The organism is Thiocapsa imhoffii, assembly GCF_016583985.1.
Lineage (GTDB): Bacteria > Pseudomonadota > Gammaproteobacteria > Chromatiales > Chromatiaceae > Thiocapsa > Thiocapsa imhoffii.
The window spans coordinates 1-114,544 of the sequence record NZ_NRSD01000012.1; the positions used below are offsets into that span (position 1 = coordinate 1).

General features: G+C 63.0%; 104 protein-coding genes, 1 tRNA gene and 1 pseudogene (1 of these 106 cut by a window edge). 63 read left to right on the top strand and 43 right to left on the bottom strand.

Annotated features, from left to right (window positions below; translation table 11 throughout):
* The 11 genes from CKO25_RS12045 to CKO25_RS12095 form a co-directional block, all read left to right on the top strand.
* A partial coding sequence (locus CKO25_RS12045; RefSeq protein ID WP_200388182.1) for a FimV/HubP family polar landmark protein occupies positions 1-1,748 on the top strand: 1,748 nt, incomplete at its 5' end.
* Positions 1,749-1,801: 53 nt separating this feature from the next.
* Positions 1,802-2,647, top strand: a complete 846-nt coding sequence (gene truA / locus CKO25_RS12050) for a tRNA pseudouridine(38-40) synthase TruA (protein ID WP_242467589.1) — start codon at positions 1,802-1,804, stop codon at positions 2,645-2,647.
* A gap of 25 nt (positions 2,648-2,672) precedes the next feature.
* Complete coding sequence (locus CKO25_RS12055; RefSeq protein ID WP_200388183.1) at positions 2,673-3,302, top strand: phosphoribosylanthranilate isomerase; 630 nt, start codon at positions 2,673-2,675, stop codon at positions 3,300-3,302.
* Positions 3,303-3,318: 16 nt separating this feature from the next.
* A complete protein-coding gene (gene trpB, locus CKO25_RS12060) occupies positions 3,319-4,536 on the top strand; it encodes a tryptophan synthase subunit beta (protein WP_200388286.1) in 1,218 nt (405 codons plus the stop codon).
* Positions 4,533-5,354 (top strand): tryptophan synthase subunit alpha, encoded by an 822-nt coding sequence (gene trpA, locus CKO25_RS12065; protein WP_200388184.1) that lies wholly within the window; start codon positions 4,533-4,535, stop codon positions 5,352-5,354. Before trpB ends, trpA begins: the two co-directional genes overlap by 4 nt.
* A gap of 127 nt (positions 5,355-5,481) precedes the next feature.
* A complete protein-coding gene (accD, locus tag CKO25_RS12070; protein ID WP_200388287.1) occupies positions 5,482-6,363 on the top strand; it encodes an acetyl-CoA carboxylase, carboxyltransferase subunit beta in 882 nt (293 codons plus the stop codon).
* A gap of 17 nt (positions 6,364-6,380) precedes the next feature.
* The gene (gene folC / locus CKO25_RS12075) at positions 6,381-7,658 is read left to right on the top strand and encodes a bifunctional tetrahydrofolate synthase/dihydrofolate synthase (RefSeq protein WP_200388185.1); all 1,278 of its coding nucleotides are present in this window, start codon (positions 6,381-6,383) and stop codon (positions 7,656-7,658) included.
* Positions 7,659-7,842: 184 nt separating this feature from the next.
* A complete protein-coding gene (locus tag CKO25_RS12080; protein ID WP_200388186.1) occupies positions 7,843-8,493 on the top strand; it encodes an SPOR domain-containing protein in 651 nt (216 codons plus the stop codon).
* Positions 8,494-8,677: 184 nt separating this feature from the next.
* A complete protein-coding gene (locus CKO25_RS12085) occupies positions 8,678-9,175 on the top strand; it encodes a CvpA family protein (protein ID WP_338115122.1) in 498 nt (165 codons plus the stop codon).
* A gap of 168 nt (positions 9,176-9,343) precedes the next feature.
* The gene (purF, locus tag CKO25_RS12090; RefSeq protein WP_200388187.1) at positions 9,344-10,858 is read left to right on the top strand and encodes an amidophosphoribosyltransferase; all 1,515 of its coding nucleotides are present in this window, start codon (positions 9,344-9,346) and stop codon (positions 10,856-10,858) included.
* Positions 10,830-12,098: an O-succinylhomoserine sulfhydrylase gene (locus CKO25_RS12095; RefSeq protein ID WP_200388188.1), complete on the top strand. Its 1,269-nt coding sequence runs from the start codon at positions 10,830-10,832 to the stop codon at positions 12,096-12,098. Before purF ends, CKO25_RS12095 begins: the two co-directional genes overlap by 29 nt.
* 126 nt (positions 12,099-12,224) lie before the next feature.
* Here the strand turns inward: CKO25_RS12095 and pilV are convergent, their stop codons facing one another.
* The 4 genes from pilV to CKO25_RS12115 all read right to left on the bottom strand — a co-directional run bounded on the left by pilV (position 12,225) and on the right by CKO25_RS12115 (position 15,275).
* Complete coding sequence (gene pilV / locus CKO25_RS12100; RefSeq protein WP_200388189.1) at positions 12,225-12,605, bottom strand: type IV pilus modification protein PilV; 381 nt, start codon at positions 12,603-12,605, stop codon at positions 12,225-12,227.
* 85 nt (positions 12,606-12,690) lie between these two features.
* Positions 12,691-13,749, bottom strand: a complete 1,059-nt coding sequence (locus CKO25_RS12105) for a pilus assembly PilX family protein (protein ID WP_200388190.1) — start codon at positions 13,747-13,749, stop codon at positions 12,691-12,693.
* A gap of 12 nt (positions 13,750-13,761) precedes the next feature.
* Complete coding sequence (locus tag CKO25_RS12110; protein WP_200388191.1) at positions 13,762-14,547, bottom strand: PilW family protein; 786 nt, start codon at positions 14,545-14,547, stop codon at positions 13,762-13,764.
* On the bottom strand, positions 14,541-15,275 hold the full coding sequence (locus tag CKO25_RS12115) for a GspH/FimT family pseudopilin (protein WP_200388192.1): 735 nt from the start codon (positions 15,273-15,275) through the stop codon (positions 14,541-14,543). Before CKO25_RS12115 ends, CKO25_RS12110 begins: the two co-directional genes overlap by 7 nt.
* A 310-nt stretch (positions 15,276-15,585) precedes the next feature.
* Here CKO25_RS12115 and CKO25_RS12120 point away from each other — a divergent pair, with 310 nt between their 5' ends.
* Positions 15,586-16,173 (top strand): hypothetical protein, encoded by a 588-nt coding sequence (locus CKO25_RS12120; RefSeq protein WP_200388193.1) that lies wholly within the window; start codon positions 15,586-15,588, stop codon positions 16,171-16,173.
* A gap of 135 nt (positions 16,174-16,308) precedes the next feature.
* On the opposite strand, the gene CKO25_RS12125 is transcribed toward CKO25_RS12120, so the two are convergent.
* Positions 16,309-17,241, bottom strand: coding sequence for a zinc finger domain-containing protein (locus CKO25_RS12125; protein ID WP_200388194.1), 933 nt, complete (start codon positions 17,239-17,241; stop codon positions 16,309-16,311).
* An 80-nt stretch (positions 17,242-17,321) separates the two neighbouring features.
* Here CKO25_RS12125 and CKO25_RS12130 point away from each other — a divergent pair, with 80 nt between their 5' ends.
* Together CKO25_RS12130 and CKO25_RS12135 are read left to right on the top strand one after the other, a co-directional pair.
* A complete protein-coding gene (locus tag CKO25_RS12130; protein ID WP_200388195.1) occupies positions 17,322-17,519 on the top strand; it encodes a hypothetical protein in 198 nt (65 codons plus the stop codon).
* A gap of 150 nt (positions 17,520-17,669) precedes the next feature.
* Complete coding sequence (locus CKO25_RS12135) at positions 17,670-18,023, top strand: HPF/RaiA family ribosome-associated protein (RefSeq protein ID WP_200388196.1); 354 nt, start codon at positions 17,670-17,672, stop codon at positions 18,021-18,023.
* Positions 18,024-18,029: 6 nt separating this feature from the next.
* Here the strand turns inward: CKO25_RS12135 and CKO25_RS12140 are convergent, their stop codons facing one another.
* Complete coding sequence (locus tag CKO25_RS12140) at positions 18,030-18,731, bottom strand: SDR family NAD(P)-dependent oxidoreductase (protein WP_200388197.1); 702 nt, start codon at positions 18,729-18,731, stop codon at positions 18,030-18,032.
* A 258-nt stretch (positions 18,732-18,989) separates the two neighbouring features.
* Here CKO25_RS12140 and CKO25_RS12145 point away from each other — a divergent pair, with 258 nt between their 5' ends.
* Positions 18,990-19,919 (top strand): NAD(P)H-binding protein, encoded by a 930-nt coding sequence (locus CKO25_RS12145; protein WP_200388198.1) that lies wholly within the window; start codon positions 18,990-18,992, stop codon positions 19,917-19,919.
* A 30-nt stretch (positions 19,920-19,949) separates the two neighbouring features.
* Here the strand turns inward: CKO25_RS12145 and mtgA are convergent, their stop codons facing one another.
* The gene (gene mtgA, locus CKO25_RS12150; protein WP_200388200.1) at positions 19,950-20,681 is read right to left on the bottom strand and encodes a monofunctional biosynthetic peptidoglycan transglycosylase; all 732 of its coding nucleotides are present in this window, start codon (positions 20,679-20,681) and stop codon (positions 19,950-19,952) included.
* Positions 20,682-20,765: 84 nt separating this feature from the next.
* On the bottom strand, positions 20,766-21,707 hold the full coding sequence (locus tag CKO25_RS12155) for a LysR family transcriptional regulator (RefSeq protein WP_200388201.1): 942 nt from the start codon (positions 21,705-21,707) through the stop codon (positions 20,766-20,768).
* A gap of 115 nt (positions 21,708-21,822) precedes the next feature.
* Between CKO25_RS12155 and CKO25_RS12160 the strand changes: the two genes are divergently transcribed.
* Positions 21,823-22,422 carry an FMN-dependent NADH-azoreductase gene (locus tag CKO25_RS12160; protein WP_200388203.1) on the top strand — a complete coding sequence of 200 codons (600 nt, stop codon included), beginning with the start codon at positions 21,823-21,825 and terminating at the stop codon, positions 22,420-22,422.
* Between the two features lie 55 nt (positions 22,423-22,477).
* Complete coding sequence (locus tag CKO25_RS12165) at positions 22,478-23,359, top strand: pirin family protein (RefSeq protein WP_200388204.1); 882 nt, start codon at positions 22,478-22,480, stop codon at positions 23,357-23,359.
* Between the two features lie 160 nt (positions 23,360-23,519).
* Here CKO25_RS12165 and fabA read toward each other — a convergent pair whose 3' ends face one another.
* Together fabA and CKO25_RS12175 are read right to left on the bottom strand one after the other, a co-directional pair.
* A complete protein-coding gene (gene fabA, locus CKO25_RS12170) occupies positions 23,520-24,035 on the bottom strand; it encodes a 3-hydroxyacyl-[acyl-carrier-protein] dehydratase FabA (protein ID WP_200388205.1) in 516 nt (171 codons plus the stop codon).
* Between the two features lie 216 nt (positions 24,036-24,251).
* Complete coding sequence (locus CKO25_RS12175) at positions 24,252-25,976, bottom strand: proline--tRNA ligase (RefSeq protein ID WP_200388206.1); 1,725 nt, start codon at positions 25,974-25,976, stop codon at positions 24,252-24,254.
* Between the two features lie 219 nt (positions 25,977-26,195).
* On the opposite strand from CKO25_RS12175, the gene CKO25_RS12180 reads away from it, so the two are divergent.
* The 4 genes from CKO25_RS12180 to ilvC all read left to right on the top strand — a co-directional run bounded on the left by CKO25_RS12180 (position 26,196) and on the right by ilvC (position 31,206).
* A complete protein-coding gene (locus tag CKO25_RS12180; protein WP_200388207.1) occupies positions 26,196-27,254 on the top strand; it encodes a PilZ domain-containing protein in 1,059 nt (352 codons plus the stop codon).
* 374 nt (positions 27,255-27,628) lie between these two features.
* A complete protein-coding gene (locus CKO25_RS12185; RefSeq protein ID WP_200388289.1) occupies positions 27,629-29,410 on the top strand; it encodes an acetolactate synthase 3 large subunit in 1,782 nt (593 codons plus the stop codon).
* 30 nt (positions 29,411-29,440) lie between these two features.
* Positions 29,441-29,932, top strand: coding sequence for an acetolactate synthase small subunit (gene ilvN / locus CKO25_RS12190; RefSeq protein ID WP_200388208.1), 492 nt, complete (start codon positions 29,441-29,443; stop codon positions 29,930-29,932).
* 257 nt (positions 29,933-30,189) lie between these two features.
* Positions 30,190-31,206, top strand: a complete 1,017-nt coding sequence (gene ilvC / locus CKO25_RS12195; RefSeq protein ID WP_200388290.1) for a ketol-acid reductoisomerase — start codon at positions 30,190-30,192, stop codon at positions 31,204-31,206.
* Between the two features lie 71 nt (positions 31,207-31,277).
* Here ilvC and CKO25_RS12200 read toward each other — a convergent pair whose 3' ends face one another.
* Both CKO25_RS12200 and folE read right to left on the bottom strand, forming a co-directional pair.
* A complete protein-coding gene (locus CKO25_RS12200; protein WP_200388209.1) occupies positions 31,278-34,769 on the bottom strand; it encodes a mechanosensitive ion channel domain-containing protein in 3,492 nt (1,163 codons plus the stop codon).
* Positions 34,770-34,822: 53 nt separating this feature from the next.
* On the bottom strand, positions 34,823-35,461 hold the full coding sequence (gene folE / locus CKO25_RS12205) for a GTP cyclohydrolase I FolE (protein ID WP_200388210.1): 639 nt from the start codon (positions 35,459-35,461) through the stop codon (positions 34,823-34,825).
* A 385-nt stretch (positions 35,462-35,846) separates the two neighbouring features.
* On the opposite strand from folE, the gene CKO25_RS12210 reads away from it, so the two are divergent.
* Genes CKO25_RS12210 through CKO25_RS12230 form a run of 5 tightly spaced genes read left to right on the top strand, consistent with a single transcriptional unit; the run spans position 35,847 to position 41,632 of the window.
* The gene (locus CKO25_RS12210) at positions 35,847-37,622 is read left to right on the top strand and encodes an N-acetylglutaminylglutamine amidotransferase (RefSeq protein WP_200388211.1); all 1,776 of its coding nucleotides are present in this window, start codon (positions 35,847-35,849) and stop codon (positions 37,620-37,622) included.
* 4 nt (positions 37,623-37,626) lie between these two features.
* Positions 37,627-39,363 carry an N-acetylglutaminylglutamine synthetase gene (ngg, locus tag CKO25_RS12215; protein ID WP_242467587.1) on the top strand — a complete coding sequence of 579 codons (1,737 nt, stop codon included), beginning with the start codon at positions 37,627-37,629 and terminating at the stop codon, positions 39,361-39,363.
* A gap of 7 nt (positions 39,364-39,370) precedes the next feature.
* Positions 39,371-40,480: an osmoprotectant NAGGN system M42 family peptidase gene (locus CKO25_RS12220; RefSeq protein WP_200388212.1), complete on the top strand. Its 1,110-nt coding sequence runs from the start codon at positions 39,371-39,373 to the stop codon at positions 40,478-40,480.
* 53 nt (positions 40,481-40,533) lie between these two features.
* Positions 40,534-40,905 carry a CidA/LrgA family protein gene (locus CKO25_RS12225; protein WP_200388213.1) on the top strand — a complete coding sequence of 124 codons (372 nt, stop codon included), beginning with the start codon at positions 40,534-40,536 and terminating at the stop codon, positions 40,903-40,905.
* Positions 40,898-41,632, top strand: coding sequence for an LrgB family protein (locus CKO25_RS12230; protein ID WP_200388214.1), 735 nt, complete (start codon positions 40,898-40,900; stop codon positions 41,630-41,632). Before CKO25_RS12225 ends, CKO25_RS12230 begins: the two co-directional genes overlap by 8 nt.
* Before the next feature lie 151 nt (positions 41,633-41,783).
* Here CKO25_RS12230 and CKO25_RS12235 read toward each other — a convergent pair whose 3' ends face one another.
* A complete protein-coding gene (locus CKO25_RS12235) occupies positions 41,784-41,978 on the bottom strand; it encodes a YgaP family membrane protein (protein ID WP_200388216.1) in 195 nt (64 codons plus the stop codon).
* Positions 41,979-42,333: 355 nt separating this feature from the next.
* Positions 42,334-43,248 (bottom strand): TauD/TfdA family dioxygenase, encoded by a 915-nt coding sequence (locus CKO25_RS12240; protein WP_200388217.1) that lies wholly within the window; start codon positions 43,246-43,248, stop codon positions 42,334-42,336.
* Positions 43,249-43,462: 214 nt separating this feature from the next.
* On the opposite strand from CKO25_RS12240, the gene CKO25_RS12245 reads away from it, so the two are divergent.
* Together CKO25_RS12245 and CKO25_RS12250 are read left to right on the top strand one after the other, a co-directional pair.
* Entirely contained in the window at positions 43,463-43,903 is a 441-nt protein-coding gene (locus CKO25_RS12245; protein WP_200388218.1) for an NUDIX domain-containing protein, read from the top strand.
* An 87-nt stretch (positions 43,904-43,990) separates the two neighbouring features.
* On the top strand, positions 43,991-44,581 hold the full coding sequence (locus tag CKO25_RS12250; RefSeq protein ID WP_200388219.1) for a hypothetical protein: 591 nt from the start codon (positions 43,991-43,993) through the stop codon (positions 44,579-44,581).
* A gap of 58 nt (positions 44,582-44,639) precedes the next feature.
* Here CKO25_RS12250 and CKO25_RS12255 read toward each other — a convergent pair whose 3' ends face one another.
* The 9 genes from CKO25_RS12255 to ubiG all read right to left on the bottom strand — a co-directional run bounded on the left by CKO25_RS12255 (position 44,640) and on the right by ubiG (position 53,110).
* Positions 44,640-45,389, bottom strand: a complete 750-nt coding sequence (locus CKO25_RS12255; RefSeq protein WP_200388292.1) for a trypsin-like peptidase domain-containing protein — start codon at positions 45,387-45,389, stop codon at positions 44,640-44,642.
* A 216-nt stretch (positions 45,390-45,605) separates the two neighbouring features.
* Positions 45,606-46,751 carry a D-alanyl-D-alanine carboxypeptidase/D-alanyl-D-alanine-endopeptidase gene (locus CKO25_RS12260; protein WP_200388293.1) on the bottom strand — a complete coding sequence of 382 codons (1,146 nt, stop codon included), beginning with the start codon at positions 46,749-46,751 and terminating at the stop codon, positions 45,606-45,608.
* 257 nt (positions 46,752-47,008) lie between these two features.
* Positions 47,009-47,761, bottom strand: coding sequence for a dethiobiotin synthase (gene bioD / locus CKO25_RS12265; RefSeq protein WP_443080761.1), 753 nt, complete (start codon positions 47,759-47,761; stop codon positions 47,009-47,011).
* 4 nt (positions 47,762-47,765) lie between these two features.
* Positions 47,766-48,653 carry a malonyl-ACP O-methyltransferase BioC gene (gene bioC / locus CKO25_RS12270; RefSeq protein WP_200388220.1) on the bottom strand — a complete coding sequence of 296 codons (888 nt, stop codon included), beginning with the start codon at positions 48,651-48,653 and terminating at the stop codon, positions 47,766-47,768.
* Positions 48,650-49,462: a pimeloyl-ACP methyl ester esterase BioH gene (gene bioH / locus CKO25_RS12275; protein WP_200388221.1), complete on the bottom strand. Its 813-nt coding sequence runs from the start codon at positions 49,460-49,462 to the stop codon at positions 48,650-48,652. Before bioH ends, bioC begins: the two co-directional genes overlap by 4 nt.
* Positions 49,463-49,488: 26 nt before the next feature.
* Positions 49,489-50,712 carry an 8-amino-7-oxononanoate synthase gene (bioF, locus tag CKO25_RS12280; protein ID WP_200388222.1) on the bottom strand — a complete coding sequence of 408 codons (1,224 nt, stop codon included), beginning with the start codon at positions 50,710-50,712 and terminating at the stop codon, positions 49,489-49,491.
* Entirely contained in the window at positions 50,687-51,442 is a 756-nt protein-coding gene (locus CKO25_RS12285; protein ID WP_200388223.1) for an SDR family NAD(P)-dependent oxidoreductase, read from the bottom strand. The genes bioF and CKO25_RS12285 overlap by 26 nt, the downstream gene beginning before the upstream one ends.
* A 91-nt stretch (positions 51,443-51,533) precedes the next feature.
* Positions 51,534-52,385, bottom strand: a complete 852-nt coding sequence (locus CKO25_RS12290; RefSeq protein WP_200388224.1) for a squalene/phytoene synthase family protein — start codon at positions 52,383-52,385, stop codon at positions 51,534-51,536.
* A 2-nt stretch (positions 52,386-52,387) separates the two neighbouring features.
* The gene (ubiG, locus tag CKO25_RS12295) at positions 52,388-53,110 is read right to left on the bottom strand and encodes a bifunctional 2-polyprenyl-6-hydroxyphenol methylase/3-demethylubiquinol 3-O-methyltransferase UbiG (protein ID WP_200388225.1); all 723 of its coding nucleotides are present in this window, start codon (positions 53,108-53,110) and stop codon (positions 52,388-52,390) included.
* Positions 53,111-53,388: 278 nt separating this feature from the next.
* Between ubiG and glyA the strand changes: the two genes are divergently transcribed.
* The 9 genes from glyA to CKO25_RS12340 all read left to right on the top strand — a co-directional run bounded on the left by glyA (position 53,389) and on the right by CKO25_RS12340 (position 60,969).
* On the top strand, positions 53,389-54,645 hold the full coding sequence (gene glyA / locus CKO25_RS12300) for a serine hydroxymethyltransferase (RefSeq protein WP_200388226.1): 1,257 nt from the start codon (positions 53,389-53,391) through the stop codon (positions 54,643-54,645).
* Positions 54,646-55,158, top strand: coding sequence for a transcriptional regulator NrdR (nrdR, locus tag CKO25_RS12305; RefSeq protein WP_200388227.1), 513 nt, complete (start codon positions 54,646-54,648; stop codon positions 55,156-55,158).
* A gap of 59 nt (positions 55,159-55,217) precedes the next feature.
* Positions 55,218-56,336, top strand: a complete 1,119-nt coding sequence (gene ribD, locus CKO25_RS12310; protein ID WP_200388295.1) for a bifunctional diaminohydroxyphosphoribosylaminopyrimidine deaminase/5-amino-6-(5-phosphoribosylamino)uracil reductase RibD — start codon at positions 55,218-55,220, stop codon at positions 56,334-56,336.
* Between the two features lie 42 nt (positions 56,337-56,378).
* Positions 56,379-57,065 (top strand): riboflavin synthase, encoded by a 687-nt coding sequence (locus CKO25_RS12315; RefSeq protein WP_200388228.1) that lies wholly within the window; start codon positions 56,379-56,381, stop codon positions 57,063-57,065.
* A gap of 201 nt (positions 57,066-57,266) precedes the next feature.
* Complete coding sequence (gene ribBA / locus CKO25_RS12320; RefSeq protein WP_242467588.1) at positions 57,267-58,481, top strand: bifunctional 3,4-dihydroxy-2-butanone-4-phosphate synthase/GTP cyclohydrolase II; 1,215 nt, start codon at positions 57,267-57,269, stop codon at positions 58,479-58,481.
* Positions 58,478-58,948: a 6,7-dimethyl-8-ribityllumazine synthase gene (ribH, locus tag CKO25_RS12325; RefSeq protein ID WP_200388229.1), complete on the top strand. Its 471-nt coding sequence runs from the start codon at positions 58,478-58,480 to the stop codon at positions 58,946-58,948. The genes ribBA and ribH overlap by 4 nt, the downstream gene beginning before the upstream one ends.
* A 1-nt stretch (position 58,949) precedes the next feature.
* On the top strand, positions 58,950-59,441 hold the full coding sequence (gene nusB / locus CKO25_RS12330) for a transcription antitermination factor NusB (RefSeq protein ID WP_200388230.1): 492 nt from the start codon (positions 58,950-58,952) through the stop codon (positions 59,439-59,441).
* A gap of 21 nt (positions 59,442-59,462) precedes the next feature.
* A complete protein-coding gene (gene thiL, locus CKO25_RS12335) occupies positions 59,463-60,470 on the top strand; it encodes a thiamine-phosphate kinase (RefSeq protein ID WP_200388231.1) in 1,008 nt (335 codons plus the stop codon).
* Positions 60,445-60,969: a phosphatidylglycerophosphatase A family protein gene (locus CKO25_RS12340; protein WP_200388232.1), complete on the top strand. Its 525-nt coding sequence runs from the start codon at positions 60,445-60,447 to the stop codon at positions 60,967-60,969. Before thiL ends, CKO25_RS12340 begins: the two co-directional genes overlap by 26 nt.
* Before the next feature lie 175 nt (positions 60,970-61,144).
* Here CKO25_RS12340 and CKO25_RS12345 read toward each other — a convergent pair whose 3' ends face one another.
* From CKO25_RS12345 to CKO25_RS12360, 4 genes are all read right to left on the bottom strand, one after another.
* Complete coding sequence (locus CKO25_RS12345; protein WP_200388233.1) at positions 61,145-61,615, bottom strand: universal stress protein; 471 nt, start codon at positions 61,613-61,615, stop codon at positions 61,145-61,147.
* 195 nt (positions 61,616-61,810) lie between these two features.
* Entirely contained in the window at positions 61,811-65,260 is a 3,450-nt protein-coding gene (locus tag CKO25_RS12350; RefSeq protein ID WP_200388234.1) for an EAL domain-containing protein, read from the bottom strand.
* Positions 65,261-65,325: 65 nt separating this feature from the next.
* Entirely contained in the window at positions 65,326-66,303 is a 978-nt protein-coding gene (locus tag CKO25_RS12355) for an ABC transporter substrate-binding protein (protein ID WP_200388235.1), read from the bottom strand.
* 7 nt (positions 66,304-66,310) lie between these two features.
* Positions 66,311-66,724 (bottom strand): YajD family HNH nuclease, encoded by a 414-nt coding sequence (locus CKO25_RS12360; protein ID WP_200388236.1) that lies wholly within the window; start codon positions 66,722-66,724, stop codon positions 66,311-66,313.
* 145 nt (positions 66,725-66,869) lie between these two features.
* Here CKO25_RS12360 and CKO25_RS12365 point away from each other — a divergent pair, with 145 nt between their 5' ends.
* A complete protein-coding gene (locus CKO25_RS12365; protein ID WP_200388237.1) occupies positions 66,870-67,265 on the top strand; it encodes a PF20097 family protein in 396 nt (131 codons plus the stop codon).
* A gap of 75 nt (positions 67,266-67,340) precedes the next feature.
* Here the strand turns inward: CKO25_RS12365 and CKO25_RS12370 are convergent, their stop codons facing one another.
* Positions 67,341-67,823: a DUF2939 domain-containing protein gene (locus CKO25_RS12370; protein WP_200388238.1), complete on the bottom strand. Its 483-nt coding sequence runs from the start codon at positions 67,821-67,823 to the stop codon at positions 67,341-67,343.
* A gap of 205 nt (positions 67,824-68,028) precedes the next feature.
* Between CKO25_RS12370 and CKO25_RS12375 the strand changes: the two genes are divergently transcribed.
* From CKO25_RS12375 to dnaB, 8 genes are all read left to right on the top strand, one after another.
* Positions 68,029-69,273 carry a multifunctional CCA addition/repair protein gene (locus tag CKO25_RS12375; RefSeq protein WP_200388239.1) on the top strand — a complete coding sequence of 415 codons (1,245 nt, stop codon included), beginning with the start codon at positions 68,029-68,031 and terminating at the stop codon, positions 69,271-69,273.
* A gap of 134 nt (positions 69,274-69,407) precedes the next feature.
* Positions 69,408-69,611 (top strand): hypothetical protein, encoded by a 204-nt coding sequence (locus tag CKO25_RS12380; RefSeq protein WP_200388240.1) that lies wholly within the window; start codon positions 69,408-69,410, stop codon positions 69,609-69,611.
* Complete coding sequence (locus CKO25_RS12385) at positions 69,595-70,149, top strand: DUF427 domain-containing protein (RefSeq protein ID WP_200388241.1); 555 nt, start codon at positions 69,595-69,597, stop codon at positions 70,147-70,149. The genes CKO25_RS12380 and CKO25_RS12385 overlap by 17 nt, the downstream gene beginning before the upstream one ends.
* Before the next feature lie 246 nt (positions 70,150-70,395).
* Positions 70,396-70,830, top strand: a complete 435-nt coding sequence (rpsF, locus tag CKO25_RS12390; RefSeq protein WP_200388242.1) for a 30S ribosomal protein S6 — start codon at positions 70,396-70,398, stop codon at positions 70,828-70,830.
* Positions 70,831-70,845: 15 nt separating this feature from the next.
* A complete protein-coding gene (gene rpsR / locus CKO25_RS12395) occupies positions 70,846-71,082 on the top strand; it encodes a 30S ribosomal protein S18 (RefSeq protein WP_200388243.1) in 237 nt (78 codons plus the stop codon).
* An 85-nt stretch (positions 71,083-71,167) separates the two neighbouring features.
* Positions 71,168-72,100: a hypothetical protein gene (locus CKO25_RS12400; RefSeq protein ID WP_200388244.1), complete on the top strand. Its 933-nt coding sequence runs from the start codon at positions 71,168-71,170 to the stop codon at positions 72,098-72,100.
* 114 nt (positions 72,101-72,214) lie between these two features.
* Entirely contained in the window at positions 72,215-72,664 is a 450-nt protein-coding gene (rplI, locus tag CKO25_RS12405; RefSeq protein WP_200388245.1) for a 50S ribosomal protein L9, read from the top strand.
* Between the two features lie 234 nt (positions 72,665-72,898).
* Positions 72,899-74,284 carry a replicative DNA helicase gene (dnaB, locus tag CKO25_RS12410; RefSeq protein ID WP_200388246.1) on the top strand — a complete coding sequence of 462 codons (1,386 nt, stop codon included), beginning with the start codon at positions 72,899-72,901 and terminating at the stop codon, positions 74,282-74,284.
* A gap of 114 nt (positions 74,285-74,398) precedes the next feature.
* Here dnaB and CKO25_RS12415 read toward each other — a convergent pair whose 3' ends face one another.
* Together CKO25_RS12415 and CKO25_RS21805 are read right to left on the bottom strand one after the other, a co-directional pair.
* Positions 74,399-76,258, bottom strand: coding sequence for a hypothetical protein (locus CKO25_RS12415; protein WP_200388247.1), 1,860 nt, complete (start codon positions 76,256-76,258; stop codon positions 74,399-74,401).
* A 336-nt stretch (positions 76,259-76,594) separates the two neighbouring features.
* Positions 76,595-77,701, bottom strand: a complete 1,107-nt coding sequence (locus CKO25_RS21805; RefSeq protein ID WP_200388248.1) for a helix-turn-helix domain-containing protein — start codon at positions 77,699-77,701, stop codon at positions 76,595-76,597.
* 157 nt (positions 77,702-77,858) lie between these two features.
* Between CKO25_RS21805 and radA the strand changes: the two genes are divergently transcribed.
* Complete coding sequence (radA, locus tag CKO25_RS12425; RefSeq protein WP_200388249.1) at positions 77,859-79,235, top strand: DNA repair protein RadA; 1,377 nt, start codon at positions 77,859-77,861, stop codon at positions 79,233-79,235.
* Positions 79,236-79,365: 130 nt separating this feature from the next.
* On the opposite strand, the gene CKO25_RS12430 is transcribed toward radA, so the two are convergent.
* Positions 79,366-80,679: a CNNM domain-containing protein gene (locus CKO25_RS12430; protein ID WP_200388250.1), complete on the bottom strand. Its 1,314-nt coding sequence runs from the start codon at positions 80,677-80,679 to the stop codon at positions 79,366-79,368.
* Positions 80,680-80,864: 185 nt separating this feature from the next.
* Between CKO25_RS12430 and CKO25_RS12435 the strand changes: the two genes are divergently transcribed.
* Entirely contained in the window at positions 80,865-81,884 is a 1,020-nt protein-coding gene (locus CKO25_RS12435) for a recombination-associated protein RdgC (RefSeq protein WP_200388251.1), read from the top strand.
* 116 nt (positions 81,885-82,000) lie between these two features.
* Here CKO25_RS12435 and CKO25_RS12440 read toward each other — a convergent pair whose 3' ends face one another.
* From CKO25_RS12440 to CKO25_RS12455, 4 genes are read right to left on the bottom strand one after another with little or no spacing between them, the layout of a single operon-like run.
* Positions 82,001-83,254: an extracellular catalytic domain type 1 short-chain-length polyhydroxyalkanoate depolymerase gene (locus CKO25_RS12440; RefSeq protein ID WP_200388252.1), complete on the bottom strand. Its 1,254-nt coding sequence runs from the start codon at positions 83,252-83,254 to the stop codon at positions 82,001-82,003.
* Complete coding sequence (locus CKO25_RS12445) at positions 83,251-84,258, bottom strand: NAD-dependent epimerase (protein ID WP_200388253.1); 1,008 nt, start codon at positions 84,256-84,258, stop codon at positions 83,251-83,253. The genes CKO25_RS12440 and CKO25_RS12445 overlap by 4 nt, the downstream gene beginning before the upstream one ends.
* Positions 84,259-84,282: 24 nt before the next feature.
* Positions 84,283-85,962 (bottom strand): DNA repair protein RecN, encoded by a 1,680-nt coding sequence (gene recN, locus CKO25_RS12450; protein WP_200388254.1) that lies wholly within the window; start codon positions 85,960-85,962, stop codon positions 84,283-84,285.
* A 21-nt stretch (positions 85,963-85,983) separates the two neighbouring features.
* Positions 85,984-86,877, bottom strand: coding sequence for an NAD(+) kinase (locus CKO25_RS12455; protein WP_200388296.1), 894 nt, complete (start codon positions 86,875-86,877; stop codon positions 85,984-85,986).
* Positions 86,878-87,289: 412 nt separating this feature from the next.
* Here CKO25_RS12455 and hrcA point away from each other — a divergent pair, with 412 nt between their 5' ends.
* From hrcA to CKO25_RS12505, 10 genes are all read left to right on the top strand, one after another.
* The gene (hrcA, locus tag CKO25_RS12460; protein WP_338115124.1) at positions 87,290-88,360 is read left to right on the top strand and encodes a heat-inducible transcriptional repressor HrcA; all 1,071 of its coding nucleotides are present in this window, start codon (positions 87,290-87,292) and stop codon (positions 88,358-88,360) included.
* A 77-nt stretch (positions 88,361-88,437) separates the two neighbouring features.
* A complete protein-coding gene (gene grpE, locus CKO25_RS12465) occupies positions 88,438-89,043 on the top strand; it encodes a nucleotide exchange factor GrpE (RefSeq protein WP_200388255.1) in 606 nt (201 codons plus the stop codon).
* A gap of 102 nt (positions 89,044-89,145) precedes the next feature.
* Entirely contained in the window at positions 89,146-91,083 is a 1,938-nt protein-coding gene (dnaK, locus tag CKO25_RS12470; protein ID WP_200388256.1) for a molecular chaperone DnaK, read from the top strand.
* Positions 91,084-91,444: 361 nt separating this feature from the next.
* Positions 91,445-92,575, top strand: coding sequence for a molecular chaperone DnaJ (gene dnaJ, locus CKO25_RS12475; protein ID WP_200388257.1), 1,131 nt, complete (start codon positions 91,445-91,447; stop codon positions 92,573-92,575).
* A 121-nt stretch (positions 92,576-92,696) separates the two neighbouring features.
* Complete coding sequence (gene dapB, locus CKO25_RS12480; protein ID WP_200388258.1) at positions 92,697-93,512, top strand: 4-hydroxy-tetrahydrodipicolinate reductase; 816 nt, start codon at positions 92,697-92,699, stop codon at positions 93,510-93,512.
* A gap of 158 nt (positions 93,513-93,670) precedes the next feature.
* On the top strand, positions 93,671-94,441 hold the full coding sequence (locus tag CKO25_RS12485; RefSeq protein WP_200388259.1) for a M48 family metallopeptidase: 771 nt from the start codon (positions 93,671-93,673) through the stop codon (positions 94,439-94,441).
* A gap of 40 nt (positions 94,442-94,481) precedes the next feature.
* The gene (locus CKO25_RS12490; RefSeq protein ID WP_200388260.1) at positions 94,482-95,648 is read left to right on the top strand and encodes a lipocalin-like domain-containing protein; all 1,167 of its coding nucleotides are present in this window, start codon (positions 94,482-94,484) and stop codon (positions 95,646-95,648) included.
* A gap of 183 nt (positions 95,649-95,831) precedes the next feature.
* A complete protein-coding gene (locus CKO25_RS21610) occupies positions 95,832-97,250 on the top strand; it encodes a c-type cytochrome (protein WP_200388261.1) in 1,419 nt (472 codons plus the stop codon).
* A gap of 117 nt (positions 97,251-97,367) precedes the next feature.
* A tRNA-Met gene (locus CKO25_RS12500) sits at positions 97,368-97,444 on the top strand.
* 506 nt (positions 97,445-97,950) lie between these two features.
* Positions 97,951-98,838, top strand: a complete 888-nt coding sequence (locus tag CKO25_RS12505; protein ID WP_200388262.1) for a LicD family protein — start codon at positions 97,951-97,953, stop codon at positions 98,836-98,838.
* On the opposite strand, the gene CKO25_RS12510 is transcribed toward CKO25_RS12505, so the two are convergent.
* On the bottom strand, positions 98,810-101,461 hold the full coding sequence (locus CKO25_RS12510) for an NTP transferase domain-containing protein (protein WP_200388263.1): 2,652 nt from the start codon (positions 101,459-101,461) through the stop codon (positions 98,810-98,812). The two genes, CKO25_RS12505 and CKO25_RS12510, sit on opposite strands and share 29 nt — an antisense overlap.
* Before the next feature lie 86 nt (positions 101,462-101,547).
* Between CKO25_RS12510 and CKO25_RS12515 the strand changes: the two genes are divergently transcribed.
* Positions 101,548-102,876, top strand: coding sequence for a lipopolysaccharide biosynthesis protein (locus CKO25_RS12515; RefSeq protein ID WP_200388264.1), 1,329 nt, complete (start codon positions 101,548-101,550; stop codon positions 102,874-102,876).
* Positions 102,877-103,053: 177 nt separating this feature from the next.
* Here the strand turns inward: CKO25_RS12515 and CKO25_RS21215 are convergent.
* From CKO25_RS21215 to CKO25_RS12530, 3 genes and pseudogenes are all read right to left on the bottom strand, one after another.
* A pseudogene (locus CKO25_RS21215) lies at positions 103,054-103,389 on the bottom strand (transposase); the annotation flags it as partial.
* A gap of 323 nt (positions 103,390-103,712) precedes the next feature.
* On the bottom strand, positions 103,713-104,057 hold the full coding sequence (locus tag CKO25_RS12525; RefSeq protein ID WP_200388298.1) for a type II toxin-antitoxin system prevent-host-death family antitoxin: 345 nt from the start codon (positions 104,055-104,057) through the stop codon (positions 103,713-103,715).
* Entirely contained in the window at positions 104,041-104,289 is a 249-nt protein-coding gene (locus CKO25_RS12530) for a type II toxin-antitoxin system RelE family toxin (protein WP_338115123.1), read from the bottom strand. The genes CKO25_RS12525 and CKO25_RS12530 overlap by 17 nt, the downstream gene beginning before the upstream one ends.
* 359 nt (positions 104,290-104,648) lie before the next feature.
* On the opposite strand from CKO25_RS12530, the gene cas6 reads away from it, so the two are divergent.
* Positions 104,649-105,665 (top strand): CRISPR system precrRNA processing endoribonuclease RAMP protein Cas6, encoded by a 1,017-nt coding sequence (gene cas6, locus CKO25_RS12535; protein WP_200388265.1) that lies wholly within the window; start codon positions 104,649-104,651, stop codon positions 105,663-105,665.
* 205 nt (positions 105,666-105,870) lie between these two features.
* Here cas6 and CKO25_RS12540 read toward each other — a convergent pair whose 3' ends face one another.
* The 3 genes from CKO25_RS12540 to CKO25_RS12550 form a co-directional block, all read right to left on the bottom strand.
* Positions 105,871-108,117 (bottom strand): hypothetical protein, encoded by a 2,247-nt coding sequence (locus CKO25_RS12540; RefSeq protein WP_200388266.1) that lies wholly within the window; start codon positions 108,115-108,117, stop codon positions 105,871-105,873.
* A complete protein-coding gene (locus CKO25_RS12545) occupies positions 108,104-109,366 on the bottom strand; it encodes a hypothetical protein (RefSeq protein ID WP_200388267.1) in 1,263 nt (420 codons plus the stop codon). The genes CKO25_RS12540 and CKO25_RS12545 overlap by 14 nt, the downstream gene beginning before the upstream one ends.
* A gap of 124 nt (positions 109,367-109,490) precedes the next feature.
* Positions 109,491-110,354 carry a hypothetical protein gene (locus CKO25_RS12550; RefSeq protein ID WP_200388268.1) on the bottom strand — a complete coding sequence of 288 codons (864 nt, stop codon included), beginning with the start codon at positions 110,352-110,354 and terminating at the stop codon, positions 109,491-109,493.
* A 26-nt stretch (positions 110,355-110,380) separates the two neighbouring features.
* Here CKO25_RS12550 and CKO25_RS12555 point away from each other — a divergent pair, with 26 nt between their 5' ends.
* The 3 genes from CKO25_RS12555 (at position 110,381) to CKO25_RS12565 (ending at position 114,202) form a co-directional block, all read left to right on the top strand.
* The gene (locus CKO25_RS12555) at positions 110,381-110,701 is read left to right on the top strand and encodes a hypothetical protein (RefSeq protein WP_200388269.1); all 321 of its coding nucleotides are present in this window, start codon (positions 110,381-110,383) and stop codon (positions 110,699-110,701) included.
* A 423-nt stretch (positions 110,702-111,124) separates the two neighbouring features.
* Positions 111,125-111,685 carry a LabA-like NYN domain-containing protein gene (locus CKO25_RS12560; RefSeq protein WP_200388270.1) on the top strand — a complete coding sequence of 187 codons (561 nt, stop codon included), beginning with the start codon at positions 111,125-111,127 and terminating at the stop codon, positions 111,683-111,685.
* A 42-nt stretch (positions 111,686-111,727) separates the two neighbouring features.
* Positions 111,728-114,202, top strand: a complete 2,475-nt coding sequence (locus tag CKO25_RS12565; protein WP_200388271.1) for a hypothetical protein — start codon at positions 111,728-111,730, stop codon at positions 114,200-114,202.
* Between the two features lie 36 nt (positions 114,203-114,238).
* Here the strand turns inward: CKO25_RS12565 and CKO25_RS12570 are convergent, their stop codons facing one another.
* Positions 114,239-114,544: the 3' end of a hypothetical protein gene (locus tag CKO25_RS12570; protein ID WP_200388272.1), read on the bottom strand. Its footprint extends 2,118 nt past the window's final position; only the last 306 of its 2,424 coding nucleotides appear in the window; its start codon lies off the right edge, out of view; it ends in the stop codon at positions 114,239-114,241.

The window sequence follows — 114,544 nt, forward strand, 5'->3', positions numbered from 1 at the left end:
TGGTGGCAGCGGGCGCGGGCGGGGCCGCGGCTGATGAGGTGTCGTCGTTTAGCGGCTTTGGAATCGATCATGATCTACCCGATGAGCATCCTGAATCCGAGCTGTTGGGGGATGCCTCTGAGTTCAGCTCGCTGGCCCATTTCGATGCGGAGACCGACGATGCCGATGTGCTGGCGGAGGCTGACATCTATCTCGCCTATGGTCGCTACAAGGAGGCCGAACAGCTGCTTCAGCGCGAGATCAAGCGTGCGCCCGATCGTCTCGACGCGCAATTCAAGCTCGCCGAGGTGTTCGCCGGGGCGAAGGATCTCGAAGGCGTCAAGCAGACCCGTGAACAGTTGCGTGCGGCCGGTGCCGAGCAAGCGGACCCCGAGGCTTGGCTGAATCTAAACGAAATGCTGGAGGTGCTTGAGCGCGGCGGCAACTGGGACCCGGTCTCGAGCACCCCGGTCACCGAGCCGAGTGAGGCACTGCCGCGTGACCAGGCCGAGGAGACCCTCGATCTCGATGCCTTGTGGGGGAACGAGGACGCATTATTGGCGGACCCGCTCGAGGCGCAGGCGCCGTGGTCGCCGGATGCCGAGGAGGAGGAACTCGCTTGGCCGGTGGATGCCGATGAACCCAAACAGGCCGTGCCTGACCCGAGTTCCGCTGTGACGTCCGATGAGCCAAGCCTGCCGCTCCTCTTGGGGGAATCGGCCTTGGATGAGGTGTCGCAGTCCGACCCCGAGCGGCCGGTGTCGGGTGGTGAGAGGAACCGGGGCGGAGCGAGCCAGACCGGACCGGACGCTCTGAATGACCTCGCCGAGGGCCTTGATCTCTCCGCGTTGTTCGCTGACTCGGATCCAGCCACCGCCGAGGATGTGCTGCCTGGGACCTTGTCTGGGGCGGCGGCGCACGGGCTGGATGAGTCCAACTCGGTCGGTGTCCTTACGCTGGACGACTTGGGTGGGGATCTGGAGCTGTCCGAATGGCTGAATGAGCCGATGTCAACTCCGCGGCAGGATCAAGACGATGGCATGACGCCGCGACCGGAGCAGGCGCAAACCGAGGCGATGAGGTTACCGGCTTCGCTCGATCTCGAACTGCCAGCCTTGCCGGATGTTCCGGACGTGCTGCCTGACCCGCGCTCGGAATGGTCCACTGACCCATCCACCCAGCACGCAGAGACCCGCGCCGCTCCAATCGATCCGCCGCGCTCATCCGAGCGCGCGTCGTCTCCGGTGTCCTCGCCGAGAGACAGTCTGGACGAGCAGATCGAGATGTTGGAACAACTCGGGGGGTTATCGCTTGAGGAACTCGACGTGCCCCCCGCGCCGGACCTTTCCGAGAGCGTGGAACTGCCGGAGGGTTGGGAGTTTTCGGGGGATGTGTCCGACGCCGAACCGCGTGACGAGGCGCGCACGGGAACCGATGAACCACCGCCCGAGCCAGAGCCTGCGGTGGGACCGCGGGCGGATCGCATGCGGCAGGCGGCAGAGGTCGACTTGCTACTTGCGGATACGGAGCCCGTCGATGCCGAACAGGCCGCCCGTGATCTGGCGGCCCTCGACGCCATCAGCTCAGAGGCGCGGTGGTCGCTCGACGGCGAGTTATGGGACGAGAACGCCACCAAGATCGACTTGGCCCGCGCCTACATTGAGATGGATGATCCCGAGGCGGCACGTGAGGTGCTTGCCGAGGTCATCGCGGATGGACGCGAGGAGCAGCGCGCACTGGCCGATGAACTTTTGAGGACGCTCAGCTGAAGCGCGCATCACACCCCACTCAGGACCCTTCGCCGGTTGCGGCGGCCGCTGTGCTGAAGGACGGTGCTGCCTCGCCGCGGCGCATCGCGCTGGGCGTCGAATACGACGGGACCGACTTCCTGGGTTGGCAGGCCCAACGCCACGGTGTGCGCAGCGTGCAGGAGACCTTGGAGGCGTCGATCGCGCGCGTGGCCGATCACCCGGTACGGGTACAGTGTGCCGGGCGCACCGATGCGGGCGTCCACGCACTCGAACAGGTGGTGCATTTCGATACCTCGGCGTGCCGCACCGCGCGCTCCTGGGTCCTGGGGACCAACGTGACGCTGCCGCCCGATGTGTCCGTCCGCTGGGCCTGCGAGACCGCGCCGGCCTTTCATGCCCGCTTCAGCGCCTTGTCCCGACACTATCGGTATCGCATCCTGGTGCGCGCGACGCGCTCGGCACTGGATCGACACCGGGCACTCTGGACCCATCGCCCTTTGGATGCGGCCCGGATGGCGGAGGCGGGGCGGGCCCTGGTCGGGCTCCACGACTTCTCGAGTTTCCGCGCGGTGGCCTGCCAGGCCAAGAGCCCACGGCGGCATCTCTATTATCTCGCGGTCGAGGAGCTGGGTGACGTGATCGAGATTCGGGTTGGGGCGAACGGTTTTTTGCACCATATGGTTCGCAATATCGTGGGTGTACTGATGGCAATCGGGCGTGGTGAGGCGCCGGTCGAATGGACGCGCGAGCTGCTCGCGGCGCGTGATCGGCGACGCGCTGGGGTGACTGCGCCACCACAAGGTCTGTATTTTGCCCGTGTGGATTATCCCGTCGAGTACCCATTACCGCGTGACGGGGCGATGGAGCTCCCGGGGACAACGGCCCCAGACGGTTCGGAGAGCAGGGTGGTGTCATGAGTAAGGTCCGCTGGAGTCGCCAACCATGAGAACCCGCGTTAAGATCTGCGGGCTCACGCGCCACGAGGATGTCGCCGCCGCGGTCGCCGCCGGTGTCGATGCGATTGGTTTCGTCTTTCATGAGCCAAGCCCACGCGCGGTGACACCCGAGCAGGCGCGCGCGCTCTGCGACGTTGTACCGCCGTTCGTCACCGCGGTCGGCCTCTTCGTCGATGCCGATGCCGCGCGTATCCGCCATATTCTTGAGCGCGTGCCGCTTGAGCTGTTGCAGTTTCACGGCGATGAAGCACCGGACTTCTGTGCCGCCTTCGCGCGTCGCTGGATCAAGGCCGTGCGGATGCGCCCACAGACGGATCCGCGTGCCGAGCGCCTCCGGTATCGGGACGCGGCAGGGTTGCTCCTCGACACCTATGACCCGGCGCGCGCGGGCGGCACCGGGCGCCGTTTCGATTGGGATCGTATCCCCGCCGAGATGGCGTCGTCGATCATCCTGGCCGGCGGTCTCGACGCCACCTCGGTCGGCGATGCGATTCGCCAGGTGCGCCCCTTCGGGGTGGATGTCAGCGGAGGTGTCGAGGCGGCGAAAGGGGTCAAGGACCACGATCAGATTCATACATTCATGCAGAGGGTGACGGATGTCGACAACTGCCGATGATCGCGAGCGCGGCGTGATGCGCGACTCCTCAACGGGCGTGCCCTATGATTGGCCGGATGCGGGCGGGCACTTTGGCCCCTACGGTGGGATGTTCGTCCCCGAGACCCTGATGCATCCACTCGAGGAACTGCGTCTCGCCTACATGCAGCATATGGCCGACCCACGGTTTCTCGCTGAGTTGGATGCCGATCTGCGCGACTATGTGGGGCGTCCATCGCCGCTCTATCACGCCGAGCGCTGGAGTCGCGAACTCGGGGGGGCACAGATCTATCTCAAGCGCGAGGATCTGAATCACACCGGTGCGCACAAGGTCAACAACACCATCGGACAGGCCCTGCTGGCGCGCCGCATGGGCAAGACCCGCATCATCGCCGAGACCGGTGCGGGTCAGCATGGGGTGGCGAGTGCGACGGTGGCGGCGCGACTGGGTCTGCAGTGCGTTGTCTACATGGGCGAGGTCGATGTGGCGCGCCAGAAGTCGAATGTCTACCGCATGCGATTGCTGGGGGCGGACGTCGTCGCGGTGTCCTCCGGTTCGCGCACCCTCAAGGATGCTCTGAACGAAGCGATGCGCGATTGGGTGACGAACGTTGATGACACCTTCTATATCATCGGCACCGTCGCGGGCCCGCATCCTTACCCGACGATGGTGCGCGATTTCCAGGCGGTGATCGGGCGCGAGGCGCGCGTCCAGATGCTCGAGCGCACCGGCCGGCTTCCGGATGCGCTGGTGGCCTGTGTCGGCGGGGGCTCGAACGCGATCGGTCTCTTCCATCCCTTCATCGCCGACGCGCAGGTGGCCATTCATGGGGTGGAGGCAGCGGGCGCCGGTTTGCACACCGGGCGGCATGCCGCCCCCTTGTGCGCCGGGCGGCCGGGCGTGCTGCATGGCAACCGCACCTACCTCATGGAGGATCATCACGGACAGATCATCGAGACGCACTCGATCTCAGCCGGGTTGGACTATCCCGGGGTCGGACCGGAACATGCTTGGTTGAAGGACAGCGGGCGTGCTCACTATCATGCGGTGACCGATGACGAGGCCTTGCGCGCCTTTCATCATCTCACCCGCACCGAAGGGATCATTCCAGCGCTTGAGACCAGTCATGCGCTGGCCTTCGTGAACCAGCTCGCGCCCACCATGGGTCGGGATCAAACCATCATCGTGAACCTGTCAGGACGCGGAGACAAAGACATGCACACGGTTGCCAGCCACGACGGGCAGCAGCAATGAGTCGGATCGCCGCGCGTTTCGAAACGCTGCGCGAGCAGGGACGTACCGCGCTTATCCCCTTCGTCACGGCCGGTGACCCTGCGCCCGAGGTGACGGTGCCACTGATGCATGCGATGGTCGCCGCGGGCGCGGATCTGATCGAACTCGGGGTGCCCTTCTCGGATCCGATTGCCGATGGTCCGGTGATCCAGCGAGCCACCGAGCGTGCGCTCGCCCTGGGCGTCTCGCTCGACGATGTGCTGGAGATGGTGCGCCGTTTCCGCCTCGAGGATCAGGCAACGCCGGTGATCCTGATGGGCTATCTCAACCCGATCGAGGTGATGGGCTACACGGATTTCGCGCACGCCGCGCACGCGGTTGGTCTCGACGGCGCACTCATTGTCGATGTGCCTCCGGAGGAGGGACACGACCTGGTCGCGGCCCTGAAATCCCAAGGGCTTGATCTCGTCTACCTCCTGGCGCCCACCTCGACCGCGGCGCGCATCAGCCGCATCGGCGCGGTGGCGACGGGGTTTGTCTACTATGTCTCGGTCAAGGGCGTCACGGGTTCGGGGCAGCTCGATACCGCTGCCGTGGCCGAGCAGGTTGCGATCATCAAATCACTCGTGTCGTTGCCGGTGGGTGTCGGGTTCGGGATCGGCAGTCCGGAGGCCGCCGCGCAGGTTGCCAAGGTTGCCGATGCCGTGATCGTGGGCAGTGCGATCGTGCGCCGGATCGAGGCCATGGCCGCGACACCCGAGCACATTCCAGGCGCGATTGCCACCTTCCTAGGGAGTTTGCGCCACGCCATCGATGAGGTCGATGCCCATGTCACCTAAGCCGCCGACCCGTATCCAGCAGGCCTTGCCGCAACTCGATGATCCGCAACCGCGTAGCGGATCCGATTCGCTTGAGGATCCAAAAGGCGAGCGCGGAGCCACGCTCAAGCATGCGATGGATAAGAGCATGAGTTGGTTCGAGAAGCTGATCCCGAGCCGGATCCGCACGACGGCGCGCAACAAACGAGCAGTCCCTGAAGGGGTTTGGGCCAAATGTCCCGGTTGTCAGGCAATCCTGTATCGCGCCGAATTGGAGCGGAATCTGGAGGTTTGCCCGAAGTGCGGCCACCACATGCGCCTGCGTGCCCGCCGTCGGCTCGAAACCTTTCTCGACGTGGACGACCGCGAGGAGATCGGGGTTGAACTGGAATCGCTCGATCCACTGAAATTCAAGGACCTGAAAAAGTACAAGGATCGGATCATTCAGGCGCAGAAGCAATCGGGCGAGAAAGAGGCGCTGATCGTGATGCGGGGCCGGTTGAAGGGGCAGCCCATCGTGGCCGCGGCCTTCGAGTTCAGCTTCATGGGCGGTTCGATGGGCTCAGTGGTGGGCGAGCGGTTCGTGCGCGGCGCCGAGGCCGCTTTAGAGCGGGATTCGCCCTATGTCTGTTTCGCCGCGAGCGGCGGGGCACGCATGCAAGAGAGCCTCTTCTCGCTGATGCAGATGGCGAAGACGAGCGCCGTGCTCGGGCGGATGCGTGAAGAGTCGCTGCCTTTCATCTCCGTCATGACCGATCCGACGATGGGCGGCGTGTCGGCAAGTCTCGCGATGCTTGGTGATCTCAACATCGCCGAGCCCAATGCCCTGATTGGCTTTGCTGGCCCACGGGTGATCGAGCAGACCGTCCATGAGAAACTCCCCGAGGGGTTTCAGCGCAGTGAGTTCTTGATGGAAAAAGGTGGGCTCGACATGATCATCGATCGCCGTGATCTGCGTGAGCGCATCGCTGATCTGCTGGCGATCCTGACCCATCGTTCGCGCTATATCCGCACGGTGGTGCCGCTCTAACGCGCGCGTACGAGCAGATGAACCGCTTCCCTGATCTGGACGCCTGGTTGCAGTGGCAACTGCGGTTGCATCCGCAGTCCATCGCACTGGGGCTAGAGCGTGTCGCGGCGGTCTGGGCGCGGCTCGGTCCGGCGCGTCTGCCTTGTCCGCTGATCACGGTTGGCGGTACCAATGGCAAGGGGTCGTGCGTGGCGATGCTCGAGGCCATGGCCCGGGCGGCCGGGTATCGCACCGCGGTCTACAGTTCTCCGCATCTGCTGCGTTACAACGAGCGGATCCGCCTTGGCGGTCAGGAGATCGGGGATGAGCCGCTGTGTGAGGCGTTCGCGCGGGTGGAGGCGGCGCGGGGCGCGACGGCGCTAACCTATTTCGAGTTTGGCACCCTGGCGGCGATGGATCTGTTTGTGCGCGCCGAGCCCGAGCTCATGATCCTCGAAGTAGGGCTCGGTGGCCGGCTGGATGCCGTGAATCTGTGGGATGCCGACGTCGCGATCGTGACCTCGATCGGCCTGGATCATACCGCCTGGTTGGGGACGTCGCTCGATCAGATCGCGGTGGAGAAGGCGGGGATCTTTCGCGCGCATCGCCCAGCGGTGATCGCGCAAGCGGACGCGCCGGCATCCTTGCGCGAGCAGGCCGAGCGGATCGGCAGTCGACCGGTCCAACTCGGGCGGGAGATGCGCGTGGAGCGCAGCGACGCAGGCTGGATTTGGGTCGGGCCGGACGGTGAGCGTTTGGCCCTACCGGAACCGGCGATGCGGGGTACGGTGCAGTATGCGAATGCCGCGGCGGCGATTGCGGCCATGCGGCTCCTGCGTGAGTCGGTGCCAGCGCCTATCGCCGCCCTGCGCATAGGGTTACAGCAGGCGCGGCTGCCGGGGCGTTTCCAGGTGGTCCCGGGGCCGGTGACCTGGATTCTCGATGTGGCCCATAATGGTGAAGCAGCGCAAGCACTTGCGGCCAATCTTAGAACCTTCACGAAGCCCGGGCGTTGCCGTGCGGTGCTGGCCATGCTCGAAGACAAGTCGCCCGCGAAATTCATCGAACCGCTGACGCCCTTGGTGGCCGAATGGTTCCTGGCGGCGAGCGACGACGCCCGCGCGATGCCGTGCGAACGTCTCGACGCGGCTGTTGCCGAACAGGGTGGCATCGCGGTGAGCCGTCACTGCGCGACCCTGGATATGGCCCTGCGGGAGGTGACGGCTGCATCGTCGCCGGGTGATGTCGTGCTCGTGACCGGTTCGTTTGTGACGGTGGCGGCCGGTCTGCGTTGGATCGAATCGACATCGAGATGATGTTCAAACTTGTTGGAGTGGACCGCGGGCGTGCTCGGCAGTCGTGTTAAACTGAGACTGAAGCGAAGCGACGCGATGACGGCAGATGACCTGCTTCCCCTCACGCTGTCACTTGGCGTCCAGGGTGGTGGTGGACTGGCCGATCCAGGCGTGCCCGGTCTCTCGTCGTGGTAGGACAGGACTTATGCAAGAAGGCGCAAAGAAGCGTTTGGTCGGGGCCGTCGTCGTGGTCGTGTTGGCCGTGATCTTCGTTCCCCTGCTGTTTCCGGATCCGGATTCGCAAGAGGGCGAGGTGGACGCGAAGGTCCTGAATCGGATCCCGGATGAACCTCCGTTCGAGCCGCAGTTCAACTCGGAAACCTTTCTGACTCCGGATGAGGCGATCTTGGGTGAGATCCAGGATGAACCCCTCACGGATCCCGCGCCGGTGAATGGGCCTGGCTCCCTGGGCACGCCGGCCGGCGCGCGCGAAGAGGATGATCGCGGCTATGAGATCGCGTTTGATGAGCCCGCGGCGCCGGTGAGCGATCCCGTGGCCGAGGCAGCCCCAGCCGTGCCTGCGCCGTCCGCCCCCCCCCCGCTAGCGCCTGACGATGGGATGCCATCCTGGGTGGTTCAGGTCGCGAGCCTGGGGTCATCGGAGAGTGCGGAGGAGATGGCACAGCAACTGCGCGGCCAGGGTTACTCGGCCTTCGTCGAGCCGGCTCGGGTCAGTGGTCGGCTCTTCTACCGTGTCCGCGTGGGACCGGAACTCGATCGTGCGAACGCCGATCGGATTGCGCGGCGACTCGCTGATCAGTTTCGGGATCGGCCCTTTGTCTCACGTTATCCCTGATGCGCTGGCGGATGAATCGGCTCTGAATCGATGGCGTCCGCCCATCAGACCGGTGCGCTCGGTCTCGCTCAGCGTGCGGCACGTCATCATCCCCGAGCGCATCGGTCAGGGTGTCCGGCATGTGTCGCGCGCCGGACACCGGAGGCCGCTGCTGTCGATCCCCTTCCCGGCGAGGAGCATCTGAGTGTCGTTGAATTGGCTTGATTTCGTCATCATCGGGGTGGTGATCCTATCGGCGTTGGTGGGCCTGGCTCGCGGGCTGATTCGCGAGGTTGTCTCCGTCGGGGTCTGGATCGCGGCGATCGTTGTTGCCTGGCTCTTCCATGCGCAGGTTGCGGAACTGCTGGTGCCCTATCTTTCTCAGGGATCGGTGCGATTGGCCATCGCCTTCATCGTCCTGATCCTGGCCACTCTAGTGCTCGGGGCGATCCTCGGTGCCATGCTCTCGGTGGTGATTGAAAAGACCGGCTTGAGTGGACTTGATCGGTTACTAGGGCTGGGGTTCGGCGCGGCGCGCGGTGTCATCATCGTCGCGATGGCGGTGTTCCTGATGAATTACACACCCATCACGCAGGACGCTTGGTGGCAAGAATCACAACTGGTCAGCCAATTCGAGCACGTTGCCGCCTGGCTGATCGAGCTGGTCCCGCCAGAGATCCAGGCGAAGATCCGAAATCTCTAGGATCGCGATCCTAGGAGGGCAGAGGCGCGGCGCTCACTCCCCTTGCCGGTTCCGCCTTGATGTGACGTCAGTGCGTTGTTTGGGAGTGGGGCGGCGCGCTATAGTCGCGCGCTGGCAATCAGCGGCATGCAGCCTCATCCATCTGGATCGGCAGCGGGCGGGAAACTCATGTGCGGAATCGTCGGAATCGTCGGTCATCATCCGGTCAATCAAGCCCTCTACGATGCACTGCTCGTGCTTCAACACCGTGGCCAGGATGCCGCTGGGATCGTGACCTGTCAGGGCGAAAAACTGCATCTGCGTAAAGACAATGGATTGACGCGCGATGTCTTCCGCATGCGCCACATGCTGCAGTTGCGGGGCAACATGGGGGTCGGTCACGTGCGCTATCCGACCGCGGGTGCCTCCAGTTCGGCCGAAGCCCAGCCGTTTTATGTCAACTCGCCTTACGGGATCGTGCTGGCGCACAACGGGAACCTGACGAACGCCGAGGATCTCAAGCGGGATCTCTTCGTCGATGATCTGCGGCACCTCAACACCGAGTCCGACTCCGAGATCCTGCTCAACGTCTTCGCCCACGAATTACAGATTCAGGGCAAACTGCGAATCGATGAAGGGGACATCTTCCGCGCGGTCGCCGGAGTGCATCAACGTTGCCGTGGGGGCTACGCCGCCGTGGCCATGATTCCAGGGTTCGGCGTCTTCGGGTTTCGCGATCCACACGGCATCCGCCCGCTAGTGTATGGGCGTCGCGACACCGAGACCGGGACCGAGTACATGATCGCCTCGGAGAGTGTCGCACTCGATACCATCGGCTTCACTCTGATCGACGACGTGGCGCCGGGTGAGGCGGTTTTCATCAGTGTCGACGGGCGAATCCATACCCATCAGTGCGCGGCGCAACCGATCCTCTCGCCCTGCATCTTCGAGTTCGTCTACTTCGCGCGGCCGGATTCCATCATCGACAACATCTCGGTGCACAAGGCGCGTTCGCGGATGGGTAAGAAGCTGGCGGTGAAGATCAAGCGTGAGTGGTCGAACCATGGGATCGATGTGGTGATTCCGATTCCCGACACCAGTCGCACTGCCGCGCTGCAGCTCGCCAATCAACTGGGCGTGCCCTACTCAGAGGGATTCATCAAGAATCGCTACATCGGGCGAACCTTCATCATGCCGGGACAGACGGTGCGGAAGAAATCGGTTCGCCAGAAACTCAATGCCATCGATCTGGAGTTCCGCCGGAAGAATGTCTTGCTGGTCGATGATTCCATCGTGCGCGGGACCACCTCGCGGCAGATCATTCAGATGGCGCGCGAGGCGGGGGCGCACAAGGTGTTTTTCGCCTCGGCCGCGCCGCCCGTGCGTTTTCCTAACGTGTATGGCATCGATATGCCGGCGGCCAGCGAGTTGGTCGCGCATGGCCGCACGGAGGCCGAGATCGCGCAGGAGCTCGGCGCCGATCGGTTGATCTTCCAAAATCTCGATGACCTGATCGACGCCGTGCAGAAGAAGGGCAAGAGCCACGTTGATCGGTTCGATACCTCGGTCTTCGACGGTGTCTACATCACCGGTGATGTCACGCCAGCATACCTCGACGCGCTCGAGGCAAATCGCAACGATGTCGCCAAGCGTGCATCGGGATCGTTCAGTGAGAATGTCATTGACCTCTACAATTCCGCCTGACCCGTCCGCGGACGAACCGGTCGAGATCCCGTCCCCGGAGCCGCTGATCCCGTCCGCGCAGTTTGCAACCCGTGCGATCCGGGTCGGACATCAGCGCACCTTCGAGGGCGAGCACGGTGAACCCATTTTCACGACCTCGAGCTTCGTCTTCGCAACCGCGGCCGAGGCCGCCGCCCGGTTCGCGGGCGAACAAGCTGGAAACATCTACTCCCGTTTCACCAACCCCACGGTGCGCGCGTTCGAGGAGCGTCTCGCTGCGCTGGAGGGTGGCGAGCGTTGCGTGGCGACTGCCTCGGGGATGTCGGCAATCCTCGCCGTGTGCATGGGGCTGCTGCAGGCCGGCGATCGCATTCTGGCCTCACGCAGCCTGTTCGGCAGCACCACCTTACTCTTCAACCGCTATCTGACCCGCTTCGGGATCACGACCCACTATGTCCCGCTGAGTGATCTGGCGGCCTGGGAGGCAGCGATCGATTCCAAGACGCGTCTCCTCTTCTGTGAGACGCCCTCGAATCCGCTCACCGAGATGGTGGATATTCGCGCCTTGGCGGCGATCGCTCATCGTCACGACTGTCTGCTGGTGGTCGACAATTGTTTCTGTACCCCGGCACTGCAGCGGCCGCTCGAATTGGGCGCGGATCTTGTGATCCACTCCGCGACCAAGTATCTGGACGGCCAAGGACGTTGTGTCGGCGGGGCGGTGGTCGGCGACCGCCAACAGGTCGGCGAGGCAGTGTTCGGGGTGTTGCGCACGGCTGGCCCGACCATGAGCCCATTCAATGCCTGGGTTTTCCTGAAGGGTCTTGAGACGCTTGAGCTCCGCATGCTCGCGCACGCTCGCGCCGCCGCGCACTTGGCGGCATGGTTGCAGCAACAGGCCATGGTCCCGCGGGTCGATTACCCAGGTCTGCCCGATCACCCACAGCACCATCTGGTGGGATCACAGCAGCGTACGGGCGGCGGAATCGTGTCTTTCCATGTGCGAGGTGGGCGTCTGGGGGCCTGGCATCTGCTCGATTCCACGCGTCTCATGTCGATTACAGCCAACCTCGGGGATGTGAAGACAACCATCACCCATCCCGCCACGACGACCCACGGTCGACTCACTGCAGCGGAGCGTGAGGAGGTGGGTATCAGCGAGGGACTGGTGCGCATTGCGGTTGGGCTCGAGCAGATCGAGGATCTCAAGGCGGATCTGCTGCGGGGCTTCTCGACCTGGCCTGAGCAGGCGCTCGATTGATCGGCGAAGGCGAGTGCGGGCTCGACACAGCGGACTGAGCGTGCTGCGGCAAGCGGAGTCGGGCGGTTGCGTCACGCAAAGCGCCACCGATCGGACCCCCAGACCGCTCGCCGCGCCGGGGCGCCTTTAGTCGGCCAGCGGTCTAGGTGCGACCATGGTGGTTAATGTGACCTCACGGGTGTCCCCATCCGGCGTGGTCCATTGCGTGGTCACGGAGATGTGTTTCACCGTGCCTGCGCCTGGAGTGGTGGGCGTGACCACCCAGCGGCGCGCATAGCGACTGTGATCACCCGCGCGTTCGCTTGGCTCGTCCATCCCCGTTTGGATCTCAGCGAAGGGGCTCGCTCGCAGGGACTCGATCTTCTCTTGGGTGAGATTCACCGCGGTCGTTTGCGCCTTGGCCAGGCCCATGCTGTTCAAGACGCGGACCTGGATCTGGGCCAGACCAAGGAGCCCAACCGAGAGTACCAGGAGCGCGATCATGGCCTCGACCAGGCTGAATCCCAACGCGCTCGATCGTCTCTGCCAGCCTGCCGTGACGGGCTCTCGGCGGTCTCTGGGTTGGTGCACTGGAGGGATGACCTGGCATTGCTCAGTCCCAATCGCGCCAACTTCCGGGGCGACTGAGCCGCGATCCGGCGCGGGCCAAGGGACCGGCATGGCTGAGAAGGCTCCAATGGCGCAATTCGGTGTTGGCATTGAGCGCGCCCAACGATCCCTCCAAGATCACCGAACCATGGACGGTGACCGCGCCCCAGCCTTGGTTGTCGCATTCGGACGGTTCGGCATAATAGATGATCCCATACAGGGTGGTATTGCCAAGGAACTTTGGACATCCTGCCGCTTGATCGAAAATCAGAATCACCGGTTGTTCGGGGCTCCCCGTTGCCCCCCTCCAGGAGGTTCGAGCGGTGATCCAGTGCACTCCTGAGTCTGGGATGTCCGCGAGCGCGCGCATGCTGGCTTGATCAAGCGCGAACAGGTAATCCCAGGCCGATCCGGAAAAGCCCTCGGCGACGACGACGCCCTCGTTCAGGTCCAGATGGCCGGTCTCAAGGCAGGTCATCCCTTGCGAGGACACCAAGGCGATGGGCTGGCACACCGGATTCGCCTCGTGCGTCTGTTCTTCATCGCAGCGGTTCGGATGGATGCGTGGGTTACCGGTGATGCGACCGAGACAACCGTTGACGACCAAGGGCGGCGCGCCTCCGGCGAATCCGGTTCGCAACAGGGAGGCCGGCTCCTGGCATTCACTCACGACGGCACTGATGTTTGGGTGAGCGATTCCATCCTGGTCAAGGGCTTGGGCGTGGGCCCTGACACGCGTGCAGGATTCGATGTGGTCATGCCGGACCAGGACCTGGTAGCGATAGTCCCCACTCGCTTCGATCAGGCTGGGTTGGGGAAAGGTGTTCGTCTCTTCTCCTGCTCGTGGGAGCGGTTGGGACCGCGCGAACTCCAACCCTGCCTGCGCGGCCTGGTGGGCCTCCTTGGCCCGCAATTCGTTGTTGGCCATGCGCTGCTCCATGATGCCGAGACGGACCACGCCGAGGGTCAGAATGCTCGATGCCATCAAGAGCATGAGTCCGACTAGGAGCGTGATGGCGCCGTTTTGGGCGGTGTGGTTCATATGGGTCTGGCGGATCGGCATGGATGGCCTCGCTCACTCGATCTGCTCGCGATCGTTGCGGATTGCAACTTGAGAGGACAGGGTTTGCTGAACGCTTGCATCGCGTGCGAGCTGTCCGGTGATGCCGAGGGTGACCGTCCGTACGCGCTGGCAGCGATCGCCCACGCTGCAGGGATCGGCCGTGTCTCGCTCGGGGTTGAGATTGATCGCCCGCTCATGGATCTGGAATGAGAGTGCCGTGACCTGCACCAGATCGCTGGTGATCCCCTGCCAGTGGCCGCTCTGACAGTCGAAGGCCAGCTCATTGGGAGAGCTGAGTCGTTCACGCATTTGTACCGTGCCATGACGCAGCCGAAAGCCGAACATTTCGACATTTCCGCGCCCATAGGGTGGGGCATCGAAGGGGGCGCCGCCGGGTGTGCAATCACGACAGAGACCGATCAGGCCGTCATCGTTCAGGTCATAGCTGTAGGTCACGCAGCTCTGTGATGGCTCGCCCTGGACCTGACCCGTGGCGAGGTCATTGAGAATGCCGCCGATCCGTTGCTGGAAGGGGTTTTCGGTTGGGTCGGCGCCCGCCGGCGCGGCCCAATAACCCGCCCGGCGCAGATCCATCTGCATCAGCTCGAAGACCGCACGCAGCTCCTGGCTCAGCCGCACGATGCGCAGGTTCTCGGCCGCGCCGCGCACCGTCAGCAAATAGACCGCCGACAGACCGGAGAGCACGATGATGCCCACGCTCAAGCCGACGAGGAGTTCGATCAGGGTCACGCCGGCCTGAACCGCGCCGGGAGGTGCGTGGCGGCGCCGGTTCAACATGCCGGAACGCCCGGCACCGGAGGACGCGATGGCGAGCACAGGCGCACGCGCCCCAGCATACTGAGGACGACATCGAGTTCCTCGCCACGCTCTGAGCGGAAGGTGAGCCGACCTGGGCCGGCGGTGCCGCGTCTGGGATCGAAGCGCGTTTGTGAAGGGGATCCTGGGAAGCGGCTGGTGATGTCAATCCCCCGGAAATCGTCCCCGCTCACACGTTGAATGGTCGATTCGCCGAAGATAGGCAGAGTGCAGGCACGCTCCACAGTGGGGTCGAGGAGGCGGCAGTCACAATTGGGTACGAGCGAGATCCCATAGCACCAGGCCTCGGGATCGATCGTGAGATAGAGCGCGTGATGACGCATGATCGACTCACCCCGCAGCCATTGCAGATCCGCGACCAAGGCCTGTGCGGCCGTCTTGAGGCGGTTGCGAGCGAGCATGTCGTGCATGGCAGGGACGCCGAGACCGAGCAGGATGCTGAGAATCGTGAGCGTCACCATGAGTTCGACCAAGGTAAAGGCACCCATGACGGAGAGGGTGAACGCCGGTTTGAATGCCGACGTGATCGCCGGCTTGACAGGGGGAGGGGGGCTGGACGTGCGAGTGGCGATCGGATCGCGCCGGGGCCCTGTCACGGACTGGCGCCGGCAAGGCGGATGCGCGGCGCGTTGGATGCCACCCCGGGATAATGTGCGGTCATAGCCCTGTCCGGTTGGAATGTCGCTCATTCGGGCACCATCTTAAGGATAAAACCATTCAACCGAGCTCCTGCCTCGGCGGCTCTCCGGCGTTTGACCCGGTCGAGCGAGTCTCACCGCGAGCGGACACGTGGGCGTGGTGTGTGCCACGCGACGTCAGGCAGCCCGCAACGAATTCATTTCGTGTTCGATTATGTACTCTAATCGTGTTTGTTGCCAGATCAAATCACTCCATGTTGGCAGCCTGTCCCAATTGCCATCGCGGTTGCTGTGTCGGAGGATGGTCAGGGCGCGTGTCAAGTCGGGGCCGGGTGTGCGAATTTCTGCGGGAGATCTACCGATGTCATTGAGTCCTTGGCGACCGATCGCTGCCTTCCTGCTGGCAAGTCTTGTGCTTGGGGCCTGTACGACCCTGGTGCGCGAGACCATGGAGAGTCCATGGGTCGAGGTGCAACCGGGGAGCACCCTGACCCTCCATCAGCCGGTACGGATTGCACCAGGCCGGGCACGGGCACCGATGGTCTCGGCGAGCCCGCGCAGCCGTGCGACCGCTAGCAGTTGTTTGCTGGAGGTCCGGCGGATCGATCCGGAGCAGGAGCAGGTCGTGCCGGCTGGCACGCTACGGATTCGGCAGGTCCAAAATGTGGTGTCCTTGGTCTCCACGGATCCGTGGCAGCCGGGGCCAGATCACGCGATCCGATTCCAACTGGCCAGTCACAGCGATGGCGGTGGGACGCCGATGATCCGTCAGGGCTACCACTTCTGGTTCGATACGGATCGCCATGAGAATCCCATGCGGCTCACCTGTCTGGGATGGGTTGCGATCATGCCCGATGCGCGTGCCCCTACCCTTGATGAGATCGCCGCGGTCTTAGGTGATCGGGCGACCTTGGAGCTGGCGTTGGCCCCGGGCGAGTGGATGCCCTGACGGTTGCCATGGTCCGGGTGGGCGCCATCGGCACGTGATCCCGGTTGACGAGTCAGGCACGATGCCATGGCTGCCCTCGGCGGCGTCAGGGCTCCAGGTTGTGTCAGAGCCCCACGCCGGTTGTGGGCGGTCGGCTCAAGTGATGTCGGGAGTGGGAGGTGACGCACCCGCCGTGGTCGCGCCGGCAGGGGATGTGCCATGGCGTTGACACTCCGGACACCAGTAGGTCGAGCGCTGGTGACGACCCAGTCGCGCCTGTTGGATCGCTGTACCGCACGCCAAGCAGGGTTGCCGTGCCCGCCCGTAGACCCAGAGGTGACCACGGCCATCGCGGTTGCGGCGGGTGACGCGTGGCCCCCCGCCGAGATTAGCCTTGAGGAGTCGCTCGGCGGTGAGGTAGAGCGCGCTGAAGCGGGCGAGTGAGAGGGCTCCAAACCTGGTCTCGGGATGGCAATGTTCAAGGAACAAGACCTCAGAGGTATAGACGTTCCCGATCCCGCAGGCGATGCGCTGGTCGAGCAAAAGATCGGTCACGGGCGTGGTCGGCACGAGCAACCCTCGGGCACGCTCGAGCAGCATCCCGGGCGGAGGGGAGACGCGGGTGAGATCCGGTCCGAGCGGGGCGGTACGGTCATGTCGTCGGGGATCGAGGCCATTGAAGACCGCGACCTCCTTGGCGTTGAAGCAGATGAAGTCGCGCGCCGCGACGGTGAGGATCAGGCTGGCGCGCGCGATTGGTTTCTGCCAGGGTTGCCCGATTGGATACCAGTGCCAAGCACCATAGAGACCGAGATGGACGCGAATGGAGATCCTCGGGTGGGGGGGGATGGTGCGCCGCGGGGTCTCATGGATCGCGTTCGGGACGTCAAGTCCGGATGCCGGCTCCGAGTCCGGCTGCGTGCCCAGTTCGATGAAGAGATGTTTGCCGTGACTGGTGACGCGACCGACCAGCAGGCCCGCACCCAGGGTCATGGGTCGGCCGGATACCAGCAGTCGCGTGAGTGGTTGACCGCTCAAGGCCTCGGCGAGAAAGGCCGCGACCTTATGGACTGTATCGCCTTCGGGCATGCGTCTTGACACGGATGCGAAAAAACCCCGCCGAAGCGGGGAACACGACAAGGAGTCTGAAAGCCTCTGCGGAGACTCGCATGCTTAGAATCGTCAACATAATAAAAGTTCGACACAAAATGCTCGAATCCCCTGAAGTCCTTGTTGTTTCCATGATCCAGCCACCACGCGTTCAGGCTCGCGTGTTCGGGGCCGAGGTGCGGCAGTCCGACAAAATCCGGTCACATGAGCCGGTTGTCTTGCTTTTCGGCGCAGTGGGCGCCATGATCTGCGTGTAAGCCGAGTTACGTCCAGTTTCCATTCCGTTCCGGTTGTCTCAGCCACGCGTCGTGACTCGCACGGCTTACCCCCACGAACCGACCCAGTACATGTATCGCGACCGCCATTGAGCCTGCGTGCGCGTGCGGGTCTGCGGAGATCGAACGAGTATGCCAATCAAGATCGGCGGGGACACCCTCGCCTTGGATCGCGACATCCGTCGCCTGATCGAAGCGGAGGCGGCCAAGTTGGCAGCGCGCTTCCCGGGAGATGAGCTGGAAGCAAACGCGACCATTCAGGAAGAGTTTGACCCCCTTCACGGTCATCGCGTGCGCTGCGAGCTGGCGGCGAAGTTGACACACGGGCGACCTGTCATCGTCCGTGGAGCTCACAAGACGGCCTCCGAAGCCATCAACGAGGTTTTCAATCTGGCGCGTCGCAACCTACGCCGCGCGCGCCGCTCAGTCGTCCATCCCGCCACCTCCAAATCAGCCACGTTCGGCGCCACGGCCGTCGGTGGTTGAAGACCGTCACGTCGTTCGTAGTGTGGCCAGCCCCGCGTCGAGGGCGATGATTTGTCCAGTGGTCAGTTGGGCCTCCTCGATCAGCCAGACCACGGCCTTGGCCACATCCGCCGGCGTGCCGATGCGGCGTAGGGGATGGCGTTCGATCGCGGCAGTGCGTTTGGCCTCGTGACTTAGTAAGCGTTCCGCGAGACGGGTGTCTGTCAGGGTGGGCGCGACAGCGTTGACACGAATGCGTGGCGCCCACTCCGCGGCGAGGGCGCGCGTCAGTCCCTCGACCGCTCCCTTTGCGCTCGCGATTGAGGTATGGAAGGGCAAGCCCGTTTGCACGGCCACCGTGCTGAAGAGAACGACACTGGCGGTGTCGGCGGCATTGAGCGCCTTGCGTGCACCCTGGAGCGCACGAACCGCACCGAGAAGATTGACTTCGAGGTCTTCCATCCACTCCGCTTCAGTCAGGCGTTCGAAGGGACGTAACCGGATGGTTCCTGGACAGTAAACCAAGGCGTCGAGTCGCTCGGGGAGCGCGGCACTCGGGAAGGGTTCGGTGCGGGCATCCCATCGTTCGTGGCGGACCTGGGGATGCTCGATCCCGCTCTCCGGATGACGTGAGAGCTGCAAGACCTGATGGTCGCGCGCGAGAAGCGCGTCCAGAACGGCTGCGCCGATTCCAGACGTGCCACCGATGATCAGAGTCGTTTTCGACATTCCAGCACCCTGCATGAGTGATTAATCTAACCCGCAAGAGTTCAGTCCATCCCCTCCTTTTACAAGACCTGGACGTCCCGGACTTGCGATCCCGTTCGGGGCGCGCATGTTCGATTCTGTGCGGGCGCTGCGTTCGCATGCGTGCATGGGCATGCTGAAGGTGGATGTCAGATCGTGTCCGCAGCACCTGGTCCGACACCGTCGCCTCGCGACGTGACTGCGGACTTCTTTCGGTACAGGTTCAGGAGGGAGGATCTTATGAAGGTTTCCATCATCGGTGGGACTGGTTTTGTCGGCTCTGCGATTTGTCGTCAGTTACTCGCCGCGGGGCATCAGCCGCGGTTGTTGGTGCGTCCCGGGCGCGAGCATCGGATCCAGGATCCGGATCGGTGTGAGGTGGTGGCGGGCGAGGTGAGCGATCCGGCGGCACTGGAGCGCTGTCTCGCAGGCACCGAGGCCGTGATCTACCTCATCGGGATCCTGCGCGAGTTTCCGCAGCGCGGGATCACGTTCGATGGCTTGCAGCGGGTTGGGGTTGAAGACACCATCGCCGCCGCGAAGCGGCAGGGGGTCGAGCGGTTCGTTCTGATGAGCGCAAACGGGATTCGCGCCGACGGGACTCCCTATCAGCGCAGTAAATTTCTCGCGGAGGAGGCGTTGAAGGAATCAGGATTACGCTGGACTATCTTTCGTCCCTCCGTCATCTTCGGTGATCCGGAAGGGCGCATGGAATTCTGTTCGCAACTGAAGAAAGACATCATCGACAGTCCCGTCCCGGCACCACTCTTTTACAGCGGACTCATCCCGAGGAATGCAGGAGGGTTCGAGCTGGCTCCCGTCTTCATCGATGACGTGGCCGCGGCCTTCGTGTTGGCTCTGAGCGAGTCGCGAACCGAGTCACAGACGTACAGCCTGTGCGGCCCACAACGTCTCAGTTGGAAGGAGATCCTCACCACCATCGCGGCCGCCGTGGGGAAGACGAAGCTGATGCTTCCCGCGCCGGCCATCGCGGTGAAGGCGACCGCGAGTCTCTTCGACCGCTATGCCTGGTTCCCCATTTCCCGCGATCAGATCGAGATGCTGATGGAAGGCAACGTCTGTACAGAAAATGACAGCTTCGCGCGCCTGGGGCTGGTGCCAACACCCTTTGGGATCGATCGGCTCGACTATCTGAACCGCCCCGCTTGATCCGGGCGTCGCGGCCGCGGTGGTCGCGCCCTAGAGCCGCTGCAGATAGGCGACGCCGCCGAGTCGTCGCATCTGCAAGCGAATGTGCTCGGCGCGACGCCGGACAGTGGCTGAGGGTGCCTCCAACCGATAGATCTGAGGATTCGGCAGGACAGCGGCCATCAAGGCGGCATCCGCGGCCGTAAGGGTAGCCGGTGGTCGATGGAAATAGCGCCAGCTTGCGGCGCCGACACCGTAGGTCTCAGGACCGAACTGGGCAATGTTGAGATAGATCTCAAGGATACGCTGCTTCGACCAAAAGGTTTCGATCAGCAGCGTGAACCAGACCTCGAGCCCCTTGCGCACAGGATCGCGACCGGACCAGAGGAAGAGATTCTTTGCCGTCTGTTGACTGATGGTACTGGCCCCCCGCAGCCGTCCACCCGCGCGGTGGCGCGCGATGGCGCGCTCGATCTCGATGCGATCGAAACCACGGTGGCTGGGAAAGCGCTGATCCTCGGCGGCGAGGACGGCGAGTTTGACCGCATCCGGGATGCGATCCCAATCCGTCCACTCGTGATGGATATGGACCTGGAGCGCAGGGTCGAACAGTCCAGCGACCCACCGCTGGAGCATGAACGAGGAGGTCGGTGGGTCGAGCCAACGCAGTGCCGCGACCGGCACGACCGTGCAGACCAGGATGGTCGCGAGGCCGATCACCAGCCAGCGTCTCAGCCGACGCCAGCGGGTCAGTGTGCGCTTGGCGCGAGGACGTTTACTCATGACTCAGTCATCCCATCGGCGCGAGGCCGGCTTCCCTTTAGCAAGACACCATCGGTCTCGACCCGGCGTGGCGCACAGCGAACGTCACGGATGCGTGGCCTCGCGCGGGTCCTTCTGGCGAATCCCAGGCGCTTGGCGCAGCGCCGCCTCAAGCATGTCGATGAACCGGCGTGTCTTGATCGGCATCAGTCGGCGTCCGGGGAAGACCGCCCAAGCCGTTTGTCGCGGCAGTGTCCAGTCGGGGAGAACGCGCTGCAGCTGCCCCCGTGCGAGCGGCGCTGCCGCATAACACGCTGGGATCGCGGCGATCCCCGACTCAGCGATGGCGAGGGCGATCAGGATGTCAGGTGAATTAGCCGAGGCACGGCAGCCGTGCTGTCCGGTCCAGGTCCTACCGGCCGTACTCAAGTGCCACTGACTGCTCTCTCCACCACGGCTGAGCAGACACAGGAGGTGATGTCGCGACAACTCATCCGGGTGTTGCGGACGTCCGGCGCGCGTCAGATAACCAGGCGCCGCATAGAGCCCGATCTCGAACACCGCGAGGGGGCGTGCAACCAATAAGGCGTCGTCCTCGAGCACCCCGGTTCGCACGGCAAGATCGAACCCCTCGGCGAGCAGGTCGACCCTGCGAGGTGAGAGATCCAACTCAAGCCACACGCCCGGGTGGCGTGCAACGAATTCGCACAGCATGTTAGCGAGCAATTGCGTGGCGAAATCTCCGGGCATCGAGACGCGGAGTCGCCCGCTCGGTTCGGCCTGGCGTTGTTCCGCGAGGGCGCGCACGGCATCGACCTCTTCGCCGAGTTGGCGTGCATGCGCCAGGACGGATTCACCGAGTTCGGTCAAGGTCAGACGTCGCGTGGTGCGCAAGAGCAGACGCTCGCCGAGCCGTTCCTCAAGCTGACTGATGCGCCGCGAGAGGGTCGACTTGGGCAGATTCAGGCGTTCAGCGGCACCACGAAAGCTCCCGGAGTCAGCGACTTGAGCGAAAAACAAGAGGTCGTTAGGGTCGATGCGTTCCATGAGTGGAACACTATAATCCAAATTCGCGTTCTACTGGCGCTGAGTGGGCGGCACCATCTGATGGGCAAGCACCACCTGATGGGCAAGCACCACTCTCAACCCTGGAACCGAAACCATGCAGATCCTTCAGATCAACACCAGCGCGCGTGCCGCGGCATCACACTCGACCCGCCTCGCCGAGCGAATCGTCACGCGTCTGCGTGAACAGTACGCGGATGCCCGCGTGATTCAGCGCGACCTCGGGGCGCATCCCCATCCGATGATGGATGACGCGGCACTCGTGGCGCTCAGTACGCCCGCCGAGCAGCGCACGCCAGCACAGGCGGCTCGTGTTGCCCACGATGATGCCTTGATCGCGGAGGTGCAGGCGGCCGATATCCTCGTCTTGGGGGTGCCAATGTACAACTTCACCATTCCCGCGCAACTGAAGAACTGGATCGACGCGATCGCGCGTGCCGGTGTCACCTTTCGCTACACCGAACAGGGTCCGGTTGGATTGCTCAGCGGTCGCAAGGTCTATGTCGCGCTGGCTCGTGGTGGGCGCTATCGTGATTCGCCGGCCGACACGCAAGTTCCCTATCTCAAGACCCTGTTCGGCTTCCTAGGGATCACGGAGATCCACTTCTGCTATGCCGAAGGGCTGAATCTGGGCGAGGACTCATGCGCCCGCGGTCTCGCCGAGGCCGAGGCCGATCTCGCGGCGGCCTTCGCATGATCCGCTGGTCTCATGTCGAACCCGCACCCACTGCAATCGCATGGCAGGATGAGCGATGAGCAACATCAAGGCAAACACCGTCACCACCGCTGTCGAATCCCTCCGCCATTCGCGCCGAATCGAGCGCGTCATGGTGGGACAGGCCACCAGCGATGGTGCCGGGGTGAACCTGACCCGCGTGGTGTCCACACCATTGCAGCGGCGGCTCGATCCCTTCCTGATGCTCGACGCGTTTGGCAGTGACGATCCGGATGACTATCTTGCTGGGTTTCCCGACCATCCGCATCGCGGCTTCGAGACCGTGACCTACATGATCGCGGGGCGCATGCTGCATCGCGATAACGCCGGTCATGAAGGGTTGATTGAAACCGGCGGCGTGCAGTGGATGACCGCGGGACGGGGTCTGATCCACTCGGAGATCCCACAGCAGACCGACGGTCGCATGGAAGGCTTCCAACTCTGGCTGAATCTACCGGCACGGGAGAAGTTCATCGACCCCTGGTACCGCAACTACACAGCCGCCGAACTGCCGCGGTTCGTGACGGACGAAGGGGTCGCCGTGACCCTAATCGCGGGCACAAGCCATGGTGTCACCGGCGCGGTCACCCGCGAGGCCACGGCGCCCCTCTTTCTCGATCTCGAGTTGCCTGCCGGAGCGGGATTCGAACAGGCGCTGCCCGCGGACCACAACGCGTTTCTCTACTGTTATCGCGGCGCGGTGCGGGTTGCAGGGCAAGACGTTGCCGCGCAACAGCTGGGCATTCTGGAGAATCGCGCGCAGGCCGATGGGGTGGTGATCGAGGCACCGACGGTCGCGCGGGTGCTGCTGCTCGCTGGGCGCCCGCTACACGAGCCGATTCATCAATACGGTCCCTTCGTGATGAACAGCTTCGATGAGATTCGGGATGCCATCCGGGACTTCGGTCTCATGCGTTGAAGGCCCCTAGGGTGACGTCGGCCCGAGCGATCCGTGCCGACGTTCAGGTCCGGGCGGGTGTTTTGGCTCCAGCCCGATGGCGAATGTCGTCGTGCGCGCGCATCCCGCACGCATACGGACGGATCCGGCCGCGCCCCGCTCATGTTTCCACTACCCCTCCTCAGAACCCTTCGGTGGAGGTGAAGAGCCCGACGCGCAGATCCTTTGCGGTATAGATCGTCCGCCCGTCCACCTGGACGACACCGTCACCGATGCCGAGGACCAATTTGCGCGAGATCACCCGTTTCATGTCAATGTGATAGGTCACCTGGTGTGCGTTCGGCAGGACTTGACCGGTGAACTTGACTTCCCCGACACCCAGGGCGCGGCCGTGGCCCGGGTTGCCGATCCACGCCAGGTAGAAGCCGACGAGCTGCCAGAGGGCGTCCAAACCGAGACAGCCGGGCATCACGGGGTCTCCCGGGAAGTGACAGTGGAAGAACCAGAGTTCGGGTTTAATGTCCAGCTCGGCGAGGATCTCACCCTTGCCATTGGCCCCGCCAAAATTGGCGATCCTCAGGATCCGGTCCATCATCAGCATGTTGGGGATCGGTAATTGCGCATTTCCCGGGCCAAACATCTCGCCATGCCCGCAGGCGAGGAGTGCATTGCGATCGAATGAGGCTTCTTGATTCATGTCGTGTTGGTTCCTTGAGGCGGTTGCGTCCGGTGGGTGCCCCGACGAATCGTCGCGGTGATGGCTTCCGGGCGTGGATGAGGCGCGGCGGGTGCGAGCGCTGCTGGGTCCGGCGGCGCCCCTGGATGGGCACCGCCAAGACCATCTACGTCGAGCGGTGAACTGGGTCGGTGAAACAGCCTGTGTCTCGGCCAGGCGATCCCTCGATGCGCAAGATCAAGGGACTGCGCGGAGGCGCGCGACCAGCCAGCCGACGACCTCTTCGATGGGGATCAATTGCGTCTCGTTGTCGCCGCGCCCCTTGTATTCGACGTGGCCGGCGTCGAGCGCCCGGTCACCAACCACGATCCGATGGGGGATGCCGATCAACTCCATGTCGGCGAACATGACACCCGCACGGGCGTCTCGATCATCGAGCAACACCTCGATGCCCGCTGCGCTGAGATCGTCGTAGAGTTGCTCGGTGGCTTCGCGCACACGAAACGATTTTCCGAGCTTCATCGGGAGCAGGGCAACCTCGAAGGGCGCGATCGCCGTGGGCCAGCGGATGCCCTGTTCGTCGTGGTGCTGTTCAATCGCCGCCGCGACCACGCGCGAGACGCCAATGCCATAACAGCCCATCGTGAGCGTGGTCGCGCGTCCATCCTCGCCGAGCACCGTCGCCTTGAGTGCCTCGCTGTACTTGCAGCCGAGTTGGAAGATGTGTCCGACCTCGATCCCGCGGGCGATCCGTAGCCGGCCTGCGCCATCGGGACTCGGATCGCCGTCGCGCACAGTGCGCAGATCGGCCACCCGCGGCCGGGGCAGATCGCGCTCCCAATTCAGACCGAACCAGTGTTTGCCATCCTGATTGGCACCGGCGCTGAAGTCGCTTGTGACGGCGACGCTCGCATCAGCGATGCAGGGGATGGGCAGATCCTTCGGGCCGAGCGAACCGGGACCGGCGCCGATGGCCGCGCGGATCTCCTCCTCGGTGGCCATGCGCAATGGCGCGGCGACTTCGGGTAGCTTTTCGGCTTTCGTGAGATTGAGTTCGTGATCACCCCGCACCAACAGGGCGACCAATGCGCTGCCACTCTCGGGTGCGGCGGCCACGACCAGAGTCTTCACCGTGCGCTCGATCGGCTGCGCGAAGCCGTGCACCAGGTCATCGATGGTGCGCACCCCGGGGGTGTCGAGCAGACGCGCCGACTCCGTGGGCGAGGGTGCCTGAGCGGTCGCGGGGATGGCCTCGGCCAGCTCGACGTTGGCGGCGTAGTCACTGGCGTCGCAGAAGGCAATGGCGTCCTCGCCCGAGTCGGCGAGCACATGGAACTCATGCGAGGTGTTTCCGCCGATGCTACCGGTATCGGCCCGCACCGGCCGGAAGGCGAGACCGCAGCGAGTGAAGATGTGACTGTAGGCCTCGTGCATCCGCTGATAGGTCGCGGTGAGCGAGGCGGAGTCGAGATGGAAGGAGTAGGCGTCCTTCATCAGGAATTCGCGCGCGCGCATGACCCCGAAACGGGGGCGGATCTCATCGCGGAACTTGGTCTGGATCTGGTAGAAGATGACCGGCAATTGCTTGTAACTTTTCAACTCGGCGCGCGCGAGATCCGTGATGATCTCCTCGTGTGTCGGCCCGAAACAAAAATCGCGCTGATGGCGATCTCGCAGACGCAACAATTCCGGGCCGTAGTGCTCCCAACGTCCGGATTCCTGCCACAGTTCAGCAGGTTGCACCGCGGGCATCAAGACCTCGAGGGCACCGGCGCGGTCCATCTCCTCCCGCACGATGGCCTCGACTTTACGCAGGGTGCGCAGCCCCATTGGCAGCCAGGTGTAGAGCCCAGCGGCCAATTTGCGGATCATGCCGGCACGCAGCATCAGTCGGTGACTGACGATCTCCGCGTCGGCCGGGACCTCTTTGAGGGTCTGAATCGGAAACTGGGAAGTGCGCATGAGTTTGGCAGTCGACGACTGAAAGGGCTGAAGTGTATTGTTCAAGTCGAGGCGAGACAACTGCGTGATCGGGAGATGGACGCTCCAGGCGGGCTCGCTTGACTGGTGCCACGCGCGTGACGCTTCGCTTCGACCCGCCGCGAGGTGACCGCGCGGATGAGTCGTGAGCCCCCGGCATCCGATGTGCCGGAACCCTGTTTGAACGAGCCGAGCGCGACGATGACGAATCAATCAGCCGATCCGAGTCCACAGCCGACGCCGCCGCGGATCAACCGCAGAACGCAATGTCGCGTTGGGGCCCAGATCCCGATCGAGGTCCAGCTGCCGGGCGTAGATCATGCGATCACCGCCATGAATCAAGACATCTCCTGGGGCGGGGCGCAGTTCATCGCGGCCTTGCCCGTCTCCACGCTCCCGAAGCGGGTTCGGTTGGTGTTTCCCTGGCGTGCTCAGGAGAAGATCACGGTGATGGCCGAGATCGTCCGGGCGCAGCGTCTCGAGGGGGGGCGCTACCAGGTGGCGGTCCGCTTCGAGATGCTCTCGGCACGCAGTCAGGCGCGCCTCGAGAAGTTGCTCAGAATGCTGCGCGCCGCCACCCCGGACACGGACGATGACGCCGATTGCATGGTCCGCGAGCTCGAGCTCGCCATCGACGATGTGGGTTCGCTGCGTGACATTCTCGAACAAATCGCCACGGGGCATCTGATCGTGACCGTGTTCGACGCCTTCGCCGTCGGGCAGAGCATTCGGCTGTCCGTGCGGCGCACCGAGGATATGCCGGGACTGCGTCTGCGGGCGCGGGTACGCGAGGTCGAGACCCTCGCGATGCCGGCATTGGAGCGTGCGCAACTCTATCGCTTGAGTCTCTCGTTCGAACATCCCCCGGCGGCAATCAAGGAGTTCGTGGATACACTGATCGAGCAGCTCCCACCGGTTTGGGATGACGCGCAATCACAATTTGCCGATGCCCCCGATTGGCTGCGGGCGATTCATCTTGCGCGGGTGGTCGAGGCGGGCGTGCGGGTTGCCGACCCCGATGAGGTGTGTGTGCTGGAAGCACGGTTTCCGCGCGCGCTGAACGAGTTGCAGGTTGTCTGGGGTGATCCGGAGAGCTTCGATCTGCGATTTCGCGATCTCACCCTAGGGGATTCCGCTGAACCAGGCGGCTGGCCCGATGAGGCCTGGGATGAACTGGGCTTCCTCCAGGATGTTCACGATCTGGCCTACGGGCTTCCGCATGGGCGCGAGAGCCCCTTGCGGCCAACGCGGTGCCGGTGAACGGTCGGGCGCGTCCGAGCGTTCCGGGTGGCTATGGAAACCACTGGGTCGATCCCATCTCCTTCCCGTGAGGGGTCCGAACAGGGCCTAAACCGGGTGGATCCGAACCACTCGATCATCACGACCAGGTCACCAGTACGGTAAACGACGCGGCACGGCGCTCGGCGTCGCTTACTTGACCCCGGCGCGCGATCGAGGTACTTTCGGACCCTTTTCAACCTTATTCTGTTGTCCACTGTCTTTCGCTCCAGACCGCGTCCCAGCTCCGGGTTCGAGCACCGTGATCATCCGACACGGTGGATCGATTCGAAGTGCGTCAGTCGCGACGTCCGAGGCGGAGATGGTGGTCTCAATCGGAGGTCACCGAGGTGACAGTGACTGGCGCGCAAACAGAAACGGTCGCTCCAAGACGGCCAGACCGGCGGGGTGTCGAACTCAGTGGGGCTGAGATCGTCGTCCAGGCGCTCGTCGATGAGGGGGTGGAGTTCGTCTTCGGTTATCCCGGAGGGGCGGTGCTGCATATCTATGACGCACTCTTCAGGGAAGAAACCGTCAAACACATCCTCGTGCGGCACGAACAGGGCGCGACCCACGCGGCCGACGGCTACGCCCGGGCGACCGGCAAGTGTGGTGTCTGCCTGGTCACCTCGGGTCCCGGCGCGACCAATGCCGTCACGGGTATTGCCACCGCCTTCATGGACTCGATCCCGATGGTGATCCTGACCGGACAGGTTCCAACCCCGGTGATCGGCAGCGACGCCTTCCAAGAAGTCGATACCGTCGGCATCACCCGGCCCTGCGTCAAACACAATTTTCTGGTGAAGGACGTCCGCGACCTGGCGACGACCATTCGCAAGGCATTCTACATCGCCACCACCGGTCGCCCAGGGCCCGTGGTGGTCGATATCCCCAAGGATGTGACCGACCCCAATATCAAGATCCCCTATGACGAGCCGGGCGAGATCACCCTGCGCTCCTACCATCCCGTGATCAAGGGACACCCCGGGCAGATCCGGCGTGCGGTGGACTTGCTGCGGCAGGCGAAGCGACCGATCTTCTACACCGGTGGCGGGGTGGTGTTGGGAGATGCCTCGGAGCAACTGACCGAGTTGGTGCGAGCGACCGGATTTCCGATCACCAGTACCCTGATGGGGCTGGGCGCCTTTCCCATGACCGACCCCCAATTCATCGGGATGCTCGGCATGCATGGGACCTACGAGGCGAACATGGCCATGCACGAGACCGATGTCTTGATCGCGATCGGCGCGCGCTTCGATGATCGGGTGACAGGCAAGATCGAGCACTTCTGCCCGCATGCCCAGATCATCCATGTCGATGTTGATCCCTCGTCGATCTCCAAGACCGTCAAGGTCCATGTGCCGATCGTCGGGCAGGTCGGCAACGTCCTCGCCGAGATGCTGAAACTCTATCGCCAGCAGGTCCCCGCCGGGACCGGCACACCGCTGACCGACTGGTGGGCACAGATCGCCGAGTGGCGTGCCCGGGACTGTCTGGCCTATGACCGCAACAGTGCCGCGATCAAGCCCCAGTTCGCGGTCGAGACGCTCTATAAGGTGACCAGTGGAGATCTGTATCTGACCTCCGATGTCGGCCAGCATCAGATGTTCGCGGCGCAATTCTATCCGTTCGACAAACCGCGGCGCTGGATTAACTCGGGTGGCCTGGGCACCATGGGATTCGGTCTTCCGGCGGCGATGGGCGTGCAGCTGGCCTTTCCTGACGCCCAGGTGGCCTGCATCTCGGGCGAGGCGAGCATCCTCATGTGCATCCAGGAGCTTGCGACCTGTTTGCAATACGGACTGCCACTGAAGATCATCCTGCTGAACAATGGCTACATGGGCATGGTGCGGCAGTGGCAGGAATTCTTCTACGAAAGCCGGTATTCGCATTCCTACGTCGACGCCTTGCCCGATTTCGTCAAGCTCGCCGAGAGCTTCGGTCACGTCGGGATGCGGGTGGATCGACCCGCTGATCTCGAAGCCGCGATGAACGAGGCCTTCGCGATGCGTGATCGGCTTGTCTTCATGGACGTCATCGTGGATCCCACGGAGAATGTCTATCCGATGATCGCCGCGGGCAAGGGCCAGCACGAGATGCACCTGGCCCCGAGCCACGCGGATCGCGAGCTCGCTTGAGCCGGTTCCATTCGAAGGTATCGCAGAGACATGAGACATATCATCGCCGTGTTGCTTGAGAATGAGGCTGGCGCGCTCTCGCGGGTCGCGGGGCTCTTCTCGGCCCGGGGTTACAACATCGAATCCCTGACCGTCGCCCCCACGGATGACCCGACCCTATCGCGGATGACTCTGGTCACGACCGGTCACGACGACGTCGTCGAGCAGATCAAGAAACAATTGAACAAGTTGATCGACACCGTGAAGCTCCTCGATCTGTCCGAAGGGCCCCACATCGAGCGCGAAATGATGCTGATCAAGGTGCGCGCGGAACGGGCCGATCGAGAGGAACTGAAGCGCTTGACCGAGATCTTTCGGGCCAAGATCATTGATGTGACCGATACCAGTTACGTCATCGAATTGACCGGCGCTTCCAAAAAGCTCGATGCCTTCATCGATGCCGTACCAGAGGGACTCATCGTCGAGGTGGTGCGCTCGGGCCCGACGGGCATTGCCCGCGGCGAGAAAGGCCTCTCGGTCTGAAGGTTTCATCGCAAATCCGCGGGGCATCGGTCTAAAGCCGGCGCCCCGCGGTCTCCAACGGAGTCGCCTCGCACGGTTCCCGCCCGCGCCGATGCCCGCGCGGTGATGCCGTCCCCAGCGGGGACGCCGTCACAGGTCACCAGGTGCTTTGATGCCGAGCCCAGGTTGCGCCATGTTGCGCCATGTTGCGTCTGGTGCCGTTAGACGTGCGGTTCCCCTCCAATTTCTATCACTCGCAAGGATCCCTGTTCATGAGCATCAATGTGTATTACGACAAAGACGCCGATCTGTCCCTGATCAAGGGGAAAAAGGTCGCCATCATCGGTTATGGCTCGCAAGGACATGCCCATGCCAACAACTTGAAGGACTCAGGTGTGGCGGTCGTGGTGGGCTTGCGCCCTGGCTCCGCCTCCGCGACCAAGGCGGCCCATGCCGGGCTTGAGGTACGGGCGATCGATGAAGCCGTACAGGGCGCCGACGTGGTCATGATCCTAGCGCCCGACGAGCACCAAGCCGCACTCTATCGTGACCAGATCGCTCCCCATATCAAACAGGGCGCGGCCTTAGCCTTCGCGCACGGTTTCAATATCCATTTCGGTCAGATCACGCCGCGTGAGGATCTCGACGTCATCATGGTCGCGCCCAAGGGGCCGGGTCACCTGGTGCGTTCGACCTACACCCAGGGCGGGGGCGTGCCGAGCTTGATCGCGGTCCATCAGAATGCGACTGGTCACGCACGCGAGATTGCCATGGCCTACGCCTCGGCAAACGGCGGCGGGCGCGCGGGCATCATCGAAACCAATTTCCGTGAGGAGTGCGAGACCGATTTATTCGGCGAGCAGGTGGTGCTCTGTGGCGGTCTGACCTCCCTGATCAAAGCCGGTTTCGAAACCCTCGTGGAGGCCGGTTACGCCCCTGAGATGGCGTATTTCGAATGTCTGCACGAGGTCAAGCTGATTGTCGACCTAATCTATGAGGGGGGTATCGCCAACATGCGCTACTCCATCTCCAACACCGCCGAGTACGGTGATCTCACGCGGGGACCGCGCATCATCACCGATGAAACCAAGGCGGAGATGAAGCGCATCCTCGGCGAAATTCAGAGCGGTCACTTCGCCAAGGAGTTTATCCTCGAGAATCAAGCGGGCGCGCCCGCCATGAAGGCGATGCGCCGGCTCGGTGAGGAGCATCAGATCGAGGCCGTCGGCGAGCGGCTGCGTGACATGATGCCCTGGATCCGCGAGCGGAAACTGGTCGACAAGTCACGCAACTAGTGCTCTGCACGGGGAACGTCCGCCAGTGGGCGGACGTTCCCCCTCACCCTGGGACGGTCCCCCGATCGTCTTCATGTCGGCATCGGCATACCCTGCCCCAGGGTTCCTGGCTCTGGGCTGTTGGAACGTGTGGCATGACCTCCCCCCTCCTCACGCATCCAAATATCGCGTTGTGGTCGTCCGATCGCAATCCCCGCGGCACGCAGCCGGGAATCGATAGCGGTGATGAGTTCACCGCGGATCAGCATGCGATTCGAGAGTCCCGGCAGGAAAAAACGCACCATCAGATCCAACCCCCGCTCGCCGAACTCCGCGACGGTGATGACTGGTGCTGGGTCGGTCATGACTCGTGGGTCGTCATGGACTACCTCATGAAGGATGCGTAACGCCTGCTCGGTGTCGTTCCCATAGTCGATGCTCACAAGGATCTCGCCACGATTGGTCTGGTCGGAGAGGGTCCAGTTAACCACCTCCCCGGTGATCAACTGTTTGTTGGGCACCAGCAACTCGCGATGATCCCAGGTGCGAATGGTGGTGGCGCGCATCTCGATGCGTGTGACCACGCCGCTTTGCTCACCGATGGTGACAGTGTCACCGACCCGGACCGGTCGCTCGAACAGGATGATGAGACCGCTAATGAAGTTGGCCACGATTTCCTGCAAACCGAAGCCGATTCCCACGCCAAGTGCCGCGACCAACCATTGCACCTGTTGCCAGGTGAGCCCCAGTTGGCCGAAAACCAGCAGCATCGCGACCGCGATGGTGAGATAGCCGGTGAGGGCGATGATGGTGTAACGCCCTCCGGAACTGATGCGCGTGTTCTGTAATAGCAGGATCTCGAGCAGGGCCGGGAGGTGGCGCACCGCGATGACCGCCACGGCAATGATGACGACGATGCTCGCAAGGTCTGCCAGGGTGATCGGGCGTGTCACCGTGACCCCATCGACCGAGGCACTCGTGCTCCAGAGGGTCACCCGCTCCAGCACGTTCAACGCTGGCAGCATATCTGACCAAAGGATCCAGACAGCAACGGCCGCGCCCAGCGTGAGGAGGGCATTGAGAAGCTGGCGGGTCTGCCCGTCGAGTGCCACCAGATCGAGTGGCGCGTCGACGACATGCGGGGGCGTCGTGGTCTCGGGCGCCGGGTCCTGACCGCCAGGATCGCTCGCCGGGCGTTGTTGCGTGTCGCGCCGCAACCGGCTGGTGATGGCTTGTCTGAGAGCGAGCCGACGGCGGGTCACCAGGAGCCATCGGAGGATCGATTGGTGCAGGAGCACGAGGCCGAGCAGGAGCCAGAATTGCTCGAACCACAGATTGAAGAGCGTGCCGGCCGTGTATTGGAAACCCGCGAGCGTGAGCACCATCAGGCCAAGTGGGACCGCAATAGCGAGCGGGTACCAGAGATGGCGCAGTCGACTGGCCAGGCTGTCGGGTGCGCTGGCGAGCGCATCGCGCACCAAGCCGTGCCGCGGGTGTAGATGAAGCGCTAACAAAATCGCACTCATCAGCGTGACAGCGGTCAAGGCGAGGCGCCCAACCGTTGCCGCTTGAACCTCGCCGAGCGGATTCACGAGGAAGGCGAGAAAACCCAGGGGAACCAGGATCCAGATCGCCAAATTCAGCGCGCGACGGGTTTTGATCAGGGTGTTACGACGCCACTGGAAATGCTCCTCGGCGAGGCCACCATTCATGCAGACGAGCCGAAACGTCAGCAGATAGAAGAGCCCTGGTGCGACGCGTAGCAATGCATCCCCAACGGCATAGGGGAAGGGGGCCGAGGTTGCGGCACTGGTCAGTAGGAGCCCTAGGATGGCGAGCAGCAAGGGAATGGGAGCGGCCAGCAACAGGGTCAGCGCGATCGCCAAGAGGGTATAACCGAAGCGGTCGGTCCTGAGCGTGCGCAGTGGGATCGCTGTGCCGCGGATACGTCGGCGCAGGGTGCGATCGAAGCTCAGGAGTAGCACAGTGACCAGTAACCCGCTCCACCAGGTCCAGGCACCGGCCAAGCCGGTGCGCAAGACTTGGATCACGGCCAGCCAATTGGCAGGCCGCAGCACCTCGCCGATGACCTCAGGGAACGCACTGAAGCTTTGCTGCGTGATGGGGACATGGCTGCGGATCCAGAGCAGATGCTCGGCGAGAAAGACCTGATACTCGGCAGTGAGGGCTTGCAGCCTTTCCGCTGCGAGGTCGAGCTCGACCAAGGCGCGGAGCTGTCGTTCCTCTGCCGCGATGGCATGCTCCAACAGCTGCATTCGCGCGTCGCGTTGTGCGCTCCACTGGGTCTCGAGGATGGTGGCCTCGGCGGGCGTGAGCGAGCCCAGTTCATCCTCCAGGGCGCGTGCGGCGACCGCACTCTCCAAGCCCAGCAACTCTTCGCGCCAACCCAGCATCGCGAGGGTCGAATCAGCGGTTGCATTGGCCCGTTCCGCAGCCTCTTGACGTAAGAGGCGCAGATTCGGAAGTTGCTCACGTTGATCGAGGAGGACACGCCCCAGGGCTCGCGTCAAACCGGCCGCCAGGATGCGTTGTCGACTGGTATCGAAATCCTGTTCTAGGACCGCGAGCCGCTCGAGGGTTTCGACGCGTGCGCCCTCCAGCTCGGTGGTCTGTTCGTTGATCGCGTTGATGACCTCGGCCAGGGCGGTATTGTCCACTGCCAGTGACCGGATCAGGGGGTGGGCATCGGCGACGGCGACGGTTGCCGCTTCGGCCGCCAGTAAGACCCGTTCCGCTTCCAGCCGTCGCAGCCGCTCCGCCTCGCCCTGCAAGGATGTCAAGCGCAGGACGGCCTGGTCGAGGGTGAATTCAGCCTCTTCCTGCTGCACCATCGCCAGTTCACGACGTAGCTCGGCCCCGGCGAGGCGTTGCTCGAGGACCTGTACCCTGGCACTGAGGAGCGCACGCTGACTCGTCAATCTCCAGAGCCGCGCTTGGGCCTCCGGTCCCGTCGTGGCGGCGGCGCGTAAACCGCTGAGCTCATCATCCAGATCGCGGATGCGTTGTTGCAGTTCGGCCAGTTCGCGACGTTGCTGGGGGCGCGCGTTCGACTCCTCGTCGAGTCCCTGAGCCAAGGTCCTGACGCGTTCCTCTTGGGCCGCCACCGCGGCTTGCTCTTGATCCAGCAGCGGCAGGATCGTGCTCAGGTCAAGCACCTCCGGCCACTCGATCACGGGTGGTTGGGCCGTATCCAACGTGCTCAAGCGCGCGCGGATGGCGGCAATCTGGCCTGGCACTTCGCTCAAGGAGGCACGCAGATCGGTCCATTCAGCCCAGGCGCTGGCGCTGGCGGCAAGATCAGCGAGCACGCCGTCGTACTGCTCGACCAGACGTTCCCGCTGCTCATTGGAGAGGTCGGTCGCGATTTCGAGTGCCGCAATGGCGTCCAGGACGTCCTCACGACTGAGACTCGCTTCGGGAGGCGTTTCGAAATCGGCGCTCGACACCAGGAGCCAGAGCGCTAGCGAGAGACCGATGGCGAGGCCTAGCAGCGAAGGGATGGCTCGCACGACAGTATCCGTGCGTAAGGTCCAGGTCGCCCTTGGGCTGGGGACAGCCATCATGGGCAAGACCTCGAGCAAGACCTCGAGCGCGCGGGACCGCGATCAGGCAAGGTTCAAGCCTTGATGAAGGACATGAATTCGGCGCGGGTCCGCGGATCGTCCTGGAAGGTCCCGCGCATGGCGCTGGAGACCGTCGAGCTGCGCTGTTTTTGCACGCCACGCATCATCATGCAGGTGTGGCTCGCCTCCATCACCACGGCGACTCCGTGGGCCCCAAGATGCTCCATCAGTGCATCAGCGACTTGACTGGTCAAGCGCTCTTGCACCTGGAGACGGCGGGCGAAGACATCGACAACACGCGCGATCTTGCTGAGGCCGACGACCTTGCCTTGCGGCAGATAGCCCACGTGGGCATGGCCGAAGAAGGGCAACATGTGATGCTCGCACATCGAATAGAACTCGATGTCGCGCACGATCACCATCTCCCGCACGTCTTCCTCGAAGAGGGCCTTCTTGATGATCTCCTCGGCGGACAGCTCATAGCCGCTGGTGAGGAAGTCGATGGCTTTGGCCACGCGCAGCGGGGTCCGTTGCAACCCCTGGCGATTGGGATCCTCGCCGATCTCTTGCAGCATGCTCCTGACCAGGGACTCCTTGCGCTCATCGTAGACCTCGTCATCCGACTCGGCCTCGAAGCTCGTTGCATAATGGCTGTGCGCAAGGATGGTGCTGAGCTTGGATTGATCCGCCATGATGTCGCTCTAGGGTGATGATGTCGGGATTCGACCGGGATCGGGCTGGATGAGCGCCGATCGGCCGGGTCATCGGACATTATGGAGGCTTGCATCGGAATTGGAACCGCGGGCGGGTGAAACACATCTCGTCACTGGCGAGACCGCGGGAGTTTCGCTAACATGGATCGAGTGTCGATTCCGTATCAACCGATGAGCGCATTCCTTGCGCATCCTCTGCCGGCATGGTGCATCCTGACCATGCGTCCTGCTGTGTCTCCCCTCGAGACCTTCCCATAATCCGAATGGCTGCATGTGGCGCGGCGCGATGAGTGCGATCCGTGCCCGTCTAGACGTCCATATCGAGCTGGCGGAAGCCGCCAGCCCCCGACCAGGAGATTGAAGCATGTGTGGCTTGTGCGGTGAGATCCGTTTCGATGACAGACCGATTGATGTTGCGGCCCTCGCCGCCATGAGTGCCGTCATCGTCCCGCGTGGACCGGACGGCGATGGCATCTGGCAGCAGGGCCGGATCGGGCTGGCCCATCGGCGTCTCTCGATCATCGACCTCAGCACCCATGCCGCGCAGCCGATGGTGGACAGTGACTTGGGTCTGACCATCGCCTTCAACGGCTGTATTTATAACTATCAGTCCTTGCGCAACGAGCTCGAAGGTCGAGGCTATCGGTTTTTCTCGCACGGCGATACCGAGGTGGTGCTCAAGGCCTTTCATGCCTGGGGCGCTGATTGCGTCGAGCGCTTCCATGGCATGTTCGTCTTTGCCGTGGCCGAGCGCGAGACGGGACGCCTGACCCTGGTCCGTGACCGCCTCGGGATCAAACCGCTCTATTACGCCGAGATCGCCGGTGGCGTGCGCTTCGCCTCGACCCTGCCGGCGCTGCTCGCCGGCGGTGGCATTGCGACCGAGATCGACCCGGTGGCACTCCACTACTACATGCACTTTCACGCAGTGGTGCCGGCACCCCACACGATCCTCAGTGGCGTGCGCAAACTCCCACCCGCGACCATTCGCACGATCGAACCCGATGGTCGCCAGCATGACCGCTGTTACTGGGATCTGAACTTCGAACGCACGCCGGCGGAGACGGAGTTGAGCTTCGAGGACTGGCAGGAGCGAACCCTCGCGGCCTTGCGCACCGCCGTGGCACGCCGTCTCGTGGCTGACGTCGACGTCGGTGTGCTGCTGTCGGGGGGCTTGGATTCGAGTCTGATCGTGGCCCTCTTGGCCGAGCAGGGTCAACGTGGCATCAACACCTTCTCGGTCGGATTCGAAACGGTTGGCGCCGAGGTCGGTGACGAGTTCCAATACTCCGACATCATCGCCGAGACCTTCGGCACTCGGCACCACAAGATCCGCGTCGATTCGGCCACGCGCCTGTTGCCGGAACTGCCCAACTGCGTGCGCGCGATGGCCGAGCCGATGGTGAGCCATGACGTGATCGGCTTCTATCTCCTCTCGCAGGAGGTTGCCAAGCATGTGAAGGTCGTACAGAGCGGGCAGGGTGCCGATGAGGTCTTTGCCGGCTATCACTGGTACCCGCCGATGATCGGCAGCACCGACCCGGTGCGGGATTACGCTCAGGCCTTCTGCGATCGCACCGAGGCGGAGTATCGCCGCGTCGTCGATCCGCGGTTTCACGGCGCGGATGCCAGTCGTGACTTCATCGCGCGGCATTTCGCGCGCCCCGGCGCCACGGCCGCGGTCGACCAGGCGCTGCGCCTCGACCAGCAGATCATGCTGGTCGATGATCCGGTCAAGCGTGTTGATAACATGACGATGGCTTGGGGGCTTGAGGCTCGCGTGCCCTTCCTCGATCATGAATTGGTGGAACTGGCCGCGCGCATGCCGGATCGGTATAAGGTTTGCGATGAGGGGAAGGGCGTGCTCAAGGCGATTGGCCGGCGGCTGATCCCACCCGCCGTGATCGATCGTCCTAAGGGTTACTTCCCGGTGCCGGCCTTGAAATATCTCCGCGGGGAGGTGCTGGCACAGGTGCGCGAGCTGCTGCATGGCGAGCGTGCGCGCACCCGTGGCCTCTTTCAGCGCGCCTATGTCGATGAACTCCTCGCCGCGCCGGACGAGCACCTCACCCCCCTGCGCGGATCGAAGCTGTGGCAGGTCGCCTTGCTGGAGATGTGGCTGCAAGAGCACGGGGTCTGATGCCATGAGTCGCGATCAGATGCGCCATCGTCTCGAACGCAGCCGGGCCCCCTCGTTGAACAACTGGGATCGTCGCGCACGCCCGGACCAGCCGTTCGGAGAGGCCGCGATCGTTGATTGCGGCTGGGGTCGGCTGCTGTTCGGGCAGACCTTTACCGATCCTCAGGCGATCGCCGAGGCCTTGCAGGAGGAGCGGCACGGTGCGCGTGATGTCGCGCTCTACCTGAGCGATCCGCACGTGGTGCTCTCCTATGCCCCGCAAGATCTCTTCCTCGATCCGTCCCACACCTTCCGGCTGTGGCTGGAACGCTATCATTGCGCGCCACGACGACCGAAGGGCTTCTACGTGCGCCTCGCACACAGCCGCCAGGACGCCGAGGCGATCCATCGGCTCTATGTGACACGTCGCATGGTCCCGCCGAGCGCGGATTTCATCTGGGCGCATCGTACCTCGAAGGTCTTGACCTATTGGATCGCCGAGGACGAGCAGGATGGACGCATCATCGGCGCGGTGAATGGGGTCGACCATGTCGCCGCCTTCGATGATCCCGAGAACGGCGCGAGTCTGTGGGCGTTGGCCGTGGATGCCCAAGCCCCCTATCCGGGGATTGGAGATGCGCTGGTGCGCCAGGTCATCGAGTATTATCAGGCACGCGGGCGGGGGTTTCTCGATCTCTCGGTCATTCATGACAACAACCGCGCCATTAAACTCTATCGTAAGCTCGGCTTCGAGCGTATCCCGGCATTCGCCCTGAAGAATAAAAACGCCTATAACGAACCCCTGTTCATGGGACAGCAACCGGAATCGGGCCTCAACCCGTACGCCACCATCATCATCAACGAGGCGCGCCGGCGCGGGATCGGGGTCGAGGTGTTGGACGCCGAGGCCGGTTATTTTGCACTGGTGCTCGGTGGGCGGCGGATCGTCTGCCGCGAGAGCCTGAGCGAACTCACCAGCGCGGTGGCCATGAGCCGCTGTGATGACAAGGCGGTGACGCATCGGTTGCTGCGTCGCGCCGGACTCCGGGTTCCAGCGCAGACGCGCTACGAGGCACTTGATCAGGCCGAGGCCTTTCTCTCGAAAGTGGGCCGCGTGGTCGTGAAACCGGCGCGCGGTGAGCAAGGGGCTGGCATCAGTGTCGACGTGCGTGATCCCGACACACTCGAGCGGGCGATTGCCACGGCCCGGCGCGTCTGTGACCAGGTGATCCTCGAGGAATTCGTCGCCGGCGACGACCTGCGGATCCTGGTGATCGCCGATCGCGTGGTGGCCGCGGCGATCCGGCGGCCAGCGCAGATCATCGGCACCGGCCAGCACCAGATTCGCGAACTCATTCAGGCGCAGAGCCGGCGGCGCCGGGCGGCGACCGGCGGCGAGAGTGCCATCCCGATGGATGAGGAAACCCGTCGTTGCGTGATCGGCAGTGGCTACGAGATGCAGAGTGTATTGCCAGCGGGCACGGTGTTACAGGTCCGCAAAACCGCGAACCTCCACACTGGCGGAACCATCCATGACGTGACCGCGCAACTGCACCCGGAGCTCGCGGCCGCGGCGGTCACGGCCGCGCGCGCCTTGGCGATTCCGGTGACGGGTCTCGACTTCCTTGTACCGTCGGTGCAAGGCCCCGACTATGTCATCATCGAGGCGAATGAACGCCCTGGTTTGGCCAATCACGAACCCCAGCCAACCGCGCAACGCTTCGTCGACCTGCTGTTTCCCCAGACTGCCGCGCGGGAGTAGACACACCTTGAAGTTGCCAACGATCAATACCGCCTATCTGGCCCGAACCCTGCTCAAGTTGCTGCACACACCCAGCCCATCCGGCTACACCGACCGGGTGGTGCATCTGGTGTGCGAGGAATTGGAGCGCTTGGAGGTTCCCTTCGAGCTGACGCGACGCGGCGCCATTCGCGCGACCCTCACGGGGGAAGTGTCGCAGCCAGATCGGGCGATCGTGGCACACGTTGACACGCTCGGTGCCATGGTGAAGGCGCTCAAGGACAATGGCCGGTTGCAACTGGTCCCGGTCGGACACTGGAACGCACGCTTCGCCGAGGGTGCACGGGGTACGCTCTTCACCGACACGGGCCAATGTCGTGGGACCATTCTCCCGCTGAAGGCCTCGGGGCACACCTTCGCCCCCGAGATCGACAATCAGCCCGGGGGTTGGGATTACGTGGAGTTTCGCATCGATGCGAAGGTTCAGACGATCCCGGACCTTTTGCGCTTCGGTGTGCATGTCGGAGATTTCATCGCGATCGACAGTGCACCGGAGATCACCGATACGGGCTTCATCAACGCGCGACATCTCGACGACAAGGCAGGCACCGCGGTGCTGCTGGCGGCGATGGAGGCCGTGCGGCGCGAGGGTCTGGCGCTACCGGTCGACTGCCATCCGCTCTTCACCATCTCCGAGGAGGTCGGCTTTGGCGCCTCGGCGGCCTTGCAGCAAGATGTCGCCGAGATGCTGACGATCGACAATGGGACGACCGCGCCCGGGCAGAACTCCAGTGAGTTCGGTGTGACCATCGCCATGGCCGACGAGGTCGGACCCTTCGATTATCACCTGACCCACCGGATGATCCAGCTCTGCCAAGAGTTCGCCATCCCACACCAGCGCGATGTCTTCAAGTATTACCGCTCCGACAGCGCGGCGGCCTTGACCGCCGGCAATGATGTGCGCACCGCGCTCATTACCTTTGGGATCGATGCCTCGCACGGTTATGAGCGGATTCACTTTGATGCACTCGAGTCGCTGGCGCAGTTGGTGAGCGTCTATATGCAGGCGCCGCCGCTGTTCAGCCGCGACCGCTTCGAGATGGGTCCGCGTGCGGGCTTCCCGATCCAACCCGGTTGAGATGGTGCCCCGGGTGTCTGCCCGTTCCCGTAGGTGTCCATAGGGGCCTGATCGTGCTGGAAGCCTTGACCCTGATCCTGGTCTGTCAGCTCATCGGCGAGACGCTGGTTTTGCTCACCGGTTTGCCGATCCCCGGGCCGGTGCTCGGAATGTTGCTGCTGCTGGTCTGGCTGTTTCTGCGCGGTGGGATCTCCGAGTCACTCGGGCGCACCGCCGACAGTCTGCTCGCGCATTTCTCGCTCTTGTTCGTGCCGGCCGGGGTCGGGGTGATGTTGCACTGGGAGCGGATCCAAGGGCAGTGGCTCGCGCTCGCCGTAGCCCTGGTGCTGGGGACCTTGATCACGCTCGCGGTCACGGCCCTGACGATGGTGGGCGTGCAGGGTGCCATCAAGATCCTGCGTGGCCGGGGTGGTCCTCATGAGTGAGGTGGGCCTCAACGACATTTGGGTCTATCTCGCGGCATCTCCGCTGCTGTGGCTGGCGATGACCTTGATCTGTTATCTGGTGGCTGACCGACTCTATCGCCTTGGTGGGGGTAACCCCCTGCTCAACCCGGTGGCGATTGCGGTCGGGTTGCTGATCCTGATCCTGGTGATCACGGACACGCCCTATGGCGTCTACTTCGACGGGGCGCAGTTCGTGCATTTTCTCCTCGGCCCCGCGACGGTCTCGCTCGCGATCCCTCTCTACCGTCAGCGTGCCCGCCTGGCGGCGCTCGCAGTGCCGATTGGTCTGGCCTTGTTCGCTGGGGTACTGACCGCGAGCGTCAGCGCCGTGGCACTCGCGGCCTGGTTGGGCGCGGACATCGCAACCCAGATTTCGCTCGCGCCAAAGTCGGTAACAGCCCCCGTGGCCATGGGTATCTCGGAAAAACTCGGGGGCATCCCCTCGCTCACGGCGGTCCTAGTGGTGACGACCGGGATCGTGGGTGCGGTCTTTGGCACGACCCTCTTACGACTGCTGCGCATCCGTGATGATGCGGTCAAGGGCGTGGCCATGGGCGTGAGTGCGCACGGGATTGGAACGGCACGCGCCTTCCAGGTCAGCCAGACCATGGGGGCCTTCTCGGGGCTCGCGATGGCCTTGTCTGCATTCCTCACCGCGGCGCTCTTGCCAACGATTTTGAGTTGGCTGGGATTGATCGGCACTTGAGTCGGTCACCGCGCCCGCGCACCGGGGCAGTGATTGGAAGCGTGCGTCACACCCCTTGGTGCACGCACCGCGTCGGCAGCCGGGGCCTGGCGCTGCGGATATCCGGCAGCGCGTCCTTGCCCCGCGCGCCAGCCCCATCAACAGGTTCGATCTAGTCCGTTTTCTCGAGTGTATCCATCTTCATCAGGGTGTAGGCCGGGCACGAGCGGACATAGGCGGTCCCCAGCAGGATGAGTCCGATGATGCCGAGCCAGCTCTGGGCGACAACCGCCCACAGCAGAATGACCACGCCCGCGATCAGACGGATCTTCCGATCCTGTTCACCCATGTTCTTGGTCAATTCCATCTGGGTCACCTCTTGGCAGTGAGTTTGAAATCGACTCGATTCGATGTGACGCTGGGCGGACAGGTCCGCCATCGAGTCGCCATCCGCGTGATCGGGTCACGCGTCTATAACCATACCCTGAATAGGTTTTTGAGGAAATCCCCATTCGCACCGCGCGCGCGTATCGGGGCGGCACGATCGCGCGGCCTAAGCGCGAAGGATCCGCGTCCGTGACATCTCGGACGCGGACGGTCTCACTGTGGTTCCGGTGAGGGTCTTGTCCTGCTGCTCCCAGACAAGACAACGGTGATGAGGACGGAGACACCCAGGTGGTATTGGGTGTCGAGCGCCTGGACGCCGGCGCCGTGGCAATCGATCAGCATTCCAGTTCCGCGACCCGTGCTCCAGGAGGCGTGCGATCCATCCTGGCGATCCGATCAGAGTACCGGGCGCGATAGAGCAGACGAGGTTTTGGGCCATCGTTGAAACCACTTCGTGTGTGCAGCACGTTGTTCGAGATCAGGCCCCAGCCGGCCTCGAGACGGGCTTCGAGATGCCAGGGGGAAGGCGTGCGCAGCACCTCCTTCAAACAGGCCACGGCCGCGGTGGTCGCGGGATCGTCCCGCCACTGAATATTGCGGGCGCGATCCGTGTAGCGCATGTGGAGATGGCCCGCAGCGGTGACGCTGAAGACAGGCCCGCTGCGGGCCGGACGCTGTTGTACGCCATCGCGATGATGCGCTGGAATGCACAGGCAGTGCGGATGCATGAGGGCCGCGATATGGTCGGGATGCTGGTCGCGCACCAGGAGATAGGCGATCTCATGATCGAGCAGGGCGTTGGCGCCACCCTGCGCGGCGGGTCGCACACAGTGCAGCAAAAGCCCCTGGATCTGCCGGTTCCGCGCGTTGTAATAGCCATCGGTATGCCAGGCGATCGGGCGATTCGTATAGGGGATGAAGTCGCGGTGTGCCGCATCGGTCTGAACGGTCAACGCGGTCACGGCGTCGTCGTCGGCGCCAGGATTGTGATCGAGCTGGTACAGGCCGAATTGCGCACCCAGAGCCAGTGGGATGGCCTTGTCCGGATCCGTGCCGGTGGTCCCGACATAGATCGCCATATTCGCGCGGTCACAGCGTTGTTGGATGGCTGCGTGTTCGGCCGCGCTGAGCCGGCGCGGATCGCCGACCTCGACGATGAGATCCGCCACCGCGGTTGGTGCCTGGGCGAGCTTGCGGGCGCGCCAGGCCTGATAGGCCCGCTCGTCAGTGAGGTCGAAGGGGTGTGACATCGAGGTCTCCAGATCGGATCGCGGATCGTGACCCTAGTCATTTTGTGGGATTGAGACATTGATCCCTGTCATATCGGCGTGGGGTAAACTGCCGTGGCATGATCATCTGGTCCGCGTGCGCCCACGCTGAGCGCAGCGCGCCGCGCCCGGTCCGTTCGGGGTGCGGCCCCGCGACCGCTGCGTCGTTCGTCAGCCGAAATGGAGCTCCTCGTCGATGTCAACGCCTGTGACACCCTTGTTGGCCGCCGATGTCATCATTGTCCTCACGGACCATCCAGGGCGGCCGATCGTGCTGATCGAGCGGCTGAATCCACCGCCGGGGTGGGCGATCCCAGGCGGTTTCGTCGAGGTCGGGGAACAGGTGGAAGCCGCGGCGGTTCGCGAAGCGCGCGAGGAGACCGGCTTAGCCGTGACCTTGCGGGGCCTCTTGGGACTCTATTCGGATCCGCGCCGTGATCCACGCGGCCACACGGTGACCGCGGTCTATGTCGGCGAGGCCGTTGGCACGCCACGGGCGATGGACGATGCGCGGGCGGTCGGGATCTACCCAGTCAGTGCGCTGCCGCCGGTTCTGGCCTTCGATCATGCCCAGGTCTTGCAGGATTATGTGCGCTATCGAACGCAGGGCCTGCCCGCGCCTCTGCGGTTCGGATGATGATCGAGAACGATGTCCTGGTGCCTCGCTCCGTTCCCCGTTGCCGCCCGACAGCTGCTGACCACAGCCTGTTCCCGAGGGCGTCACATGGCGATCCTCGTCACGCTGCTGGCGGTGTCGGGCTCCTTCATCGCCGGTTGCACGGCACACATTGTGCCGCCCCCCATATTGCAGCAGATGCGAACCGTCTATCTCTTGGACCATGGCTTTCATACCAGTCTGGTGCTGCGCACCTCTGATCAACAATTGGTGCGCTGGGCGTACGGTGACTGGAGTTGGTATGCCGAGGGCGATCGCCGGGTCCGGCGCGTCCTGCCCGTGCTGTTGCGATCCACCTCGGGTACGCTGGGGCGTCAGGCGATCGGTCCCAGTGGAGGGGGGGATGACCTGGCCTGGATTCAGCGGCAGGTTCCGATGCCCATCCGCGCGATCATCGTGATTCCCGTCGAAGCCGTGCGGGTCGATCAGCTCCAGTCTCGTCAGGAGCAGCGCTTCGCCGCTGGATTGGACCGTGGTTGGATCGAACGACCGGAGACGGGGCTGGTCTTCGTCCCCGACCCGGCGCCCTATCACTGGTCGCGGAACTCGAACCACGAGGTGGCGGTCTGGCTCGAGGCCTTGGGCTGCCGGGTGGAGGGCACGCCAACCTTCGGCGCCTGGCGACTTGCAACGCATTAAGCCGGTGCGTCCCGCCCGGATCCCTCACGAGGCATCAGTCTCGCGTATCCGCCCCCGCTCAGCGCGGCACGCGCTCGAGCGCCGCGCGCGCCCGATTGCTGGGAACCGCGAAACCGATCCCGACATTGCCGCCACTCGGTCCGATCAGGGCGGTGTTGATCCCGACCACCTCACCCGCGAGGTTGATCAGCGGGCCCCCCGAGTTGCCGGGATTGATGGAGGCATCCGTCTGGATCAATTCACCAATGCGATTGCCGCCGACACCACTGCGCCCGACGGCGCTGACGATCCCAGAGGTCACGGTTTGGCCTAGGCCGAACGGGTTTCCGATGGCGATGACGAAGTCGCCGACCTCGAGTCGTTCGGAGTCACCCAGCGCAAGCGGTCGGACATCGACTGGCGGGATCTTCAGGATGGCGACATCCGAGCGGGCGTCCGAGGCAATTCGTTGCGCGCGAAAACGACGCTGATCCTTCAGTGTGACTTGGATTTCGGTGGCGTTTTGCAGCAGGTGATCATTCGTCATCACATAGCCGCGCGCGGCATTCACGATGACCCCGGAACCGACACTTTGTCGTTCCGCAAGTCCTTCCTCCGTGGGTTCGGGGAGACCGAATCGATCGAGAAAGCGGCGGAATTCGGGATCACGCAGGAAGGGGTGCGGGTCGATCGGGACGGCTGACTTCACCGAGATATTGACCACCGCGGGTGTCACCCAACGCATCAGTGGAGCGAGCGAGGGATAGCCGCCTGACATCAGTTGCTCGGGCAGGAGCGTGCCGCCCGCGCTCGGACGCACTGTGGCCATGGGCGCCCCGGCGGGTTCGAGCGCACATCCGGTGGTCCCGCCGAGCGTGGCGATCAGGAGTGCCCACCACCACCCGTTGCGCGTCCCACCGCGGCTCGACCTCCTCGCCACCGCGGCGCCGTGTCGGCGCCGACACGCCTCCAGGACCCGCGTCAGTGCATGCGGTTGGCCGGCGGTGGTCGCGGTGGGCAGAGCCATCATGAGCGGCGCCTTCGTTCAACGCGCCAGGTGACTGGCGACCCGCTGACGGAGACCAGGGTCGATCGGTTCGTTGATCAGCAGGGCGAAGGGAGCCCAGGAGCCGTCGCGCCGCACATAACCGGCGTAGGTGCTCACCCCCCGCAGGGTGCCTGTCTTGGCGCGGACCGCCGGGTCGTTCTTCTGTTCCGGCATCAGATCGCGATAAGGCGTAAAGGCATCGAGCAGTTGCACCAGTTGCCGGGCGCTGAGGCGATTGGCCCGCGACAAGCCCGCGCCATCATCGATCACGGCATCACGCCAGCCGAAGCGCGCCCGGGCGAAATCCGTCATGGCGCGCCGCGCCGAGGCCATGCTGACCTGCCCCGTCCCGCGCGGACTCGCGAGGTGGAGGAAGAAGGCGTTGGCGATGAAATTGTTTGAATACTCGAGCATCGGGGCCGTCATCTCGGCGAGCGTGCGGCTGTTGGCATGGCGCAGCACCAGCTTGGCATTGCGCGGAACCGCGGCGATTCGCTGTTGATCCGTCACCGGGATGCCGCCCTCGGCCAGCTTGGCGGCGAGCAACTCGCCGACGTATCCCACCGCCAGCTCGCGTTCGCGAAGATTGACTCGCTGCTTGCCGGCGGCACCCGCTAGTCCGAGGCGCCGGGCCGAGGCGGTCAGGGGCGTCTGGGGTTCGGCACTCGTGATGCGATCGCCCGTGCGGACCAGATTGACGGTGTTGAAGTTGACCGCCAGGGCGGTGACCGGCGCGTCATAGGGGTTGTCGCTCGCTGAGCGCCCGGCGATCTCCACATCGGGACTGAAGAAAGTGTCGTCGAGTCCGATGCCATTGACGCGCTTCAATCCCTGCGCGCGCAGGGCGCGCACCACCGTGTCGAGTTCTTCCGAAACCAGATAGGGGTCGGCATACCCCTTCACCCAGAGCCAGCCCGCATCGTCGGTGTAGAACTCGGTCTCGAAGCGATGATGACGACCCCAGGTTTCGAGCGCGGCATAGGCGGTGAGGATCTTCATGGTCGAGGCGGGGATGCGGAGCGTATCGGGACGCGTCGCGATCAGGTCACGCCCCTGCTCCTGCACCAACAGGCTTGACTGGGCCAGCCCTTGCGCCTGCGTTACCGGGTTGGCGAACGCCACTGGGACACCGCATAGGAACATCCCCACCAGCGCGCCGATCCGCAAGCGCCGCCAGCCCGGGTGCGCGCCCGGGCTGGCGGATGCTGGACGAGCTGAAAGGCCTCGCGCACGGGGCGCGGGAGGGGCCGATGCGAACAGAAGCCAATAGCGGATCATGCGGAATCCCGAGACTGAATGGGTTTGAGGGTTGATGGGCCGTGAGCGCGCGCGCGACGCGCCCGATCCTGTCACCAGCGCGGGCGGGCTCGTGGCGGCTAAGCATAGCCGAGAATTCCGCGCTACGCGTCGCGGGTTCGCGACCGTGCCTGCGTCGAGGCCAGGCGGACACTATGACGGGGATGCAGGTCGATCAATTCGGGATGGAGGTAGCCGGCCACTTCCCGCGGTTCGGGGCGCTCGAGCCAAGGCACCACACCCAGGCACGGCGCCTCGATCAAGGCGGCCAGGGTCGCGAGATTCGCCTCTTGCTCGAGCATGTTCGGATCGACCTGATTGGCGATCCACCCCGCGAGCACCCCGTCAGAGGCGCGAATGCTCTCGACGGTGAGCAAGGCGTGATTCAGACACCCGAGTTTCAGGCCAACCACCAGCACCACGGGCAGACCCAGTGCCTTGGGGACGTCGCTCAGAAAGAGCTCGGGGCCGAGCGGGACCCGCCAGCCCCCGACACCCTCGACGAGCACCTGGTCGGCCGCGGCCGCGAGCGTGCGGAACGCCTGCTCGATGACGGGCAAACTGATGATGACCCCGACCTGACCCGCGGCCAGGTGTGGTGCGATCGGTGGTTCGAAGGCGTAGGGATTCACGATGCCGTAGGGTGCTTGGGAACTGCCCTGTGCCTGCAGCGCCAGGGCATCGTCATTGCGCAGGCCAGCGGGTCCAGGGGTGCAGCCAGAGGCAACGGGTTTCATGCCCAGGACCCGCTCGACACGCGTCCGCCAGGCCGCCATGAGGCCGAGGGTGATCGCGGTCTTGCCACAACCGGTATCGGTACCCGTGATGAACATACCCTGCATTGCGGTCGTGCTCATAGTGTCAGTTTGAACGGGTGGCCGTGTCATGCGAGTCCGCTCGCGCACGGCGTTGAATGCTGGCGATGGGTACAGCGATGCCACCGAGAGCGGGTTTCTGCTCAGGCGCCCAGGCATGGCCGTAGAGGATTTCATAACGCGCCGGCAGGCGACCCTCCTGGCGATATCGCTCGTAGGCGTGACTGAGCGCTGCGAGGCGAGCCCGCCCCGTGAGTCCGCGCGGTCGATCCGCGGCGGCATTAGCGGCGCCCAAGACCTTCAGGTCCCCCATCAGGTCGCGCAGCCCTGCGTAGGTCAGGGTGAGATGTTCGGCGTCCATGACCGGATCGGCAAAGCGCGCGCGCACCAAGGCGTCACCGATGTCATGCATGTCGAGGAACGAGAGCACATGCGTGGCCGTGTCGACGCTCGCCCAGGCCTGGCGCAACTCCTTGAGCGTATCTGGTCCGAAGGTGGTGAACATCAGCAGTCCCCCGGGGCGCAGCACCCGGAGACACTCGCTGAAGGTGCGGTCGAGCTCATTACACCACTGCAAGGTGGCATTGGACACGATGAGATCCACCGCACCGTCGGCCAGGGGGAGTGATTCCGCATCGGCGCACACGCACGATGGGCGCCGCCACCAGCGACCGCGGCGTCTGGCCTGCCGCAGCATGGCGTGCGCGAAGTCCAGCGCAATGATGTTCGACTTCGGGTAACGCTGTTGCAGGGCCGCGATCGCATAGCCGGTGCCGGCCCCCAGATCCAATATCCGTCGCGGTGACAGGCGCACATAATCGAGCCGCGCGAGCAGGCGGTCGGCCATCTCGCGTTGGAGTACCGCGACACTGTCGTAGCGTTCGGCCGAGCGCTCGAAATTGCGCCGAGCATGCCGTTTGTCGATGGTGTTCATTCGCCGGTTTGCTGCGTTGGCATGGGTTTGGTCTGATGTGCGATCCGACTCATAAAGGTGCCGAGTTGCCGTGCCGTCTCCTCGGGATGCGAGAGATGGGGCGCATGAGCCGCGCCGGGGATGAGGGCGCTGGTCGTTCCTGGCATCAGCGATGCGACGCGTTCGGCCACGACGGACGGAACCAGGGTGTCATGGGTGCCGAACAACCAGAGGGACGGGCAGCGGATGTCGGGAAGACGACCGCGCAGATCCTCCTCGCGCAGCAGATCCAAACCCAGCGAGAGGGCGCGTTCGTCGGGCTGGGGCCACGCGGCCACCTCACGGCGCAGGGCTCGCAGCGTCTCGCGCTCGGCCGCGCCGCCACGCAACTGCAGGGCGAGGAAGCGGGCGATGGTCGTGGTGGGATCCGTGCGCAGGCTGGTGTGGAAGTGGGCGAGCGTCTCACTCGGCATCGCGGGTGTCCAGTCGACGGCACGGGTGAAGCGCGGGGTCGCGCCGAGCAGGATGAGTCCCTCGAGACGGGCCGGGGCACGCAGCGCGGCACACAAGGCGACCAGTCCGCCGAGCGACCAACCCAGCCAGAGCGCGGTCGCGGGCGCCGCATCGAGACAGGCATCGGCCCAGGCCGTCAGATCCCGATGCTGGGGGGCGAAGGGGTGGGTACCGTGTCCAGGTAAATCGAGCGAATGGATGCGCGCATGGGGGGCAAGCAACGCGGCGAGCGGATCCCAGACCGCCGCATTCATGCCCCAACCATGCAAGAGGACGAGGTCGAGTGGGTCGCCGGCCGGCGCGGATCGCGGCGGCATGGCGGCATCGTGCGGGGGCATGGAGGTCATGGATGTGCGGCCATGGCGGCTGAGTCTGTCGTGCTGGAGGGGGCCGGTGGTGACGGCTCGAGGGGCAACTCAGAGAGCGCCTCCAGCAAGCGATCGACCATGGCCTCGGTATGCGCCGCCGACAAGCAGATGCGCAACCGAGCCTTGCCCGCGGGGACCGTCGGAGGACGGATCGCGGTGACCAGGATCCCTCGCGTTTCCAGTTCCGCGGCCCATCGCAGGGCCTGTTCGCTGCTGCCCGCGATCAGGGGTTGAATCGCAGTCGGGGAATCGGACAACGGCAACCCGAGCTGGTTCGCCCCGCTGCGTAAGCGCTTGATCAGGATCTGCAGATGGGTCCGGCGCCAGCCCTCTCGCCGCGCGATCGCAAGACTCACGCGCGTGGCCTCGGCTAGGGCTGGTGGCATGGCCGTGGTGTAGATGTAACTGCGGGCGCGTTGGATCAGGGTCTCGATCAGCGTCTCGGAGCCCGCGACGAAGGCACCACAGGTCCCGAATGCCTTGCCGAGAGTGCCCATCAGCAGGGGAACCCGCTCGGCGTCGAGACCATAGTGCGCGAGGGTGCCCCGACCCTCTTCACCAAGCACTCCCAGTCCATGAGCGTCATCCACCAACAGCCAAGCTCCCGCGCGCTCGGCGAGTGCGGCGAGCTCGGGAAGTGGTGCGAGATCGCCATCCATGCTGAACACCCCGTCGGTGGCGATCAGGGTCGCGGTCTGGTCTGCGAGCTGGCGGGCGAGTGCACCCGCGTCGGCATGCGGATAACGGCGCAGCCTCCCGCGCGCGAGGACGGCGGCATCGAGTAGCGAGGCATGATTGAGACGGTCCTGCCAAATCGTGTCATCGCGGCCGCACAGGGTCGCGATAACCCCCAGATTGGCCATGTAGCCGGTAGAGAAGAGCAGCGCCCGGTCCCGCCCAGTGAACCCTGCCAGTTCCTCCTCGAGTGCGGCGTGGGCGGCACTGTGACCGGTGACCAGATGCGCCGCGCCGCTGCCGACGCCCCAGCGGGTCGCCCCGTCGCGTAAGGCCGCGACCACCTCGGGGTGGTTGGCGAGACCGAGGTAATCGTTGCTGCAAAAGCTCAGGAGCGCGCGCCCGTCGAGGCGCACGCACGGCTGTTGCGGCGTCTCCAGGACCCGTCGACGGCGTTCGGCGTGCCGTCGCCGCAGCCGCGCGAGCGCGGCCTCGAGCTCAGCGATGCGTGGCTTTGCCGGCATCCAGGGACGCTCCCGTCGTACCGCGTCCTGCCGGGCCGAGCAGGCGCAGATAGGCCCCGGTGACCGTTGCGGGGTCGGGGTGCGTGCGTGGGTTCTCGCCCGGATACAGGCGCATGCGCAAGCGTGTGTTGAGAATCCCCGGGTCCAGACTATTGACCCGGATCGATCCCGACTCCCGGGTTTCGGCCGCCAGCACCTGCATCAACCCTTCGATGCCAAATTTCGCCGCGGCGAAGGCCCCCCAATAAGCGAGGCCCTGACGGCCGACGCGATCGGAGGTGAAGACGACGGAGGCGTCGGGCGCGGCGCGCAAGAGCGGCAGACAGGCCTGGGTGAGCATGAAGGGTGCGGTCAGGTTGATGCGGATGACACGCTCCCATTCGCTGGCGTCGTAATCGTCGATGCGGCTGAGAAAGGGGGCGAAGGCGGCGCAGTGTGCCAGCCCGTCGAGTCGTCCGAAGGTCTCGCCGAGCACGGCGGCCGCGCCCTGAAAATCCGCCTCGCTCGCATGCTCCAAACTCAAGGGCAGAATGGCGGGCTCGGGGCCACCGCTAGCCTTGATCTCGTCGTAGAGATCGCCGACGTCGGTCTCGCTGGGCTCGGAGAGCACCACGCTCGCGCCCGCGCGTGCGCAGGCTGAGGCCACGGCGCGCCCGACCCCCTCCGCCGCGCCCGTGATCAGGATCACGCGTCCCTCTAGCGTGTCCTGGCCTGGTTGAGCTGTCTCCATGTTCGTTTCCGCCTCTGCGTTGATTCGGTTGAGTTCGTGATCCTGAAAGCCGCGGATCAGTCGGTGCGCGCCCCACCGGTCTCTCCTGAGTTCATGCGATCGGTTGGGGCACGCGGGCCCGGCTCTCGCGCCAGGCGATCCAGAGCTTGCGCAGCGGGGTCAGCGCGATGCGCTGATCGGCCACCGCGAGTCCACTCGCCATCAACTCGGCCAGCAGTGTGTCGGCGAGCCGCACCCGGATGCGCAACGCGCTCGGCAGGCTCGCTAGGTCGGGGTCCAGGCGCTCCCGCTCCCGGTGACAGAGTGGCAGCAGCTCAGCGAGGACGGACGCGAGCGCGGCACCCGGGAGCGGCCCGGATGGACTCCATTGCGCGATGCCCTGGCGCGCGAGGGCGTCTGCTGGCAGAACTCCCAGACGACCACGGCGCAGCAACCAGCCACTGTCACGGATCAAGGCGACCAGTCCCCAATAGGCGCCCGCGCGCCGCGCCGCCGAGCGCTGCGCCGCCACATGCCCAGGGGTCTGGTGGAGCATCAACTCGGCGAGCGAACCGCAATCCAATTCAGCGCGAGCCAGCACCTCCGCCTGATCGCGCGATTGGCGGTTGGCCAAAAGCGCCTCGACGGCCCATAGGATGTCGAGGAAGGGCTGCCGCGGCAAGTCCGCGCGGGTCATCGCGCGGCTCAGGGCCGGGGCGAGCGGATGCTGTCCCTGACGCGCGAAGATGCGTTCGAGCTCCCCTTGCCACCAGGCCAGCTTGCGTGCCGCAACTCCCGGATCGCTGACCTGTTCGAGCACCGATCGCACCAGATGCCGCCAGCCGCAGAGCGCCGCCAACGCATCCCGTTGCGCCACATCGGCGAAGCGGATCGCGTAGTAGGTCGACGATCCGGGCGGGGTTGCCGGGTTCGGGAACCCCCAGGACGTCGTGGGTTGGTCCACGCCTAGGCGTCTGGATCGCGTTTGCACGTCACGAGATAGTTGACGCTGAGGTCATTGGGGTCCAGATGATAGGTCTGGGTCAGGGGATTGTAGGTCATGCCGCTCATGTCGGTGACACAGAGATCGGTCGGGCGAATCCAGGCATGGAGTTCGGCGGGGCGAATGAAGCGCGCATAATCGTGCGTGCCTTTTGGCAGCATATTCAAGAGGTATTCCGCGCCCAGGATCGCGAACAGATAGGCCTTAGGATTGCGATTCAGCGTTGAGAACACCACCGTGCCACCTGGACGCACGAGCCGTGCGCAGGCATCGACGATGGAGGCAGGACTGGGGACGTGCTCGAGCATCTCCATGCAGGTGACCAAATCAAAGGACCCGGGCTGCTCGGCGGCTAGGACCTCGACCGGGACGAGCCGGTAGCTGACCTCGGCGCCACTTTCCAGGGTGTGCAGTTCGGCGATCCGCAGCGGCATTTCGCCCATGTCGATGCCGGTCACCGCGGCGCCTTGCAAGGCCATCGCCTCGGAGAGAATGCCGCCGCCGCAGCCGACATCCAGCACGGTCTTGCCGCTCAAGCCCCCAACGGCGCGCGCGATATAGTCCAGACGCAGCGGATTGATGTCGTGCAGCGCCTTGAACTCACTGTGCGGATCCCACCAGCGCGAGGAGAGTTCCTCGAACTTGGAGATCTCAGCCTGATCCACGTTGTGGAGGGTTTCGGTCATCGTCTGTGGCCCCGCGAAGTTGGTTTCCTGGTGGTGTGAGTCCACCGTCCTACCGACTCATGTCGGTCTGAGTGGGCCGCAATTCTACACTGTCGCGCGGTTCGGAACGGTCGTGACCAGCGCGGCGAGAGGGCCGCATCCCCTCCTGTCGGGCGGCTGTTGACTTGCCTCCGGCGGAGGAGTCGCCACCATCTCCCGCGAGCGGCTCGTGGTGATGGCGACGCGGGGCGGAAAAATCGATAAACTATGCGGCTTTGCGCTGCTTGGGGTACGCAACGATGTTTGAGAAGACGATGCTCATGAGTGACTATGATCCCGAGCTGTGGGATGCGATCCAGGCCGAGGAGCGCCGCCAGGAGGAACACGTCGAGCTCATTGCCTCGGAGAATTATGCCAGTCCGCGCGTGATGGCCGCGCAAGGCAGCGTGCTGACCAATAAATACGCCGAGGGATACCCCGGCAAGCGCTATTACGGCGGCTGCGAGCATGTCGATGTGGCCGAGGAACTCGCGATCGCACGCGCCAAGCAATTGTTTGGTGCCGATTACGCCAATGTGCAGCCACACTCGGGTTCGCAAGCCAATGCGGCGGTTTTCATGGCCCTGTGCGAACCCGGCGACACGGTGCTTGGGATGAGCCTGGCCCATGGTGGTCATCTGACGCATGGAGCCAAGCCGAACTTCTCGGGAAAACTCTACAACGCGGTGCAGTACGGACTCGATCCGGCGACCGGTGAAATCGACTACGATGAGGTCGAGCGGCTGGCGCGCGAACACCGTCCGCGCTTGGTGATCGCCGGCTTCTCGGCCTACTCCCGGATCGTCGACTGGGCCCGGTTCCGCGCCATCGCCGATGCCGTTGGGGCCTATTTATTAGTCGACATGGCGCATGTGGCCGGGCTGGTAGCCGCCGGCGTCTACCCCAGTCCGGTGCGGATCGCCGACGTGACCACGACGACCACGCACAAGACCCTCCGGGGGCCGCGTGGAGGGCTCATTCTTGCGAAGTCGAACCCGGCGATCGAGAAAAAACTCAATTCGCTGGTCTTCCCCGGAACCCAGGGTGGGCCGCTCATGCATGTGATCGCCGCCAAGGCGGTGGCCTTCAAGGAGGCGCTGGAGCCGAGCTTCACAACGTATCAACAACAGGTCCTGCTCAATGCGCAGACGATGGCCGAGGTCTTTCTGGCCCGCGGTTATGAGGTGGTCTCCGGCGGAACCAACGATCATCTCTTCCTGGTCAGCTTCATCTCGCAGGGCCTGACCGGCAAGGAGGTCGATGCCTGGTTGGGTGCCGCCAACATTACCGTCAACAAGAACGCCGTGCCCAATGATCCGCAATCGCCCTTTGTCACCAGTGGCATTCGCATCGGCACCCCGGCCATCACCACCCGTGGTTTCGACACCGATGACGCCCGCGCACTGGCCGGTTGGATGTGCGATCTGATCGATGCCCGAGGCGAGCCGGCGGTCAGCGCCGCGGTCAAGGCTAAGGTGCTGGAGCTGTGCCAGCGCCATCCTGTTTACGAGCGTTGAATGCGTTGCCCTTTCTGCGGCGCGCAGGACACCAAGGTCGTGGACTCACGCCTCTCCAGTGAGGGGGACCAAGTGCGGCGACGGCGCAAATGTGTCGTCTGCCACGAGCGTTTCACGACCTTCGAAACGGCGGAACTGACGCTGCCGCGGGTCGTGAAGCGCGACGGCACCCGCGCGCCCTTCGATGGACATAAGTTGCGCTCCGGCATGATGCGGGCACTCGAAAAGCGTCCGGTGAGTACCGATCAAATCGACGATGCCGTGGGGCGGATCCAGCGCCGGCTGCTCGCGAGTGGCGAGAATGAGGTGGCGGCGCGCCGCATCGGTGAGCTGGTCATGGAGGAGTTGCGGCTGCTCGATCAGGTCGCCTATGTCCGTTTCGCCTCGGTTTACCGCAAGTTCGAGGATGTCGCCGCCTTTCGCGAGGAAATCGAGCGGTTGGAGCGACAACCGAGTCCCGAGGCGACGCGCCAGCAATTGGATCTGTTACCACCACTGGAGCCGAAATCTTGAGTGCCGAGGTCGCACTCGAGCCCGACGGGACCCGTGCGGCGGTGGCCGACCGTCGCTTCATGGCGCGTGCCATCACCCTGGCCGAGCGCGGTCGCTACACGACCGATCCGAATCCTCGGGTCGGCTGCGTGCTGGTGCGCCAGGGTCACATCGTCGGTGAGGGCTGGCATGTGCGAGCCGGCGAACCACACGCCGAACGTTATGCCTTGAGTGCGGCGGGCGAACGGGCACGGGGCGCGACCGCTTACGTCACGCTTGAACCCTGCTGTCATCAGGGGCGTACGCCACCCTGCACCGATGGCTTGCTGGAGGCTGGGGTCAGCCGCGTGGTCTGTGCCATGGTGGACCCGCACCCGCTGGTTTCCGGCCGTGGTCTGCGTCTCCTCGACGCGGCCGGCGTGCGGGTCGAGACCGGCTTGCTCGATGCTGCGGCACGGGCGCTCAACCCGGGCTTCATCACGCGGATGGAGCAGGGCCGCCCCTATGTCCGCTGCAAATTGGCCGCGAGTCTCGACGGCCGGACGGCGATGGCCAATGGAGAGAGCCGCTGGATCACCGGCGCGGCCGCGCGCCGGGATGTGCAGCGTCTGCGCGCGGGCAGTTCCGCGATCCTCACGGGGATCGGGACCCTCTTGCAGGATGATCCCAGTCTGAATGTCCGCTTGAGCGCAGCGGAGCTCCCGGGCATGAATCCCGACGAGGCCGTGCGCCAACCCTTGCGTGTGGTCCTGGACAGTCACTGGCGCACCCCGGCGCGGGCGCGCATGCTCGCACTACCCGGCGATTGCTTGATCGTCGGAACCCTTGATGCCCCGTCGCGCATGGCGGGCTTGCGGGCGGCCGGAGCTGACGTCTATCGTTGCGCGGCGCAAGATGGACGGGTCGATCTGCGAGCGTTGCTACACGAACTGGCACGGCGCGAGATCAACGAAGTGCTCCTGGAGGCGGGGCCGACCTTGGCCGGGGCCGCGGTCGCGGCCGGTCTCGTCGATGAGATCATCCTGTATCTGGCCCCGCACCTCATGGGGGATTCGGGGCGCGGACTCTTCCATCTGCCTGGGATCACGCGGATCGGACAACGTCTCCCCCTCGCGATCCACGATGTGCGGGCGGTTGGCGAGGATTTGCGTATCACGCTGCTGCCGGAAGGCCGTGCGGCCCGAGCGCCCCTGCCGTGATTCAGCCGAGCCGGTGCGCTCGTCTCCTGGAGTCAAGTCATCATGTTTACTGGAATCATTCAAGCCATCGGTCGCATCGAGCGGCTGGAACCGCGGGGCGGCGACGTGCGCTTGACGGTTGCCGCCGGTCAGCTCGACCTCACTGGGGCCAAACTCGGCGATAGCATTGCCGTCAATGGTGTCTGCCTCACGGCGGTCACCCTGGGCGCGGCTGGCTTCGCCGCGGATGTGTCGCGCGAGACCCTCGCGTTGACGACGCTGGGCCACCTCACGCCCGGCAGTCCGGTCAATCTGGAGCCGGCACTCACCCTGGCGACCCCGCTGGGAGGGCATCTGGTGAGTGGCCACGTGGATGGGATCGGGCAGGTGATCACGCATCAGCAGGATGGCCGTTCATGGCGGTTGCGGATCGAGGCTCCGAGCGCATTGGCCCGCTATATCGCGCCGAAGGGCTCGATCAGCGTGGACGGGACCAGTCTCACGGTCAATCAGGTCGACGGCGCCCGGTTCGATCTGAACATCGTCCCGCACACCCTAAGCGAGACCATCATCGGAACGTACCGCGGCGGCACCCGCGTGAATCTCGAGGTCGATCTGATCGCCCGCTATCTCGAGCGCCTCCTATTAGGGGACGCGGCCGCCCTGCCTGCGGCGACTGCTCCGAGCTTGACGCTGGATTTCCTCGCCGCACATGGCTTTGCGCGGCCTGGTTCCGGTGCCACATCCTGAGCCGAGGCGCGGTGTGGCCGGAGCCTGCGCGCGAGCTGCGAGAGCGGGCGTGCGGGCTCTGTCATGCTGCGGTCACACCTACGGTGATCAGCAGAATTTGTTACCATACGGCCACATCTGTGACACGAACGGGATTGGGTCTCGCGCGGCTTGCCCAGCACCGAATCGTGGCCTCCATCCGCCGGACGACACCGCTTTCCCATGAGTCAAACGGGTCTGCATTCTACCGAAGAGATCATCGAGGAACTCCGTCAAGGACGGATGGTGGTCATCATGGACGACGAGGATCGCGAGAACGAGGGCGATCTGCTGATGGCGGCTGACTGCGTCACCCCGGAGGCGGTGAACTTCATGGCGCGGTTCGGCCGTGGGCTCATTTGTCTCACCTTGACGAAAGACCACTGTCAGCGCTTGCGGTTGCCCTTGATGGTCAATGAGAATCAGGCGGCCCACGCGACCGCCTTCACGGTCTCGATCGAAGCGGCGCGGGGCGTCACGACCGGGATCTCCGCCGCGGATCGAGCGCGCACCATTCAGGCCGCGGTCGCCGCGGATGCGCAGCCGAAGGATCTGGTCCAACCTGGGCATGTGTTTCCGCTGATGGCGCAGCCCGGCGGGGTGCTGGTGCGCGCCGGTCATACCGAGGCGGGTTGTGACTTGGCGCGGCTGGCCGGCTTCAGTCCGGCGGCGGTGATTGTCGAGATTCTCAACGAGGACGGATCGATGGCGCGACGTCCCGATCTTGAGACCTTTGCCGCGCTCCACGGGCTGAAAATCGGAACCATCGCCGATCTGATTCACTATCGAGTTCGTCATGAGAAGGCCGTGCTGCGCGAGTGCGAGTGCGAACTCTCGACGGATCATGGCACCTTTAGACTCCTGGCCTACCGCGACAGCATCGAGGAGGAGATCCACCTCGCGCTGGTGCGTGGCGAGATCAGCCCGGAACGTCCGACCCTGGTCCGGGTACATCTACAGAACACCCTGTGCGATCTCTTCGCCACGCGTCATAACGCCTGTGGTTGGCCGCTGCAGGATGTGATGCGCCAGATCGCCGATGCGGGGGAAGGCGTCATCGTGGTTCTGCGCAATCGCGACAGCGCGGCGGATGTCTTGTCCCGTTTGAAGGATTTCCAACTGCACGACGAGGATGACGTGGTCCCGGCCCGCCGCCAGGACCGCAATGCCCTGCGCACCTATGGGATCGGCGCACAGATCCTCGCCGATATCGGGGTGCGTAAGATGCGGGTCATGAGTGCGCCGAAGGCCATGCACGCGATTTCCGGCTTCGATCTCGAGGTCGTGGAATACACTGGTGGGCAGGCGCGCGGCGACGAGGATCCAGGCAGCAGGCCTGGGTGTACCCGACCCACTGGCCACGCGCCAACCGAGTGGTCTAATCAGGAGCAACCGTGAGTATCAAGATCATCGAAGGTGTCATGCGCGCCGAGAATGCGCGTTTTTGCCTGGTGGTGTCGCGTTGGAACAGCTTCATCGTCGAGGCCCTTGAGAAGGGCGCGATCGATACCCTCAGGCGCCACGGTGCGACGGACGCGAATTTGTCCATCGTGCGGGTACCCGGGGCCTTCGAGATGCCGGTGACGATCGAGCGGATCGCGGCGAAAGGCAATTTTGATGCCATCGTGGCGCTCGGCGCGGTGATCCGTGGCGGAACCCCTCACTTTGAATATGTCGCTGGTGAGTGTGTCAAGGGGATGGCGCAGGTCAGCCTCAAGTACGCCATCCCGGTCGCCTTTGGCGTCTTGACTGTCGACACCATCGAACAGGCGATCGAGCGCGCGGGAACCAAGGCCGGCAACAAGGGCTCGGAGGCGGCGCTGTCCGCGCTCGAGATGGTCGATCTCCTACGGCAGCTCGACTGAGATGGTGAGTCCACGCAGTCAATCGCGTCGCTATGCGGCCTTGGTGCTCTATCAGTGGCGCTTGACCGGTGATGATCCCATGCAGATCAAGCGACAATTGCTTGATGATCCCAAGTGGCTCGAGGCCGTGGCTGGGGCGCTGCAGGATCCCGACGCTGACACCTCGGCGGAACCCGCGCCGCGCTTCGATTGGGATATGAGCCTGCTCGATCAGTTGCTGACCGGCGTGCCACAGCATGTGAAGGAGATCGATGCACAGCTCGATCGTGTCCTCGATCGCCCCATCAGTCAGGTCGACCCGGTCGAGCTGGCGATCCTGCGGCTCGGCGCATTCGAGATCCTCTTCTCCGCCTCCATCCCAGACCGGGTCGCCATCAATGAGGCGGTCGAACTGACCAAGCTGCTCGGTGCCCATGAGGGGCATAAGTATGTCAACGGTGTGCTGGATCAGGTCGCGCGCGCACACGCCGCGACCCTTGGAACCCCAGTTTGACGGGATGGGCCGGGTCCTGCCGTGACTGACACCGCAACTAGCGCGGGGCCGCCTCGCCAGACCCCGCGACGGGGTGAATTCACCCTGATCGACCGCTTCTTCACCGATCTCGGGCCCGTGCGCTCCGATGTTCGGCTGGGTGTCGGGGATGATTGTGCCCTCTTGACGGTCCCGGCGCAGACTGACCTTGCCGTCAGTCTCGACACCCTCTGCGCCGGTGTGCATTTCTTCCCGGATTGCGCTCCGCACGCGGTGGGTCACAAGAGTCTCGCCGTGGGCCTCAGTGATCTGGCCGCGATGGGCGCAACGCCGGCGTGGGCGACGCTTGCGCTGACCCTACCGCGGCGCGACGATGCCTGGGTTGGTGATTTTGCGCGAGGGTTCCGCGAACTGGCCGAGGCGCATGGGGTGCGGTTGGTCGGTGGCGATACCACGCGCGGCCCCTTGAGCGTGACGGTTCAGGTTCACGGACTGGTTGCGAGCGGGACTGCGGTGCGTCGCAGCGGCGCCTGCGTGGAGGATCTCATCTGGGTGAGCGGAACCTTGGGTGACGCCGCACTGGCATTGGACCGGCTGCGCGCGGGGAAATCACCCGACCCCGCGCTGCGGGCGCGCCTTGAGCGACCAACCCCTCGGGTCACGCTTGGCGTCGCCTTGCGCGGTTTGGCGAGCGCCATGATCGATCTCTCGGACGGCCTCGCGGGCGATCTGGGACACATCCTCGCGGCATCGGGCGTGGGCGCCCTGATCGATGTGTCCGCCCTACCGCTGTCGCCGGCGGTTCGTGCGCAGGTGCGCGCGACGGCCAACTGGACCCTGCCGGTAGCCGGCGGGGACGACTATGAATTGTGCTTCAGCGCACCCGCTCGGCACGCCGACGCCATCCGGGCGCTCGGCGCGGGGTGCGGATGTCCGCTGCGGGTCATCGGGCGGGTGCGGCCTGAGCCCGGCCTGCAACTGCGGGATGCGGACGGCACCACAGTCAATCTTGCGAGCGTCGGTTATGACCACTTCACCACCGAACCGTGACACCCCTGTCGGGGCGGTTCCACGTCCTCGCGGCGGCTTCGACCCCCGGCGGCTCCATCACTGGATTGCCTTTGGTTTTGGCTCCGGTCTCGCGCCGCGTGCGCCCGGGACCGTTGGTACCCTCGCCGCCGTGCCGCTCTATCTGGCTTTGGCCCCCTTGGCATGGCCGCTCTATCTGGGCGTGCTGCTTGGCCTGGTGGTACTCGGGATTTGGGCATGTGATCGCACCGCGCGGGATCTAGACGATGCGGACCCCTCGGCGATCGTCTGGGACGAGTGGGTCGGATTTCTCCTCACCATGGTGGCCGCGCCGTCCGGTTGGCCCTGGGTGATCGCCGGCTTTCTGATTTTTCGGCTGTTCGATATCTGGAAACCTTGGCCGATTGGCCTGGTCGACCGTCGTGTCCACGGCGGGCTCGGCATCATGCTTGATGACCTCATCGCAGGCGCGATGGCCGCGCTCGTGCTCGCGATCGCAGCCTGGTGGCTGGTAGGCTGAGCGGATGACGCCCAGGACGGGCAACGTCCTGCTCTCATTGCGAGACGGTTGTGGCGGTTTCAGAGTAGCGCGTGGCGTCCAGCCGCATCCCATTCCCTGCCGGACCTGTTCGGCGGCAGGGTGACGCCCCGCGCACGCCGGGTGGCGTGCGCTCCGGCCTGGTTCTGGCGTGCCGTTAATCGGGTTCGTCGATTTTCACGCACAGCACATCACAGGTGCTGTTGCGCAAGACCGCGCGGGCGCTGGACCCGAAGAGTCCGAGAAAGCCGTGGCGGCCGCGACTGCCGATGACGACCAGGTCGATATTGAGATCGGTCGTCGCCTCATCGATGGTGCGTGCGGTCGGACCGACACGCACGAAGCGATCGCGGCTCGGCACATCCAGGCGTGCGCCGAGCAAGTCGAGTTCGCGCTGCGCCATCGTAAGCAGTTCCTCCTCGAGTTCGAGGGTGTCCGGCGCAGCCACGCCACCGGCGTAACCCACCGGGACATAATCCATGCTTGGGGGGATGTGTTCGACCACATGCAGCAGAAAGAGTCGTGCATTCATCAGGTCGCGCAGACGTTGGGCGCGGGCGATGACCGGCTCGCTTTCCCTCTCGAAGTCCACCGCGAGCAACAGGCGTTGATAGTCTTGGGTTTCCATCGGACACCTCACTGGGTCGGTGATGAGCAGTCAGTCAGCACTCGAAACGGGAGCTCAGACAGTGCCATGATCTGAGATCGGCCGCCTGCTCGCAGCCCGATGGATTCTCATCCAGCGCCTGTTCAGTAGCGTGCACGGCGACCCCGCGGTCGGCGCCACACCGCTCTCGTTCATTCAGAAGTGTAGACCAGAGGCTCACCGACCGGATCTCGGTTCAAGCGCATTCTCGTAGAGTTGGCTGCTGTGTTCGGCGAGACGCTCGATAGACCCGAGTAATTCGTTGGAAACCGCCACGAGGGTCTGGAGGAGTTCACGTGCCCGATCGCTCTCGCCCGAATCCACCTTGGTAGCGATCTGTCCGGCGAGCTGGTGGACGCGCTGATGCGCGCTGTCGATCGCGCGGAAATCAGGAAGGGTACCGAATCGGCGCCGACCAATTCCGCCATACCATTTTTGGAACGGACAGTGCGTGATCTCGAAGCGATCGGCCTGGACGATCTCCCCGCTCTCGATCGCCGCGGCGAGTGCCGTGACCCACCGGCGATGCATGATTCCCGAGATGACCAGAGTCGCGTCGCTGTCGGGGTACTGAAGGGGGGCGATGTGCTGCAGGGGACCCTCGCGGTTCCAGTCCTCGAGCCAGGATGGCAGCTCATGGGGCGGCATTGGTCGGGCAATCCCATACCCCTGTGCCTGATCACAATCGAGCTGACGCAGCGCCACCCAATCGTCGTCCGTTTCCAAACCCTCCGCGATCACGTCGCGATCGAAGGTCTTGGCGAGTCGGATAACGTACTGGACGACGCCGAGCGCGTGTGGGTCCTCTAGCATTTCGTTGACGAAACTCCGGTCGATCTTGAGGGTGTCGACCGGCAGGCGACGAAAGTAAGCCAACGATGAAAACCCAGTGCCGAAGTCGTCGAGCGCAATGCTGACACCCAAATCCTTGACATGCCGCAGGGATGAGACGGCGGCATCCATGTCTGCAATGGCGGTTGACTCGAGAATTTCGATTTGGAAATCGCGTGGATCGAGATTGGGGTGAAGGTTCAGCGCCGCGGCGAGCCAGTGGTGAAAATTCGGCATCAGCAGGTGTGCCGCGGGAAGATTGATGCTCACGGGGATCCGCAGTCCTGCCGCCTGCCAGGCGGTCATCTGTGCGAGGGCGTGCTCGATGACCCACTCACTGATCCGCAACTCGAGCTCGGTCCCATCCGCGAGAGAGAGGAAGGCCGCCGGGGCCAAGAGTCCTTCATCGGGGTGAAACCAGCGGATCAGGGCCTCGCTGCCCACCAGCCCACCCGTGGTGAGATCCACCTTCGGCTGATAGTAGAGGAGCAGTTCGTCGCGCTCGACTGCCTCCCGCAGCCGTTGCAGCTCGGTGATGCGGGTGACGAGCGCGCGTTGCTTCTCGACATTGAAATGCGAGAGCCGGCCGCGACCGAGATCCTTTGAGGCATACATGGCTTGCATGGCATGTCGCAGCAGGGTCTCGGCGTCGGTATCGTCCTCCGGAAAGACAGTCACCCCGAAACTGGCTGAAACCGAGATCGATTGGCCGCTGATCGCAATGGGTTGGGCGAAGGTTTTTGGCAGTCGTTCGATGACCAAGGCGACGGTGTCGGTTTTTTCGAACTCATCGAGCAGGATGGCGAATTCGTCGCCGCCGATCCGGGCCAAGGTGTCCTCGGGACGCAGTTGTGCACGCAACCGCACCGCGATCTCCGCTAAGAGCTGATCACCGACCGAACTTCCCACGCCAGCGTTGATCTGGCCAAAATAATCGAGATCCAGGAAGATCAGTGCGAGTTCGGCGTGCGTTCGGCGCGCCCGCGGCAGCGACTGATTCAAACGCTCGAGCAGCAGGGTGCGATTGGGCAGCCCCGTCAGACTGTCGTAATAGATGGCGCGAAACAGGGCCTCCTCGTGATCGCGCAAGTGACTCAAGTCACGGCCAATCGCGAGAATGCGCGCATCTGGGAGTCGTTGCGTGGTGAGATCGACCTCGCAGCGGGTCCCATCCTTACGTCGCAGCCGCCAGAGTCCCCGCGCTGGGGCTGGGTGCTCACGCATCCAAGAGAGATGTGCTCGGAGGCGCTCTTGATCCTCGGGAAAAACGAGGTCGTTGACACTCAGCCCCATCAGTTCGTCCAAACTGTGCCCGGTCATGGCCAGCGCGGCGGGATTGGCGTAGAGAAACCGTCCCTCATGGTGGCTCGTCCAGATCCCCTCCGCCGCGCCGTCGGTGATGGCGCGCAGATCGTGCTCAACCCGCTTCTGTTCGGTGATGTCGTGACCGATTCCCAGCAGGGCGAAGGGCTGACCCTCGGCATCGAAGATGGCAACCCGGGTCGCTTCGATCAGCTCGCGGTGCCCGTCCCGAGCAAAGGTCATCCAGGAGACGCTGGTGACGGGTTTGCCCTGCGTCAGGGCGGCCCGATCGAGCGCTTGGACCTCCGAGGCCATCTCCGGCTTGAGTAGGTCTGCATCAGACTGACCGAGGATGTCATGGCGCGCGGCCCCGATGAAGGCTTCGACCCGCGGATTGCAGGTGAGATACCGACCGGCGGGATCCTTCAACCAGACGAGATCCGGAAGGGTCTGGACCAGTGCCTCCAGATAGCGATGCTCTGTTTCCACGCGTTGACCCAGCGCAATGGCGCGGCGACGGGCGACCGAGAGTTTGCGGTTGGCTAGGGTCAGCCAGACCAGGAGGGCGAGGATGGCAAGAAAGAACAAAGGGGTGACGATGAAGGCGACCCGATGCTGTTCCCACAGATCCAGCAGCGCGATGGGCGGCAAATGTTCGAAGGGTGGCATGCGGTTTTGCCGCAGCAGCGTTTCCACGGAGCTGTAGTCGGCTGGAACCGTGAAGCCGATGATCTCGGCCGCCTGCGCCGCGGGATCGCTCGGTTCGAGCGCGAGCAAGGCGGCGGCGACCCGCCGTGCGGTCTCCTCGCCAGCGGAGGGCAGGGCGACGAACGGCCATTCCGGATACAGGTCGGTGGAGAGCGCGAAGGGGAAACCGGGCAGTGCCCGGGCCGCGAGGATCTTCACGGGTGAGTCAAGTCGCCCCTCGCGATCCATGTACTCGATGATGCCGGTGCGAACGAACCCCGCATCGACGGCTCCGGAGAGCACGGCCTCGACGACACGGTCATGCGGTTCGCCGAGGATCTCGAACCGGAGGTGATTGGGATGGACACCCTGATTGAGCAATTCAGCGAGCGGTGCCGCGAAGCCGCCGAGCAGCCGTTGACTCCCGATCGCAATGCGTTTCCCGCGCAATGCAGCGAGACTGTCGAGATCATCGCGATCAGCTCGGGTGAAGATCACGCCGCCGAGAACTGCGAGTGCATGTCCCGTCTCGGAGCGGACCAGGGTGGCGATCGCACCGCTCAAGACGCTATGCGTGCGGATAGCGATGTAGTTTGCGGGGTTCGTGAAGACAAAATCCAGCTCGCTGCGTTGCACGGCCTGTTCCAAGGACTCGGCGTCGAGGATGCGCAGGGCGATGCGGTGCGCGGGCAGTTTGGACTCAAGATAATCGGCGAGTGGTCGCCACTGTTCGATCAGCAGGGGCTCGGAGCGATAGGCGGAGATCCCGATCGTCAGCGTCTCGTCGCGCGGCATGGTTTGTGCCATGGCCGAAGAGGTCACACAAGCGAGCGCAACCGCGACTGCGGAGAGTGTCCTGATCCGCATCCTCTTCATGGTGCGATGTCCCGGCGTGGCAAAAAGGCAGCGCTGGTCAGATCGAGCAGGGGATCTGGGTGATCGAGCAGCCCGCTGGCGATCATGAAGGCCCCGATGCGCTCGGCGACGCTGTGCACCCGACCATCAGGACCGAGCAGCGCCCGATTGCTGTCGAGGCCTGGAAGCGTCAGATCGGAAAAGATCTCCGCCGCCTGTTGTCCGGTCACGCCGAGCCGTTCGGCCATGCTGAAGGCTGCGGTTTGCGGGTTCCGATGCTTGAAAGCCAGCGCACGGAAATGGGCCGCGATGAGCTCACGCAACGGGGTTCGCAACGGCCTCGGAAGATCCGTCCGCACGGCCAGGACATCGTAGATGGCTTCGGGAATCGAGCGACTGTCGAATAAACGCCGATAGCCCTGTGCCAACAGACGCGTGGCCTGGGGATGGTAGGTGATCACGGCCGCGAGCGGCCCATCTGCGAGCGCCCCATCTGTGAACGGGTTAGTGCGCGGGTCCACCACGAGGTGGACCACCTCGATCTCGTGCTCGCGCAAACCGGCTGTCGCCATCAGCTTCGACAGCATCAATGCCCCGACCGCCGTGGTCTCGACACCCACCCGGCGACCACGCAGGTCAGCGAGGGAGGCGATATCGGGTTGCGCGATCAGCATGTCGGCGCCAGCGGAGATGTTGAAGACCAGCACGATGGTTAAGGGGACACCCTGCGCCCGCGCGCTGAGGACCTCATCGAGTGTCAATCCCGCCCCCATGACCTCGCCGGCGACCAGTCGGTCGAGTGAGTCCGTCGCCGATGCGGTTTCGCGCAGTTCGACGCGCTCCGGGAGCCAGCCCCGCGCACGGGCGAGAAAGAGGAACTCATAACCCGGCCAGATATGGCTCGCGATCGTTAGTGTCGGTTGAAGATCGCAACTGATCGTGCCCGTCAGGAGGGGCAGGGCACCCAAGCCGATCAGGATGCGACGGCGTTTCATGCAATCCTCAGCGGTTCTTCTTCAACAGTTCGGCGAGGCCATCGAATGGGTTGTGGGTGGTCTGCTTCGCCGGGGCGCCACCAGGCGTGGTGCGCACTCCAGCACGTGCCGCGAGGTGTTCCTCGTACTTCTGGTGCTCGTTATCGTGGCAATAGACGCACAAGAGTTCCCAGTTGTGGCCGTCGGGTGGGTTATTGTCGTGGTTCATATCCTTATGATGAACCGTGAGTTCGCGCAGATTCTCGCGGGTAAAGCCGCGGGCACACCGACCGCAGACCCAGGGAAACAGTTTCAGCGCCTGTTCCCGATAACCGGCGGCGCGCTCTTCGCTTGCCTTGCGGGCATCGGCGACGACGCGGTCGAGTTTTGCGGTGTCGATTGGTTTGCCGGTCTTCGCATGGCGTGGTCCAGGTGCTGCCATGAGCAGGTTCTCCGCATCTAGTCTAGGATCATTGTCAATTCTAACTGTTACCAGGCCTCGCCGTATCCTGATGGTGAGGGATTGCGAATTGATGCGTCTCGCCGGCGTGTCGTTCGTTGCTTTTCAAGTTGTGGGGATCACCACCATGAATCCATTTGTCGAACTCTGGGGCGCCGTCTTGGCGGCGATCGCCGCGCTCGGGCTCCTGTGGTTCATCGTGCGAACCATACAACGCTCATCACGCGAGATTGCGGACACGCCAACGCTCTGGGTGGGTCGCGATTATGCGTGCCCAGCGTGCGCGCGACCCTTGCGTCAGGGTTGGGTTCTGATGGGGAAGGGGGCCATCTGGGCAGAGCGCGATCAGCGCCCGCTGAGTCCCTTTGTCCACATCGGCAACGCCATGCCCAACACGATCAGCATGTCGTGGCGGCCGGCGACCAATCTGGCCTGGCGTTGCGAGCACTGTGAGCTCCTGCTGATCGATCACAGTCGGCTGGTGGCGCGGCGGCGCGCGGCGCGCGCCACCGGGCCCGGTTGAGATCTGGTCCTCGGCACTCTGGTATCAGGGTTTCGGCTCCCGCGGAGATCCCAAAGCCCGGGGGGGGCCGCGCCTTCATTGAATCAGGTCCGTGATCATCCAATCCGTCCCCTGTCGTTGCAAGCGCACGTGCGTTGGGCCGTGACCGAGTTCACCGATGCGAATCACGAACTGATTGAAGGACTCGAAGAAGGCGAAATCGATCGCGGCGAGCAGATAGGGCGGGCTCTGGCCCGTGGCTTTGGTCACCGACTCGCGCAAGGTGTCGCGTACCCAAGGTAGGGTGATCGCCTGGTCCAGGGCGGAATCACCAAGCCGATCGACATTTTGACGGATCCATCCCATCACGCTGTCGGGGCTGCTGTCGGGGAAGACGCCATCGATTCCGGCGTTGACACGGGCCTTGTAGTTGGCGCGGATCGCCGTCAAGTCGACCATGGTTGCCAGGTGTGCCGTGCCCTCCTGGTTGATCGCCTCGTCGAGGCGAAAGACGGTGAAATAGGGCCAGATGCCATAGCCGAGTAACATGAACAGGAGCAGATAACCGAACAAGCGCATGATCCTTGAGTCCCGAATTGGTCGAGTGGATGCGCTGATTCTAGCCGGTCTGTCCGGGGTCGTTATAATCATGCATAGAGTGGGTGACTGTATTCCCAACCTCGAGGAGGTCAGCAGTGTCGAAGCGGCGGCAAGGGGCGCGCGGGAGGGCCGTGGCGGCGTGCATGGCGCGCGGTCCTGACAACGCCTGGCGAGCGGCGGAACCATGACGGTCAATGAGGGGCTGCGGACCTATCTTGTGGGCGGCGCGGTGCGTGATCGCCTCCTGGGCCGTGCGGTCGCCGAGCGTGACTTCGTGGTCGTGGGGTCCTCTGTCGACGACCTGCTTGCGCGCGGTTTTCGTCAGGTCGGCAAGGACTTTCCGGTCTTTCTCCATCCGCGGACCAAGGATGAATATGCCCTGGCGCGGACCGAGCGTAAAACCGCGCCCGGCTATCGTGGTTTTCAGGTGCATGCCGATCCGTCCGTCACGCTCGAGGAGGATCTGCAGCGGCGTGATCTGACCATTAATGCCTTGGCCGAGGATCCCAGCGGGGTTCTGATCGATCCCTTCGGCGGGCTTGCCGATTTGCGTGCCCGGGTCCTGCGGCATGTCTCGCCCGCATTTGCCGAGGACCCGGTTCGAATCCTGCGCGTGGCGCGATTCGCCGCGCGCTATGCCGACCTCGGGTTCACGATCGCCCCGGAGACGATGGCACTGATGCGGTCCATGGTCGCGGCGGGCGAAGTCGATGCGCTGGTGCCTGATCGCGTGTGGCAGGAATTGGCCCGGGCGCTCGGCGAAGACCGACCTTCGCGGTTCTTCGAGGAGCTGCGTGCCTGCGGTGCCTTGGCGCGACTGTTCCCAGAGCTCGATCGTCTCTGGGGGGTGCCGCAACCCCCCCAATGGCATCCCGAAATCGATACCGGCGTGCATGTGATGATGGTCACGGACATGGCGGCACGACTCTCGCCAGCCCTCGAGGTGCGTTTCGCCGCGCTCTGTCATGATCTGGGAAAGGGCACGACCCCAGCGGCGATCCTGCCCCGTCACAAGGGGCACGAGGAGCGGGGGGTGGCGCTGTTAGACGCGCTCTGCGCGCGTTACCCCGTCCCACTACGCTGCTGTGACCTCGCCCGCATCACGGCCCGCTATCACGGTCTTGTCCACAAGGTCGACGAGCTGCGGGCAACGACGGTCCTCAACATGATGGAGGGCTCGGACGCCCTGCGTCGACCACTGAGGTTCAACCAGATGTTGATCGCCTGTGAGGCGGATTTCAGGGGACGCACGGGCTATGCGGAGCGCGCCTATCCACAAGGCCAGCGGTTGCGGCGGTTGCACGCGGCGGTGCTTGCCGTCGATGCCGGCGCGGTCGCCCGCGCAACGCCCGTGCCAGCGCAGATCCCCACGCGGGTGCGCGAGGCACGCCTGAGCGCGCTCAAGGCGGCGATGCAGTCGCGCGCCTAGGCCGCGCTGGGGAGGATCATCGGATCGAGGCTTGGAGGATGTGCCCCTGGCCCTCACCATTTTCTGCATGCGTCGGGACAACCCGGACTCTCCCGCGGCGTGATCCGCCACCTGCTCGCAATGGGAATGAGACAATGATCAGCACCGGAACCTTGATGCTCGGCAAAGCACTCCTGACGGCGGGGGCCATCATGGGGTTTCTGCTCTGGCAGCTTCATGTGCTCCGCCGGATGAAGCGCGAGGATGCCGCGCGCAAGGCCGCACAGACGGCTGAAGCGGCGCCTGATGCCCCGATCCACCCATCAACTCGGACAACCGATCATGCCAACCGACCCTGACGCCCTGAGCCGCGCGCGCGCGGCTTGGCGCTATCGCGGACAGCAGCGCCCTGACTTTGCACTCGCCCCGGCGGCGGGTCAGGAGTCGGTCTGGGATTATCCCCGTCCACCGGCCTATGTCCCGGATGCCCGTCGGGTCGAGATCAAGGCTGGCGCCAGTCGTCTCGCTTACAGCGAGACCAGTCTTCGCGTGCTGGAGACCGGCAGTCCACCGAGCCTGTACCTGCCACCGGAGGCGGTCGAGCGGTCACGGCTCAGACCATCCGCACGGCGCAGCCTGTGTGAGTGGAAAGGGCAGGCACACTATTTCCATGTCGAGTCGGACAAGGGACTCATCGCCGATGCAGTCTGGTCTTATCCCAACCCCCTCGCGGGCGCCGAGTCCCTCGCCGGTTGGTTTGCCTTCTATCCAGCCCTCCTGGATTGTCGCCTCGGCGGTGAGCGGGTGCGGGCGCAGGCCGGCGGCTTCTACGGCGGCTGGATCACCTCCGAGATCGTTGGGCCCTTCAAGGGGGATCCTGGGACGGCGCACTGGTAACGCGACCCGGACACCCCATCACCCCTGGTCTGCTGTCAGGAGGCATCCCGTGCAACCGACGCTCGCTCCAAGGCCCGGGCGCCGCAGGGGCGGACAGGTCACGCTAGTGCCGGTCCCCCTGCTAAAATTTTGACCTCGCAAACCAACTCCGTATAATGCGCGATTCCCTGCAAAACGGGGAACTCCTTGCCTCACCAGGGTGCAACCGCATCGTCGTGGGAGGCTATTAAACCGGAAGGAGCATTCATGCGCCATTATGAAGTCGTTTTCATGGTTCACCCCAGCCAAAGCGAGCAAGTCGCGAGCATGGTTGAACGCTACCAGGCCAATCTCGAAAAGCGCGGCGGCGTGGTCCATCGTTTCGAGGACTGGGGGCGGCGCCCGCTGGCCTACCCGATCAATAAGGTGCATAAAGCACATTATGTGCTCATGAACATCGAGTGCGATCAAGCGGCCATCGACGAGCTTGAGAGCGCGTTCCGCTTCAATGATGCCGTGTTGCGTAACCTGATCATTCGCCGCGACGAAGCCGTGACCGACCCCTCGCCCTTGATGCGCAGCGGTGAGGAGCGCGAGCGCCCGGAAGGGAGTGAGGGCGGCGCTCGCCGTGATGACTCCGAACGCGGTGAGCGTGGTCGACGCAGCGACAACGACAGCGACAGCGACTCCGACAACGATTGATGCCAGGAACGAACCATGGAATCGAATACCTCACGTTTCTTTCGCCGTAAGCGCTACTGCCGATTCACCGCCGAAGGCATTACGGAGATCGACTACAAGGACCTGAATCTGCTCAAGGCCTATGTCAGCGAGTCCGGTAAGATCGTCCCCAGTCGGATCACCGGAACCTCGGCCAAGTACCAGCGCCAACTCGCTCAAGCGGTCAAGCGCGCGCGCTATCTGGCGTTGTTGCCCTATACCGACGGGCATTGATCCGGGCCATGGCGAGGCGTGGCGGCGGGTCGACGCGGTTGCGCGGAGGTGACCTGGTGCGCATGGCTGCAGTGGGTCGACCCCGGTGAGGGCCATTGCGACCTTCGTGATGCGGGGTCCGTCCCAGGCGGCCTTGATCGCTGCGGTCACCGCCTTATTGTCGATCCTGATTCCCCCCTTGGGGCTTCTGAGCGCGGCCTCGGTCGGTTTGGTGACATTGCGTGCAGGCCCGCGACAGGGCTTGATCGTGTGTGGGATGGCCGCCGTCGGTATGGCCGTGTTGTCCTGGTTGGCGCTCGGCTCACCCTTACCCGCCATCGGTGTCCTCATGATGCTCTGGGTGCCGATCCTGGGACTGGCGACGCTCCTGCGCATGACCCGATCACTTGCCCTCGCGGTTCAGACTGCTGGCATGCTGGGTGTGCTTGTTCTGCTCGGTGTCACCCTCGGGCTGGGCGACCCCGCCGTGGCGTGGGCAGGACTCCTCGAACCCTTCCGCGAGGTGTTGGTGCGGGATGGCGCCATTAGCGAGGAGGCGAGTGCGGCTCTGTTCGGTGAGTTGGCGCGCTGGATGACCGGGGCCTTTGCCGCCGCGCTCGTCGCACAGCTCCTGTTTGGCTTGTTCATCGCCCGCTGGTGGCAGGCGCTCCTCTACAACCCTGGCGGGTTCGGCGAGGAATTTAGGGCCTTACGTCTGAGTTCGCTGCTGGGCGTCGTGACACTCTTGCTCCTGGCCGTGCTGCCTTTCATCGATGGGGTTGGCCTGGCCGCGAATCTATTGCTCGTCCTGGGTCTGTTGATGTTGATGCAGGGGATCGCGGTGGTGCATCAGATCCGCGCCCTGAAACAAGGTCGACCGCTCTGGTTGGTGGGCTTCTACGGCTTGCTGGTGTTGTTCATGCCACAGAGCCTCCTGCTGGTTGCCTCGGTTGGCCTGGTCGATCTCTGGGCTGACATCCGGGCGCGGATCGCGGCGCGTGCGTCGCAGGGTCCGGGCGGCGGTGGCACGGCGGACTGAACACGGATTTCGGCTGTCTCGCCTTCGGCTGCAGGTCGACTGGAGCGCCCTGTGGATGGCGCTGGTGAGCACGAGCCGCGGATCACATCGAATCGTAATGAGAGGATTACTGACGTGGAAATCATCCTGCTGAAGAATGTTGGGCGGCTGGGTTCGCTGGGCGAGAAGGTCGCCGTGCGCGCGGGCTACGGCCGCAATTATCTCATCCCCTATGGTTACGCCGTGCCGGCAACCGCGGCCAACCTCGAGGCATTCGAGGCCCGGCGGGCGGAGCTTGAGGCCGAAGCGGCCGAGCATCTCGACGCGGCACGAACCCGCGCTGAGCGGATCGAGGGAATGAGCTTCACCATTGCGCGCAAGGCTGGGGAGCAAGGTCGTCTCTTTGGCTCAGTAGGCGCCGGTGATATCGCTGAAGCCGTCACCGCGGCAGGGTTCGCTCTCACTAAGCAAGAGGTGCGCCTGCCGAGTGGTCCCATCCGGGCGGCGGGCGAATATGAGGTGACGCTCCATCTGCATCCCGAAGTGAACACCACCATCAAGGTGGATGTGGTTCCAGAGGACTGATCCCCCCTCACCTGGGCCGCTCGCGAGCGGCCCAGATTTGGCGTTTGGTCATCCGTGACGGCACCGACCGCCGCGCCGCCGGGACCTTTCCTGCACCGCCCGAGGCGTTCGCGGCCTGCTCGGCGCCAAATGCGCTCGCCGCCTCACGGATCATTGGGTCTCAGCATTCGAGGCAGCTGCCTCGATGGCCCACACCACCCCTGTGTCCAGAACACCGCCGTCCCGAGGAACGCCATGCTCGACGCGGATGTCCAAGGCGCCGATTTCGATGGGATGCGCATCCCACCGCATAATCTGCACGCCGAGCAATCCTTACTCGGCGGTCTCATGCTGGACAACAGCACCTGGGACCGAATTGCCGACATGGTCACGGAGCGTGACTTGTATCGGCGTGAGCATCGCCTGATCTTCCGCGCCATCGCCAAACTGGCCGCGGAGGATCAACCCTTCGATCTGGTCACGCTCGCCGAGACGCTCGAACGCTCCGAGCAATTGGTCGACGCCGGCGGACTCCCCTATCTCGGGACCATCGCGAACGAAACGCCCACCGCGGCGAATATCCAGGCCTACGCCAAGATCGTTCGCCAGACCTCGGTGTTGCGTCAATTGATCGCGGCCGGGACCGACATCGCCGACAGTGCCTACAATCCACTTGGACGGGATGCCGCGGAATTGCTCGATGCCGCGGAGCGGCGCGTGTTCGAGATCGCCGAGCAGGAAGCGCGCGGCGGTGGTGGATTTCAGCCCATCAAGACCTTGCTCGGGCGTGCGGTGGAGCGGATCGACGCGCTCTATCAACGCGATGAACCCATTACGGGTTTGGCGACTGGGTTCACCGATTTCGACGCCATGACCTCCGGCTTGCAGCCGGCGGACCTGATCATCGTCGCGGGTCGGCCATCCATGGGGAAGACCTCATTCGCGATGAACATGGCCGAGCATGTGGCCATTCAGTCGAAGCGCCCGGTTGCGGTCTTCAGCATGGAAATGCCCGGGGATTCCTTGGCGATGCGCATGATGTCCTCGCTCGGTCGGATCGACCAGCACCGCGTCCGCACCGGGCGGCTCGAGGATGATGAGTGGCCGCGCCTGACCTCCGCGGTGAATATTCTGGCCGGTGCCTCCATGTTCATCGACGACACTCCCGCGCTCTCGCCCACCGAAGTCCGGGCGCGGGCGCGTCGGCTCAAACGGGATCAGGATGATCTCGGACTGATCGTGCTGGACTATATTCAGCTCATGCAAGCACCTGGCGTCGGCGAGAACCGCGCGACGGAAATCTCCGCCATCTCCCGTTCGCTCAAGGCGCTGGCCAAGGAACTGAATGTCCCCGTGGTCGCGCTCTCGCAGCTCAATCGCAGTCTCGAGCAGCGGCCGAACAAACGCCCGGTGATGTCTGATCTCAGGGAATCGGGTGCCATCGAACAGGACGCGGACCTCATCGTCTTCATCTATCGTGACGAGGTCTATCATGAGGACACCAAGGATAAAGGGGTCGCCGAGATCATCATCGCAAAACAGCGCAATGGACCGATCGGGACGACCCGGCTGACCTTTCTCGGGAAATACACCAAGTTCGAGAACTACATCGGCAACTACTATGGTGAGACGGGCGGCTGAGCGGACGCTCCGCCCAGGGTCATGGCGTCCTGGCCATGCAGCCGATTGCGCTCTCCTGATCGCGGGGAATGCCTGCCGACGCACGGACAGCTCCGTGCGTCGGACGTCAAAGCCTCAGTGCGTCATCACCGCCGCGCTCGTCGCGCCGACCGTCATCCCGTCCGATTCGAAGCGCAGCAGGATGCGATGCGCCGCCGGGTCGAAGTCGATTGGCTCACCTTTCCCTGTTGCGAACACGCTGTAGAAGAGCGTCTCCCCAGCGGCCACGATTCGGTTCAGTGCGCTGCTGTCACAGGAGAGCCAATTCCCCGCTGCATCGGTTTCGCAGACGGTCAGGTTCAGTGGCAGATCAAGCCCCCGGGTGTCGGCGCTGACCCGGAGCTCTCCCATCGGGCCGAGATTGATCGCCGCCGTCGCGAAGACGCCAATGCCTGCCGCGCCGTTGAGACGCACCACACCGTCGCCACTCGGTGTCACGCCGATGGCGAGCAGATCCGGCGGGGCGCTGTCCATTGCCGTGAGCGTCAAGGTATTGACAAAACTTTGGCTCGGTGCCCATCCGGCATTCTCACACTTGAACAGCAGTGGGATGTCCGTGGTTGCAAGCGGACCGGTCGGGGTGATCGAGAAGACGAAGCCTTGGCTGGCATCGGGTGGGAGATCGACGGGTGTATTCGGGATGCCAACAGGCCGATTCTCCGCGTCAGTCGCCTGATAGATGAAGGTCGCCGCGATCTCCTCTGGTAAACCGATCGAGCAGCCCTCGGCGGTTGCGGAACCGGTGTTGATCAGGTTAGCAAACGCACTTGCTGGTTGGCCGACCGCGACGGCCCTAGCGGCAGGCAGCACCGCGGCAAAGAGCACGGGACGATAGGTCCAAAGCACTGCCTCCTGCGTCCCCGCCGTTGGATTGAATACCGAACCCACGATGACAAGGTTACCGGCCCGATCGGCTTCGAGCGCCATCGCTTCGGCAAAATTGTACGGCTCGGGCAGCAGCGCGGAGAGGTCGATCGGATTGGCGTGGTCGGCGAGATTCCAGAGGACCGCGCGCTTGGAGTCATCGCTCTCATCCGGATACATGGTCCCCACGACCCAGGGGCCGTCGATCGCAAAGGCGTAGGAGGCGTCCATGTCCCGCGGATGAAGATCGATCGCACCCTCGGCCGTTCCGTGCCAAACGACCGCGTGATCGACCAGATATTCCGGGCTGTAGTAACCCACCTGGCGTCCGTTGTTGATGCCATAGGCAACGGATTCCAGTGATCCGGTCGGGTTGAGATTCACGACACTGTCGGCGCTTCCAGACCATAACATCGCCTGATGTCGCCCATCTAACGCATAGGAACCGACTTGTTGGCCAGGATCGGTCGCGGTGGCACCATCGATGCCCCAAACGATCGACTCTCGGCATTCCTCCCCAAAATGCAAAATCGTCGGTAGCCCATCCGGGACAGCCGCGGCATTCCAGATGGCGGCATGATAGACCCCTGGTACGGTCGGATCTTCCGTACGGCAGGGAAAGCGCACTTCACCAGCTTGCCAGCCGTTGTCGAGCGCGCGGACAACCCCGCCTTGATAGCTCAGCGAGGTATCGGTCAATAGGGTCAGTTGTGACTCCGGACTCCCTTCCCAGAGGGATGCGGCCATACCGATAAAGCCCCCCTGCTGATCGTGATCGATCGCGTAGGCGGTCGAGAGAAAGGGTGACAAGCGGATCAAACTGTCTGCCGATCCGTGCCAGAGTGCCGCGGTCGGGTTCTGGTCATAGCCCTCGCCAATCTTGATCACAACCCCGACTTGCCGCCCATTGGAGACCCCGAGCGCACGAGAGTGATCGGCTCCCTCAGGATGGAGGTTAATGAGAGAGAGCTGCTCCGGGGCGATGTTCAGCGCCAGCGAGGGTGCTGAGCTGAGAGCCAAGGCCATGGCTCCGATCGAAAGACGGCAGGACGTTGAAAGAACGTCGTTCATTGATGGACTCCCGGTCTGAACTGGCGCCGACATCTGGTCGACCCGAATGCAGTGGGGCGCGCTGACGACGCGACTGGATCGACCACCTTTTGGTTCCACGCGGCTCGTGGGGATCAGACGCCCTCATCCGGTCAATGGACAGGATCGATGGAACCGCATGGCTGCGAGTACAGATCCTAGCGCCAAGGGTTCGACGCCAGCCAGCACTGGGTGCTCTGCTGATGGGTCGAATGTGCTCTGCACCTTGGTGTCTTGGTGTGACCTTGTGCTGATCACTCGTCGCGGGGTGACCGGGAGCCGATTCAGGACCACGCGGGCACGTCTACGCGGGCACGTCTACGCGGGCACGTCTACTGGAACCGGAGGCTGATGCAGACGCTGGGGTCGCGCACGGGCGCGAAACTCACCGGGTGGCATGCCGACTTGGCGTTGGAAGGCGGAAATGAAATTTTGGCAGTGGTCATAGCCGAGTTGGAAGGCGATCTCCTTGAGTGAGTGTGTGTCGGCCCGGAGCAGGGCACGCGCATACTCCATGCGCCATTGCCCTAAACACTGGATCACACTCCCGCCATAACACTCACGAAACAGATGATTGAGTTTGCGCTGCGAAAGCCCGAGCGAGCGGGCTAGCTCATGAACGAGTGGTGGGTGTCCAAGGTTGGCTCTGAGGATGTCACGTGCTTGTTGCGCGCGCTGACGGTCGCGCGCGCTCGATCCTCTGATCGGGTGCCCGGGGATCGCCGGCTGATGCCAGGCAGCGAGAACATAGGATATGAGTTCCAAGGTCTTGGCCGTGAGGAAGAGGCGCGAGAGCGTGTTCGGCAGGTGATGATGCATGATCTCCATGCAGATGCGTTGCAGGGTCGCGTTCATCGCGATCGAATCATGAATCGTTGGCCAGGCGTCTGGGGTCTTGATGAAGGCCAGGCGATCGCCGAGCGGCTGATCGACGAAGAGCATGCGTAACTGCGAGGCCGTCACCAACACCGCCAGTCGGCTGTTGAATTCTCCGACGGGGTTGTGATGCTCACACGGTTCGCCTGAATGCTCGATACTCAACAACCCTTGCCGGGGCGTTTCGATGACAGTCGTGCCAGAGGCCGTGAGGATGCGGGTGGTGCCGGCGAGTGGTAGACGCAGTTCGATGTAAGGCTCCGGCAGCGAGAGGTAGCCTGAGATCACGCCCGGGCGGTACCAAATGCCCTGATGTGCGAACAGGCCGAGTCCTTCCGCAATCGGCGCGAACGCCAACTGCTGCTCGCCCGCGCAAGAGGGTAAGGCGAGTTGCTCACCAATGTAGGAGGCCCCAGGTCCGTCATCCAGCGGGAGCCATTCGGCGACGTAAGGGGAGGTTTCCTCGCCGCCGATGGCGCGACAGACATCCGGTCGCTGAACGGGGTCAGGGGTGATGACATGATCGTTAGCCGCAGTTGTTCTCGTCACCAATCGAGGATCTCCGGTCAAGCTCGCACGTCATGGCGCCGCGGATCGTTGCATTTTACAACGATCTGCCGCTCCAACGGCCGCTAGAACCAGCGGCGATGAGGTGCGCCTCCTGGCGTTAGAATGGCGTCCATTCAGTGTGCCTGGATGCCTCGCGATGAGTAGCCGGAAACCCCGCTCGAGTTATGTCTGTCACGCCTGTGGTTCCAGTCAACCGAAATGGGCGGGGCAATGCCCGGACTGTGGGGCCTGGAACAGTCTGGTGGAGACCACCCTGGATGTACGCCCAAGCGCGCGAGGCGGCTATGCGGGGTCGGCCGGGGCCGCGCGCGTGGAATGTTTGGCCACTGTCTGCCCCGAGCAGCAGGTACGGATCGCCAGCGGGATCGCGGAACTTGACCGGGTCCTCGGTGGGGGGCTGGTCCTCGGATCGGTGATCCTGATCGGCGGCGATCCCGGCATCGGAAAATCCACCTTGTTGCTCCAAGCCAGCGCCGCACTGTCGCGGACGCTCCCGGTGCTCTACGTTAGTGGCGAAGAGTCGCCCCAGCAGATTGGTCTGCGGGCGCAGCGACTGGGCGTGGCTGAGAACGACATTCGCTTGCTCGCCGAGACCCAGGTCGAGGTGATCCTCGCTACCGCCGCGCGGGAGCGACCGCGCGTGCTCATCGTCGATTCCATCCAAACCCTCTTCACCGACACGCTCCATGCGGCACCCGGTTCGGTGTCACAGGTGCGCGAATCAGCGGCTCGGCTGGTGCGGTTTGCCAAGCAAGAGGACACGGTCGTCTTCTTGGTTGGCCACGTGACTAAGGATGGTGCGCTAGCCGGTCCGCGCGTCTTGGAGCATATGGTGGATACGGTGCTTTACTTCGAGGGTGAATCCGGAGGGACGTTCCGGTTGATCCGCTCGATCAAAAACCGGTTCGGCGCGGTGCACGAACTGGGGGTCTTCGCCATGGGTGACCGCGGTCTGCGCGAGGTCAAAAACCCATCGGCCATCTTTCTCTCACGTCACGACCAGCCCGTCCCGGGAAGCCTTGTGATGGTCACGCGCGAAGGGACTCGCCCCCTGTTGGTTGAGGTTCAGGCACTGGTCGACGAGAGTCCGTTGGCGAATCCCCGGCGGGTTGCCCTGGGGCTGGATGCGAATCGTCTCGCGATGCTGCTCGCCGTGCTGCATCGTCACGGTGGGGTGGCCATGTTCAATCAAGACGTTTTCGTCAATGTCGTTGGAGGGGTCCGCATCACGGAGACCGCGGTCGATTTGCCGCTCATCTTGGCAGTCCTCTCGAGCTACCGGGATCGCCCCCTGCCGCTCGACCTCGCGGTGTTTGGCGAGGTCGGCTTATCCGGCGAGGTGCGGCCGGTTCCGAATGGTCCCGACCGGCTGCGCGAGGCGGTGAAGCATGGGATGCGCCGTGCGATCGTGCCGGCTGGGAACGTTCCCAAGGAAGGGGTCGAAGGGTTGACGATCACCGCTGTGCGCACGCTCGGTGAGGCCCTGGATGCGCTCGCTGAAGACGGGCGTTGAGGCCGCGCACCGGGCGTTCTTCTTGCTGCCCTGTGATGTCGGTTCGTGACCTGCTCCGCCTCAGGTACGGGTGAAACACCAGGGGTTGGTCCAGATCAGCGCAGCGGCGCATGGGTTGCCTGCATAGCCTTCAATCCACGGCGCCACGCTCGGTTCCGAGTGCGCGCGCCTTGCGTGCGGCGCGGGCAACGACCTTCACGGTTTTAACCCCATTGTCGGCCGTCTGCAGGATCTCGATCGGACGTTCGTTGAGCTTGAGACTCGTCCCCGGTTCCGGGATCGCCTCAAGATACTCCAGGATCAGGCCATTTAAGGTCTTGGGTCCACCGGTTGGGAGATCCCAGCGTAATGCCCGATTGAGATCACGCACCGTGATACTGCCATCGATCAGCAGGCTGCCGTCCTCGGTGCGATGGATCTCCGGGATGCTGTCAGCGGGATCCGTGGTGAATTCACCCACGATCTCCTCGAGCAAGTCCGTCAAGGTGATCAGCCCCAGGAAGTCACCATACTCATCCACGACCAACCCGACTCGTCGTTTGCCCCGCTGGAAGTTCAGCAGTTGTTGATACAGACGGGTGCCTTCGGGGACATAGTAGGGCGCGCGTGCGATGGCGCGAAGCTGTGCCTTGAGTTGTTCTTTCTCAAGCCCCTGGCGCAACATCACGTGCAGTGCGTGCTTGGCGTGAAAGACCCCGATCACGTTATCGATGCCCCCATCGAACAGGGGCATGCGCGTGTAGCTCGCATTGCGAATGGCGTGCAGGATCTCCTCCTCGCTATCCTGTAGGTCGATCCCCTCCACCTCGTTGCGGGGGATCATGATGTCCTGAACCGTGGCGTGTTCCAGATCGAGAATCCCCAAGAGCATGGAGCGACTGCGCTCCGGGATCATGGCGCCGGCCTCGTTCACCACGGTCCGCAGTTCCTCCCGGCTCAGGGCGGTTCCCTGGCTGTCGTTAGGGCTGATGCCCATCAGTTTCAGGAGCCCGTTGGTGAAGAGATTGACGAACCAGACGATCGGGTAAAGCAGCTTGAGTAAGGGTCCGTAGATCAAGGACGCCGGAAACGCAAGCCGCTCAGGATGGAGGGTCGCATACGTTTTAGGCGTGACCTCGGCGAAGATCAGGATCACGAGCGTCAGGAGACCGGCGGCGATCCCGATCGCCGCCTCGCCGCCGAGCCGCAAGGCAATGATGGTCGCCAACGACGAGGCCATGATATTGACGAAGTTGTTCCCGAGCAGGATGAGTCCGATCAATCGGTCGGGTCGCTCGAGTAGGGTGCGGGCGCGGCGCGCACCCTGGTGGCCCTGATCGGCGAGGTGGCGCAGCCGATAGCGATTGAGCGTCAACAAGGCCGTCTCCGAACCGGAGAAGAAGGCCGACAGGGCAATCAAGCAGATGAGTGCAAGGAAGAGGGCGGTTAGCGAAAGATCGTCCACCGTGTTCTCGAAGGCTCGCGATGGCTGGGGCGTCTGGTCAGTATACGCGACCCGCCGGCGAGAAGGCGGTGCTTGCGTCGCGTGCGCTTGGGCCGTTGCCTCCACACGGCCGTGGTGGATCCACTCAAGGCTTGCGCTTGGTGGTGGCTCGGGCATAATCGGCGCCTTTTTGATGGGGGGCCGAGATGTTCAAGAATGTCCGTTTCTACCGCTTGGGGAGCCCATTTGGCCTCGCCGCCGACGAACTGGAGACGGCCCTTACCGCCGCTCGCTTCCGTCCCTGTGGTCCGATCGAGACCGCCACCATCGGTTGGTCACCACCGCTCGGCGACAGTTCTACGGCACTGGTCCATGCGGTATCGGGTTGTTTCTTGATGTGTGCGCGCAAACAGGAGCGCCTGTTGCCGGCCGCCGCCATCACCGAGGCGCTTGAGGAGCGCGTCGCCGACCTCGAGAACGCCGAGGCTCGCGATGTTGGGCGTGCCGAACGAAGGCGTCTGCGCGAACAGGTCATGAGTGAGATGTTGCCGCGCGCCTTCACCCGCTCGCGGCGGACCCTGCTCTATGTCGACACCCAGGCGGGCTGGCTGGTGGTCGATGCGGCGAGCGACCGACAAGCGGAGGATGTGATCTCGCTGCTGCGCGAGACCATCGAGACGCTGCCGGCACGTCCACCGGCGCCGCGTCGTGAGCCACCGCGCGTGCTGACGGCGTGGCTCTTGAACGGCGATGCGCCACCGGACGTCGTGATCGGTGATGCCTGTGAGCTCCGCGATGCGAACGACACCGCGAGCTTGATCCGCTGTCGTGGTCAAGATCTGGCGAGCGACGAGATCCTCGCGCATCTGCGCGCCGGCAAGCAGGTCTTGAAGCTCGCCGTGAACTGGGACGACCGGCTCGATTTCGTGTTGGCCGAAGACCTTTCCTTGAAACGTTTGCGCATCACGGACGCCCTGCTCGCGGACCTGGACGATGGGGATCTCGAGCCGGCCGCGCGCCTGGATGCCGAGTTGGCGATCCTCGCACTCCAACTCCGCGAACTGATCGCGCGCTTGGATGCCCTGTTCGGGCTCGTTGCCGATGGGGAGGTGGCCGCAACAGCAGCGGACGCCAAGACACCCGCACCCGCACCAGCACCCCAGGACCTGGAGGCCACCCCGCAAGCGCCTCGTGCGGGTGGCGAAACGCCCCCCTGGGAAGACTGAACCCGGGTCGGCGCGGGTTTAGCAATCGCGCATGGCCGCAAGCGTCGGGCTCCGTCAGGATCCCGCAACCCGGCACGAGACGTGCCGATCGTGGCCGGAAGCGGGATCGCGGTCGGTCAATCCGCTGGCATCCTCGAACGATCGCTCGACCCCGCGGCATCCGTGGTGCGGCGATGTTGCAGGAAGAAACGCAACATCTCACGACTGGCATCAGGGCCACGCGCATCCGTATAGGAACCGGTGGGACTGCCACCGGACCAGGCGTGTCCGAGCCCGTGCAGCAGCCAGTGCTCGAGCCACACGCGCCCCTGCGGATCACGAAAGCGTCGGCGGCGGTAGCGGATTCCCGCGGCACTCACGCCATGCTCGAGGGTTTCACGCAACCCGACCCCGCCTGTGACTTGGGCGATGATGTGCTCGGCATTGAGCGGATTCACCAGGGCGTCGTGGTCGCCATGAAAGACGATGCACGGGCGCGGCCGATCCCGCGGGATCGGGTCGGCGGCGGGCAGTCTGTCCGGTGTGATGCCATGGGCGGTGGTGGCGTCGACACCCTCGCGCATCGCCCGCATGGCGCTGGGCAGGTCTTGCGCGACCCCATGGGGCATACCGGAGTGAATGCCGATTGCCGCGTAGAGATCGGGATAGGCGAGGCCGAGGATCAGCGCGGTGGCGGCCCCCGCCGAGAGCCCGGCAACATAAACGCGCTCGGGATCGACGTTCAGTTCCTCGATCAATTCTCGTGTGATCCCGGCGAGCAGGGCCGGTTCGCCATGGTCGCGTTCCTGGTGTTCGGGACGAAACCAATTCCAGCAGTGCGTGGCGTTCGCGGATTCGGATTGTTCCGGATAGGCGATGAAGGCCAACTGCTCCTCGGCGAGGGAATTCATCCCGGTCCCGGCGGCAAAGTCATCGGCTGATTGGCTGCAGCCGTGCAGCATCAGCACCAGCGGCAGCGGCTCGCCGTGGGTCCCACTCGGGCGATAGAGTCGATAGGGAAGGGTGCCCGCGGCACCGCGATAGAGCCGCCGCTCGAAGTGGGCGCCCGGCGGAACCGGTGGCGGTGGCACGGGCGCGAACGGCGACCCTGGATGCCGTCGTTGCGCACCGACACCGCGCCGGATCCGTTGGAGCATCCCGAGCAGGGGGACGCTGTCGCCACGGGATCGATCCGGCTCTTCGAAGGGTTCAACAGCGGGGGTGGATGGCGCGGCACCCCGGCTGTCCGTCCGCGGGGGGCGGTCCTCCGCCGCGCTGTCGGTCTGGTCTGCGGCAGGCTCGCCGCGCAGGAGCGCCATGGCCTCGCGCAGCCGGCCCAAGCGGGTGAGGCGTGTGACCTCGGCGAAGTCCACCGGCGGTTTCGGACTCATACCCGGTAGAAGCCACGATACCATTCGACGAAGCGGGCGACCCCTTCGGCAACCGGCGTGGCGGGGCAATATCCCGTATCACGGACCAGATCGGCGACATCGGCATAGGTGTCGGGGACATCGCCTGGTTGCAGGGGGAGGAGGTTCATCTCGGCCTTGCGGCCCAGCGCCACCTCAAGCAGACGGATGTACTCCATCAATTCGACGGGCGTGTTGTTGCCGATGTTGTAGATCTTGTAGGGCGCGCGACTGGTTGCCGGGTCGGGTTGCGCACTGGACCAGTCCGGGTCGCCGTTGGGCACACGATCGAGCACGCGGATCACGCCCTCGACGATGTCATCGATGAAGGTGAAATCGCGTCGGTGCTTGCCATAGTTGAAGACCTCGATCGGCTCGCCAGCGAGGATGGCCCGGGTGAACTTGAATAGGGCCATGTCCGGGCGTCCCCAGGGTCCGTAGACGGTGAAGAAGCGCAAACCGGTGGTTGGCAGTCGGTAGAGATGGCTGTAGGTGTGGGCCATCAATTCATTCGCCTTCTTGCTCGCGGCATAAAGGCTGACGGGATGATCGACGTTGTGATGAACCGAGAAGGGCATGACGGTGTTGGCGCCATAGACCGAGCTGCTTGAGGCATAGACCAGGTGCTCGACCGCGTTGTGCCGACACCCTTCGAGGATGTGCGCGAAGCCCGTGAGGTTGGTGTTGACATAGGCCATCGGATTCTCGATCGAGTAGCGCACCCCGGCCTGGGCCGCGAGGTGCACGACCCGCGCTGGGCGGTGCAAGGCGAAGAGCTCGCGCAGGCGCTCGCCGTCCTCGATATCGACCCGCTCGTCGACGAATCCCGCCATCGAGCGCGTGCGCGCGAGTCGTGCCTCCTTGAGGGCGACGTCATAATAATCGTTGAGATTGTCGATGCCGATGACCTCGTCCCCACGCGCGAGGAGCCGCAAGGATAGGGCCGAGCCGATAAAACCGGCACTGCCGGTCACCATGACTTTCATCTGCGCTCCTCCGGGTGGTGCACCTCAAGATGCCCAGCCGAGCATCTCGGTGGCATGGGCACGGGTGCGTTCGGTGATCTTGGTCCCGCCCAGCATGCGGGCGATTTCATCGATGCGTGCTGGGGCATCGAGTGGTTCGATCCGGGTGTGGGTCTGGCCGTCGAAAGTTTCCTTGCGCACGCGCAACTGGTGGTGCGCCTGGGCGGCGACCTGCGGCAGATGAGTGACGCAGAGGATTTGGCGCGCGTCGCCCAAGCGCCGCAGCAAGCGCCCGACGATCTCGGCCACACCGCCGCCGATGCCGACATCGACCTCGTCGAAGACCAGGGTGGGGACACTGCCGCACTCGGCCGTGGCGACCTGAATCGCCAGGCTGATGCGCGAGAGTTCACCGCCCGAGGCCACCTTGGCCAGCGGCTGCAGGGGTTGGCCGGGATTGGCACTGACCAGGAAGGCGATGCGCTCGAGCCCTGCGGCGCTCGCCCGCGCGGGGTCGAGGGCGCTGATCTCGATGGTGAACCGCCCGCCCACCATGCCGAGTTGCTGCATGGTGTCACTCACGGTCTGGCTCAGTCGCTCGCCCGCCGCGATGCGTGCGCGGCTCAGTTGCTGGGCCTGCTCGAGAAAGGTCGCGAGCGCGGCATCGCGTGCCGCGCGCACCTCCCCGAGCTGCAGATCGACCTGTTCGAGGTCCGCGAGTTCATCGCGTCGGGTCTCGAGCGCCTCCGGCAACAAGGTCGGTAGGACGCGATACTTGCGCGCGAGATCGTGGATCTGCAGCAACCGGGTCTCGACGGCGTCACGGGCCGCCTGATCGATCTCGAGCCCGTCGAGATAGTGCCGGAGGCTGCTCGCCGCCTCGCCGAGGTGAATGGCCGCGGTCTCGAGCAGGTCCCGCGGTTCGGCGAGCAGCGTGTCGATCTCGGCGAGTTCGACGAGGTCCGCGCCGGCGGCACGCAACTGATCGACGAGCGCGGGCTCGGCCTCGGAGAGCAGCTGCAGGATGCCTGAGGTCTTCTCCTGCAGATGGCCAAGATGACTCAGCCGGCGTTGTTCCTGATCGAGTTCCGTCAACTCGTCCGCGCTCAGGGCCAGCGCACTCAGTTCTTCGACCTCGAAGCGCAGCAGCTCGAGCCGATCGGCACGGTCCTGGCGCGCCACCTCGAGCGCGTCGCACTGCTGCGCCTGGTGCCGATAGTCACGAAAGGCTGTCGCGACCGCCGCGACGAGGGCGTGGTGACCGGCGTAGGCATCGAGTAATTCGCGCTGAGCCTGGGCGCGCAGGAGCGACTGATGCGCGTGTTGACCATGGACGTCGACGAGTCGATCGCCGAGTTCGCGCAGTTGCGAGCTGGTCGCGGGATGGCCGTTGACATAGGCACGCGAGCGGCCGTCGCGCACGATCAAACGTCGCACCAAGCAGCTCGTCGGGTGCGTGTCGTCATCCTCGAGCGCCTGGTCGCGCAACCAGGCCGCGGCAGCGGGAACCGCGCCGAGATCGAAATTTGCCACGATCTCGGCGCGCTCACACCCAGCTCGGATCATGCTGGCATCCGCCTTATCACCCAGCGCGAGGCCGAGTGCGTCGATCATGATGGATTTGCCCGCGCCGGTCTCGCCGGTGAGCGCGGTCAGACCGGCCGCGCACTCCAGTTCGAGTGTGCTCACGATGGCGAGGTCTTTGACGAGTAACTGGATCAGCATCGCGGGGGATCCGGCACGGGTTCAGCTCGGGGTCGACCGGTGGTGGCCGCCCCACCCAAGCTTGGCGCGCAGCAGGTGGTAATGATCGTGCCCTCGCGGATGGAGCAGATGGGCCCAATGATGATGGCGCTGGATCTCGATCCAGCCACGCGGTGGCAACTGCACGTCGGTTTGACCGTCGCAGGTCACCTGCACATGGCCCTGGTCGAGATCGCGGACCCGCAGGCGGATGCAGCGATCGCCAGGCACCACGAGCGGTCGGTTGCTGAGATCATGCGGGCAGATGGGAACCAACAAGAGGGCGTCGAGCGCCGGATCCACCAGCGGGCCACCACCTGACAGGGCATAGGCGGTCGAGCCCGTCGGCGTCGCAATGATGAGACCATCGGAACGCTGTGCGGCGACGAAGACCCCGTCGACCTCGACCTCGACCTCGATCATGCGTGCCGTGTTCCACTTGTGCACGACGACATCGTTCAGGGCCGAATAACTGCGATTTAGACCATCATCCGCAATCACGCGGACGCTGAGCATGGCGCGCCGGTCGGTTTGGTATTCACCGGCCAGGATCGGATCGAGCGCCGACTCGATATCCCGTGGCGAGACATCAACCAGGAAACCGAGGCGACCCAGGTTGATCCCCACCAGCGGCACGCCATGCTCGGCCGTGGCCCGGGCGGCGTGCAGGAGGGTCCCGTCGCCGCCGACGACGACCATGAGGTCGCAGCGGGTGCATAATTCCAAAAGGGGCAGCGCCGTGCCAACAGCGGTGCCGAGGAGGTGGGCGCTCTCGGCATCGAGCAGCACCTGCAGTTGGCGCGCGCGCAGATGTGACCAGAGACGCCGTAGGGTTCCCCTGACCCGCTCGGGGTCACCTTGCTTGGCGATGATGCCGACGCAGTTGAATTGCGGCATGGATTCCTTAACCAAGGCCCAGTCGGTGCGGGGCTCGTCTTGGGCCATGAAATGTCGCGGCCATGAGACCTCGTGACGGTGGCCGTCGCGCGCAGGCAACGGCGATCGCTCATCTCGTGCTCACCCATACGCCACCTCGCATCACCGAGTGAGGGCGCTCGCCGCGCGCGATGGCCCTGATGATCCACCGAGAGTGGCGCCCATCGTCAAGGGAGTATGGACAGCACCTTTAAGCTAGCATGCGCGTTGCCACGCGCCAATAGGCATGCTGCGAGCCTTGACAGCTTCATGGCGAAACCCTAAATTGCGGTGTTAGCACTCTCAGTTGGTGAGTGCTAAATCGTGACACAGCAGGTTGGGACTCCACGCTGGCGACCAGGTTCGTCGCCAGCGCGGTGCGGATGAACGTCGGATTGCACGGCAGACGACCTTGACCAGCGAGATCCATCAGAACGAAAACCGCGTCAGCGACCGCGCATTGCATTTCCTGAAAGTGCTTGTGGAGCGCTATATCCGCGAGGGACAACCCGTGGGTTCGCGCACCCTGGCGAAGGATACCGGCCTCGATTTGAGCCCGGCGACCGTGCGCAATGTGATGTCCGATCTCGAGGACATGGGACTTGTTATCTCGCCGCACACCTCCGCGGGGCGGATCCCAACCGTTGCCGGTTATCGTTTGTTTGTCGATTCGTTGCTCACGGTGCGCCCCCCCTCGGATGACGACATTGCCAATCTGCGCACCCGGTTCGAGGGGCCAGCCGATGCGAAACAACTCATCGAGACCGCCTCGATGCTCTTGTCTGGCATCACGCATCTGGCTGGGGTGGTCATGATGCCGCGCCACGAACGACACGTGTTTCGTCAAATCGAGTTACTGCCTTTGGCGGGGACGCGGGTGCTGGCCATTCTGGTCACGAGCGACGGTGAAGTGCACAACCGCATCATCGCAACCGAACGCCAGTTTAGCCCCGCGCAACTCGAGCAGACCGCGAATTATCTCAATGAGATCTTCACGGGCCAGGATCTGCGCGATGTCCGCAAACGGCTGGTGGAAGATCTCAAGCATACGCATCAGAACATGGACCAATTGATGACGCGTGCGATCCTGTTGGCTCACGAGGTGGTCGAGTCCGCGGAGCAGAAGGACGACTGTTTCATCGCCGGCCAAACCAACTTAATGGGGTTCGGCGAATTGGCGAGTTTGGAGCGCCTGCGGCAACTCTTTGATGCCTTCAACGAAAAACGCGAGATCTTGCACATCCTCGATCGCTGCATCGCGGCCGATGGGGTCCAGATCTTCATCGGCGAGGAATCCGGTTACGCGCTCCTCGATGATTGCAGCGTCGTGACGCAAACCTACCGGGTCGATGATCAGGTCGTTGGGGTGCTGGGCGTCATCGGTCCGACGCGGATGGATTACCAGCGGGTCATCCCGATCGTGGATGTAACCGCGCGGCTGCTCGCGGCCGCCCTCAGACAATAACGTTAAGGTGATTTAGGCCCGTCGCCGAAGCCAGTTGCGGCACGCGGCGAGGGTCGTTTCGAATTAGGAGAGCGTGAATGAAAACGGATTCAGCGAAGCAGACTGACGCAACCGAACAGTCGCCGCTAGAGGATACGCCACAGGAAGAAGCCATACTGGAAGACCCCGCGCGGGCGGCGGCCGAGCACGCGGACGCGCCGGTGCCGACGTTCGAGCAGGTCCAGGCCGACCTCGCCGCGGCGCAGGCCGAACTCGAGGGTCTGCGCGACCAGGGCCTGCGGGTCCGCGCCGAGATGGAGAATCTCCGCCGCCGCCACACCCTTGAGTTGGAGAAGGCGCACAAGTACGCGCTCGACAGTTTTGTGCGCGAGCTGTTGCAGGTCCGTGACAGCCTGGAACTCGGACAGGCGGCGGCTCTGGCGGCGAACGCTGACGTCGAGAAGATCCGCGAGGGTCAGGAGCTGACACTTAAGCTCATGAGCGATGTGATGACGCGTTTTGGTGTGAACTGCGTCGACCCGCTCGACGAGCCGTTCGACCCGGAGTATCACCAGGCGATGTCGCTTCAGCCACGCGATGATGTGCCGCCCAACACCGTCGTGACGGTCATTCAAAAGGGCTACACCCTCAACGGTCGGTTGGTGCGCCCGGCCCTCGTCATGGTTTCGCAACAAGGTGCCTGAGTGCCGCTTGAAGCCACTTGAAGCCACTTGAGTTCCACCCAAACGTCTGGGGCAATTCAACACCGGTCCAGGTCCGAACAACACATTTTTTGGAGAATCATTATGGGTAAAATCATTGGTATCGACCTCGGGACGACAAATTCATGCGTCGCGGTCATGGAAGGCGACTCGGTTCGTGTGATCGAGAACGCCGAGGGCGATCGGACGACGCCGTCCATCGTTGCCTACACGGGTGAGGGTGAAGTGCTTGTCGGTCAGTCCGCGAAGCGTCAGGCGGTCACCAATCCAGCCAACACGCTCTTTGCCATTAAGCGCCTGATCGGGCGGCGCTTCGAGGACAGCGTGGTCAGCAAGGACAAGGACATGGTCCCCTACAAAATCGTCAAGGCCGACAATGGCGATGCCTGGGTGGAGATCAACGGCAAGAAGATGGCCCCGCCCGAGATTTCGGCCAAGGTCTTACAGAAGATGAAGAAGACCGCCGAGGACTATCTCGGTACCCAGGTGACCGAAGCCGTGATCACGGTTCCCGCCTATTTCAACGACTCGCAGCGCCAAGCCACCAAGGATGCGGGCCGCATCGCCGGACTCGAGGTCAAGCGCATCATCAACGAGCCGACCGCGGCGGCGCTCGCCTACGGGATGGACAAGAAGCGCGGTGATCAGAAGATCGCCGTCTACGACCTCGGTGGCGGCACCTTCGACGTCTCCATCATCGAGATCGCGGAAATCGAGGGCGAGCACCAGTTCGAGGTGCTCTCGACCAATGGGGATACCTTTCTCGGTGGCGAGGACTTCGATCTGCGCGTGATCGACTTCCTGGTGGCGGATTTCAAAAAGAGCCAGGGCATCGATCTGCGTAATGATCCGCTCGCGCTGCAGCGTCTGAAAGAGGCCGCGGAGAAGGCGAAAATCGAACTGTCCTCGAGTCAGCAGACCGACATCAATCTGCCCTACATCACGGCCGACCAGTCCGGGGCAAAGCATCTCAACGTCAAGCTGACGCGTGCGAAGCTCGAGTCCTTAGTCGAGGAACTCGTCGATCGCACCATCGAGCCCTGTCGGATCGCGCTCAAGGATGCCGGACTGACGGCGGGTGAGGTCGACGAGGTGATCCTGGTCGGTGGCCAAACCCGGATGCCGAAGGTGCAGGCGAAGGTCGAGGAGTTCTTTGGCAAGACACCGCGGCGGGATGTTAACCCCGACGAGGCCGTGGCCATCGGGGCGGCGATCCAGGGCGGCGTGCTCGGCGGTGAGGTGAAGGACGTCCTCTTGCTCGACGTCACGCCCTTGTCGCTCGGTATCGAGACGCTCGGTGGTGTCATGACCAAGCTGATCGAGAAGAACACCACGATTCCGACCTCGGCGCAGCAGGTGTTCTCGACCGCGGACGACAATCAGACCGCCGTCACCGTGCATGTGCTCCAGGGCGAGCGTGAGCGGGCCGTCCACAACAAGTCGCTCGGCCGCTTCGACCTCAGTGATATTCCCTTAGCGCCGCGCGGGGTCCCGCAGATCGAGGTGAAATTCGATATCGATGCCAATGGCATCCTGCATGTCTCGGCGAAGGACAAGGCGACCGGGAAGGAACAGTCGATCGTCATCAAGGCGTCCTCGGGACTTTCCGATGATGAGATCGCGAAGATGGTCAAGGATGCCGAGGCGCATGCCGAGGAAGACCGCCAGTTCCATGCGCTGGTGGCCGCACGCAATCATGCCGACACCATGATCCATGCGACGCGCAAGTCCATGGAGCAGCTCGGCGAGAAGATCGACCCGAACGAGAAGACGGCGATCGAGGCGGCCATCAAGGAACTCGAAGAGGTGATGGCGGGTGAGGACAAGGAGCGGATCGAAACCCTGACCCAAGCCCTTGCCGACACCTCGGCGAAGATGGCCGAACGGGTCTATGCCCAGAGTGCGCCGGGCGGCGATGCGGCGTCATCCGCTACGGGGACGTCCGAGGGGGCATCCGCGGGTACTCAGCGTGACGATGTCGTCGACGCCGAGTTCGAAGAAGTCAAGGACGAGAAGAAATGAGCTGAACGCAGGAGCGATTCTAAGCGCGTCATACCTGGCCTCCAGGGCGTCGGCCCCGTGAGTTCGGTGCCAGGCATGGCGCGTCAGCCCCGGAACGTCTCAGGCGATCGGTGGCGTCAAGGTGGGATCACCGCACGATTAGGTTCTTGCCGCGCGGTGTGATCCCGATTTCCAACGCAAGATCGACGAGCGGATGGTCGTGATCGGGTTCCCCTCCGTGCGACCTGGCAGCGTGTGGCACTCGTGATTGACGCCTCGATGTCGCCGTCCGATCAACCCGGCTCGGCATCCGCACGAGCGCGGTCAACGAGCGCCACCGTCGTCCGGGGCGTGGGTTAAGCTCGGTGTCTGGACGAATCCAATGGCAAAACGTGATTATTACGAGGTTCTCGGCGTTCCCCGCAACGCGAGCGAGGCCGATCTGAAGAAGGCTTTTCGCCGTTTGGCGATGAAGTATCACCCAGACCGCAACAGCGGTGATCTGGATACCGAGGCAAAGTTCAAGGAAGCCAAACTGGCCTATGACGTCCTGAGTGACCCTCGTAAACGTTCCGCATACGATCAGTTTGGTCATGCGGGGGTCGATGCCGGTGGTCCAGGAGGCTTCGGCGGCGCCGGCGATCCGGGCGGCTTCTCCGATATCTTCGGCGACGTCTTCGGCGACATCTTCGGCGGACGCGCCGGTGGACGGCGGACGCAGCGTGGTGTCGATCTGCGCTACGACCTCTCGCTCAGTCTTGAAGACGCGGTCTCCGGCACGGAAGTGAAGATCCGTCTTCCGGTGTTGGTCGACTGTCAATTTTGTGGCGGCACGGGTGCAAAACCGGGCACCCAGCCCAAGACCTGTACCACCTGCGGTGGGAAAGGTCAGGTACGGATGCAGCAGGGCTTTTTCTCGATCCAGCAGACCTGTCCAACCTGTCGTGGGACCGGGACAGTCATCGAAGAGGCCTGTAGCCATTGTCGCGGTCGCGGCCGCCTCCAAGAGGAGAAAACGCTCTCGGTGCGCGTTCCCGCGGGGGTGGATACGGGGGATCGCATTAGACTCGCCGGAGAGGGCGAACGTGGTGACTTCGGGGGGCCACCGGGCGATCTCTATGTGCAGATCCAGGTCACGAAACACCCCATCTTCACGCGCGAGGACAGCGACCTTTATTGCGAGGTCCCCATCGGCTTCGTGGCGGCGGCGCTCGGGGGCGAAATCGAGGTGCCAACCCTCGACGGTAAGGTCGTGCTGAAGATTCCCGCCGGGACGCAGACCGGAAAGATGTTCCGGGTGCGGGGTAAGGGCGTGAAGCCGGTCCGGGGCACGGCGACCGGTGATCTCATCTGTCGGGTGGCGGTGGAGACACCGGTGAATTTGACCGAGCGCCAGAAAGAACTCTTACGTGAGTTCGAGACCAGTATGCAAGAAGGTGGCTCCCGGCATAGCCCGCAGTCACACTCCTGGCTTGATAGCGTGAAGAGCTTCCTGGATAAGATTGGACTCTGAGGGGCGCATGCGACGGGCGCTGCGCGCCCACGCTCGGCCAGCGCAACCGGGTGTGTCCACCCGCGCCTGTGCGGGCGCGCACGCGTCCCGCCACCAGGCCGCAACGCGGAGATGAGTAGTGATGCAACACACCAGAATCGCCATCGTCGGTGCCAGTGGGCGCATGGGTCGGACCCTGATCCAGGCCGTGCGAGACAGCGAGGGGCTTCAGCTTGGCGCCGCGACCGAGCGGCCTGAGTCCAGTGTGATCGGCCTGGACGCGGGCGAACTGGCTGGGGTTGGTCCGCTCGGCGTGGCCATCCGGGCTGATCTGCGGGAGTGTCTTGATCAGTTCGATGTCGCGATCGATTTCACCACGCCCGCGGCCACGCTGCGCCATCTGGAGATCTGTCGCGCCGCCGGTCGCCCCATGGTGATCGGCACGACTGGATTCGAGCAGGCGCAGCGCGAGCACATCGCCGCCGCGGCACGCGAACTCGGGATCGTCTTCGCCCCCAACATGAGCGTCGGCGTCAACCTCTGCTTCAAGCTTCTCGACTTGGCCGCCCGGGTACTCGGTGACGAGGTCGATATTGAGATCGTCGAGGCGCACCACCGTCACAAGGTCGACGCCCCATCCGGGACCGCACTGCGGATGGGCGAAATCGTCGCCGAGGCCTTGGACCGAGACCTCGCTGAGGTCGCGGTCTACGGGCGGGAGGGACACACGGGTCCGCGCGCGCGCCGAACCATCGGTTTCGAGACGATTCGAGCCGGTGATGTCGTCGGAGAACACAGCGTTTGGTTCGCGGCCGAAGGCGAGCGGGTGGAGATCGTGCATAAGGCCTCCAGTCGCATGACCTTCGCCCGCGGGGCGGTGCGTGCCGCGGGTTGGATCGCGGGGCAGGGCGCGGGACTCTACGATATGCAGGATGTCCTGGGCCTGCGCGCGCTGTAAACCGACCCATGTCTGCGATCCGATCAATTCAGCAAGGACGAGGCAAGATGCGCGCGCAGATCAAGCCGGATTCAACCAGTCAATGTTCTCGCACTCGCTGCAATCGGACCGCGGGGTCCTGGTGCGTGCGCTCCGGCCTGTGGAGTCTGCCACGGGCCATGCTGGTTCTGTCACTCCTCCTGGCCATCCTCATCGGTTGCGCGACGGCGCCCGAGACCGGGCGCCGGCAAGTGTTGCTGATCGACACGGCCGAGGAGGCGCGGATGGGCCTCCAGGCCTTTCAACAGATCAAGCAGCAACAGACGATATCCAAGAACCAACGGGCGAATGCCCAGTTACAAGCAGTCGGCAAACGGATTGCCAGTGTCGTCAACATGCCCAACGCGAGTTGGGAGTTCGTTCTCTTCGAAGCAGACGAACCCAATGCCTTTGCCCTGCCAGGCGGAAAGATTGGCGTCAACACGGGCATCTTGCCCATCACCAAGAACGAGGCGGGGCTGGCCACCGTGCTGGCGCACGAGATCGCCCATGTGACCGCGCGCCACGGCGCGGAACGTCTCTCGCACGGGATGTTGGTGCAACTCGGCGGGACCGCCCTGTCGGGCGCGCTCGGCGGGCAAGCGGCGGCAACCCGCGATGTGGTGATGCAGGCGTATGGTATCGGCAGTCAGCTGGGGGTGATGTTGCCTTACTCCCGGATGCAGGAATACGAAGCCGACCGTATCGGACTCCTCTACATGGCGCGCGCTGGTTTTGATCCGCGCGAAGCGACTGGCTTTTGGGAGCGTTTTCAGGACTACAACCGCAGCCGGGGAGGGGGGCGCACACCGGAATTCCTCAGCACCCATCCGGTCGATCGCAGCCGCATCGAGCAGCTCCAGGGCCTGATGCCGCAAGCCATGGCCGAGTACGAGCGTTTCCGGCGTTGATGGCACCGCGCATGACGGTCGCAGCCCGCGCGAATCAGCCGTGAAGGGTCTCGTCGCTTTGCTGTTTGGCCTCCTGTTCATCGCAGGAGGCTTCCTGCTCTGGTTACAGTCCGACCCGGTGACCGCACCCTCTCCCGGGTTTGATCCCTTGTTGCAAGCGCTTCTCGAAGTCGATCCCGACGCGTTCGAGGCTCCCATCACGAGCGATCCACTCCTGTTCCCACGTGACCATGCCCCGCATCTGGGTGTGCGCAGTGAAATCTGGAACCTGGTGGGTCAGTTGGTGGATGAGGATGGGCATGCCTACCCGTTTCAGTTCAGCCTGCTGCGATTCGCACTGCGGCCTGGTGCGGCCGAGCGCACCTCCAGTTGGGCAACAACCGCCGTGATGCTGTCGGGCCTGCGGCTGTATGAGCCTGATCGCTCGCGCATCCGTGTACGCACCGCGGAACGTCTCGAACGGGATGCCTTGGGATTGGCCGGTGGCGAGAGCGTACCCGCCCGGGTGTGGGTTGCCGACTGGTCACTGACGCTCGCCTCATCCGAGGCGACCGGAACGCATCTGACCCTGAACGCCGCGGGCGAGGATCTTGGTCTCGCCCTAGAGCTCTCTGGCTCCATTGCGCCGATCGCTTTGGGAGAACTGGGGTTATTCGGACGTGAAGGGGGCGCTGGATTCCAAGGCTATCTGCTGCCCCGATTGTCCTTGCAGGGCCGGCTCACGCGCGACAGCGAGACGGTCCCCGTCCAGGGACAGGCCTGGCTGGAGCACGGCTGGGGGAATCTAATCGGCGGGACGGGCCCCGTCGGCCTCGATCGTATCGCCTTGCAACTGACACCTGATCAAGAATTGATCTGTCTGCAGCTGCGACGTCTCGACGGCACTGGGACCCCGATCCCATCCTGCGCCCTGATTCGGGAGGATGGGGGCGTACAGCGCTTCCAGCGTCGTGAGATCCTGCTGGAACCGCGCGGGCGCTGGCGCAGTGCCGGGTCTGGATTCCAGTTTCCGGTCGCCTGGCGGCTTGCGATTCCGCTCCTGGAACTGGAACTGACACTGGACCCGCTGGTCAAGGATCAAGAGTCCGCCGGCCCGCTGCCACTCTGGAGTGGCGCCGTGCGGGTGGCGGGGCGACAGCAGGGCGTGCCGATTCAAGGACGCGGCTGGGTCGAGGTCTCGGCGGAATCCGTCACGGAGCCTGATTGAATCCTGGCCATGCGGCCAATGGACCGAGTTCCAGTGCCCCGAGCGGTCGGTGCGATGCGCGCGGGCAGACGCTGCTCGCACCAACCGCTCTCGAATCGGGGATATTCAGCGTGATTCTGGCCAGGACCCGATGGCCTCAACCCCAACCTCGTTAGGTTTCGTATGCCGCGTGTCCCTGTCCTGATGTTGATCTGGTCCGTCGCCGTCTTCCTGATTGCTGTGTTGATCAGCGGCTGTGAGCCCGGTGTCTCGGAACAAAACGGTGTCTTCAAGGCCGAGGTCGGACGGGTCCCGGCGGCGGACCAGCGCCCCGGCGACCCAGAACAGGGGTATGACGCCTTATTGAATCGTGCGGTCGTCACCTGTGGTCTCCCCTATTCGGCCTATGCGAGGATGCGTGGCACCGATCCGGAAGTGGGGCCACAGTTCGCCGGGCGCACGGGGCGCAATGCCGAACTCCCCTACATGCTCACCGCGCACACCACCAGCGCGGGCGTCGAGATCGTGACCTCCAATTGCCTTGCCTGTCACGCCGCGACCATCAATGGTGAGTTGGTGATGGGACTCGGCAACGAATTCCTCGATCTGACGCAGGATCCCTTGATTGGCATCGAGGCGGCGGGCGCATTCGTGCGTCAGGGTCCCGAGGCCCAGGAGTGGCGCCGCTGGGCGGATCGGATCGGCGTGATTGCCGACTACATGATGACCGACACCGTGGGCGTGAATTCGGCGAACAATCTGACGCTCGCGCTGATGGCCCATCGTGACCCCGAGACGCTGGCCTGGTCCGAGACGCCTCTGATCGAACCGCCACCCCGCACGCCACTGCCGGTCAGTGTGCCGCCTTGGTGGAACATGGCTAAAAAGCATGCGATGTTCTACAACGCCGAGGGACGGGGTGATCATGTCCGCTACATGATCCTCGCCTCGACCACCTGTACCGATTCGGTCGCGGAGGCCGCGGAGATCGACGCCTGGTTCGTCGACGTGCGCGCCTATCTAGCGAGTCTGAGCCCGCCTCGCTATCCCTTCCCAATCGATCCGCTCCTCGCGCAAGAGGGCGCGACCGTTTTCGAGAACACCTGTCGCGAATGTCATGGAACCTACGGCGCCACGCCGAGCTATCCAAATCGAGTGATCGCGCTGGGAAAGGTGAAGACCGATCCCGAACTGGCCCGCAAAGGGTTCAGTGATGCCAATCGGTTCCTCGATTGGTTCGGCCGCTCCTTCTACGGCGAGCTCTCGCAAGCCGCGCCAGCGCTGGGTTATATTGCTCCACCTCTCGATGGGGTGTGGGCCACCGCCCCTTATCTGCACAACGGCTCGGTCCCAACCCTCGCCGCCCTCCTCGAGAGCGGGACCCGCCCGACCTACTGGGAGTTCGACCGTGAAGGCGATGAGCAGCCGGCGTTCGATCCGGTTAACGTGGGCTGGACCTATCGGGTACGAGAGACCGGGAAGGCGGGGGCCATGAGTTGGGACGAACGAAACCGCATCTACGACACCAGCCGACCGGGCTACGGCAATCAGGGACATTCCTTCGGCGATGAGTTGTCAACGGCCGAGCGGCAGGCCTTGATCGAGTACCTCAAGACCCTGTGAACAACGCGCGGCTCAGGATTTGGGACTGCAGGCGAATGAGTTCGGTGTGAGCGGATCGAGGCGAAGTAAAAAAAGACTTGCATCCCAGGGGATAAGTTTTTATGATGCTCGGACAGTTGCGGGGTGGAGCAGTCAGGCAGCTCGTCGGGCTCATAACCCGAAGGTCGTAGGTTCAAATCCTGCCCCCGCTACCATATAAAAAAAGGGCTTACGGTTAATTACCGTAAGCCCTTTTTTGTTGCTCGCGAATCATGTAAGTGCTCTTGAGCCGAGGCGCGCTCGGTGAGGGTGACGCCCTGCCACTTAGCGATGAAGTCATCCGGGGACATGGGTATTCCTCCTTGCGATCGACCACCCGACACGTTTCGGCCGCGTCTCCGCGTTGCCGAAATTTGCTTACACCAGCACTTCATCGACCTCTGCCGGATGCTCGGGGAGCAGACCCCGAAGGACGCCTTCACGGATCGGAGCAATTGAGATTGATCAAGCGTTTAAGGGCTCCGACGGTGAAGAAAAGCCAGCGCACGAGTTTAGTGAGTTTGAAGTGGAGCTGAATCAGCTGATCCGTAAGCATTTCCCGCATTGGGGTGCGAAGGATCTGCTCGGCTAGGTACCGGGCATGATACGTGCTGCAGGGTTTGGTACGTGCTGCAGTGCAGCACGTACGATGTTCGATGCGGCAACATGCGCGGGAGCGATCATGAACGAGGTGGTGAATACAGAGTCTCAGAATCCGGCATTTCATGACGCCATTTTGATGATGCTGGTGGACTTAGATCAACTTTGCCGAGCCAACAATCTAAATTACCAATTGGCTGCAGGGACGTTATTAGGTGCGGTTCGCGAGCAACGTATTATCGGCTGGGACAAAGATGCCGATATTTGCATGCTTCGTGCTGAGTTTGAACGTTTCATGCCTGCTGCCGAGAGCCAGCTGCCCGAGAAGTATTTCTTGCAGCATCAAGGCAGCGAATCCTCAATGTTTTCTTTAGTGACCAAACTTCGACTGCGGGGCACGAGACGTGTATTCGCAGGTCGACGCGAGACCTCGAACACTCGTTCTGAGGGACATAAAATGCACGAAGGCATAGCGGTGGACATATTTCCCTTTGACGCTGTGCAACCCAATACAGCTGCTGGCCGCTTGCACATGTGGCTCTGTGCGAACCTAAAACCTTTGTTAATACTTCGAAGCGTCGGTGATGCGAAATTGATCATGGGCGCAAATAAGCCGCTTTGGTTTAGAGCCATAGCTTGGCTTTGCTATCAGCCGTTACGCTTGTTCCCTAAGCGACACATTATGGCGAGCTACCGCTGGCTGGTCACCTATTACAGTAGGAAGCAACAGCCGACCGGTTTTGTTGCCTGCTTAGTTTCCCTTCCGCGTAAATCGTCAGCGCGCTTGCCGCGCATTCGTCCGCTGCACTCCTTACAACATACCGTGCTGGGTAAGCTTGGGGAGCACGAGTTTCCTTTGCCACACAATTACCACGAGGTTCTGAAAAACTTGTACGGCAACTATGTGGAGCCGCCGCCAAAGTCTGAGCGTAAGCTTGGAATTACTGTCGATTTTGCTGCAACTGATTAAAATTTAGCCACTGACGGAGCGAGAGAATACGCGGCTTTTCTTGATCGTAGACGCCAATGCCGACCCAGGGTTGTACCGTTGATGTTCGACAAGAGCCAATATGCACCGAACGGTCGCCACGTTGGTGGGAAAGCTGAATATGCTCCCCAAATTTGTTGAACCTTCGACGCTCTGGAAAGCTTTCCATTGCTTCACAACGAAGGGCCGCGTCTTCAATATCTAACGGATAATTGGAGCCTTCCTCTGGCACAACAAGGTCGAACTGGACATTTCGCGCAGCACTCGCGATAGCCTTGTCTGAAGGCCGTTTACCGGCTAATTTCATGGCTTGGTAGTGTAATTCGAGAGTTTGCCGCGCTTGGTCAGTACCGCCGAGATAGTCTGCGATATCCACCAGCTGGAAGTGAATGCGTGCACAACAAAAATGTTGGATGTGTTCTTTAAGCTCGGTGATGTAGGGGCGCTGGTGCGCAGCCGGGATTCCATTAATAAAATCTAGCACTCCGCTCATATAGGACAGCGCAATTTCCACACCGGGCGCGTGATAGCGAGCGATGGGTTCGACGTATTCACGCAAGTATTCAAGCCAGAAGGTTTCGGCTAAATTGAGGGCTGGACTGTCGGGTATTTTAGGGTGCTTGTAGCCCCCAAAAGGTACGCTGAACTTGATCGGCTGTTGGTAGCGCAATGCGAAGTTGAGTTTGCGCTGAATGTCGAGTTTGGTTTTGATGTCAGCACTGCTTCGGCGAAACGGCCGACGCAGCACGAGGTTTTGCAACCGTTGTATATGGTTCAGCTCAATAGGATTTTCCTGCCAATACAGGGGCAAGCAGGGGCTTACCGGCTGCCCTAACTGACTTTCAATAAAGTAATCCTTACTGCTAGGATTCGGTGCAATACCTCGCCATCGCTCTGCCTTCTCGGCAATGCATTGCAAAGACTCGTATACCCCTGGGAACTCCTCACGAAAGGATTTGCTCAAGCCCTTCACCAGAGACGAGAAATAGTCGCAGGGTTCGTCAAATTGAAAACGAGTGTTAAACCCGGCTGGATTCACTAATTTGTAGACAAACTTGCGACCGCCGAACCGTAGGTAGCGAACCAAAAGGGTTAAGTCGTCTGCGGGTGCCAACGTGGTGTGTGGACCATGCACCATATGTCCATTTAAGCTGAGCCGATCGTCTGCTGGCGTGGTGAGGTGTAGGGTACTGGTAAAGTCTAAATCAACAATTGGAATGTGATCCCAAAAGCTCAAAGGTGCTTTGAGCAACTGTGAAAGTACACTTTGCCGTTGTTCTAGGGATAATGAGGGACACAGCCGCTTGTCGACAAGAATAATGTTTTTGGGGGTAGCGTCTCTAAACGGAACACTGTCTGCCTTCAAACATTGCTGCTTCCATCGCTTGGCTAGGGTATTTAGTTCATGTGGCGGTGGTTTGGCAATATGTGTCATTTCGCAGATAGCGTTGAGTAAATCGGTTATCTGTTCGTTAAAAGGATATGGCTGTTGAGAAATGCTGGACTTGTGCTTATGCAGCAGCTGTTGCAGGTCATCGAGTCGCTGATTGCAGCGAGCCATTAACACGTCGCGAATGGCAAGGTGATCAGTGCTATTGCTCAGTTGGCGAAGCAAGTCATAGAGCCGAATACCTCGTTTAGCTTCCAGTAGCAGTTGCTTTCTATTTTGCTCAATGAGGCGTGGAGCATGAGCGGGTAAATGTGTGTTGATTAGCTTGAGGACCTGGGCTTCTTGTTCTGCAGCGAGCTCCGACTCACAATATTTGACGTAAGCGCTGTGGTCTGCGAGCTGCTGAATATGATCCGGTTTTTGATTGGCGGTACGCCGATCTTTGTTGAGATTAGCGATGAAATAGCGAAGAACCGTTGGAGTAATATTCGCGTTGAGCTGTTCAATATCGGTAATGGTGTCGATGTCTTGCGCCGCAAACCGAGGAAGCACAAGGCCGTTAACGTCATCGCGTTGTTGCAGGAGCTGCCATTGTTTAACGTCTGCAGGGGCAGATGAAATTAAGGATAGTAACGACTCAGGCCAATAAACCGCGTGTGCCATTTGATGGGTTCCGGTGCCAGCTTTTGGCAAAAACCTTGTCACTAAACCCTGTGCGATATCAACTCCCACCTCTTTTGATTTAGCCTCAGGACAGGCCCAGGGCATCGCCGCAATTGCAGGGGTTTTGGATCGGTAATTCAGGATGTCCTTTAGAGCCGAACGAGTATAGAGCGTATCTGCGAAAAGTACCCATGTATTGCGGCGAGGCAGGAAGGTCAGTGCGCGCTGCAAGGTTTGCATCATTGTATGGTGCTCGTAATTTTCGGCAGCGGGGATTAAAGTGGGTAAGGTCCAGCGCTGTTGTGCTACGAACAGTTGGATTTGGCGTTCAACAGCAACACTTTGATAACCCAAAGCGATGGTAATGGCGTCACTGGGCTGACCCAAACTGTGAAGATGCGTTAACAGGAGCTCGAGGCTGCCTCGGTTGTCCCAAATTGGATGTAACGCCTTGTGTTTTTGCTGACCAGAAGACGCACGAAACCGTGAGCCAGTTCCAGCCGCTAGAATAAGGACTCGACTCGGGTATTTATTAAAATTAGTGATGGTCACTTGTATTCGCTGTTTACTGAGTTTGAACTTTAGCTAGTTTAGAGTAAAAGGGTATTTAGCCCCAACTAAATATGACAACTTTTACTATGCGGACGTTTTTAGAAAAACACAGCGACAAGTCAATCATGGTTCTGGCGAGTCTCGCCGCGGCAGCGTTGGGCGCAGTGAGTTTGCCGGTCGTGAGTTGGTTTTTTCTGCCAGCCATTGTCGACGCACTCGCTCTTATATTGCTGTGGTCGCAGTTTCTTGTGGTGGGCTCAGGGTTAGGGTTTTCATTCTTTGTAAACCGTGAGTTCTATGAGCTTGCGGAGCATTCTAGGATTCCATTTCTTAGTACACTTCTTGCTGCACAACTGGTTACGCTCGGCGTTGTTGTGCTTGTGTTGTGGTTTATTCCTCATCGACCGAGTCATCTGTTATTGGTAGTGCTCTTGTCCGCTTTTGTATTAGTGAATGATTTGACTGTTCAGTACACCCGGCTCGTGCAATGGCCGAAGGCCTTCCTGTTCCTCAAGGTGGCTCCGCGAATCGTCTGGTTGCTTTGTGTTGTCGTTTTGGGGTTACATGTGCATGGTCAGGAGCATGGATTTAGCTCAACGATGATTCTCTCTTGGTTGCTGCTCTCCATGTTGCTTGGGCAGTTTTTCTGTACAGTCGCCATGATACCCAAGATAGCTTCAATTCCGGGCGCTGAATCAGCAATTACCATTGACCGAGCTACCCGTGTATTGTGGCTGACTACGGCGTTTAAGTTCTCTCTACCATTACTTCTTGCTGCCTTGTTGTACTTCTTTATTCGCAGCGGCAGTGTTTTTATTCTGGAGAGCGCTCATGGAGTCGCGGCCGTCGCCATTGTTTCAGTGACCTTTAGCTTGGCGGCGGTGAGCTCGGTTGTCGGGCAACTATTTAATTTGTTGTGGCAGCCAAGTTTTTACCGTCGTTTAGCGGCAGGTCGGGAGCAACGCTTGTTGCGATTAGTACTGTTATGGGGAAGCCTCAGCCTCGTGTTGTGGACTCTCGTGTTAATGCTGTTCGCCCGAGCTGTTCCCGTGTTGCTTCCAGAATTCTATGGTGTCGCACAGCCACTGCTACCGATGGCGGGTGTAGCTATGCTGTTTTGCCCACTTCAACGCGTGAGTGCAATCGGAATTGAAGTGAAGCGGCGAACCTACTTGAGTTTTATCGCTATGTTCGTTGCGTTGCTGGTGAGTTTAAGTGTGGCGTATTGGTATATTCCACGGTTTGGCGCCGTGGCTGCTGTTTTAGCGATTACTCTTGGCATGTGGGTGTTTTGGATGGGAAAAACGGTTATGGCCTTGATGGTATGGGAGGAGGCGCCACGTCTGCATGTTGTGGCAATGCTCTTTGCCGGGACCCTGTGTTACGGCTATACGGTGTTACACGGGGTGGTATAGGTGTGGGGTGGGTTTGGCAGGTGCTACAGTGCAGTACGTACGAGGGGTGGGTTTGCCCTAGCCTTGATCGCTGCAAACCTGTATCTTGTGAGGCTGTTTTGAAAGCTTGCGTTGTGCAGTGCGAGATGACGAGCTATTGTCAAATCTGGTGTATGACCATGGGGTCAGAGTTTTTTCTCAGGCGGCGTCCCGTTGCTCTTCTTGGGTATCCGGCGGGTCGTCAGACACCGAAATCCCGTCTTCGTAGCGTGTCCCCCTGAGTAGCTCGGCCACTTTACTCGGGAGCACGAATGCGTCGCCAGGTCTTGGCCGCCTCTTCGCTCATCTTGAAGGTCTCATCTTGAAGGTCAGGCCGAGGAAGGTCGCGCGGGTGACGCCGTTCTTGGTGCGGCTGGTGCGATGGCGCACGGTGGCGAAGGTCGACTCGATCGGGTTGGTGGTGCGTCGGTGCCTCCAGTGCTCGGCCGGGAAGGCGAAGAAGGCAAGCAGGGCCTCGCGGTCCTTCTCGAGCTTCAATCGAGCATAGCTCACGATCGATGGCGTCCCTCAACAACGCGGTGCGAACGGCAACGAATGGATAGCCCGGGTCGGGCAGTGGTAGCCGTGTCGCACGGTCGAGGCTCAATGCATGGTGATCGGGGATCTCGCACCAGTGCCGAATGATCTCAGCGACCGTATACGTTGGCTTCTCGTGCAGCGCCCAATCTCGTGCAGGGCGAGACGCTGCGCTATCCTGCTGCTCAGCCATTGCCGACCTCCGTCCAGGCGGTGATGGTCAGGGCCTCGAAGCGGGTGGTGCCGCTCCGGGGCCTGCTGTTTTGCGGGTCTGGCGACGGTCAACCGCGCAGTTGCTCCAAGCCGAGCCCCATGGCGGCGGCGAGGCGGGCCAGCGTTGCGGTGCGCGGTTTGATCTCGCCGCGCTCCAGCCGCGCCAAGGAAGACTGTTGCATGCCGGCGCGCTCGGCAACGGCGTCTTGAGTCAGCCCCAGATGCTCGCGCCAGGCCCGCACGAGGGGTACATCGTGCAGGACATGGGCCTCGACCACGGCCTGCGGGATACCATCCCCCGCGGCGACCTGCTCGAGCAGCGGCCGGACGCGCTCCCAGTCGGCGACCGGCACCAGCACGAACGCGGGCTCCCCGTTGTGGACGATGGTCTGGTAATCAGTACGTGCGTTCATCGCGTTTCTCGACCTCCTCGATGCGGACGATCGAGATCGCCGCCAGCGCGTTGAAGAAGACCCGGTAGTTGCCGACCCGCAGGCGATACCCGTACTCATGTCCGGTGAGCGCCTTGACGTTTGCCATGTCCGGGAAGGCGCTCAATGCGGCTGTCACGGCCAGGATGCGGCCCTCTACGACCTTGTCGCCCAGCTTCTTCAACTGCTTCAGGGCTTTCGGTCGCCAGGTCACCGTGTTCGTGGGTGTGGTATACCAAAATATGACATTCTTCGCCCGCGTTTGTTATGCCGCGGGCGCACCGTGACCGCAGCGTCACTTCACCCGGCGCAACGGCGCCCCGGCTCGGTCGTCCGCAGGTTGCACGAGCCCGGCCTGATCGAGAATCCATCCCTCCAGACCGACACGCCATTTCCGCAGCAGATCCAGCGGGCGGCGCCGGTCGTGCTTCTCGGCGGTGGCGCTGGCGAAACGTGACAGCGAATATCCTGCGGGGCAATTCCTAACCTGCTTGGAGCAGAACTGTCTGCTTGACTTATACCTCGATGCTTGGCGTCATAGGATTGGCTTCACTCTGAAGGACTGGATTGCCAATGACCGACGCCATCTTCCTCCCTATGGCCCGTTACCGCGTCCTGTTCGAGACGCTGGAGACGGTTCGTCTTCTCGATTACCCAGGCTCGACTTGGCGTGGGGCTTTTGGCCATGCGCTTAAGGAGGTCGCTTGTACCTATCCCGGGCTGAGTTGTCAGGGATGCCCTGACAACTCCCAATGCCCCTATCCGCCTCTATTCGAATCCATCGACAGTGGCGACCCCCTGCGTCCCTATATTTTTGAACCCCAAGCATTTAGCGGTTATTTTCCGCCGGGCGCGATTCTGTCTCTGGATCTGGTCCTCCTGGGCTGGCTGAACAACTGGTTGCCGCTGCTCGCCGCCGCCATGCAGCGTTTAGGCGAGCGCGGATTGGGTCAGCGCGAACCCGCTCATCTGAGACTGGTAGACTTCCAATGCCAGATCGATCCAAACCGTGAACACTGGATCTCGGTCCCGCTGTCCGATCCCGACGAATCGGATGTGCAGGCACTGCAGCCGTTCTGCATCCCACCCGCGCCGTCGCGCGCGCGCTTGGATCTCATCACGCCCCTGAAGCTTAAATCCCGTGGTGTCCGGATTCAGCCCGACGCGCTCAGTGGTCGCGAGTTACTGATCGCTCTAGCGCGACGCATGGAAGCCTGTGCGAACGTCCTCGACACTCTGCCGCTCACACCCGAACCGGATCAATGGTTCCATGATTGTGAAACCCTGATCGAAGGGCGTGAACTCGCCTGGCTGGACACCCATCATTATTCCAATCGACAGCGCGAGGCGCTCAAGCTCGGCGGCCTGACCGGCCGGCTATGGCTCGGCGGGCCGGTGCTTGCGCGTATCTGGACCTGGCTCTGGCTTGGGCAATGGCTGCATCTTGGCTCTTCGACCACGATCGGACTGGGACGCTATGCCGTACGTGCGGCCGCCGATGGAGACTGGCCACGCTCCAGGCCACCACGCCGAGATAGCGCACTGATCAAGATTAAAAATCGTTCGATTCGGCGCGTTGATCAAGCATGACTATCACCATCGCTGGAGATTTAACATGCCTGCCGTCAATCGCCGCAATTTGGTCGCAAAATTCATGCGCGGCCTACCCAGCGGGGCACACCGATCAGGTCCGACCCGCGCCGACCTCAAGCGGGAAGTGCGACGCCACCTCGTGGAATGCGCCCCGTCGTTCCGGCGCTCTAAACCCAGAGATTGAGGTGAGACATAACGCGTTTCACAAAGGGAGCAAGCCAGAGACCAGGAGGGTCTCTGGTGATACAGACTCGCCCCCAAGCGCCTGCCTCTCCACGCGGACACGCTCCGCGACCAGAGCCTCCCAGTCCAGCAACCCGGCATCCTCGAGCCACTTGGGAAAGGCGAATGGTCGGTGCCAGACTCGCTGGGCAACAACCCGATCAAGTAGACGAATCGCCATGCCCCGCTCTCCCAACAGTGCCGTGAAGGCGGCTAACTCCAGAAAGTAGCGCTGTTCCTCCAATACGGTTGCGATCGCGTCCCAGGGTGGCGGCTGAGTGCCGGGCATGCCGTCGCGCCGACATAGATGCAGATAGGCAAATACAAACCCCGGAGGGCCCGCGTCGCCTGAGAACAGTCGTGCCTCCAACATTGGTATAAAGCGTTCTAGGCGCTCGATGGCAGCCGATTGCTGGCTACACCAGGCCCAGGCGGCATAGGCACGCAGCAGATAGAGTGCGTCAGCATTTCCAGGCTCTGGATTGAGTACTTCGATCCCGTCCAACCATGACTCGACCTCATGAGCCAGAGGGATAGCTGCACCATGCGGATCACGCCAGGACTCGATATAGAGCAGCCAGGCTAACTCCCGATACCCATTGCCCTTGAAGCGCGCACTCTCGGTACGTTTGAGCCGATAAAGGGTTACGGCCCGCTCGATCTGTCCCTGTCGTAGCGCAATGCGAGCAGCGCGATCGCGCAGCTTGTGGCGCTCCCAAGCAACATCCACGTCAGTACGTCGCGCCAGAGCCTCATCGAGCCACTGGTGAAGCACCGCTGCCGGTGCGGGCAGATCCATATCAATCAGTAGCGCTAACAGTTGCCCGAGCAGTCCGGCGCCCTGTTCGCACGGCTTATCAACTCCAAGTCGGCTTAGGCCTTGGGCGACTTCATGTAACGCCAGCGCATAGCGGCCTGATCGATAGTAGAGTTTCGACCAATAGTGGTGGAATGTCGGCGGCATCTGGAGTTCGCCGTACCCGAGTTTGGAGCAAGTGGCCTCCAGCCGGGGTAGACGGTGATGATCATGCGCTTCGGCCAACTGCATTTCCAAGGGCACGATCCAGGCTCGCGAAAGTGGCCAGAGGGTTTCGCTCACTGAGTCCAAACGCTCGCCTAGCCACCGTTCACCGGTCTCGTCGCCGCGACCGATCTCTAACCAGTCTCGCAAGCGCCGTTCGGTTTGGTCCAGTTTGAAGTCCTGTTGCAGGGTGCGCAGCGTCAGCCGGTCGATCAACACAGTGAGCGCCGCGTCCTCTCCGCAACGGACAGCGGCGACCAATGCCGTGTCGCTGAACTCAGTCAGTTCCGGCAAATCGCTCGTGCGCAGATCGCCGCGTCCCAACACGCGCAACAGCCGTGCGCCCCGTGCCGCACTCGCAGGACGTTGCGCATCGGTTAGGATCGCATCGAGCCGGCGTCCAGTGCGCCAGGCTTGGGCAAAGGTCGCGAGAAACTCACCGGCCGCTGCAGGGCAAGGTCGCCCGAGCGGTGCGAGCACACTAGTAGCCCCAGCCGAGAGGAGTCGTTGTCCATCGAACAGAAGGTTTCCTGCATCGTTGCCACAGGCCACGAGGATGACGAGCGGCGGCAGACCGTACGTCAGCGGAAGACTCCAAGGCCGTCCATCGGGTAGCCGAAAGGGACGTTCGCCATCGCGCTCGGTGCCATGGGCGACCACCACCAATACACCGACCTGTGACAGATCAGTTTCGGCTAGCCATTGTTCGACCGCAGCCAGTCCATCGTAGATGCGGACCGATCCATTGGCGAGCGCATCGGCGGGCTGAATCGGCTCATTCGATGCGAGCAGATTTAGCACCGCGATTTCACGTTCCGGGATGAGAGGAAGGCAGGGATCAAACAGCGCCGGGGAATGGCGTTCCACGAACAACCGCCCGAATAGAGACTGTCCATCGAGCGTCAGCCACTCAAACGGACAATCCAACCATGGGATCGGTAGGTCCAAGCTCAGATGTAGACGCAAGCAGTCGCCGCTATCCAGCAGGTCTGTCAGACGTGCCGCGAGCGGTTTAGCTAGGACTGCGCCCAGACTCAGGTGTTGCCCCCGGTCACGCAATGCCGGGGTTGACGGCTGACGATCGCTCGCCCAGGGTGTTGTGAGAGGCAGGGTGCCACAATGTTGTGCCGTCCACCAGCGCACTCCTTGGGCTTCCGGCCAGACCCAGAGATCTCGATGCCAGGACCCGTGACTAGTCTTGGCCATTTTTCAGCGAAAGCGCGTAGAGCGTTGTCCCGGTCGCATCTCGGATAAAGAACGTTAGTTCCTGATTGGCGCCAGCAATGAGATCCGTCTCGGGCATCTCCGCGGTCAGTAGAGTCTGCTGGCGTACATGCTTACCGCGCTCCAGCCCGACCAGCAGCGGTTCGCATTGAAGCAATCTCACCCGCAAGCGTACCGAGTCACCGATCGCGCCTGGAATCACCTGGTAAGAGATCCAATCCGCCAATTGCCAGGAGGTCACAATCTCCGCCTCCGGTTCCGCTGGCCCGAGGGCAGCGATCGGCTCCGGGGTGTGCGGCAAGCCAGCGGCGCGCGCGCCCTCTTTAAAGGTTTCGAGCAGGCTTTGCCACCAAGGGCGGGACGAAGCGCCAATGATGCTCTGATGTGCTTGCTCCAGGTTCGGGTTGGGCGGGATCACCACCCAGTCCTCTTGGGTAATACTCTGTCGTGCCATATCACGGACCAGGTCCGCTGCTGCGAAATAGAGCTCACGATACCGCTGGCGCGGATCCTCGCTATCACCGAGCGGCGTGCCCGTGATCACCAGATGTCCGCCGGACGTGGTGCGCTGGACCAAGGTCCCGGCTCGCGTGTTGCCTAATGGCGGCGGTGTGTTACCAAGATCCACGGCCAGATCGCGCACGGCCGCCAGACGCGCTGGCTGAAGTTGGCCAAGCACGGCGCTCGCCGCCGGCCAATACAGATGCACCGGATTCCAGATCTGCACCATGGCGGCCAGTGGATCACGGGGTTCATCCCGATCGTCAAGGACCAGATCCCAATGACTAGCGTAGTCTGTCTCCGATGCCATCAGCCAGCCATACCAGAGGTTGCGTTCCTCGGTCGGTTCTGACAGCAACACCGCCAAGGGTTGCGGCAGATCCCAACCGAGCGGACCTCGTGCATCCATAACCCGGTCGAGACGCACAATCAGACCTGGCTGCGGTTGCAGCGGCGGTGCGTGATCCTGGGTGGCGCATCGCTGGCGGACCTTAGTCGCCAGCGATGCGCGCATCGGGCGGGGCGGTGTAGTTATCGGCGGATCTGGGATGTCGGCCTCGACCCGCTTCCAGGCATTGAGCAGTTCCACACACTCTGGATCTTCGACCAAAATCAGGGGATCGGCTGGTGACAGACACGAACCCGACTCTGACCAGCGGCGCAGCATGGACAGGGAGGGGTCGAACAGGTTGGCTTCAATCACTGTCAAGGGTGGGGTGAGTTTCAGCATGGTCGACGCTCCTCGCCATGAGCACCGAGGGCTGGTGGCGACGGCAATGAAGGGTTTGTAAAAGTGCACAGGCCCGACACATCGGACGTCGGTGGCGCGACCTTGATGAGAATGGCGACCCGCATCAGCATGGCTCCTGTTCTTTTAACGCTACCAGACAGAGGATTTTCAAGGCTAGCGCCATTTCAAGCTGATGCTCAGGATCGACCTCGATTCCCAGACTCAGTAGCCACTGACCGCGATAGCTCTTGCGGAAGGCAACCAGCGCAGCATCTTGCTGCTTGGGCACGGTGATGCCTAATTTGACCGCGCGCGAATGATAGGAGGGAATCCCATGACGGCGGGCTAGGGTATTCAGCGAGATCGATCTGCTCATCTCGCCATCAAGGCAGAAATGGCAGCCAAGGTAGAGCTGAATCCAACCGCTGTCGGCGGCCAGGTGCGACCAGGCTCCACGGCCATGCAAAAAGTCCCGAGCGGCTGTGAGAACGTGCTCCAGATCGACGCCAAAAAAATCCGTGATCAATTCCCGTATGTCCGATCCCGTTTCAGTGCCCAGAGATGGCCCCAGTTCGATTGCAAGCCAGTCGCTCAACTGTTGGCGCATGGCTGCTTCATCCTCGTGACTGTCTCCTCGATCCACGGCGGACTGCTCTTCATTATCCTCCATAGGTGCCAGACCGTGCTTGAGATAAGGGTCTCGCAGCCGACTGATCAGATAACGTTCATAGTAGAAAATCAGCGCCCCACGGTGATAGAGCTCCTGGTTATGCTGGCTGAGCATCAGTACCTTATCTTCGAAAAAGTCTTGAATGTACTCCTCATGCGTCCCCCCTAAGCGGGCAATCAGATCCAGGCCCCTGTTTGACAGAGTCGAGTTGACCAAGGCGTAGAGTTCGTACCACTCGGGTTCCGACAGAGTGGCGCGGCGACGCCACAGATCGAGCAACCGCTCCTCCTCGATTCGATGCACCTGTGTCATCGTCACTGAGCACTCCCTAGTTGGCGCGCCCATTGGGCGATCTCGATGCGGGTGGAGTGATCGAGGATGCCGATTTCAATCAGGGCGGCGCTTGGTATCGCCTCAACGCGAGCGCAGAGATAGCTGTCCTGAGCCTCATGGTGAACGTTTTTGAAGAGACAGCGTTGGTGGTCGAGATGAAAAAAGAGCGCGTCCGGCTGGTTGGTTGCCGGCAGTACGTAAGTGATATCGCCCAGCACAGCCCAGGAGACAACCGGACGCCACTCGACAGGTACATGCCGATGACGCCCGAAGGTCAGGTCCGACTGGCGGGCGAGATAGCACTTGCCAAGTGCGAAGTCGGCGTTCGGTGACGGGGCGAAGGAGTGCGGCTTCGGCCGCCGTTGATAGAGATGCATGACAGACTCCCTGTGATTCAGTCAGAGAAGACGGGGTCAGTTTAACCGGACTGGCAACTCACCTGAAGATTGTCGCTGTTGCCCAGTGATCTCGGCTGTCAGCGTTGTGAAGACCAAGTTCATTCTCTTCCCTCCCTGCCATCCGGCCTAGAGCGCCGACATGCCGTGCATCACTGCCGGGTTCCTTCGGGCTATCGGCGTGCAATTTTTTCATGTTAAGCGCTCATTTTTTAAAAACATACACCCGCTTGGCGTTGGACTGATAGACCCCTTGATTCGGATGCCTAGTCCAGGATGGAGGGAGGAATCTCGACCAAGGATGGTCTGCCAGGGATGGTGAAAACCACCGATCAATCCACCTCTAAACGGAGCACGAACATGGAACGAATCGTCGTTTTCAATGATCACGCCAACATTGCCGCTGCCTTTCAACAACTCGGCTATCCGCTTGATCAAGGCGATCTCCTTGAATATCTGGCCGAAGGACGCTTCCTGGTTGAAGCGCATACTTTCGTTCCAATCGATCCACGAGATCCAAGTGGACGCGATGCGCTAGTCGAGGATCTATGGAATATCGGGTACCTGGTTCACAGCAAAATCGGCACGATCGCCGGGGATAGCTATCGCTGCGATTTCGATGTCGAACTGACGCTGGAGATGATGCGCACGGCCGAAATCGTCAAGCCAGACATCATTGTTCTGCTCTCGGGCGACAAGGATTTCGTTCCAGCTATCCTGGAGCTGCGCCGGCGCGGCATTCGTGTCGAGATCGCCGGGTTTCCGGGTCATAATGCAGCGCGCGAGGTCATGCTCAAGGGATCCGGCTTCATCGACTTGGACCGCTATCGTCAGCAGCGCTGGGAGGCGCTCGAGACACTGCCGGAATCACCGACTCAAGCTTCGACCGTCAAAGCCGCCCTAGAAGCAGGGCCACTCTAATCAGCTGAATCACTCATAGCCTCAGAGCGAGGGTCTCTACGCATGTCTGATGCCATACAGTCGCCCCTAACCGACGACATCAAAACACAACTAACTGAATTAATTGATAGAATTCGTTATTACGCCTCCTGGAGTAATCATTCGGGTGCGACTGAGATCGCCAACTACAGCCGCCAGTGCCTCGAACTCGATCCGGACTGTCAGGAACGCATCGATCAGGCTAGGGTTCAGGGGCAGGCGGACGGGGAACTGCTGACGCGCTTCTACAGATTTGGCTCGAAATTTGGCAAGGACTGCCTCAAGCGCTCCGACTATCGTCAGGCGCTCGCCGACTTAAATCGCGATCATCCATCGCTCGTCAAGCGGGCTGAACAGAACGTCAACAAAGGCATGCTGGCAAAGAAGAAATATTTAGCAGCACAAAAGCGCAAAGATGCCGGCCAACCCGTCTCAAAGGTACGGATGCCCGCCCCCGTCCAGCCTAACCATTCCGCCACGGCTCTGCCCGAACCAAGCCGCCAGAACCTCACCGCCGAGAAAACCGACACCGCTACCCTGCATCCACGTGACCTGCGCGCCCAGGCAGCGAGCGCCCATTGGCAACTGATGATCGACGAAACCGGTTCCAGCTTCGGACCGGAAGCATCCGGTCTGCATGTCGATGATCGGCAACTGGGCCGCTTCGTCGGATTGCTGATCCCACAACCTCAAGCCGGACTGCAGCCATTGCCCAAAGGCTGGCACGCCGTCGAACAGGGCGAAATCGATGAAATCGATCGCGTCATTCAGGCGGTCTTGGATGCCCCAGTCGGCGTGCTGGGCATCACCATGCTTCAGCTTCCGGAGGCGCCAGGCGAGCGCTGGGTCTTTGGTGTGATCCGCCTGATCGACCTGGTGCTGCGTTTGATGCCGCTCGATGGACCAACCGCACTTGAGGTATTGATCGAGAATCGCGGCAGCTTCAAGGGCCAAGCCCAGTGGCCGGCGGTGGCCGAGCAGGCGCGTCTGCGTCTGGCCGATGCGTATCCCGATCGCGCGCGCGCCATCGAACTGCGCATTCGCATCATCACCAAGCACGATTCTCCCTACAACGGCTATGTCGATGCCCTGGCCTACATCGCCTCCGGGGCTTCTGAGCATTCGCGTGCCTGTTTGAATGCCTCCGGGCTGCCCGGTACCTGTCTGATCGACGGCGACGCCGAGACCATCGCGCGCGCCCTGGAGTGGATGGATCGCGGGCGCACCCTGGATGGACGCGACTGGACAACGCTGCTGGCTCAACCCGACGCCGAGCAGCCGAGCAGTCTGGTCAATACCTTGCTTGAACGCCTTGGGGCGACGGCCTGCCATGATACGGCACTTTGGCGACGCTATCTCGATCATGTCACCGGACATTTCGACAGTCGCAACCTGGATCTGAAGCTACTCGGGCGGCAGGTCGTCTGGTTGGAGCGCTGGATGCCGGTTGATCAGAAGCTGCCGCCGACCTTGCGTTTGCTGTGGCTTACCTCGAATCTAGCGCGTGCGAACCATCTTGGGCAGACCGAACAGCCCTGGGTCGAGGAGATGCGACAACTGGCAAACCGCTTGATGGAAGAGGATGCACGCCTAGTCTGTCGAGCTGAGCTCAATCTGGCCGTCACTGCAACCAATCGCTATGACTTCGAGCAAGCCGGGGAGGCACTGCGTCGCTGGAATCCAACAGCCGCCTCGAGTGGCGGTAAGATGCGTGGATTGCTGCGCAAACTGCTCGGTGACTCCGACGCGGAGGAGACGGCTTCACCCAAATCCACGGCCGGACTGCGCTACTGGGGGCAGGTCAGGTCCAGTCTCGGTCAGCATCGTGCCTTCATGGGCGATCCAGCCGGAGCCGTGGCCTTCTTCGACGAGGCGCTGGAGAGCTTCGGTGCCCTGTCCGATCCCGAATCGGCACGGCGTGAGAGCCGTCAGACCCAAACTTATCGCGCCATCGCCTTAATGGACGACATGGCCTGTGACGGAGCACGGGTCCGCGCAGCGGTCGAGGCAGTGACCGGCCCTATGCCCCAAGCGCTGGAGCGGTTGGCCGCATCGATTGACCATGACGACAAATATGCCCATCACCTGGCACTGCGCTGGCTGGTCCATCGACCGGACGCGGACCTGGCGCGTCATTATCTGGATCGTCGCGATGACTGGAGCGAGGCAGAGGGACATCCCTGGCCCTTGATTCAGCTCTATCGGGCATTGCTGCTTCACCCCGATGACCCAGCGGCGGCACGCGAGCGGGCCGTCGATGGCGCGCGGCTGGCCGAGGATGGTGCCAATGGTCCGGTAGTCCATCTGATCGGCGCCTGCATCCGCGCGGTCGCCGTCGGCTGGGGCGAACCCTGGGAGGGGAACGAGACCGTCCTACGTCGGTTAGAGTCCGATTTGCCACTCGCCCACGCGCGGATCGCGCACATTCGCGCCGCCCTTTGTAAACCCTTGGCGCCGCTCGATTTGTTGCGGGAGGTGTTGCCGTTCAACTTCCGCTAGAGGGGCCCCCGACAGGTCGCGATTCTGCTCTGAGTCTCACCGATAGTTGAAAGGAAGAGTACTGAAAACTTCGCCGAGCCGATCGGTGTCGGGCGCCCGCAAGGCCGCGTCGAGCATCTCGATGATCGGCGCGGCATCCGGCAACACCCGCGCCTGATCGAGCAGGGCGCGGCCCTGGTCCTCGTATCCGCAATTCTCGAAACAGCAGGCCGCCACTGTCGCCCAGAAGGCACCAATGAGTCGCATGGTCGGTCCGTGGCATTCGAGCGCACTCACTTCGATGGCGTGCGTGAAATAGGTCTGTGCCGCCGCGCTCATGTCCGCGTCGAGTTGCTCCCGATT

What these genes read in the sequence shown, in the direction of transcription:
- CKO25_RS12445 (WP_200388253.1), bottom strand. Translation starts at nt 84,258, where the DNA reads ATGAAAGTCATGGTGACCGGCAGTGCCGGTTTTATCGGCTCGGCCCTA.
- CKO25_RS12355 (WP_200388235.1), bottom strand. Translation starts at nt 66,303, where the DNA reads ATGAAACGCCGTCGCATCCTGATCGGCTTGGGTGCCCTGCCCCTCCTG.
- CKO25_RS12120 (WP_200388193.1), top strand. Translation starts at nt 15,586, where the DNA reads ATGTCATTGAGTCCTTGGCGACCGATCGCTGCCTTCCTGCTGGCAAGT.
- CKO25_RS12230 (WP_200388214.1), top strand. Translation starts at nt 40,898, where the DNA reads ATGAGTGAGGTGGGCCTCAACGACATTTGGGTCTATCTCGCGGCATCT.
- CKO25_RS12135 (WP_200388196.1), top strand. Translation starts at nt 17,670, where the DNA reads ATGCCAATCAAGATCGGCGGGGACACCCTCGCCTTGGATCGCGACATC.
- ribBA (WP_242467588.1), top strand. Translation starts at nt 57,267, where the DNA reads ATGAGTCAAACGGGTCTGCATTCTACCGAAGAGATCATCGAGGAACTC.
- ribD (WP_200388295.1), top strand. Translation starts at nt 55,218, where the DNA reads ATGGCGCGTGCCATCACCCTGGCCGAGCGCGGTCGCTACACGACCGAT.
- grpE (WP_200388255.1), top strand. Translation starts at nt 88,438, where the DNA reads ATGAAAACGGATTCAGCGAAGCAGACTGACGCAACCGAACAGTCGCCG.
- CKO25_RS12415 (WP_200388247.1), bottom strand. Translation starts at nt 76,258, where the DNA reads ATGAACGACGTTCTTTCAACGTCCTGCCGTCTTTCGATCGGAGCCATG.
- mtgA (WP_200388200.1), bottom strand. Translation starts at nt 20,681, where the DNA reads ATGAGTAAACGTCCTCGCGCCAAGCGCACACTGACCCGCTGGCGTCGG.
- CKO25_RS12340 (WP_200388232.1), top strand. Translation starts at nt 60,445, where the DNA reads ATGACCACTTCACCACCGAACCGTGACACCCCTGTCGGGGCGGTTCCA.
- CKO25_RS12240 (WP_200388217.1), bottom strand. Translation starts at nt 43,248, where the DNA reads ATGTCACACCCCTTCGACCTCACTGACGAGCGGGCCTATCAGGCCTGG.
- CKO25_RS12200 (WP_200388209.1), bottom strand. Translation starts at nt 34,769, where the DNA reads ATGATGGCTGTCCCCAGCCCAAGGGCGACCTGGACCTTACGCACGGAT.
- CKO25_RS12105 (WP_200388190.1), bottom strand. Translation starts at nt 13,749, where the DNA reads ATGCCGATCCGCCAGACCCATATGAACCACACCGCCCAAAACGGCGCC.
- CKO25_RS12210 (WP_200388211.1), top strand. Translation starts at nt 35,847, where the DNA reads ATGTGTGGCTTGTGCGGTGAGATCCGTTTCGATGACAGACCGATTGAT.
- CKO25_RS12180 (WP_200388207.1), top strand. Translation starts at nt 26,196, where the DNA reads ATGACGAATCAATCAGCCGATCCGAGTCCACAGCCGACGCCGCCGCGG.
- cas6 (WP_200388265.1), top strand. Translation starts at nt 104,649, where the DNA reads ATGACCGACGCCATCTTCCTCCCTATGGCCCGTTACCGCGTCCTGTTC.
- CKO25_RS12385 (WP_200388241.1), top strand. Translation starts at nt 69,595, where the DNA reads ATGCCAACCGACCCTGACGCCCTGAGCCGCGCGCGCGCGGCTTGGCGC.
- purF (WP_200388187.1), top strand. Translation starts at nt 9,344, where the DNA reads ATGTGCGGAATCGTCGGAATCGTCGGTCATCATCCGGTCAATCAAGCC.
- CKO25_RS12115 (WP_200388192.1), bottom strand. Translation starts at nt 15,275, where the DNA reads ATGAGCGACATTCCAACCGGACAGGGCTATGACCGCACATTATCCCGG.
- CKO25_RS12130 (WP_200388195.1), top strand. Translation starts at nt 17,322, where the DNA reads ATGCTTAGAATCGTCAACATAATAAAAGTTCGACACAAAATGCTCGAA.
- glyA (WP_200388226.1), top strand. Translation starts at nt 53,389, where the DNA reads ATGTTTGAGAAGACGATGCTCATGAGTGACTATGATCCCGAGCTGTGG.
- CKO25_RS12485 (WP_200388259.1), top strand. Translation starts at nt 93,671, where the DNA reads ATGCTGGTTCTGTCACTCCTCCTGGCCATCCTCATCGGTTGCGCGACG.
- rpsR (WP_200388243.1), top strand. Translation starts at nt 70,846, where the DNA reads ATGGAATCGAATACCTCACGTTTCTTTCGCCGTAAGCGCTACTGCCGA.
- CKO25_RS12560 (WP_200388270.1), top strand. Translation starts at nt 111,125, where the DNA reads ATGGAACGAATCGTCGTTTTCAATGATCACGCCAACATTGCCGCTGCC.
- ubiG (WP_200388225.1), bottom strand. Translation starts at nt 53,110, where the DNA reads ATGACCGAAACCCTCCACAACGTGGATCAGGCTGAGATCTCCAAGTTC.
- trpB (WP_200388286.1), top strand. Translation starts at nt 3,319, where the DNA reads ATGCGCGACTCCTCAACGGGCGTGCCCTATGATTGGCCGGATGCGGGC.
- bioD (WP_443080761.1), bottom strand. Translation starts at nt 47,761, where the DNA reads ATGAGCACGACCGCAATGCAGGGTATGTTCATCACGGGTACCGATACC.
- ngg (WP_242467587.1), top strand. Translation starts at nt 37,627, where the DNA reads ATGAGTCGCGATCAGATGCGCCATCGTCTCGAACGCAGCCGGGCCCCC.
- CKO25_RS12250 (WP_200388219.1), top strand. Translation starts at nt 43,991, where the DNA reads ATGGCGATCCTCGTCACGCTGCTGGCGGTGTCGGGCTCCTTCATCGCC.
- CKO25_RS12370 (WP_200388238.1), bottom strand. Translation starts at nt 67,823, where the DNA reads ATGCGCTTGTTCGGTTATCTGCTCCTGTTCATGTTACTCGGCTATGGC.
- CKO25_RS12565 (WP_200388271.1), top strand. Translation starts at nt 111,728, where the DNA reads ATGTCTGATGCCATACAGTCGCCCCTAACCGACGACATCAAAACACAA.
- CKO25_RS12140 (WP_200388197.1), bottom strand. Translation starts at nt 18,731, where the DNA reads ATGTCGAAAACGACTCTGATCATCGGTGGCACGTCTGGAATCGGCGCA.
- CKO25_RS12545 (WP_200388267.1), bottom strand. Translation starts at nt 109,366, where the DNA reads ATGCTGAAACTCACCCCACCCTTGACAGTGATTGAAGCCAACCTGTTC.
- bioC (WP_200388220.1), bottom strand. Translation starts at nt 48,653, where the DNA reads ATGAACACCATCGACAAACGGCATGCTCGGCGCAATTTCGAGCGCTCG.
- CKO25_RS12345 (WP_200388233.1), bottom strand. Translation starts at nt 61,615, where the DNA reads ATGGAAACCCAAGACTATCAACGCCTGTTGCTCGCGGTGGACTTCGAG.
- dapB (WP_200388258.1), top strand. Translation starts at nt 92,697, where the DNA reads ATGCAACACACCAGAATCGCCATCGTCGGTGCCAGTGGGCGCATGGGT.
- dnaJ (WP_200388257.1), top strand. Translation starts at nt 91,445, where the DNA reads ATGGCAAAACGTGATTATTACGAGGTTCTCGGCGTTCCCCGCAACGCG.
- fabA (WP_200388205.1), bottom strand. Translation starts at nt 24,035, where the DNA reads ATGAATCAAGAAGCCTCATTCGATCGCAATGCACTCCTCGCCTGCGGG.
- CKO25_RS12110 (WP_200388191.1), bottom strand. Translation starts at nt 14,547, where the DNA reads ATGTTGAACCGGCGCCGCCACGCACCTCCCGGCGCGGTTCAGGCCGGC.
- CKO25_RS12245 (WP_200388218.1), top strand. Translation starts at nt 43,463, where the DNA reads ATGTCAACGCCTGTGACACCCTTGTTGGCCGCCGATGTCATCATTGTC.
- CKO25_RS12160 (WP_200388203.1), top strand. Translation starts at nt 21,823, where the DNA reads ATGCAGATCCTTCAGATCAACACCAGCGCGCGTGCCGCGGCATCACAC.
- dnaB (WP_200388246.1), top strand. Translation starts at nt 72,899, where the DNA reads ATGCTCGACGCGGATGTCCAAGGCGCCGATTTCGATGGGATGCGCATC.
- CKO25_RS12055 (WP_200388183.1), top strand. Translation starts at nt 2,673, where the DNA reads ATGAGAACCCGCGTTAAGATCTGCGGGCTCACGCGCCACGAGGATGTC.
- bioH (WP_200388221.1), bottom strand. Translation starts at nt 49,462, where the DNA reads ATGCCGCCGCGATCCGCGCCGGCCGGCGACCCACTCGACCTCGTCCTC.
- CKO25_RS12365 (WP_200388237.1), top strand. Translation starts at nt 66,870, where the DNA reads ATGAATCCATTTGTCGAACTCTGGGGCGCCGTCTTGGCGGCGATCGCC.
- CKO25_RS12155 (WP_200388201.1), bottom strand. Translation starts at nt 21,707, where the DNA reads ATGGAACGCATCGACCCTAACGACCTCTTGTTTTTCGCTCAAGTCGCT.
- CKO25_RS12525 (WP_200388298.1), bottom strand. Translation starts at nt 104,057, where the DNA reads ATGAACGCACGTACTGATTACCAGACCATCGTCCACAACGGGGAGCCC.
- CKO25_RS12505 (WP_200388262.1), top strand. Translation starts at nt 97,951, where the DNA reads ATGAACGAGGTGGTGAATACAGAGTCTCAGAATCCGGCATTTCATGAC.
- trpA (WP_200388184.1), top strand. Translation starts at nt 4,533, where the DNA reads ATGAGTCGGATCGCCGCGCGTTTCGAAACGCTGCGCGAGCAGGGACGT.
- CKO25_RS12455 (WP_200388296.1), bottom strand. Translation starts at nt 86,877, where the DNA reads ATGCCGCAATTCAACTGCGTCGGCATCATCGCCAAGCAAGGTGACCCC.
- bioF (WP_200388222.1), bottom strand. Translation starts at nt 50,712, where the DNA reads ATGCCGGCAAAGCCACGCATCGCTGAGCTCGAGGCCGCGCTCGCGCGG.
- CKO25_RS12255 (WP_200388292.1), bottom strand. Translation starts at nt 45,389, where the DNA reads ATGGCCACAGTGCGTCCGAGCGCGGGCGGCACGCTCCTGCCCGAGCAA.
- ilvN (WP_200388208.1), top strand. Translation starts at nt 29,441, where the DNA reads ATGAGACATATCATCGCCGTGTTGCTTGAGAATGAGGCTGGCGCGCTC.
- accD (WP_200388287.1), top strand. Translation starts at nt 5,482, where the DNA reads ATGAGTTGGTTCGAGAAGCTGATCCCGAGCCGGATCCGCACGACGGCG.
- dnaK (WP_200388256.1), top strand. Translation starts at nt 89,146, where the DNA reads ATGGGTAAAATCATTGGTATCGACCTCGGGACGACAAATTCATGCGTC.
- CKO25_RS12360 (WP_200388236.1), bottom strand. Translation starts at nt 66,724, where the DNA reads ATGGCAGCACCTGGACCACGCCATGCGAAGACCGGCAAACCAATCGAC.
- folE (WP_200388210.1), bottom strand. Translation starts at nt 35,461, where the DNA reads ATGGCGGATCAATCCAAGCTCAGCACCATCCTTGCGCACAGCCATTAT.
- CKO25_RS12145 (WP_200388198.1), top strand. Translation starts at nt 18,990, where the DNA reads ATGAAGGTTTCCATCATCGGTGGGACTGGTTTTGTCGGCTCTGCGATT.
- CKO25_RS12235 (WP_200388216.1), bottom strand. Translation starts at nt 41,978, where the DNA reads ATGGAATTGACCAAGAACATGGGTGAACAGGATCGGAAGATCCGTCTG.
- CKO25_RS12540 (WP_200388266.1), bottom strand. Translation starts at nt 108,117, where the DNA reads ATGGCCAAGACTAGTCACGGGTCCTGGCATCGAGATCTCTGGGTCTGG.
- CKO25_RS12285 (WP_200388223.1), bottom strand. Translation starts at nt 51,442, where the DNA reads ATGGAGACAGCTCAACCAGGCCAGGACACGCTAGAGGGACGCGTGATC.
- CKO25_RS12095 (WP_200388188.1), top strand. Translation starts at nt 10,830, where the DNA reads ATGTCATTGACCTCTACAATTCCGCCTGACCCGTCCGCGGACGAACCG.
- CKO25_RS12435 (WP_200388251.1), top strand. Translation starts at nt 80,865, where the DNA reads ATGTTCAAGAATGTCCGTTTCTACCGCTTGGGGAGCCCATTTGGCCTC.
- CKO25_RS12080 (WP_200388186.1), top strand. Translation starts at nt 7,843, where the DNA reads ATGCAAGAAGGCGCAAAGAAGCGTTTGGTCGGGGCCGTCGTCGTGGTC.
- nusB (WP_200388230.1), top strand. Translation starts at nt 58,950, where the DNA reads ATGGTGAGTCCACGCAGTCAATCGCGTCGCTATGCGGCCTTGGTGCTC.
- CKO25_RS12375 (WP_200388239.1), top strand. Translation starts at nt 68,029, where the DNA reads ATGACGGTCAATGAGGGGCTGCGGACCTATCTTGTGGGCGGCGCGGTG.
- CKO25_RS12515 (WP_200388264.1), top strand. Translation starts at nt 101,548, where the DNA reads ATGCGGACGTTTTTAGAAAAACACAGCGACAAGTCAATCATGGTTCTG.
- CKO25_RS12380 (WP_200388240.1), top strand. Translation starts at nt 69,408, where the DNA reads ATGATCAGCACCGGAACCTTGATGCTCGGCAAAGCACTCCTGACGGCG.
- nrdR (WP_200388227.1), top strand. Translation starts at nt 54,646, where the DNA reads ATGCGTTGCCCTTTCTGCGGCGCGCAGGACACCAAGGTCGTGGACTCA.
- CKO25_RS12350 (WP_200388234.1), bottom strand. Translation starts at nt 65,260, where the DNA reads ATGGCACAAACCATGCCGCGCGACGAGACGCTGACGATCGGGATCTCC.
- folC (WP_200388185.1), top strand. Translation starts at nt 6,381, where the DNA reads ATGAACCGCTTCCCTGATCTGGACGCCTGGTTGCAGTGGCAACTGCGG.
- rpsF (WP_200388242.1), top strand. Translation starts at nt 70,396, where the DNA reads ATGCGCCATTATGAAGTCGTTTTCATGGTTCACCCCAGCCAAAGCGAG.
- CKO25_RS12125 (WP_200388194.1), bottom strand. Translation starts at nt 17,241, where the DNA reads ATGCCCGAAGGCGATACAGTCCATAAGGTCGCGGCCTTTCTCGCCGAG.
- CKO25_RS12165 (WP_200388204.1), top strand. Translation starts at nt 22,478, where the DNA reads ATGAGCAACATCAAGGCAAACACCGTCACCACCGCTGTCGAATCCCTC.
- CKO25_RS12315 (WP_200388228.1), top strand. Translation starts at nt 56,379, where the DNA reads ATGTTTACTGGAATCATTCAAGCCATCGGTCGCATCGAGCGGCTGGAA.
- CKO25_RS12440 (WP_200388252.1), bottom strand. Translation starts at nt 83,254, where the DNA reads ATGAGTCCGAAACCGCCGGTGGACTTCGCCGAGGTCACACGCCTCACC.
- recN (WP_200388254.1), bottom strand. Translation starts at nt 85,962, where the DNA reads ATGCTGATCCAGTTACTCGTCAAAGACCTCGCCATCGTGAGCACACTC.
- radA (WP_200388249.1), top strand. Translation starts at nt 77,859, where the DNA reads ATGAGTAGCCGGAAACCCCGCTCGAGTTATGTCTGTCACGCCTGTGGT.
- CKO25_RS12175 (WP_200388206.1), bottom strand. Translation starts at nt 25,976, where the DNA reads ATGCGCACTTCCCAGTTTCCGATTCAGACCCTCAAAGAGGTCCCGGCC.
- CKO25_RS21610 (WP_200388261.1), top strand. Translation starts at nt 95,832, where the DNA reads ATGTTGATCTGGTCCGTCGCCGTCTTCCTGATTGCTGTGTTGATCAGC.
- CKO25_RS12260 (WP_200388293.1), bottom strand. Translation starts at nt 46,751, where the DNA reads ATGTTCCTATGCGGTGTCCCAGTGGCGTTCGCCAACCCGGTAACGCAG.